General features: G+C 57.6%; 107 protein-coding genes, 1 tRNA gene, 1 other RNA gene and 1 riboswitch (2 of these 110 only partly in view). Of the genes, 52 read left to right on the top strand and 57 right to left on the bottom strand.

The window, feature by feature from the left end:
• Positions 1-621, bottom strand: the 5' portion of a protein-coding gene (locus tag Q0802_RS15485; protein WP_298919876.1) for a TIGR00282 family metallophosphoesterase. Its footprint begins 192 nt before the window's first position; 621 of the gene's 813 nt are visible here — the first part of the coding sequence; the start codon lies at positions 619-621; its stop codon lies beyond the left edge, outside the window.
• 126 nt (positions 622-747) lie between these two features.
• Between Q0802_RS15485 and Q0802_RS15490 the strand changes: the two genes are divergently transcribed.
• Positions 748-1,581, top strand: coding sequence for an SDR family NAD(P)-dependent oxidoreductase (locus Q0802_RS15490; protein WP_298919878.1), 834 nt, complete (start codon positions 748-750; stop codon positions 1,579-1,581).
• On the opposite strand, the gene Q0802_RS15495 is transcribed toward Q0802_RS15490, so the two are convergent.
• Positions 1,578-2,141 (bottom strand): 5-formyltetrahydrofolate cyclo-ligase, encoded by a 564-nt coding sequence (locus Q0802_RS15495; RefSeq protein ID WP_298919880.1) that lies wholly within the window; start codon positions 2,139-2,141, stop codon positions 1,578-1,580. The genes Q0802_RS15490 and Q0802_RS15495 overlap by 4 nt on opposite strands.
• A complete protein-coding gene (gene mgtE / locus Q0802_RS15500) occupies positions 2,138-3,529 on the bottom strand; it encodes a magnesium transporter (protein WP_298919882.1) in 1,392 nt (463 codons plus the stop codon). The genes Q0802_RS15495 and mgtE overlap by 4 nt, the downstream gene beginning before the upstream one ends.
• A 107-nt stretch (positions 3,530-3,636) precedes the next feature.
• Between mgtE and guaD the strand changes: the two genes are divergently transcribed.
• Positions 3,637-4,935 (top strand): guanine deaminase, encoded by a 1,299-nt coding sequence (guaD, locus tag Q0802_RS15505; RefSeq protein ID WP_298919884.1) that lies wholly within the window; start codon positions 3,637-3,639, stop codon positions 4,933-4,935.
• 21 nt (positions 4,936-4,956) lie between these two features.
• Here guaD and Q0802_RS15510 read toward each other — a convergent pair whose 3' ends face one another.
• The 5 genes from Q0802_RS15510 to Q0802_RS15530 form a co-directional block, all read right to left on the bottom strand.
• Positions 4,957-5,379, bottom strand: coding sequence for a CAP domain-containing protein (locus Q0802_RS15510; protein WP_298919886.1), 423 nt, complete (start codon positions 5,377-5,379; stop codon positions 4,957-4,959).
• On the bottom strand, positions 5,379-6,719 hold the full coding sequence (locus Q0802_RS15515) for an 8-oxoguanine deaminase (protein WP_298919888.1): 1,341 nt from the start codon (positions 6,717-6,719) through the stop codon (positions 5,379-5,381). Before Q0802_RS15515 ends, Q0802_RS15510 begins: the two co-directional genes overlap by 1 nt.
• The gene (gene hisN / locus Q0802_RS15520; RefSeq protein ID WP_298919890.1) at positions 6,716-7,534 is read right to left on the bottom strand and encodes a histidinol-phosphatase; all 819 of its coding nucleotides are present in this window, start codon (positions 7,532-7,534) and stop codon (positions 6,716-6,718) included. Before hisN ends, Q0802_RS15515 begins: the two co-directional genes overlap by 4 nt.
• A 97-nt stretch (positions 7,535-7,631) precedes the next feature.
• Positions 7,632-8,003, bottom strand: a complete 372-nt coding sequence (locus Q0802_RS15525; RefSeq protein ID WP_298919892.1) for a helix-turn-helix transcriptional regulator — start codon at positions 8,001-8,003, stop codon at positions 7,632-7,634.
• Positions 8,004-8,525: 522 nt separating this feature from the next.
• The gene (locus Q0802_RS15530) at positions 8,526-9,401 is read right to left on the bottom strand and encodes a LysR family transcriptional regulator (protein ID WP_298919894.1); all 876 of its coding nucleotides are present in this window, start codon (positions 9,399-9,401) and stop codon (positions 8,526-8,528) included.
• Positions 9,402-9,521: 120 nt separating this feature from the next.
• Here Q0802_RS15530 and Q0802_RS15535 point away from each other — a divergent pair, with 120 nt between their 5' ends.
• Both Q0802_RS15535 and Q0802_RS15540 read left to right on the top strand, forming a co-directional pair.
• A complete protein-coding gene (locus Q0802_RS15535; protein ID WP_298919896.1) occupies positions 9,522-9,737 on the top strand; it encodes a hypothetical protein in 216 nt (71 codons plus the stop codon).
• A 176-nt stretch (positions 9,738-9,913) separates the two neighbouring features.
• Positions 9,914-10,651, top strand: a complete 738-nt coding sequence (locus tag Q0802_RS15540; protein WP_298919898.1) for a Bax inhibitor-1/YccA family protein — start codon at positions 9,914-9,916, stop codon at positions 10,649-10,651.
• Between the two features lie 149 nt (positions 10,652-10,800).
• On the opposite strand, the gene Q0802_RS15545 is transcribed toward Q0802_RS15540, so the two are convergent.
• Genes Q0802_RS15545 through Q0802_RS15565 form a run of 5 tightly spaced genes read right to left on the bottom strand, consistent with a single transcriptional unit; the run spans position 10,801 to position 17,233 of the window.
• Positions 10,801-11,382: an amino acid synthesis family protein gene (locus Q0802_RS15545; protein ID WP_298919900.1), complete on the bottom strand. Its 582-nt coding sequence runs from the start codon at positions 11,380-11,382 to the stop codon at positions 10,801-10,803.
• Entirely contained in the window at positions 11,375-12,220 is an 846-nt protein-coding gene (locus Q0802_RS15550) for a UPF0280 family protein (protein WP_298919902.1), read from the bottom strand. Before Q0802_RS15550 ends, Q0802_RS15545 begins: the two co-directional genes overlap by 8 nt.
• Positions 12,217-13,608, bottom strand: a complete 1,392-nt coding sequence (locus Q0802_RS15555; protein ID WP_298920152.1) for a 6-hydroxynicotinate reductase — start codon at positions 13,606-13,608, stop codon at positions 12,217-12,219. Before Q0802_RS15555 ends, Q0802_RS15550 begins: the two co-directional genes overlap by 4 nt.
• A 38-nt stretch (positions 13,609-13,646) precedes the next feature.
• Positions 13,647-16,382, bottom strand: a complete 2,736-nt coding sequence (locus tag Q0802_RS15560) for a molybdopterin cofactor-binding domain-containing protein (protein WP_298919904.1) — start codon at positions 16,380-16,382, stop codon at positions 13,647-13,649.
• Positions 16,379-17,233 carry an FAD binding domain-containing protein gene (locus Q0802_RS15565; protein ID WP_298919906.1) on the bottom strand — a complete coding sequence of 285 codons (855 nt, stop codon included), beginning with the start codon at positions 17,231-17,233 and terminating at the stop codon, positions 16,379-16,381. Before Q0802_RS15565 ends, Q0802_RS15560 begins: the two co-directional genes overlap by 4 nt.
• Before the next feature lie 68 nt (positions 17,234-17,301).
• Here Q0802_RS15565 and Q0802_RS15570 point away from each other — a divergent pair, with 68 nt between their 5' ends.
• Positions 17,302-17,733: a MarR family transcriptional regulator gene (locus Q0802_RS15570; protein WP_298919907.1), complete on the top strand. Its 432-nt coding sequence runs from the start codon at positions 17,302-17,304 to the stop codon at positions 17,731-17,733.
• A gap of 3 nt (positions 17,734-17,736) precedes the next feature.
• On the opposite strand, the gene Q0802_RS15575 is transcribed toward Q0802_RS15570, so the two are convergent.
• The 6 genes from Q0802_RS15575 to Q0802_RS15600 form a co-directional block, all read right to left on the bottom strand.
• Positions 17,737-18,432, bottom strand: a complete 696-nt coding sequence (locus Q0802_RS15575; protein WP_298919909.1) for an ABC transporter ATP-binding protein — start codon at positions 18,430-18,432, stop codon at positions 17,737-17,739.
• Positions 18,426-19,124: an ABC transporter ATP-binding protein gene (locus tag Q0802_RS15580; protein WP_298919911.1), complete on the bottom strand. Its 699-nt coding sequence runs from the start codon at positions 19,122-19,124 to the stop codon at positions 18,426-18,428. The genes Q0802_RS15575 and Q0802_RS15580 overlap by 7 nt, the downstream gene beginning before the upstream one ends.
• Positions 19,121-20,065: a branched-chain amino acid ABC transporter permease gene (locus tag Q0802_RS15585; protein ID WP_298919913.1), complete on the bottom strand. Its 945-nt coding sequence runs from the start codon at positions 20,063-20,065 to the stop codon at positions 19,121-19,123. Before Q0802_RS15585 ends, Q0802_RS15580 begins: the two co-directional genes overlap by 4 nt.
• A complete protein-coding gene (locus tag Q0802_RS15590) occupies positions 20,062-20,988 on the bottom strand; it encodes a branched-chain amino acid ABC transporter permease (RefSeq protein ID WP_298919915.1) in 927 nt (308 codons plus the stop codon). Before Q0802_RS15590 ends, Q0802_RS15585 begins: the two co-directional genes overlap by 4 nt.
• A 49-nt stretch (positions 20,989-21,037) precedes the next feature.
• The gene (locus Q0802_RS15595) at positions 21,038-22,315 is read right to left on the bottom strand and encodes an ABC transporter substrate-binding protein (RefSeq protein WP_298919917.1); all 1,278 of its coding nucleotides are present in this window, start codon (positions 22,313-22,315) and stop codon (positions 21,038-21,040) included.
• A gap of 149 nt (positions 22,316-22,464) precedes the next feature.
• Entirely contained in the window at positions 22,465-23,835 is a 1,371-nt protein-coding gene (locus Q0802_RS15600; protein ID WP_298919919.1) for a hypothetical protein, read from the bottom strand.
• Between the two features lie 35 nt (positions 23,836-23,870).
• On the opposite strand from Q0802_RS15600, the gene Q0802_RS15605 reads away from it, so the two are divergent.
• The 3 genes from Q0802_RS15605 to Q0802_RS15615 are packed head-to-tail and all read left to right on the top strand — an operon-like array spanning position 23,871 to position 28,387.
• Positions 23,871-24,644, top strand: a complete 774-nt coding sequence (locus Q0802_RS15605) for a hypothetical protein (RefSeq protein ID WP_298919921.1) — start codon at positions 23,871-23,873, stop codon at positions 24,642-24,644.
• A 54-nt stretch (positions 24,645-24,698) separates the two neighbouring features.
• A complete protein-coding gene (locus tag Q0802_RS15610; protein WP_298919923.1) occupies positions 24,699-26,744 on the top strand; it encodes a hydantoinase/oxoprolinase family protein in 2,046 nt (681 codons plus the stop codon).
• Positions 26,741-28,387: a hydantoinase B/oxoprolinase family protein gene (locus Q0802_RS15615; RefSeq protein ID WP_298919925.1), complete on the top strand. Its 1,647-nt coding sequence runs from the start codon at positions 26,741-26,743 to the stop codon at positions 28,385-28,387. The genes Q0802_RS15610 and Q0802_RS15615 overlap by 4 nt, the downstream gene beginning before the upstream one ends.
• A gap of 64 nt (positions 28,388-28,451) precedes the next feature.
• On the opposite strand, the gene rpmG is transcribed toward Q0802_RS15615, so the two are convergent.
• The 8 genes from rpmG to Q0802_RS15655 all read right to left on the bottom strand — a co-directional run bounded on the left by rpmG (position 28,452) and on the right by Q0802_RS15655 (position 34,811).
• Complete coding sequence (gene rpmG / locus Q0802_RS15620) at positions 28,452-28,619, bottom strand: 50S ribosomal protein L33 (RefSeq protein ID WP_011454349.1); 168 nt, start codon at positions 28,617-28,619, stop codon at positions 28,452-28,454.
• Between the two features lie 175 nt (positions 28,620-28,794).
• Positions 28,795-29,976: an ammonium transporter gene (locus Q0802_RS15625; protein ID WP_298919927.1), complete on the bottom strand. Its 1,182-nt coding sequence runs from the start codon at positions 29,974-29,976 to the stop codon at positions 28,795-28,797.
• A gap of 382 nt (positions 29,977-30,358) precedes the next feature.
• Positions 30,359-30,762: RNase P RNA component class A (gene rnpB, locus Q0802_RS15630), an RNA gene on the bottom strand.
• Between the two features lie 192 nt (positions 30,763-30,954).
• Positions 30,955-31,590 carry an N-acetylmuramoyl-L-alanine amidase gene (locus Q0802_RS15635; protein ID WP_298919929.1) on the bottom strand — a complete coding sequence of 212 codons (636 nt, stop codon included), beginning with the start codon at positions 31,588-31,590 and terminating at the stop codon, positions 30,955-30,957.
• 5 nt (positions 31,591-31,595) lie between these two features.
• On the bottom strand, positions 31,596-32,312 hold the full coding sequence (locus Q0802_RS15640) for a hypothetical protein (protein ID WP_298919931.1): 717 nt from the start codon (positions 32,310-32,312) through the stop codon (positions 31,596-31,598).
• Positions 32,313-32,349: 37 nt separating this feature from the next.
• Positions 32,350-33,837, bottom strand: a complete 1,488-nt coding sequence (gene gatA / locus Q0802_RS15645) for an Asp-tRNA(Asn)/Glu-tRNA(Gln) amidotransferase subunit GatA (RefSeq protein WP_298919933.1) — start codon at positions 33,835-33,837, stop codon at positions 32,350-32,352.
• The gene (gatC, locus tag Q0802_RS15650) at positions 33,837-34,124 is read right to left on the bottom strand and encodes an Asp-tRNA(Asn)/Glu-tRNA(Gln) amidotransferase subunit GatC (protein ID WP_298919935.1); all 288 of its coding nucleotides are present in this window, start codon (positions 34,122-34,124) and stop codon (positions 33,837-33,839) included. The genes gatA and gatC overlap by 1 nt, the downstream gene beginning before the upstream one ends.
• Positions 34,125-34,160: 36 nt before the next feature.
• Positions 34,161-34,811 carry a ceramidase domain-containing protein gene (locus tag Q0802_RS15655; protein ID WP_298919937.1) on the bottom strand — a complete coding sequence of 217 codons (651 nt, stop codon included), beginning with the start codon at positions 34,809-34,811 and terminating at the stop codon, positions 34,161-34,163.
• A gap of 96 nt (positions 34,812-34,907) precedes the next feature.
• Between Q0802_RS15655 and Q0802_RS15660 the strand changes: the two genes are divergently transcribed.
• A complete protein-coding gene (locus tag Q0802_RS15660; RefSeq protein WP_298919939.1) occupies positions 34,908-35,597 on the top strand; it encodes a metal-dependent hydrolase in 690 nt (229 codons plus the stop codon).
• Between the two features lie 8 nt (positions 35,598-35,605).
• On the opposite strand, the gene Q0802_RS15665 is transcribed toward Q0802_RS15660, so the two are convergent.
• Positions 35,606-36,055: a nucleoside deaminase gene (locus Q0802_RS15665; RefSeq protein WP_298920154.1), complete on the bottom strand. Its 450-nt coding sequence runs from the start codon at positions 36,053-36,055 to the stop codon at positions 35,606-35,608.
• Positions 36,056-36,117: 62 nt separating this feature from the next.
• Here Q0802_RS15665 and Q0802_RS15670 point away from each other — a divergent pair, with 62 nt between their 5' ends.
• From Q0802_RS15670 to Q0802_RS15740, 15 genes are all read left to right on the top strand, one after another.
• A complete protein-coding gene (locus tag Q0802_RS15670) occupies positions 36,118-36,978 on the top strand; it encodes a pseudouridine synthase (RefSeq protein ID WP_298919941.1) in 861 nt (286 codons plus the stop codon).
• A 284-nt stretch (positions 36,979-37,262) separates the two neighbouring features.
• Complete coding sequence (locus tag Q0802_RS15675; RefSeq protein WP_298919942.1) at positions 37,263-38,150, top strand: 5-bromo-4-chloroindolyl phosphate hydrolysis family protein; 888 nt, start codon at positions 37,263-37,265, stop codon at positions 38,148-38,150.
• 28 nt (positions 38,151-38,178) lie between these two features.
• Positions 38,179-39,375, top strand: a complete 1,197-nt coding sequence (locus Q0802_RS15680; RefSeq protein WP_298919944.1) for a toxic anion resistance protein — start codon at positions 38,179-38,181, stop codon at positions 39,373-39,375.
• 43 nt (positions 39,376-39,418) lie between these two features.
• Positions 39,419-40,330: a DUF2927 domain-containing protein gene (locus tag Q0802_RS15685; RefSeq protein WP_298919947.1), complete on the top strand. Its 912-nt coding sequence runs from the start codon at positions 39,419-39,421 to the stop codon at positions 40,328-40,330.
• 26 nt (positions 40,331-40,356) lie between these two features.
• The gene (locus tag Q0802_RS15690) at positions 40,357-41,469 is read left to right on the top strand and encodes an SPFH domain-containing protein (RefSeq protein WP_298919948.1); all 1,113 of its coding nucleotides are present in this window, start codon (positions 40,357-40,359) and stop codon (positions 41,467-41,469) included.
• 69 nt (positions 41,470-41,538) lie between these two features.
• A complete protein-coding gene (locus Q0802_RS15695) occupies positions 41,539-42,072 on the top strand; it encodes a cytochrome b/b6 domain-containing protein (RefSeq protein WP_298919950.1) in 534 nt (177 codons plus the stop codon).
• A gap of 17 nt (positions 42,073-42,089) precedes the next feature.
• On the top strand, positions 42,090-43,196 hold the full coding sequence (locus tag Q0802_RS15700) for a primosomal protein N' (replication factor Y) - superfamily II helicase (RefSeq protein WP_298919952.1): 1,107 nt from the start codon (positions 42,090-42,092) through the stop codon (positions 43,194-43,196).
• Positions 43,193-43,864 carry a nitroreductase gene (locus Q0802_RS15705; RefSeq protein ID WP_298919954.1) on the top strand — a complete coding sequence of 224 codons (672 nt, stop codon included), beginning with the start codon at positions 43,193-43,195 and terminating at the stop codon, positions 43,862-43,864. Before Q0802_RS15700 ends, Q0802_RS15705 begins: the two co-directional genes overlap by 4 nt.
• Complete coding sequence (gene dtd, locus Q0802_RS15710) at positions 43,861-44,307, top strand: D-aminoacyl-tRNA deacylase (RefSeq protein ID WP_298919956.1); 447 nt, start codon at positions 43,861-43,863, stop codon at positions 44,305-44,307. The genes Q0802_RS15705 and dtd overlap by 4 nt, the downstream gene beginning before the upstream one ends.
• A gap of 16 nt (positions 44,308-44,323) precedes the next feature.
• Positions 44,324-45,433, top strand: a complete 1,110-nt coding sequence (locus tag Q0802_RS15715) for a DUF4147 domain-containing protein (RefSeq protein ID WP_298919958.1) — start codon at positions 44,324-44,326, stop codon at positions 45,431-45,433.
• Positions 45,434-45,476: 43 nt separating this feature from the next.
• Entirely contained in the window at positions 45,477-47,468 is a 1,992-nt protein-coding gene (locus Q0802_RS15720) for a CocE/NonD family hydrolase (protein WP_298919960.1), read from the top strand.
• A 114-nt stretch (positions 47,469-47,582) separates the two neighbouring features.
• A complete protein-coding gene (locus Q0802_RS15725) occupies positions 47,583-49,175 on the top strand; it encodes an ABC transporter substrate-binding protein (RefSeq protein WP_298919963.1) in 1,593 nt (530 codons plus the stop codon).
• 15 nt (positions 49,176-49,190) lie between these two features.
• On the top strand, positions 49,191-50,210 hold the full coding sequence (locus Q0802_RS15730; RefSeq protein ID WP_298919964.1) for an ABC transporter permease: 1,020 nt from the start codon (positions 49,191-49,193) through the stop codon (positions 50,208-50,210).
• Positions 50,207-51,019: an ABC transporter permease gene (locus tag Q0802_RS15735; RefSeq protein ID WP_298919966.1), complete on the top strand. Its 813-nt coding sequence runs from the start codon at positions 50,207-50,209 to the stop codon at positions 51,017-51,019. The genes Q0802_RS15730 and Q0802_RS15735 overlap by 4 nt, the downstream gene beginning before the upstream one ends.
• Entirely contained in the window at positions 51,016-52,653 is a 1,638-nt protein-coding gene (locus Q0802_RS15740; RefSeq protein ID WP_298919968.1) for an ABC transporter ATP-binding protein, read from the top strand. The genes Q0802_RS15735 and Q0802_RS15740 overlap by 4 nt, the downstream gene beginning before the upstream one ends.
• Positions 52,654-52,667: 14 nt before the next feature.
• Here the strand turns inward: Q0802_RS15740 and Q0802_RS15745 are convergent, their stop codons facing one another.
• Positions 52,668-53,159 (bottom strand): hypothetical protein, encoded by a 492-nt coding sequence (locus Q0802_RS15745; protein ID WP_298919970.1) that lies wholly within the window; start codon positions 53,157-53,159, stop codon positions 52,668-52,670.
• Between the two features lie 233 nt (positions 53,160-53,392).
• On the opposite strand from Q0802_RS15745, the gene Q0802_RS15750 reads away from it, so the two are divergent.
• Both Q0802_RS15750 and Q0802_RS15755 read left to right on the top strand, forming a co-directional pair.
• Complete coding sequence (locus Q0802_RS15750; protein ID WP_298919972.1) at positions 53,393-53,998, top strand: PAS domain-containing protein; 606 nt, start codon at positions 53,393-53,395, stop codon at positions 53,996-53,998.
• Between the two features lie 200 nt (positions 53,999-54,198).
• Positions 54,199-55,035 (top strand): alkaline phosphatase family protein, encoded by an 837-nt coding sequence (locus tag Q0802_RS15755; RefSeq protein WP_298919974.1) that lies wholly within the window; start codon positions 54,199-54,201, stop codon positions 55,033-55,035.
• On the opposite strand, the gene Q0802_RS15760 is transcribed toward Q0802_RS15755, so the two are convergent.
• The 4 genes from Q0802_RS15760 to Q0802_RS15775 form a co-directional block, all read right to left on the bottom strand.
• Complete coding sequence (locus tag Q0802_RS15760) at positions 55,036-56,931, bottom strand: acyl-CoA synthetase (RefSeq protein ID WP_298919977.1); 1,896 nt, start codon at positions 56,929-56,931, stop codon at positions 55,036-55,038.
• A gap of 198 nt (positions 56,932-57,129) precedes the next feature.
• On the bottom strand, positions 57,130-58,941 hold the full coding sequence (locus tag Q0802_RS15765; RefSeq protein WP_298919979.1) for an ABC transporter transmembrane domain-containing protein: 1,812 nt from the start codon (positions 58,939-58,941) through the stop codon (positions 57,130-57,132).
• A gap of 396 nt (positions 58,942-59,337) precedes the next feature.
• Positions 59,338-59,411 (bottom strand) — tRNA-Gly (locus Q0802_RS15770).
• Positions 59,412-59,607: 196 nt separating this feature from the next.
• Positions 59,608-60,513, bottom strand: a complete 906-nt coding sequence (locus tag Q0802_RS15775; protein WP_298919981.1) for a LysR family transcriptional regulator — start codon at positions 60,511-60,513, stop codon at positions 59,608-59,610.
• Between the two features lie 113 nt (positions 60,514-60,626).
• On the opposite strand from Q0802_RS15775, the gene Q0802_RS15780 reads away from it, so the two are divergent.
• The 5 genes from Q0802_RS15780 (at position 60,627) to Q0802_RS15800 (ending at position 65,590) form a co-directional block, all read left to right on the top strand.
• On the top strand, positions 60,627-61,403 hold the full coding sequence (locus Q0802_RS15780) for a CmcJ/NvfI family oxidoreductase (protein ID WP_298919983.1): 777 nt from the start codon (positions 60,627-60,629) through the stop codon (positions 61,401-61,403).
• A 10-nt stretch (positions 61,404-61,413) separates the two neighbouring features.
• A complete protein-coding gene (locus Q0802_RS15785) occupies positions 61,414-62,391 on the top strand; it encodes an LLM class oxidoreductase (RefSeq protein WP_298919986.1) in 978 nt (325 codons plus the stop codon).
• A 1-nt stretch (position 62,392) separates the two neighbouring features.
• Complete coding sequence (locus Q0802_RS15790) at positions 62,393-63,181, top strand: SDR family NAD(P)-dependent oxidoreductase (protein WP_298919988.1); 789 nt, start codon at positions 62,393-62,395, stop codon at positions 63,179-63,181.
• A 70-nt stretch (positions 63,182-63,251) separates the two neighbouring features.
• Complete coding sequence (locus tag Q0802_RS15795; protein ID WP_298919990.1) at positions 63,252-64,097, top strand: enoyl-CoA hydratase/isomerase family protein; 846 nt, start codon at positions 63,252-63,254, stop codon at positions 64,095-64,097.
• A gap of 1,142 nt (positions 64,098-65,239) precedes the next feature.
• Positions 65,240-65,590, top strand: a complete 351-nt coding sequence (locus Q0802_RS15800) for a hypothetical protein (protein WP_298919992.1) — start codon at positions 65,240-65,242, stop codon at positions 65,588-65,590.
• 276 nt (positions 65,591-65,866) lie between these two features.
• Here the strand turns inward: Q0802_RS15800 and Q0802_RS15805 are convergent, their stop codons facing one another.
• Positions 65,867-66,607, bottom strand: coding sequence for an IS1595 family transposase (locus Q0802_RS15805; RefSeq protein ID WP_298919993.1), 741 nt, complete (start codon positions 66,605-66,607; stop codon positions 65,867-65,869).
• Between the two features lie 115 nt (positions 66,608-66,722).
• Positions 66,723-68,651 carry a PhoX family phosphatase gene (locus Q0802_RS15810; RefSeq protein ID WP_298919995.1) on the bottom strand — a complete coding sequence of 643 codons (1,929 nt, stop codon included), beginning with the start codon at positions 68,649-68,651 and terminating at the stop codon, positions 66,723-66,725.
• 468 nt (positions 68,652-69,119) lie between these two features.
• Between Q0802_RS15810 and Q0802_RS15815 the strand changes: the two genes are divergently transcribed.
• From Q0802_RS15815 to Q0802_RS15825, 3 genes are all read left to right on the top strand, one after another.
• Positions 69,120-70,979, top strand: a complete 1,860-nt coding sequence (locus tag Q0802_RS15815; protein WP_298919996.1) for an EAL domain-containing protein — start codon at positions 69,120-69,122, stop codon at positions 70,977-70,979.
• 1,123 nt (positions 70,980-72,102) lie between these two features.
• Positions 72,103-72,891 carry a hypothetical protein gene (locus Q0802_RS15820; RefSeq protein WP_298919998.1) on the top strand — a complete coding sequence of 263 codons (789 nt, stop codon included), beginning with the start codon at positions 72,103-72,105 and terminating at the stop codon, positions 72,889-72,891.
• Positions 72,892-73,005: 114 nt separating this feature from the next.
• Positions 73,006-74,091 (top strand): MFS transporter, encoded by a 1,086-nt coding sequence (locus tag Q0802_RS15825; protein WP_298920000.1) that lies wholly within the window; start codon positions 73,006-73,008, stop codon positions 74,089-74,091.
• A 429-nt stretch (positions 74,092-74,520) separates the two neighbouring features.
• Here Q0802_RS15825 and ugpC (Q0802_RS15830) read toward each other — a convergent pair whose 3' ends face one another.
• The 11 genes from ugpC (Q0802_RS15830) to ugpC (Q0802_RS15880) form a co-directional block, all read right to left on the bottom strand.
• A complete protein-coding gene (gene ugpC, locus Q0802_RS15830; RefSeq protein ID WP_298920002.1) occupies positions 74,521-75,675 on the bottom strand; it encodes a sn-glycerol-3-phosphate ABC transporter ATP-binding protein UgpC in 1,155 nt (384 codons plus the stop codon).
• Positions 75,676-75,687: 12 nt separating this feature from the next.
• A complete protein-coding gene (locus tag Q0802_RS15835; protein WP_298920004.1) occupies positions 75,688-76,527 on the bottom strand; it encodes a carbohydrate ABC transporter permease in 840 nt (279 codons plus the stop codon).
• 9 nt (positions 76,528-76,536) lie between these two features.
• On the bottom strand, positions 76,537-77,445 hold the full coding sequence (locus Q0802_RS15840) for a sugar ABC transporter permease (RefSeq protein WP_298920006.1): 909 nt from the start codon (positions 77,443-77,445) through the stop codon (positions 76,537-76,539).
• Between the two features lie 23 nt (positions 77,446-77,468).
• Complete coding sequence (locus Q0802_RS15845; protein ID WP_298920009.1) at positions 77,469-78,728, bottom strand: sugar ABC transporter substrate-binding protein; 1,260 nt, start codon at positions 78,726-78,728, stop codon at positions 77,469-77,471.
• A 45-nt stretch (positions 78,729-78,773) separates the two neighbouring features.
• Positions 78,774-79,925 carry a PLP-dependent transferase gene (locus tag Q0802_RS15850; protein ID WP_298920012.1) on the bottom strand — a complete coding sequence of 384 codons (1,152 nt, stop codon included), beginning with the start codon at positions 79,923-79,925 and terminating at the stop codon, positions 78,774-78,776.
• Positions 79,918-80,673, bottom strand: coding sequence for an FCD domain-containing protein (locus Q0802_RS15855; RefSeq protein WP_298920014.1), 756 nt, complete (start codon positions 80,671-80,673; stop codon positions 79,918-79,920). The genes Q0802_RS15850 and Q0802_RS15855 overlap by 8 nt, the downstream gene beginning before the upstream one ends.
• A 213-nt stretch (positions 80,674-80,886) precedes the next feature.
• Entirely contained in the window at positions 80,887-82,371 is a 1,485-nt protein-coding gene (locus Q0802_RS15860) for an inorganic phosphate transporter (RefSeq protein ID WP_298920016.1), read from the bottom strand.
• Between the two features lie 86 nt (positions 82,372-82,457).
• Positions 82,458-82,904 (bottom strand): NUDIX hydrolase, encoded by a 447-nt coding sequence (locus tag Q0802_RS15865; RefSeq protein ID WP_298920017.1) that lies wholly within the window; start codon positions 82,902-82,904, stop codon positions 82,458-82,460.
• Positions 82,905-83,041: 137 nt separating this feature from the next.
• Positions 83,042-83,944 (bottom strand): ribokinase, encoded by a 903-nt coding sequence (locus tag Q0802_RS15870; protein WP_298920019.1) that lies wholly within the window; start codon positions 83,942-83,944, stop codon positions 83,042-83,044.
• A gap of 2 nt (positions 83,945-83,946) precedes the next feature.
• Positions 83,947-84,393, bottom strand: coding sequence for an RbsD/FucU domain-containing protein (locus Q0802_RS15875; RefSeq protein ID WP_298920021.1), 447 nt, complete (start codon positions 84,391-84,393; stop codon positions 83,947-83,949).
• Between the two features lie 25 nt (positions 84,394-84,418).
• The gene (ugpC, locus tag Q0802_RS15880; protein ID WP_298920022.1) at positions 84,419-85,453 is read right to left on the bottom strand and encodes a sn-glycerol-3-phosphate ABC transporter ATP-binding protein UgpC; all 1,035 of its coding nucleotides are present in this window, start codon (positions 85,451-85,453) and stop codon (positions 84,419-84,421) included.
• A 215-nt stretch (positions 85,454-85,668) separates the two neighbouring features.
• On the opposite strand from ugpC (Q0802_RS15880), the gene Q0802_RS15885 reads away from it, so the two are divergent.
• From Q0802_RS15885 to Q0802_RS15900, 4 genes are all read left to right on the top strand, one after another.
• Complete coding sequence (locus tag Q0802_RS15885; RefSeq protein WP_298920026.1) at positions 85,669-87,297, top strand: substrate-binding domain-containing protein; 1,629 nt, start codon at positions 85,669-85,671, stop codon at positions 87,295-87,297.
• Positions 87,298-87,421: 124 nt separating this feature from the next.
• Positions 87,422-88,525 carry a sugar ABC transporter permease gene (locus Q0802_RS15890; RefSeq protein ID WP_298920029.1) on the top strand — a complete coding sequence of 368 codons (1,104 nt, stop codon included), beginning with the start codon at positions 87,422-87,424 and terminating at the stop codon, positions 88,523-88,525.
• Positions 88,522-89,436 carry a carbohydrate ABC transporter permease gene (locus tag Q0802_RS15895; RefSeq protein ID WP_298920031.1) on the top strand — a complete coding sequence of 305 codons (915 nt, stop codon included), beginning with the start codon at positions 88,522-88,524 and terminating at the stop codon, positions 89,434-89,436. The genes Q0802_RS15890 and Q0802_RS15895 overlap by 4 nt, the downstream gene beginning before the upstream one ends.
• Positions 89,437-89,446: 10 nt before the next feature.
• On the top strand, positions 89,447-89,845 hold the full coding sequence (locus Q0802_RS15900; RefSeq protein WP_298920033.1) for a hypothetical protein: 399 nt from the start codon (positions 89,447-89,449) through the stop codon (positions 89,843-89,845).
• On the opposite strand, the gene Q0802_RS15905 is transcribed toward Q0802_RS15900, so the two are convergent.
• Genes Q0802_RS15905 through Q0802_RS15915 form a run of 3 tightly spaced genes read right to left on the bottom strand, consistent with a single transcriptional unit; the run spans position 89,835 to position 93,216 of the window.
• Positions 89,835-91,325 carry an FGGY-family carbohydrate kinase gene (locus tag Q0802_RS15905; RefSeq protein WP_298920036.1) on the bottom strand — a complete coding sequence of 497 codons (1,491 nt, stop codon included), beginning with the start codon at positions 91,323-91,325 and terminating at the stop codon, positions 89,835-89,837. The two genes, Q0802_RS15900 and Q0802_RS15905, sit on opposite strands and share 11 nt — an antisense overlap.
• Complete coding sequence (locus tag Q0802_RS15910) at positions 91,325-92,419, bottom strand: M42 family metallopeptidase (protein ID WP_298920038.1); 1,095 nt, start codon at positions 92,417-92,419, stop codon at positions 91,325-91,327. The genes Q0802_RS15905 and Q0802_RS15910 overlap by 1 nt, the downstream gene beginning before the upstream one ends.
• Positions 92,416-93,216 (bottom strand): BtpA/SgcQ family protein, encoded by an 801-nt coding sequence (locus tag Q0802_RS15915; protein WP_298920040.1) that lies wholly within the window; start codon positions 93,214-93,216, stop codon positions 92,416-92,418. The genes Q0802_RS15910 and Q0802_RS15915 overlap by 4 nt, the downstream gene beginning before the upstream one ends.
• Before the next feature lie 123 nt (positions 93,217-93,339).
• Here Q0802_RS15915 and Q0802_RS15920 point away from each other — a divergent pair, with 123 nt between their 5' ends.
• Positions 93,340-94,182: an amidohydrolase family protein gene (locus tag Q0802_RS15920; RefSeq protein ID WP_298920042.1), complete on the top strand. Its 843-nt coding sequence runs from the start codon at positions 93,340-93,342 to the stop codon at positions 94,180-94,182.
• Here the strand turns inward: Q0802_RS15920 and Q0802_RS15925 are convergent.
• The gene (locus tag Q0802_RS15925; protein ID WP_298920044.1) at positions 94,167-95,012 is read right to left on the bottom strand and encodes a PfkB family carbohydrate kinase; all 846 of its coding nucleotides are present in this window, start codon (positions 95,010-95,012) and stop codon (positions 94,167-94,169) included. The genes Q0802_RS15920 and Q0802_RS15925 overlap by 16 nt on opposite strands.
• Positions 95,009-95,995, bottom strand: coding sequence for a TIM barrel protein (locus Q0802_RS15930; RefSeq protein ID WP_298920046.1), 987 nt, complete (start codon positions 95,993-95,995; stop codon positions 95,009-95,011). Before Q0802_RS15930 ends, Q0802_RS15925 begins: the two co-directional genes overlap by 4 nt.
• 162 nt (positions 95,996-96,157) lie before the next feature.
• Between Q0802_RS15930 and Q0802_RS15935 the strand changes: the two genes are divergently transcribed.
• Positions 96,158-96,535, top strand: coding sequence for a YbaN family protein (locus Q0802_RS15935; RefSeq protein WP_298920048.1), 378 nt, complete (start codon positions 96,158-96,160; stop codon positions 96,533-96,535).
• Positions 96,536-96,554: 19 nt separating this feature from the next.
• Here the strand turns inward: Q0802_RS15935 and Q0802_RS15940 are convergent, their stop codons facing one another.
• On the bottom strand, positions 96,555-97,466 hold the full coding sequence (locus tag Q0802_RS15940) for an AraC family transcriptional regulator (protein WP_298920050.1): 912 nt from the start codon (positions 97,464-97,466) through the stop codon (positions 96,555-96,557).
• A gap of 169 nt (positions 97,467-97,635) precedes the next feature.
• On the opposite strand from Q0802_RS15940, the gene Q0802_RS15945 reads away from it, so the two are divergent.
• The 7 genes from Q0802_RS15945 to Q0802_RS15975 all read left to right on the top strand — a co-directional run bounded on the left by Q0802_RS15945 (position 97,636) and on the right by Q0802_RS15975 (position 104,300).
• Entirely contained in the window at positions 97,636-98,421 is a 786-nt protein-coding gene (locus Q0802_RS15945; RefSeq protein WP_298920051.1) for a cysteine hydrolase, read from the top strand.
• A 209-nt stretch (positions 98,422-98,630) separates the two neighbouring features.
• Positions 98,631-99,251: a glutathione S-transferase gene (locus Q0802_RS15950; RefSeq protein WP_298920053.1), complete on the top strand. Its 621-nt coding sequence runs from the start codon at positions 98,631-98,633 to the stop codon at positions 99,249-99,251.
• Positions 99,252-99,284: 33 nt separating this feature from the next.
• Entirely contained in the window at positions 99,285-99,953 is a 669-nt protein-coding gene (locus tag Q0802_RS15955) for a cupin domain-containing protein (protein WP_298920055.1), read from the top strand.
• On the top strand, positions 99,931-101,049 hold the full coding sequence (locus Q0802_RS15960) for an FAD-dependent oxidoreductase (RefSeq protein ID WP_298920057.1): 1,119 nt from the start codon (positions 99,931-99,933) through the stop codon (positions 101,047-101,049). Before Q0802_RS15955 ends, Q0802_RS15960 begins: the two co-directional genes overlap by 23 nt.
• A gap of 18 nt (positions 101,050-101,067) precedes the next feature.
• Entirely contained in the window at positions 101,068-101,634 is a 567-nt protein-coding gene (locus Q0802_RS15965) for a TetR/AcrR family transcriptional regulator (protein ID WP_298920059.1), read from the top strand.
• Between the two features lie 262 nt (positions 101,635-101,896).
• Entirely contained in the window at positions 101,897-102,517 is a 621-nt protein-coding gene (locus Q0802_RS15970) for a GNAT family protein (protein ID WP_298920061.1), read from the top strand.
• Between the two features lie 46 nt (positions 102,518-102,563).
• A complete protein-coding gene (locus Q0802_RS15975; RefSeq protein ID WP_298920063.1) occupies positions 102,564-104,300 on the top strand; it encodes a tetratricopeptide repeat protein in 1,737 nt (578 codons plus the stop codon).
• A 15-nt stretch (positions 104,301-104,315) separates the two neighbouring features.
• Here Q0802_RS15975 and Q0802_RS15980 read toward each other — a convergent pair whose 3' ends face one another.
• From Q0802_RS15980 to Q0802_RS15995, 4 genes are all read right to left on the bottom strand, one after another.
• Positions 104,316-104,795 (bottom strand): hypothetical protein, encoded by a 480-nt coding sequence (locus Q0802_RS15980; protein WP_298920065.1) that lies wholly within the window; start codon positions 104,793-104,795, stop codon positions 104,316-104,318.
• A 75-nt stretch (positions 104,796-104,870) separates the two neighbouring features.
• Positions 104,871-106,127, bottom strand: coding sequence for a hypothetical protein (locus Q0802_RS15985; protein WP_298920068.1), 1,257 nt, complete (start codon positions 106,125-106,127; stop codon positions 104,871-104,873).
• Positions 106,128-106,206: 79 nt separating this feature from the next.
• The gene (locus Q0802_RS15990; RefSeq protein ID WP_298920092.1) at positions 106,207-106,977 is read right to left on the bottom strand and encodes a TfuA-like protein; all 771 of its coding nucleotides are present in this window, start codon (positions 106,975-106,977) and stop codon (positions 106,207-106,209) included.
• On the bottom strand, positions 106,974-108,200 hold the full coding sequence (locus Q0802_RS15995; RefSeq protein ID WP_298920094.1) for a YcaO-like family protein: 1,227 nt from the start codon (positions 108,198-108,200) through the stop codon (positions 106,974-106,976). Before Q0802_RS15995 ends, Q0802_RS15990 begins: the two co-directional genes overlap by 4 nt.
• A gap of 176 nt (positions 108,201-108,376) precedes the next feature.
• Positions 108,377-108,464: riboswitch (glycine riboswitch) on the top strand.
• A gap of 123 nt (positions 108,465-108,587) precedes the next feature.
• Between Q0802_RS15995 and Q0802_RS16000 the strand changes: the two genes are divergently transcribed.
• Positions 108,588-109,841 (top strand): D-amino acid dehydrogenase, encoded by a 1,254-nt coding sequence (locus Q0802_RS16000; protein ID WP_298920096.1) that lies wholly within the window; start codon positions 108,588-108,590, stop codon positions 109,839-109,841.
• A gap of 52 nt (positions 109,842-109,893) precedes the next feature.
• Here the strand turns inward: Q0802_RS16000 and Q0802_RS16005 are convergent, their stop codons facing one another.
• Positions 109,894-111,432 carry an ankyrin repeat domain-containing protein gene (locus Q0802_RS16005; RefSeq protein WP_298920097.1) on the bottom strand — a complete coding sequence of 513 codons (1,539 nt, stop codon included), beginning with the start codon at positions 111,430-111,432 and terminating at the stop codon, positions 109,894-109,896.
• 332 nt (positions 111,433-111,764) lie between these two features.
• Here Q0802_RS16005 and Q0802_RS16010 point away from each other — a divergent pair, with 332 nt between their 5' ends.
• The 4 genes from Q0802_RS16010 to phnC all read left to right on the top strand — a co-directional run.
• Positions 111,765-112,604 carry an isocitrate lyase/phosphoenolpyruvate mutase family protein gene (locus Q0802_RS16010; protein ID WP_298920099.1) on the top strand — a complete coding sequence of 280 codons (840 nt, stop codon included), beginning with the start codon at positions 111,765-111,767 and terminating at the stop codon, positions 112,602-112,604.
• A gap of 147 nt (positions 112,605-112,751) precedes the next feature.
• A complete protein-coding gene (gene gph / locus Q0802_RS16015; RefSeq protein WP_298920101.1) occupies positions 112,752-113,408 on the top strand; it encodes a phosphoglycolate phosphatase in 657 nt (218 codons plus the stop codon).
• 93 nt (positions 113,409-113,501) lie between these two features.
• On the top strand, positions 113,502-114,476 hold the full coding sequence (gene phnD, locus Q0802_RS16020; RefSeq protein ID WP_298920103.1) for a phosphate/phosphite/phosphonate ABC transporter substrate-binding protein: 975 nt from the start codon (positions 113,502-113,504) through the stop codon (positions 114,474-114,476).
• A 73-nt stretch (positions 114,477-114,549) separates the two neighbouring features.
• Positions 114,550-114,806: the 5' portion of a phosphonate ABC transporter ATP-binding protein gene (gene phnC / locus Q0802_RS16025; protein ID WP_298920105.1), read on the top strand. It continues 535 nt past the right edge of the window; only the first 257 of its 792 coding nucleotides appear in the window; it begins with the start codon at positions 114,550-114,552; its stop codon lies beyond the right edge, outside the window.

Below are 114,806 nucleotides of genomic sequence, written 5' to 3' on the forward strand. Positions count from 1 at the left end.
GTGATAATCCCCACACATGCCCGCATCCGTCAGATACCCGGTACCGCGCGGCAGGATCATCGCATCGGCTGTCGGCACGTGCGTGTGAGTGCCTACCACAAGACTGGCACGGCCATCGCAGAAATGCCCCATCGCCATTTTCTCGGATGTAGCTTCACAGTGAACATCGACAATCACCGCTTGTGCCATGCCGCCCAGCGGATGGGATTTCAGGACCGGCTCAAGCGCTGAAAACGGATCATCAAACGGCCGTTTCATAAAGACCTGCCCCAGCACTTGCGTGACCAGCACCTTACGTCCGTTCTTGGAAGTGAAAAGCCGCGCGCCTTTTCCGGGCGCCGCCTTCGAGAAGTTCAGGGGGCGGATCACGCGCGGTTCCTGTTCGACAAACCGCAGCATATCCTTTTGATCGAACGCATGATCACCAAGCGTCAGACAATCTATGCCCGCCTCCAGCAGGGTTTTGGCATGCGCGCCACTCAACCCGATGCCCGAGGTCGCGTTCTCCCCATTGACCACGACGAAATCAAGCTTCCATTCCTCCCGCAGACGGGGGAGGTTTTCGGTGATCGCCCGCCGTCCGGCGCGACCCATGACATCGCCAAGGAACAAGAGTTTCATATGCGATGCCTATGGCGCGCAAGGCTTCAGGGCAAGGGGATCACCCAAAATTCTGGCGCGTTTCGCGATAGGCGCACGTGCGTGTAACGCCTAGAGTGATCTTGAAACGATGAACGGAGGTGGATCATGGCGTGGCAGGAAATCAAAAAAGCGGGCGGGTTGGCAGTCATCACGGGCGGGGCCAGTGGTGTCGGTTTCGCTGCTGCGGAGTTTCTGGCTGCATCGGGGTTTGACCTGCTGCTGGCCGATATCAGCGAGGAGGCCTTGGGTCACGCGGCAGAGGCTTTGGCATCTTCGGGGGTCGTCGTTCAAACACAGGTCACAGATGTTTCGAATGCAGAAGCCGTCTCGGATCTTGCGGACAAGGCCTTTGGGCTGGGCGACGTGGCGCTTGTCATGAACAACGCAGGTATCGGGATCGGCTCGTCCACATGGGAAGACCCCGCTGCATGGCGCAAGACATTCGATGTGAATTTCTTTGGCGTGCTCAACGGTGTCCAGGCCTTTGTGCCGCGCATGATTGCTGCGGGAAGACCTGCCGCCGTTATCAATACCGGCTCAAAACAGGGCATCACCACACCGCCCGGCAACCCGGCCTATAATGCCGCCAAGGCCGCGGTGAAAGTGCTGACCGAACAATTGGCACACGAGTTGCGCGAAGCCGGTGCGCCAATTGATGCGCATCTGTTTGTCCCCGGGTTCACCTACACCGGGATGATCGCGGCCTTCATGCCGGAAAAACCCCCCGGTGCCTGGACGAGCGAGGAGTGTGTCACCTATCTCTTCCAGCGGGTCAGTCAGGGAGATTTCTACATTCTGTGCCCCGACAACATGGTCGATGAGGCCACGGATGCACGGCGCGTCCTCTGGGGCGCGGGCGATATTGCGGAAAACCGCCCGCCACTGTCGCGTTGGCATCCCGACTGGCAAGAAGCCTTTGCCGCTTTCGAAAAAGGCTAGGCGCGCAGGTCGATCACCTCGACCTCTGTCACGATCATATCGAGCGTCTGATCGGTGGGTTCCAGCGGCAGAGTTTCAGCCTCCTGGGCCGCGTAGGCAAACCCCACGGCCAGCGTTGGGCGTTTGGCGCGCAAAAGCTCAAGCGTGCGGTCATAAAACCCGCCGCCATATCCAAGCCTGCCACCCGCGGCGTCAAAGGCCACCAGCGGCACGATCACGATTTCCGGCTCAAAAAATTCTGGATTCTCTGGGATACGCGCGCCGAAAGGACCCGCGACCAAGGGCATATCCGGCTCCCAAAGGGCAAATTTCAACGGTTGTCCCGCCGCCATGATCACAGGGATGCCGACAGGCCCATGGGCTGCGGCTTCGGCCATGGCCGGGGTCGGGTCAATCTCCGTCCGGATCGGCATATATCCCGATAGCGGCACGCCGCGAAAGCCTGCCAGCAGCCCCGAGAGGACGCCAGCTCCGGTGCCGATGTCGTTGGCATGTGCCGTTTTGCGGCGCGCAAAACCGGCTTTGCGGGCCGCATCCTTGATCTCGGCCAGCGCGCTCACAAAAGCACCATGGCGGCAAGCCCCAGAAACGCGAAGAAGCCCACAACATCCGTTACGGTCGTCACGAAAGCCCCCGATGCCAGTGCGGGATCAACCCCGACCCGTTCCAGCACCACCGGTATCACCGTTCCCGCCAGTCCCGCTACGACCAGATTGATCACCATGGCCGTGGCAATCACGTACCCCAGAACCGGTGAACCGAACCAGATGACCCCGACGATTCCCATGACGATCGCAAAGATAATCCCGTTCACCAGCCCGACCAGCACTTCGCGCCGGATCACCCTCCAGACGTTGGCACCGGTGAGGTCCTTGGTGGCGATGGCCCGCACCGCCACGGTCAGCGACTGCGTTCCGGCATTGCCCCCCATCGACGCCACAATCGGCATCAGCACCGCCAACGCCACGATTTGCGCGAGGGCCGCCTCAAACTGAGCAATGACCATGCTGGCAGCAATGGCGGTGACAAGGTTCACCGCCAGCCACGGCAGGCGCTGTTTCGTCGTTTCGATCACCCGATCAGAGAGCGATCCCTCGCCCACACCGGCGAGGCGCAGAATGTCCTCTTCGTGTTCCTCGTCCAGCACCGCCATGGCATCATCAATGGTAATGATCCCGATCAGACGTCCCTCATCATCAACCACCGGCGCGGAAATCAGGTGATACTGGTTGAACGCATAGGCCACGTCGGATTCGTCCTGCATGACCGGGATGATCTGGAAGGTTTCCTCCAACAAATCCATCAGTCTGGTGGCCCGCTTCGACCGCATCAGCTTGCCCAAAGTGACATTGCCGATGGGATGCAGGCGCGGGTCGACGATCACGATATGGTAGAATTGGTCTGGCAATTCCTCTTCCGGCGTGTTGCGCAGATGGTCGATCGCCTGCCCAACGGTCCAGTGCTCGGGCGCCATGACAATCTCGCGCTGCATCAAACGACCAGCGGAATACTCCGGATATCCAAGCGCCTGCTCAACCGCCGCGCGGTCAACATCTTCCAGCGCGTCGAGAATGGCCTCCTGCTGATCGTCTTCGAGATCTTCGACCAGATCGACCACGTCGTCGCTGTCCATGTCCCGCACAGCTTGCGTGAGCACCTGCGGCGTCAGGATTGCGATCACTTCCTCGCGGATCGCCTCATCCAGCTCCGAAAGGATTTCGCCATCGAACTCGCGATCATAAAGACGCACCAGCCGCGCACGGTCAAAGGCGTTGATCTGCTCCAGAAGGTCCGCAATATCCGCCGCGTGCAGCGGCTCCATCAACTCCGTCAGTTTGGCCTGATCGTCAATCTCAACCGCATAGAGGATCGCGGCAATCGCCTTGGGGTCCAGCACGTAGGCGTCGTCGTCGGTCTCTGTCTCCAGCTCTGCGGTCTGATCTGACATCGGCGCCTCCCTTTGGTCTTGGCCGGACCATAAGTGCCCGCTTGCAAGGTTACAATGCCGCGACGCCCGACATTGTCCTTGGCAACCGCAGCGCCTAGAGAGAGAGCATGACGCAGCAAAATCTTCTTCTCGGCCAGATGTTCGAAACGCGCGGCAATCCGTTTGAAACGCCATGGCAAGACGCGATTTCCATCAATAGCGCAGGCGCGGTCCTGATCGAAAACGGCCATATCCGCGCCGTCGGAGATGCCGAAACCCTTCGAAAAAATCACCCGCTGGCGCAGATGCATGACTATGGGCCGCACCTGATTTGCCCGGGGTTCGTGGACGCGCATGTGCATTATCCGCAGACCGCCATCATCGCCAGTTGGGGCAAACAACTCATCGACTGGTTGAACACATATACCTTCCCCGAAGAGACGCGGTTTTCCGATCCGGAGTATGCCCGTGAAATTGCCGCAAGATATCTGGATCTGGCTCTTGCGCATGGCACAACCACCATGTGCTCCTATGCCACGATCCATCCAGAAAGCGTCGATACGTTCTTTCACGCCGCACAGGATCGCAAGCTGCGCACGGTCGCGGGCAAGACCTGCATGGACCGCAACGCGCCCGGGGGCCTGCGCGATACGGCACAATCCGCTTATGACGACAGCAAACGCCTGTTGAACCGATGGCATGGAAAGGCCCGTGCACAATACGCGATCACGCCACGGTTTTCACCGACATCCACGCCGGATCAGCTGGCGGCCCTTGGCGCGCTCTGGTCCGAACACCCCGACTGCTTGATGCAGACCCATCTGTCCGAGCAACTGCCCGAAATCGAATGGGTGCGCAGTCTTTTCCCTCAGGCGCGCGACTATCTGGACACCTATGAACAGCATGGCCTGCTGGGGTCCAAGGGGGTTTACGGTCACGCCATTCATCTGACGCAACGGGAAATTGACCGCCTTGCTGAAACCGGGGCAGCGCTTGTGCATTGCCCGACGTCCAACAGCTTTATCGGGTCCGGCCTGATGGATGTGGTGGGTCTGGCGAAACGCGGCATCCCGCTCGGCCTTGCCACCGACACCGGGGGCGGATCATCCTTTTCCATGCTGCGCACAATGGCCGCCGCCTATGAAATCGCGCAATTGCGCGGCGTGGCGCTGCATCCGGCGCAACTGATGTGGCTCGCCACAGCCGGATCAGCGCGCAGCCTGCACTTGCAGGACAACATCGGAACCTTGGCACCGGGATTTGAGGCGGATTTGACCATCCTTGACCTCGCCTCAACCCCCGCGATTGCGCAGCGCAACCAGCGCGCTACGGACATTTGGGAAGCCTTGTTTCCAACCATTATGATGGGCGATGACCGGGCCATTGCCGATGTCTGGATTGCGGGACGAAAGCACATGCCAAAGTGACCGGAAACCAACCATTAGCCCTCAACAGTTGCGCGCGGCCAACACCATCACCCAGATATGTCCGGGGGCCTGAACAAGAGCGAATTCTTCGACCTCCCGCGACAGCATGTTGCGCCTGTGTCCACGCGAATTGGCCCAGCTTTGCAGGACTTCCTGCAAGGAGCGCTGCCCTTTGGCGATGTTTTCAGCCACGATGCACCATGTGTACCCGGCGCGCGTCACCCGTGCGGCCACATCCGAGCCATCGCTGCCACGATGATCAAAGAAATCCCGTGCCGCCATATCCTGCGCATGACGCGACGCTGCCACCTCAAGTAGCTCCGAATACCGCAACGCAGAGCGCCCATTGTCGGCACGATAGCTGTTCAGCGTTTGTGTGGCGACGGCATCGGCCAGGGCACTACCAGCCCAAATCCACATCAATGCAGCGATGAAAAGCCGCATCACAGGGCGTCACGCAGGTCGCGCGCCAGATTGTTCTGTCGCCCAATCACAGCAGGTAAATCCAGCGTCGTGACCTGCCCGTCGCGAACGATCTGACGGCCCTCAACAATCAGATCACGTACCGTGGTTGGACCGGCCAGTAGCAGGGCCGCTGAATCCCAACTGCCCGCCGCCTCGATACCGGAAACATCCCAAACGGCAATATCCGCACGGCACCCCACAGCAATACGCCCACATTCCGGGCGACCCAGAACATCCGCGCCGCCTCGTGTGGCGATTTCCAGCGCGTCGCGCGCGCTCATGGCATCGGCCCCTTTTGCCACACGTTGCAGCAACATGGCCTGCCGCGCTTCCAGAACCAGATTGCCCGCATCGTTACTGGCGGACCCATCAACTCCAAGGCCAACCGGAACACCCACCGCGCGCATCGCCTTGACAGGTGCTATGCCACTGCCAAGGCGGCAATTGGAGCATGGACAATGGGCGACACCGGTGCCTGTCCGGGCAAAAAGTGCGATTTCGGACGCATCCAGTTTCACGCAATGCGCATGCCAGACGTCTGAGCCGACCCAACCCAGATCCTGAGCATATTGGCCGGGGCGGCAGCCGAATTGTTCCAGAGAATAGGCAATATCCTCTTCGTTTTCGGCCAGATGCGTGTGCATCATGACGCCTTTGTCGCGCGCCAGAAGCGCTGCATCCCGCATCAGCTCGCGACTGACAGAGAAAGGTGAACAGGGGGCCACCCCAACGCGACACATGGACGAGTGGGACGCATCATGAAAGCCATCAATGACCCGAATGCAATCCTCCAGAATTGCAGCTTCGCTTTCGACCAAATTGTCAGGGGGCAGGCCACCCGCCGACTGACCAATGCTCATCGCGCCGCGCGTGGGCTGAAAGCGAAGCCCCAGCTCAGCGGCCGCGTGAACCGTATCCTCTAGCCGCGACCCATTCGGATAGAGGTAAAGGTGATCGCTGCTAAGCGTACAGCCCGAAAGCGCCAGTTCCGCCAGACCGACCTGCGCCGAGACAAACATATGCTCAGGCGTGAATTTTGCCCAAATCGGATAGAGCGTCTGCAACCAGCCAAATAGCAAAGCATCCTGCCCGCCCGGCACCGCGCGCGTCAGAGACTGGTAGAGATGATGATGCGTATTCACCAGGCCAGGTGTGACAACACAACCGCTGGCATCAATCACCTCGCCGGAGGTTTCGAGCCCGATGCCGATGTCGGCGATCGCTCCATCGGTGATCAATATGTCCACCTGCGCCAGTTCGCGGCGATCATCATCCATCGTCAAAAGATGATCCACGTTGCGCAGCAACAAATCAGTCATTTGAACTGTGCCTGTATCACGTTCAGCGCTTTTTGGTGGATCGTCTCATTGGCAGCCGCAATCGCACGCCCGCCTTCATGGGCCGGACCACCTTGCCAATCTGTCACGATGCCACCGGCAGCTTCAACCAGTGCGATCGGTGCCTGAATGTCATAGGCTTGCAACCCGGCCTCAATCACCAGATCAATCTGACCAGCGGCAAGCAAAGCATAGGCGTAGCAATCCATTCCATAACGTGTCAGCAGCGCTTTCTCTGCCACTGCATGGAAGGCGGCGCCCTCTTCGGCGCTACCGACTTCGGGAAAGGTTGTGAAGACAATTGCCTCGGACAGGTCACGCGTTGCCCGCGTCCGCAGCACTGCATCCCCCTGTGGCCCCGTCATCGTGGCTTTGCCATTTGTGCCAACGAAGCGCTCACCAATATAGGGTTGATCAATGAGCCCGTAGAATGGCCCCTTCGCATCAGCCACGGCGATCAGCACACCCCAGGTCGGCGTCCCGCTGACAAACCCGCGCGTGCCGTCAATTGGATCAAGCACCCAGGTCAACCCGCTGGTGCCGGCCGTCGTTCCAAATTCTTCTCCGAGGACGGCGTCATCGGGCCGCATTTCAGAAAGGATATCACGCATCGCACGTTCGGCAGCTTTGTCAGCCTGCGTAACCGGATCAAACCCGTCTTCCAGCTTGTTTTCCGACGCGAGGTCCATCCGCCGGAAGTATGGCAAAATCGCATCACCCGCCGCATCGGCTAAAAGCCGTGCCGTCTTGTCAATGGAACGGTCATCGGGTTCGGCATGATCGGTCAGCTTTGTCATATTCATGACCTGCCAGCATGAGCGGCCCGTGGCAAGCTTTGCGCGCAGCAAAAACTACCGCGCGCCTGCGTTTTTCCAGTCTGCGTCAGAAGGCTGATCAGGCGACGTCGCTCAGAACTCTTGCAAGCTCGAACAAACGGCGCCTCTGGTTCTCAGGGATCGCATAATATGAGCGCACCAAGTCCATGGCTTCTTTGTCGCCCATCATATCCGCCGGCACCGCATCATGCGAGGTTGCTTCGCTCTCTTCAGCCTTGAGCCCCTCGAAGAAAAAGGCGACATCGACCTCCAACGCATCGGCAATATCCCAGAGACGGGATGCGCTTACGCGGTTCGCACCAGTTTCATATTTCTGTATCTGCTGGAATTTGATACCAACGCATTCTGCGAGTTTCTGCTGGGTCATCCCGACAAGCCAACGGCGTTGGCGAATTCGCTTTCCAACATGAACATCTACGACATGTACCATCTGAGCATTCCTTGCATTTACCTTGTCAAAATAGGTGATCTTTCGATCTTTCGGTCTTCAGCACAACCTAGCCGCGATCACCACAGAACTGTTACGTACACAAACAATAGTGAAAATCGGGTTTCGATCAATAACAATCCCATCCCATTCCCGTGAAGCGATGACTGTGCCTGTTAAATTGAAGTCTTCTTATCCAGTCTTTTCAGTGTTTTTGCTGTTTCATGAAATGGTAAAGTATTTCGTCTAAAATTTTTCTTAAGTCCTACAATAAGGGCACTTAAGCACACTCGATAGTTGTATGCCAGTCTTATCTTGTGACGATTTTGCCCAGTTTTCTCGCGCCAAGACGCATGATAATGCATGAATTCTACGCAAGAATATCGGCGAAAACCGTCCAACAGATTGGAATTTTGGCAAAATATCGCCGACTTCAAAAGTTAATTTTCAACATTATTGAGACAATCAAGCCCTGAAATTGCGAATCTGGTCGGGAAAATATTCGCCAAAAACACGAAATTTTGACTAAACTGCCTTGAGCTTCACCGGCTCGGGACTGCAAAATGCCCGTCTCAGGAAATCAGCCAATGTATCATGAACGAGGTCTTTCTGGACCTGTGCTCCGTACAGATTGATCAACTGCATAGGCAATTCAGGCAACGCACCGCCATGTTCGATACGCTCAAGATGCGGGGGCTCAGTTCCTTCGATCATGGTATGGATCGCCAAATCCGCACTTACAGTCGCTTCGATGGTGCGATCACTCTCGGTTTCGACAATCACGTCCCAGGCGATATCCGCGCTGTCGAGCGCTTCCACCACACGGGGTCGAAAGGTGCAAAGCCTGCCGAAGGCTAATTTCAACGGAGATTGACGCCATGCCGCCCCTCCTGGCGCGCCGATCCATCGCAAGGGCTTATGGCAAAGGGTGTCAGCACCCGGCTCCGCCCCTGCCTCGGTTGTCAGAATGAGATCGCATTCTCCCCTGCCGAACTGTTCTTTCAATGCCCTGGTATAGGAGGAGACGAGATGCACCTTCACCCGTGGAAAGGCGGCATGGAACTGCTTGAGAACCTGCGGAATGGCCGGATAGACAATATCATGCGGGACGCCCAGCACGATCTCGCCCTCGTAGGCCTGATCTGTCAATCGTCCGATAACTTCATCATTCAAGGCGACCATGCGGCGTGCGTAAACCAGTAATTGCTCCCCCGACGCCGTCAAGGCAATGGTACGACCCGATCGATCCAGTAACTCCAACCCCAGAAGCTCTTCCAGCCGCTTGAGCTGCATAGACACAGCCGATTGTGTCAGATGCAGAAAACCGGCGGCACGGGTGACCCCCCCTGCATCTGCGACCGCCACAAAGGACCGCAAAGTCGTGATGTCTAAGTTTCTCATATCAACGCCCTTGATGGAGGAAGTCACAAACATTCGTTTTTAAAATGATACATGATCCCCCATATACATCAAGTACTTTGATGAAACACGGACCAATCATCACGAAGAAGGAGATATGCCATGGCGATGATCGATCATTTTTCTTTACCGCGTCCCCGAGAAATCCGGGCTCTTGGCAACAGCTTTTCCACTCTGCGAAAGCTCCTAAAATCGCGCCGTGATCTGGCGAATCTAGACGTGCGGCAATTGAAAGACGTGGGCATCACGCCCGAAGCCGCCGAAGACGAGGCGCGCAGGCCGGTCTGGGATGTCCCACATGGCTGGAAAAACCTTTGATTTTGACCCCCCATGTGGCCCGAGAGGCGAATTGCTAACCCCACGTTAAGCAATTCGCCTCATTTGGGCACATTCCTGACCGAAAAACCTTGAAAAGCCGGCCCCCGCCCCCGATATTTAGCCCAGAGCGCGCAGAGGGTCTGACGCGCATAAAAAAGTTGCTATTGGAGGTCTTAATGGCTGACGTGAACACAATCCGGTCGACGGCCGGATCCCGCGCCGCCCAAATCGATGAGGGTCTGCGCGCCCATATGAACAAAGTCTACGGGACGATGTCGGTAGGCATGCTGATCACCTTTGCGGTCGCATGGGCTGTTGGCACGGCTCCCGGGTTGCTTGGTATCTTCCGCGATCCGATCACTCTGCAACCCAACATACTGGGCTGGATCATCATGTTTGCGCCCCTGGGTATGGTTTTTGCCTTTGGAGCAGCAATCAATCGGTTGTCGGCCGCAGGGGCACAGTTGTTCTTCTATGCCTTTGCAGGGGTGATGGGCCTGTCACTTGCGTGGATTTTCGTTGCCTTCACAGGCTTTTCGATCGCGCAGATATTTCTGATCACATCGATTGCCTTTGCCGGTCTTTCACTCTGGGGCTACACCACCAAGAAAGACATCTCCGGCTGGGGCAGTTTCCTGATCATGGGCGTTATCGGTTTGGTCGTGGCATCCATCGTCAACATTTTCCTCGGCTCACCGGCGATCATGTTTGCGATTTCGGCCATTGGCGTGCTGATTTTCGCAGGTCTGACCGCCTATGACACTCAGAACATCAAGAACACTTATCTGGCACACGCTCACCACGGTGATCAGGAATGGTTGCAAAAGTCGGGGATCATGGGCGCACTGAGCCTGTATCTGAACTTCATCAATATGTTCATGATGCTCTTGTCTCTCTTCGGAAATCGGGAATAACCTCCCCCGAATCCTCGTACCAGGAACCCGCTCAAACTCCGATTTGAGCGGGTTTTTTCTTGCTGCGTTCCTTGGAGTTCGTTCGGTCGCTTGTCAATCGCGCCGGATCGGATGAGATGTCCACCCGTCGCACACCGCATGAACGCTCGTTACCGCAACCCGTCCTCGCCAGTCACCTGCCAGCTTTCCAACCCACCCATGCGACTATGGACACGGCCGCCGCATGACATCGCCAATGCGAATACGATTTCGTCAGCTTTCGGGCCATCAGGCAAGCCGACTTCGATTCCGTCGAAATGGCTCCGCACGTAAGCGGCATTGATATGCCCCAGCGGGACATCCAACCGCGAACCGATACCACCGCGTTTCATACAGGATGGAACAATCGCATTCGACTGTCCCAACAGGCCGCGCATCGCGTAGCCGCCAGGCACATGCCAAAGTGCTGCATGCTCAAGCTCCCCAGCTTCCCCGACAATCGCGCCTTTTCCATAGCCATCAATCGCCTCCCTGCCTCCCAAGGCGGCGATCAAGCGTTCACTCATTTCTGATCCAAGCGGTTTCAGATCCTCCATGGCAGGTTGTAAGTCGGGCACAAAATGACCTGCGAACGGGTTGTGCACGCAAGCGATCATCGCGCCCAGACGCCGCTTGGATTCAGGCGCGGGCCCACCATCATGGTGCACCTCTTCCACGATCAGCTGCATTTTTCGGATTCGGAATTCAGGCATCGTTCAATATCTCCTGCGCATGGGTTTTAACCCCAGATTGGACGTTTCGCATCTGCCCCTGAAACAGCAAGGTCGCACCGTCGATCAGACCACGATCGCACAGCGCGCGCGCAATCTTCTGGCCACGATCCAGCGCCGTTTTCTTGTCTTCTTCAGGCTGAGGGGGCACATCCACGGTCACCAGACGATCCCCCAGATCGCTATCTGGTGACAATTCGCAGGCGCGCTGCCGTATGATCGTCCTGTTACCTGGCAGATCAACCGCGTTTGCGATCAACGTCGCCGCAACATCTGCCTGGGCTGCAGAGCTGGCAACGACTGTCACCGCGTCCGCAATGCCAAGGGAATGGCTCCGACCTCGCCAACCGGATGTTGCAATTCCCCGGGCATCGTCCTGAGACCCCAGGCGAATTTTTCCAGCAGGCCCCATCAACGAGAATTCCTGCCCTTCGGAAAGATGGAACGCAATGTCACCGCCATTGTTGACATAGGCTTTGGTCAAACTTCGATCTTCTACCATGGCTTTGAGCATCTCATCTGCAACAGCACCGGCAACCGCCGCCATAGGCGTCACGTAAACCGCCCCAAACGGGGCCACCGCCCTCGCCATGCGCCAGGCAATCGGGTCGGCAAAACGCGTATGTCCGGTCAAGGGGCGTCGCAGATTTGGCAATTCCGAGACAAGACCCGACAGGACCACTTCAAAGCGATGCGCAGCAGCCTCATAGGCAGCGCGCCAGTCCTTGCCCCAGGCTTCGATGATAAGATCAATGGGGCCGTGGTGCAAATGCAGGCGCCTGTCATCCGGCAACATGTGAACCTGGGGGCGGGCCGTCATTCCGCACCCCCCAAAATCCGGCTATCCGCGCCGTATTCGCCACCCGCTTCGAGAACATCATCCAACGCGCGGATCACTGTCTCATGCCCGCCCAAGGCCACATATTCCGCGCGCGATGTTGTGAATTCCAAGGGCGCGACCAGCGCCGGGGTCGGCACATAGCCAAATGCACCATCCGGCAGTTGAGCGACATCAACCATCAGGGTGATGCCACCACCCGGCCAGACATAGGCCGGCACACCACCCACGGTCACGCGGGTTTGTTCCCGTTGGACAGATTGGGTGAGATGAATGGGATTGCGCGTCACACCTGATCTGAGCGATCCCCCCGCGCCCCCCATGAACAGTACGGTACATGACGCGGGCTCACAGTTCTGCGCGATCAGATCGACCGATTGCTGCAACTCGGTTGGCATCGGCTGGGCTTTGGGTTCCAGATCGTCATCGAGGACAAAATAGGCGGAATGTTCGCCCGTGGTGGAGACCATCAACAGGCTCAGCCCGGGCCGAGCGCCTTTGGCTTCCCGCCACGAGCCAAGAATGCTCAGGGGATCATCAATGTCGGTGCCTCCCCATCCCATCCCTGGTGCGGCCACACGGAAATACCGCCCCGGGGTTGATCGATGCCCAAGGATGCGAATACCGGTATCGGCCCAGTCGATCACCTTGCCCGCCTGATGTTCGGACACAACCCCGGTGATGTGATCATCCACAACGACAACCTCGTCGACGAGCCCCTTCCATTGCGAGGCAAACATGCCGATTGTTGCGGAACCGCAGCCCACACGCATGCGATCCTCTGGCGTGCCATCCACGATGGGAGGTGCCCCGGCCTGAACGATCACTGTTGAGCCCCCGTCAATGGCCAGCTCCACCGCTTCCTTGTTGCAAAGTCGCAAAAGGGCATCACAGGTTTTGCGCCCTTCTGATTTCGACCCGCCGGTCAGATGATCCACACCCCCCAATGACAGCATTTGCGAACCGTACTCGGAGGTCATGACATGACCGATGATCTCGCCATCACTGCGCACCTGGGCGGTTTCGCGCCCCAAATGCCTGTCTGTGTCGATTTTCACTTTGACACCGCAGTAGGAAAAGATCGCCTCGGTCACGACCGTGACGCAATCAATACCTTCGATCTCGCGACTGACGATAAACGGGGCCGGTTTGTAGTCGGGGTAGGTCGTACCGGCCCCAATTGCCGATACCACGACATCCGCGCCAGAGGCTGTGCGACCGTCCCAATCCGCCGCCAGAAAGGGTTTGATCTCGTCCCCCTTCGCTACGCGCCGATCCAGAATAGTCAGCGGATCACACCGAATGATCTTGCCACCCTCATTGGCGTAGCGGTCGCAGGCACCGGCCCGACCGTCGGCGATGTAACACATCACCGGGCAGGCATCGCAACGGATCTTTTCAGGGCGCGTCACGTGTTTTGCCCCAGGGCGGCCAAAACCCGATGCGGCAAGGCGGGAACCTTGGTTATTCTGGCCCCGGATGCATGGCGAATGGCGTTCAGAATTGCCGGTGCCGTCGGGATCAGCACATGCTCGCCCAACCCCTTTGCCCCCATGGGCCCCTCAGGGTCCGGTTTCTCAACCAGTATCGACACCACCTCAGGCATATCCCCAATGGTCGGGATCAGATAGTCATGCAGGTTGTCGGTATGTCCCGGTATGAACTCCTCCATCAACGCGAGGCCCAGCCCCTGCGCAATGCCCCCTTCGATTTGACCTTCGGCCAGAAGAGGATTGATCGCCCGCCCCAAATCATGCGCAGCCGTTACGCGGAGGACCCGGGTGGTGCCCAATTGGATATCGACCTCCACCTCGGCGATCTGGGCACCATAACCATAGACGGCATAGGGCGTTCCCTGGCCATCTTCATCCAGCGGCGTTGTTGGAGGGTCATAGGTCTCTTCAGCCTTCAACACATATCCGAAGGCATCGACCTGCATCGTCGAGAGATCAATCGCCTGGGTCGACGCCCCTTCGTGGACGATGATCACACCCTCTGATCGGGTGATTTCGGAGGCATCTGAAAAATTTGTCTGACGCAGGATGCGGGACCGCAACGCCCTGCCCGCGGCCTCAGCGGCCTTACCCGTGATATAGGTTTGGCGCGAGGCCGAGGTCTTGCCACAATCGGGGGTCAGGGCTGTGTCGGGCCCGAGGAGTTCAATATCCGCCAGAGGCACTCCCAGAGCGTCGGCCGCAATCTGCGCGATAACCGTGTTGGCGCCCTGGCCGACATCTGTTGCTCCCTGATGCAATCGAATACGCCCTTGCGGCGTGATGCCGATGCGGATCGTCGAGGGGTTTGGCAACGCGGTGTTGCCACAGCCATACCAGCACGAGGCGATCCCGACACCGCGGCGTTTCTCCTTCGCCGTTTTGTTGAATCTCTGGGCGGAAGCCAACGCCCGATCCCAGTGTGGTTGGAGTTGGTGCAGGCAATCAGCGATCCCAACCGCAGAAAGCACCTGTCCGCAGGGGGTCTGGTCCCCGTCCGTGAATGCGTTCAATTGACGAAACGCGAGGCGATCCATACCGCATTTCTCTGCCAGCTCATCATAGAGCATTTCCTGACAGATTGCCGCCTGTGGGACACCGAAGCCTCTGAAAGCCCCTGCTGTCGGGCCGTGGGTATGAATTGCCCGGCTGGTCGCCCGATAGTTTGGCGTTTTGTAGGGCCCGCAGGCATGCACCGGGACCCGTGTCGCCACGGTCGGGCCCCAACTGGCGTAAGCCCCGGTGTTGAAATCGCCGTGGAAAGTCATCCCAGTGATCCGGCCTTGCCCGTCAGCGCCGATCGTCGCTGTCATGGTGCCCGGGTGGCGTTTGGTCGTCGCCTGCATGGATTCGTTGCGGGTAAAAACCATGCGGCACGGCTTCCCGGTCTTGAGCACCGCCAAACCGATAAGAGGTTGCACCGAGAGATCAAGCTTGGCACCAAATCCCCCGCCCGCGGCAGCGGGAATGATCCGCAACTTCTCTGGCGGCAGCCCCAGTACTTTGGCAGTGTCATTGCGGTCCATGAAGGGTGCCTGTGTGCAGGCCTGAACCACAAGTGTGTCCTCCTCCAGCCAACCGACGCCAGCCTCCGTTTCGATATAGGCGTGTTCGACATAGGAGGTCCTGAAAGTGCCGGATACGGCATGGGCTGCATGCTCAAGCGCGCTCTCTGGTTGGCCCGACACGACATTCCCGCGGATGAGCGTATTGCCCGGCCGCTTTGCATGCACCTGCGGCGCGCTGGCCGCAGCGCCATCGCGCTCGGTCAGCACGTGGGGTTGCGGTGTCCAGCTGACAGGAAAACCCGTCAAATCGAGCGCTTCGACGATGCTGGCTTCACCCACGACGAGAGCAACCGGTTCACCGAGAAAACGCGCTTCATGTTCCGCCAGAGCGGGTTGATCCGCCAGCGGTGGAATAACCCCGAAGGCGTTTTCACCTTCAATATCCCGCGCTGTCAGCACAGCCTCCACGCCGGGCCGGGTCGCCTGCCAACTTTCAATGTCGCCAAAACTGAATCCCGCACGAAAATGCGGCGACCGTATCGCCCTGACAAGCAACGCGCCTTCCGGCACATAGTCAGCACCAAAAACCTCTGATCCATCCACTTTTGCCCGGCCGTCAAGCCGGGTTACGCGTGCCCCAACTGCCTGCCCAATGCCCGGCATTGTCCCGGGCGGACTCTCCAGATTGACCGCCATCACGGCAGAGACGATTTTGCGGTATCCGGTGCAGCGGCACAAAACACCGCCCAGCGCCGTTTCGACTTCCGCTTCGGTGGGCCGGGGCACGTTTCTTAGCAGATCCATTGCGGCCATCATGATCCCGGGTGTGCAAATACCGCATTGTGCAGCTCCGTGCGCCAGAAACGCGTCTTGCAATCGCCCACGCAACCCTGGCTCGGACCTTTCCAGCGTCTCTATGTCCTTGCCGCCAGCCTGAATGGCCGGGATCAGGCAGGCGCAGTTTTGGGCACCATCGATCAACACCGTGCAAGCACCGCAATCACCAGCATCACAACCGGATTTGACACTTTTCAAACCTGCATGATCTCGCAATGCATCGGACAGTCGCATGCCCGGTGCCACAAATATCGCCTGGGGTTCACCGTTGATCGTCAGCTCAATGTGTTGTTCATGCGCGGTCATGCGACCAATCCCGATGATGCCCTCAGGCCGCCGACCATGCGCTGCAACAATACCGTCGCGGCATCGATCCGGTACGCGGCGGTGGCGCGGATGTCGTCAATGGGATGCAATGTCTCTGCAACCAACGCAGGGGGGATAGATGCGTCCGAAACTCTGCGTCCTGTCAGATGCGCTTCCAAGGCAGGCAGTCGGGTCGCGACCGGTCCGCAAGACCCGACCGAGATCGCGGCACTCAAGATCAGACCATCCGCCACCTGAATACGTGTCGCGGCCATCACGATGGAGATCACAAGATATTTCCGTGCCCCGAGCTTCACAAAGCTGCCGGCACCCTGAAGCGCCGATTTCGGGATGAAGATATGTGTTACCAGCTCGTCATGGTGGCGCTCAGTCTGGCGCGGGCCGGTGATGAACTGCGCCAAAGGTATCTGGCGCCTGCCTCTGATCGAGCAAAGCCCGACCTCTGCATCGAGAGTCAGGAGCGGTGGCACGCCGTCTGCCGCCGGAGAGGCGTTACACAGATTGCCCGCAATCGTGCCCCGGTTCTGAATTTGCAGCGCCCCGACTTCGCGTGCGGCCAGTTGCAGCCCAAAGAGCGACGGAGGAAGATCGGCCGTGGCAATATCGCGCCATGTCGTCGTCGCGCCTATCTGAGTGCCTTCGTCATCCTGGCGAATTCCGCGCAACGCCGGAATAGCGGTAATATCCAGCACCGGGCCCTGCAGGGATTTCCGGTCAGTCGCCGGGAAAAGGTCCGTGCATCCGGCGGCGATCGTCAAATCTTCATCAGCCAGCGCCTGAATTGCCTGCTGCAAATCAGGCGGTCTTAGGTATTTCGCCGGGTGCGACATGATTCACCGAGATTGCTCGTATACAAACAGATGTTGCGGCAGGGCGCGCAAGCTGTCAATAAAATCACATGAGTTCAAAACGATCAGACGTAGATGCGTACCAGTTATCCGAGCAAGCCGGGTTCAACCTCAGGCGCGCGAACCAGAGACATGTGGCTATTTTCTCGAAATTGGTGAAGGGCCTGACGCCCACTCAGTTTGCGGCCCTGGCGCGGTTGAACGAACATGGTGCCATTTCGCAGAACAGGCTGGGACGGTTGACCGCAATGGACAGCGCCACCATCAAAGGTGTGGTCGAGCGGCTTAAGGCCAAGGGTCTGGTTCTATCTCGTTCGGACTTGAAAGATCGCCGTATGCGGCTCGTCGAGCTCTCGGATAAAGGTCGGTCTGTTTTTGAAACGGAACTGGTGGCGGCCCTTCATGCCCGTACCGAAACCCTCGCACCACTGACCGAAGAAGAGGCGAAAACCTTCGAGGCCTTGCTGAGCAAGCTGGTTTAGTTTTCAGACACCCACGTATTTCTTCAAAAGCGGTGAGGCGGCGGTCAGGTCACTTGTATCAACCACCTCCCTGCTATGGCCATTTTCGATGAAGGCTACCCGGTCCGACAGCGTCAGGACCGCCTCAATACGCTGCTCCACAAGGACAATCGCGACACCTTGTGCGCGCATGGCCTCGACCGTTTCGCGGATGAGCTGGATCATGGACGGTTGCAACCCTTCGGTAGGTTCATCCAACAGCAGCACCGAAGGCTCAAGACAAAGAGCACGGGCGGTGGCCAGCATCTGCTGTTCGCCACCCGACAGGGTTTCCGCGCGCTGGTCGAGACGCTCGCTTAAACGAGGAAACATCTCCAGCACGCGCGCCCTAGTGGCCCTTCCGTTGCCGCGTGCCATCAATCCGATTTCGATGTTTTCCGAAACGGTCAGTTCCGAAAAGAGCCGCCGCCCCTGCGGCACATAGCCAATGCCGCGCTTTGGCACCTCATGGGCGGGCAGCGCAGTGATGTCGGCCCCGTTCAGGGTGACCGTGCCGCCAGACAGCGGCAACAACCCCATGATCGCCTTCAGCGTTGTGGTTTTTCCGGCACCGTTACGGCCCAACAGACATAAAACCTCTCCCGCACGGGCTTCCAGATCGAAATCGTAGAGCACCTGAACCGGTCCGTATCCCGCGCCGACGCCCGCCAGTTTCAACATGTCTCCCGCCCTAGATAAGCGTCCTGCACATGCCGGTTGGCGCTGATCTCATCCGGGGTGCCCGTGGCCAGAACCGCGCCGCGCTGCAAAACCGTAATCTCATCGGCCAGAGACATCACCACATCCATGTTGTGCTCGATCAGCAGGATTGTGGTGTCGCCTGCAAGACTGCGGATAAGCGTGTTGAAACCGGCAATCTCGCTTTCCGAGAGCCCCTGTGTCGGCTCATCAAGGATCAGCAATCGCGGGGCCTGCGCGACACCCATGGCAATTTCCAGCAACCGCTGATGCCCGTAGGACAGATCGCCCGCGACCTGGTCAATGCGGTCAGCCAGAGCCACCCGGGCGAGGGCTTTTGTTGCGGCGGCACGGTCCCGTGTGCCTTGTGCCAGAGCAATGTTTTCAAAAAGGCTGAGGCGTGCATAGATCGCGGTGATCTGGAACGTATAAGCCATTCCGAGCCGCATGCGTTTATGCGCAGGCCAGCCGCTGATATCGCGCCCGTTGAACCAGACTTCGCCAGCGCTGGCGGGAATGCGGCCCGAGACCATGCCGACAAAAGTGCTTTTACCCGCACCATTGGGGCCAATCAGCGCGTGAATGCCGCCCTTTTGTAATGTGAAATCCACCGCATCCACCGCCGTCAGACCGCCGAAATGGCGTGTCAGGTTTTTGGTTTCCAGCACAGTCATGGCAACCACGGCACCCAGCGTTTGCGTATTTCGCCCATGATGCCCGAGCGGGCGAAAAGCACCAGCAGCACCAGTGCGACGCCCGCGATCAGCATATAGGCATTGGTAAACCCGCTTGAATAGTCAATCAGATAGAACATGAAGACCGCCCCCACCAACGGGCCAATCGTTGTCCCGGCTCCGCCAAGGAGCACCCAAAGCAAAGGAAAAATCGAATATTGTACGGACGCGAAAGTGGCCCCCACATAGCCAAAGAGCAGACCATAGGCGGCCCCCGCAGCACCAGAGATACTGCCGGAGATCACGACCGCCAGAAACTTGTGCCGGAAGACATCATAGCCCAGCATCTGCGTGCGCTCTTCGTTTTCGCGCACGGCAATCAGCACATGGCCAAAGCGCTGCTGCATGATCCGTGCAGTGATCAGCAGAGCCGTCGAAAACAGCAGCAGCGCCGCCAGATAGCGGGTGGTCGGGTCCGTCAGGTCGAGCCCCATGATCTGGCGCGCGGCTTGCGGAATGACAAACCCCTCATCGCCGCGTGTCCATGTGCCGAAATAGAGGATGCTCAGGAAAACGCATTGCGCAAACATCAGCGTGACGATCATGAAGGCCACTCCAATGGTCCGGAGTGCCAGCAGCGCCACCAGTGCCGACAGCAGGGCCGCGCAGAGAACCCCGATTACAAAAGCCGGAAGCGGTGCAAGGCCTGCCAGATGCATCGGCAACCCCAACCCGTAAAGACCGGCGGCGAAAAACATCGCGTGGCCTAGACTGAGCAGACCCGTGTAACCGAACAGGACGTTGTAACCGATGGCGTAGGTTGCCAGCACCAGAATGCGCGCCAGATTGCCCTGATGATAATCCGACAGCGTGAAACACAAGATAAACAGGATCGCAATCAGGCTCATGTGCAGCGCGATGGACCGGGCAGACAGGCTCATGCGCGTTTCTTTCCGTATAACCCCTGCGGCCGAAAAACGAGCACAAGGGCGACCAGCAATGTGGCGAGGATTTTGGCAAGCGTCGGGCTGAAGAAAACCGAGATGATGCCGTCCGACATGCCGATCAGCAGGGCCGCAACCACCGTGCCGCGCAACGAGCCCAATCCGCCAATGATCACAACGATGAAGCTGAGCAGCAACGGGTCCGCGCCCATCAGGTAATGCGCCTGCTGTATCGGCACGATCAGAACGGCAGCAAAGGCGGCCAGTGCCGCGCCCAGCCCGAAGACCAGTGAATAGACCCGTTCCACAGGAATGCCAAAAGCCAGAGCCGTTTCCCGATCAAGTTGCGTGGCCCGCATGATCAACCCGAACCGCGAGCGTGACAGAAACAGGGCAAAACCGATCAGGATGGCGGCAGCGGCTGCAATGACGAAAAGTTTGTAGGACGTGGTGCTCAGCCCCCAGGGGTAGAAAAGCGCCAGACCGTTTTCCCCCCATTCCACCCACGGCAGGGCGATCCTTGTGTTGAAGGGCGGTGCTACGGGGCGCGCTTCGGGGCCAAAACCCATCAGCGCTGTCTGTTGCATGATGTAGAGAATGCCAATGGTCGCAACAATTGTCGCTTCGGGGTCATAGTGTAGCCGTTTGAGCACCAGCCTGTCTGCTGCCATAGCAACAACCGCCGCGCATACCGGCGCGATCAGTAGTGCGGCGACAAACCCGGTGGCGGGCGCGCTGCCCAGAGTGCTGGCCACAAACCAGGCGACAACGGCCCCCAGCATGTAGAATTCGCCATGGGCGACATTGACCACGCGCATGACCCCAAAGACCAGAGACAGCCCCAGAGCGGTCAATGCCAGCACCGCCGCACCGACAGCGCCCTCCAGCGTGGCAAGTAGGAGATGGGGACCAAATTCCATGCGCGCGACGCGGCAGCGAAGGCACAGCCCGCCCTGCCGCGATTTTCCTTCAGAACGTCATTGTGGTGTAGTCGACCTCGTCAGGGTACAGCGTGTCTTCGATGGAGGTTGCATGCACGCGCAGCAGTTTTCCACCTTCCACACGGCTGATGTATTGCTTGCCAAAGACCTGATGGGTCTTGCCGTTGAAGACCTTCGGGCCTTGCGGATGCGCGTCGCTTTCGGCCATGTCGGACATGGCTTCGACCGCCTCAATCAGTTTCTGGCGGTCCTGCGGGCCCTGATAATCGGCGGCTTCCATACCAGCCTTGATCACATGCAGGGTCTCCCAACAGCCAAACATATGGGCATAGGTGGAGACATCGGCAGGGTCTGAAACGGATGCCCCGTTCTCGTCAACACCTACAGCGGCGCGGAAATTCTTGTCAAAGCTGGTCTGATCCGCTTGCGCATACCGCGGGTTGCCCTCCCAGAAATAGGTGCCTTCCAGAAACTCGAGACCGGGCGAGCTGAGATCAACCGCTTCCAGCGAGTCGATGAAGCCAAAGATTTCAGGGCTGGAGGGGCCGAAAAACTCGCCCAGTTCCTTCACAAAGGTCAGGACCGCCGGGCCCACCATCACATGATAGAGCACTTCCGTGTCGCGCGGGATTTTGGGGAAGTATTTCGTGAAGGATGTCTCGGTTGGCGGGATCGCGATATGCTCAAGCACTTCACCTCCCTGTGCTTCAATCGCGGCGGTAAAGAAATCGCGGTGATCATGGCCAAAGGCAAAATCGGGAAAGATCATCGTGACCTTCTTGCCAAGGTTCTCGCTGACGTAGGGTGCCATGGCCTGAACCTGACTTTTCACATCCGTAATGCCGGGTTGCAGCGTATAACGGTTGAGCTTGCCCGAGGCCACGTGATGCCCTTCGGACACCACGAAATAGGGCATCTTCTGCTCGCCCGCAGCCGGCGCGGAGCCGTAGACCACATGGCTGAAAAGCGTGCCAAAAGCCACGTCCGTACCATGCTGATTGGCAAATTTCTCAACCACTTCGGCACCGCGCTTGGGGTCGGTGCCATCGTCTTCGGCGATAATTTCCACCGGGCGTCCGTTGATGCCGCCGGCCTCATTGATGGCTTTGACCGCCGCATCCGTCGTGCGCCCGTACCAACGCCCGTAGGCGGCACCAATGCCGGTCGCGTGCTGTTGGAAGCCGATCTTGATGGGTGCAGATGATTGCGCGCTGGCAAATCGCGCTACCAGCGGGGAGGCTGTCAGCAAACCGCCCGCGGCGGCACCCTTGAGTAAACTACGTCGGCTTGTCATCAGTTTTGGCATTGTCTCAACTCTCCCGGTTGGCGGCATTTGTGTCGGACCACATTCATCTCAGGGCCTCGTATTTCCTGCGCCCAATGATTGTTTGCATACATGCAACTTGTCCAGAAATTTATTTCATACACGGCTTGGACGCGGTTTCGTCGACCGGTTCAAGCCCCTTTTGGCGCGGCCAGCAACCAGAGGCCCAGAAACGTGTAGGCGATCATGAAAAGCGACAATGGCAGCGTGGCAAGGACCGCGCGGCGGTGAGAGTTGAATAGCGTCAGCGCAATGTGGTGCGACAGCAGAACGGACCAAACGTGACCCAGCACAACCAGCCCGGCCTGCGTAAGCCAGATCATGCGGACACTGTCTATCTGATTGAAAAACCCGGTGGTCACCCGAAAAGGCTGAATACCCAGCCAATCTGCACCGGTCGCAAAGGGATCGCTGAGCGCCGCGACGGTATACTGGATGTTGACCAGAAACGCCGTGAGGTAATGTGCAATGTGATAGACCAGTGCAATCGGCAGGACACTGAGGGCAAGGCAGGAAAAGGCAGTAGTGAATTTGACGCCGCAACCACCCATTTTCATGCCCAACCAGACGGTGCCTGCGAAAACGGCAACAAGCGCAGTGATGGCGGCAATCAGCCCGGTCAGTGTGGGCCAGACCACCGCTGATCTGCCCGGAAACTCCAACGGGTTGACGCCAATCTTGCCGAGCCACCAGAAGGTTTCGTTGATGCCGTCAAAACTGCCGACGCCCAGCAGTAAAAGCGCAAACAGGCCCGCAAGCCGGTAATCACCCGCCTGATGGACCTGCCATCCCGGCCCGCCAACCCCCGCCGGGGCCTGCACCCTGACGAGGGCCAGACGCGCATAGGCATGGAAAATCGCGTGACCCACTTCGCATTGCATCAGCCAATTTGGGCCAAAGACCAGCACGCCCAGCATCGTCACAGCCCAATAAGCGGCTGCAAAACGTGCCAGCCGCGTCGGGTCATCCGGTGCAATATCTGCAAGCAGAAAGGCGGCAAACCCCACCAGAAGGGCCAGACATGGCCACAGGTCCAGATGTTGTGGCAGGGTCATCAGCGGACGCTGAGGGCCGATCAGGCGGTAGATGCCGCTCCATGGATTAAGCCACAACCAGATATTGCCGAAAACGCCGGACAGGCTGACCAGCGCAACCCAACCGACCGTCCAGAACGTCAGCGGCATCAGATTGGAGAGGGGATTTCGCGAGCCAAAAAGGCCCAGGTAAATCAGGAAGGCAAAGAAACAAAAGGACAGCAGACTGGTCACATGTCTGCATGCCGGACACTTCCATGCGTGGACGGAGCGATAGGTGAATAACCATCTGACGGCACCCGGTGGCAGGGCAAAAAGCGCCAGCACGGTCAGCGCGACAACCGAAACCCCGGCGAAGGTATAGATGCCCGTCGGCAGCAGCAGAACGAAGCCCTGCTCGGACACATGTGCATTAGCGATCCCGGGCGCGCAGACCATCAACTTGACGCAAAACAGAAATATCCGCACTCTCATAGGCGCATTAATAAACGGGATCCGCCCTAATGAAAGGCCTGCGCATAATTGTCTTTGTCGCGCTTATCTGTGCCGCTCTCTGGGCGGTGTTCGCGCAGCAAGATCCCGCGGCGGATATGCGGATCACGCAAACGGTGGTGCGGCCATTGACCGCCGATACAGCCGCCGTGGTGCTGAGCATCGACAACGGCGGCGGCCCCGACCGGCTGATGGGTGTTGCAAGCCCAACGGGTAGCGCCACGCTTTATAGCCCTGTCGACGCCGCAGGCTTGCCGGTCCCGTCGGGCCTGTCGTCTCTGGCGCTGGACGGCGCGCATATTCAGCTCGCCATGCCTTCGGGCAGCGTTGTCGACGGCGCACTCATCCCGCTGGAACTGACATTCCAAAACGCCGGAACGATCAGCCTGAAGGCCCGCATGTCCGACCCCGCCAAAACCGGAGCGGCCACCGAAGTCGGTTTGTTCGGGGCAGGTGACATCTGCGTTGTGGGGGACGGCGAGCCCGCGCCTGAAATCACGGTGTCCGTCTTACCAGACGGTGACGGCTGGACCGTGCGGATCAACGCAGTTGATTTTACCTTCTCCGAGGACCTCGTGGGTCTTTACCATGTCCCCGGCGTGGGGCACGGGCATCTCTATGTCGGCGGGATGAAACTTGGGCGGTTATATGCGCCCCAAGCCCACATTGGCGCCTTGCCAAAGGGATCACATGAAATCCGCGTCACGCTGAACACCAATGATCACCGCGCCTATGTGGTCGATGACGTGCCGGTCACGGCCACCGCCACGATTGTTGTTGACTAGGTCAAGAGGCCAGCGCTTTACTTGCATACAAGCAATCTCTCATGAGGGTTCAATTTGACACGCGGCGGAATAATCGGGATCGATGTCGGAGGGACTTTTACCGATCTGGTGATGCTCGATGACACGACAGGTAGCCTGCGCATCGCCAAAACGCCCACCACGCTGGACAATCAGGCCTATGGCGTCCTAAAGGCCCTTGCCGAGGCTCAGGCAGATCTGACACAGGTCGATCTGATCGTGCATGGCACAACGACCACAACCAACGCTGTGCTTGAACGCAAGCTGTCCAAAACCGGGCTGATCACCACAGCGGGATTTCGGGATGTGCTGGAACTGGGGCGCAGGACACGTCCGCAACCCTATGGCATGAAAGGGCAATTCACGCCGATCATCCCGCGCGATCTGCGCCTGGAAGTACCCGAACGCATGGACGCGCAAGGCAACGTGCTGACGCCCCTTGATGAGCCTGCCTTGCGCACCGCCATCGCCAACCTGCTGGACGCAGGGTGCGAAGCTCTGGTGATCCATTTCCTGCACGCCTATGCGAACCCCGCGCATGAACTGCGCGCCGCCCAGATTGCCGCAGAACTTTGGCCCAATACCTATATCACGACCGGGCACAGCTTGCTGTCGGAAACGCGCGAATACGAACGCGGTGTCACCGCTGCGGTCAATGCCTCCGTTCAGCCTTTGCTGGAGCGCTATCTGACCCGTTTGCGCGACGAATTGGGCCGTCAGGGATATGACGGTGATGTGCTGGTGATGAACGGCAACGGCGGCATGGTCTCGTCCCGTCTGGTCGCGCGCGAAGCTGCAAAAACGGTCATGTCAGGCCCCGCATCCGGCGTGATGGCCGCCGCCTACACCGGCAGGCGGGCGGGCGAATTGAACCTGCTGACCTATGACATGGGGGGCACATCGACGGATGTGGCCCTGATCCGCGACGGTCACCCGCCTGTCTCAAACGAGATCGAAGTTGAATACGCCATGCCGATCCATGTGCCCATGGTTGACGTGCGCACGGTTGGCGCCGGGGGCGGGTCCATTGCAAGGGTCAACGCCGCCGGGCTGCTGGAGGTTGGGCCCGAAAGTGCCGGTGCGACCCCCGGCCCCATGTGTTACGGAAAAGGCGGCATGCGACCGACGATTTCGGATGCCAACCTGCTGCTGGGACGGCTCAACCCGGAGAAACTGAACGCGATTGACGGCGGCGTTGATCAGAAGGCAATCGCGCGGGTTTTCGCAACGGAACTAGGGGCACCCTTGGGTGTCGATGCCCTCACCGCAGCTGAAGCCGTCATTCAGGTTGCAAACGCCAAGATGTCCGGAGCCATACGCATGGTCTCGCTGTCGCTGGGGGCCGATCCGCGGGATTTCGCGCTCTTTGCCTTTGGCGGCGCGGGGCCACTGCATGCCGCAGCACTGGCGCGCGAACTGGGCGTGCCGCGCGTGATCATCCCCGCGCGTCCGGGTCTGACCAATGCGCTGGGGTGCGTCGTGGCCGATCTGCGGCACGACTACGTTCAGACGGTCAACCAGCCGTTGGACACGGCGGATATGGACAAAGTGCACGAGATTTTCGCGCAACAGGTGGCATTGGGCAACGCGGCCCTTGCACAGGAAAAAATCGCGATCCTTGAGACCCGATGTGATTTCAGTGTCGATATGCAGTTCGTCGGGCAAAGCCATGTGGTGCGCGTCCCGCTTGACGCTGCCACCCCGAGCCGTCCGGAGCTACGTGCCCGGTTCGAGAAGGTCTATTGGGATCGGTTCAAGGTCGAACTGACCGAAATCAATGCTCGTATCGTGTCATTGAATTGCTCGGTGATTGGTCATTGCGAACCGCTTGATCTGGAAAAACTGATCGCGCCGGAAGGCCGGAAGCCCATCGCCCAACCCACCACGACGCGAGCGGTGATTTTTGACGGCGCGCCCCACGACACCCCGGTTTACTGGCGCGATCACTTGCCCGAAGATGTCTCGCTTGAAGGGCCTGCGCTGATCGAGCAGTCCGATTGCACCATTCTGATCCCGCCCGGAGACAGGGCAGACGGTGGTGCGGATGGCAACCTCGTGATCCATATCGGAGGGGCGGCATGAGCATTGATCCCATTACCCTGTCGGTCATTCAGGCCGGGTTGCAGCAGGTTTGCGATGAAATGGACCTCAGCTTTTCGCGCGCGGCCTTCTCACCGGTGATTGCCGAGGCCAATGACCGGTCCGACGGAATATATGCCGCCGAAGATGGCGCGCTGATCGCCCAAGGTGCCGGCGGGCTGCCGGTCTTTGTCGGCACAATGCAATATTCGACCCGCACTCTGATCGAGATGATCAATTCCGGCGCTGTCGCCGCGCCAAAACCCGATGATGTCTATATCGTGAACGATCCCTACCTCGGCGGCACCCACCTTATGGATGTGCGGTTTGCCCGGCCCTTTTACCGGCATGGCGAGATTTTTTGCTGGCTGTCCAATACAGGTCACTGGCCCGACACCGGCGGTTCCGTGCCGGGCGGATTTTCCGCCTCCGCCACGGCGGTCGAACAGGAAGGGTTGCGCCTGCCGCCCGTGCGGCTTTTCAAACAGGGCGTCATGGACCGGGAGATCTACAGCATCATCTACTCCAACATCCGGGTGGCCGATCAGAGGATCGGGGACGTCAAGGCTCAGGCCGCCGCCTTGAAAGTGGGCGAGGACCGCCTGAACGCGCTGCTGGATCGCTATGGTGATACCGTCGTGCGCGCGGCGATTGCCGAGTTGCGGGAACGGGCCGCGCGCCAGATGCGCCGGTTGATCGACGAAATCCCCGATGGCCTGTACAGTTCCGTGGCCTGGATCGACAGCGACGGTGTGGTCAACGAGCCGCTGGCCATCAGGCTGCGAATCACGAAAACGCCCGGCCACCTGCAATTCGATTTCTCACAAAGCAGCCCGCCCTGTCTGGGTCCGATGAATTCGGTGCTGGCGACCACCCTGTCTTCGGTCTATCTCGCCATGCGCCACATCTTCCCCGAAGTGCCGATGAGTGCAGGCGCGTTCGAGCCGCTGGAGGTGATCCGGCCCGTCGGCACTTTCCTTGATGCGCGGTATCCGCGACCGGTCTCCGGCTGTGCCGCCGAGGTCAGCCAACGCATCGCGGAGGCGGTGTTTGCGGCACTGGTCGAAGCCCTGCCCGCCCGCGTCACCGCCGCCCCCGCTGGCACCAGCGGGAATTTCGCCCTTGGCGGGCACGACCCGGTCAGCGCGCGCGACTATGTGATGTATCAACTGTCAGGGGGCGGCTACGGCGGGAATGCCGATCACGACGGGCTGGCCAATGGATGCTCCACCATCGGGATTTCCAAGGCACCACCTGTGGAGATCATGGAACAGAACTTTCCCGTGCTCTACCGTCGCTATGCGCTGCGCGAAGGATCAGGTGGCGCGGGCCAGCATCGCGGCGGGCTTGGTCTGGATTACGAGATCGAACTGCGCCGTGGCGAGGCGCGCGCCAGTTTCGTGATGGATCACGGGCGCTTTGGGCCGCAAGGCGCGCTGGGGGGTGCGGATGGTGCGCCCAATGAAGTAGAGGTCTGGCGTGGCGGCGAGAAATATATTCCCGAACATCTCTCCAAAGAGCAGGACATCCCCTTGCAGGCCGGGGACCGCGTGAGGGTCCGAACCCCGGGAGGCGGCGGGTATGGGCGCGCCGAAGACCGCGACCCTGCGTTGATCGCAGAGGACAAGCGTCTGGGGCGCACGTGAGCCGGTAAAATGCAAAAAGCCGCGCAGCATGCACGGCTTTCCAATCAGCAAAGTCGGGACGATCTTACTTGATCTTGCCTTCTTTGTACTCCACGTGCTTGCGCGCAACGGGGTCGTATTTCCGCACAACCATTTTTTCGGTCATGGTGCGGGCGTTTTTCTTTGTGACGTAGAAATGGCCTGTCCCCGCCGAGGAGTTCAGACGAATCTTGATCGTGGTTGGCTTGGCCATGTTTAGTCTCCTGATGCTGCCCGGCTCCGGTGAGGGGCTGCTTGAAATCCTGAAATCCGGCTTTTACCCGGATGTGATCTTGAGTCAACTGCAAAAGGCGCAATTTCCGCCTCAGAACCCGCAAGGCGCAAAAAAGGCCGGAGCGCATCTGCCTCCGGCCCCTGATTGCGGCTTGCTACGACGTCATGTCGTAGGCGCGCTCCCCATGGGCGCTGAGATCCAGACCGTTGGTCTCGTCCTCCTCATCAACCCGCAGCGGGACGATCATTTTGACCACAAGAATGATGATTGCGGTCGTGAGCAGCGTCCAGAAACCGACCACGGCCAGCCCACCCAATTGCGCCACCCAGCTTGCATGTCCAAAGACCGCCAGCATGATGATGCCGAACATGCCGCCAACGCCGTGTACGGCAAAAACATCGAGCGTGTCGTCGATCTTGAACACGTTTTTCACAATGCCGCACAACTCCTGGCACATGATCCCGGCGACGGAGCCGATAAAGAGCGCTTCTACCGGGCCCACCGATCCGGACGCTGGCGTGATCGAGGCCAACCCGGCGATGGTGCCAGTGACCATGCCCACCAGTGAAGCCTTGCCATAGCGGAACTTCTCCCACCCCGCCCACGTCAGCGAGGCAGCCGCTGCGGAAATATGGGTGACCGTCAGGGCCATCGCTGCCCCGCCATCCGCGGCCAGTTGCGACCCGCCATTGAACCCGAACCAGCCGACCCAAAGCATCGCGGCCCCGATCATCACCATGCCGGGGTTGTGGGGCGGCACGGTTTTACGTTTGCGCGGCCCCAACATGGCGGCCAGAACGAGTGCCGCAATCCCGGCGGTCTGGTGCACGACGATGCCACCGGCAAAATCGTTCACACCGTCGGAAAAGAGCGACCATTCCGCACCGGCCAGCAACCCGCCGCCCCAGATCCAATGCGCAACCGGCGCGTAGCAGATCAACATCCAGAGGCTGGAGAACAGCAGGACAAAGGCGTAACCGATGCGCTCGACATAGGCGCCTACGATCAGAGCGGGCGTGATTATCGCGAAGGTCATCTGGAAGGCAAAGAATAGAACTTCAGGAATGGTTCCGGATAGCGTTTGCGCGTCCACACCCGACAGGAACATTTTGCCCAAGCCGCCCCAATAGGCATTTCCATCGCCAAATGCGATCGAATAGCCCGCGACAAGCCACAGGATGCTCATCAAACAGGCAATCGAAAAACACTGCATGAACACGCTGAGCACGTTGCGCGCGCGCACCAGCCCGCCATAAAACAGGGCAAGCCCCGGTAATGTCATGAATAGGACCAATGCTGTCGCAACAATAATCCACGCGGTATCTGCTCCGTTCATGGCTCTGAAGCCTCCCCTTTTGTGCAGTTTTCAGCGGGGTGGCCGAAAGGAGTGCCAAAAGAAAGGGCACGCGCCTGAAATTATGCTCAAAATACGGGCGATCCTTCTATCGCCTCGAATTTAGGCGGCGATCCGGCGGCATTGTCCAAAAATTAGGCAGAATGCGTTACCGCCAAGAAAACGGTAAGTGGCCGGTGATTTCGGCGGCAAGGCCCTGAAAGGCGCCTGGGCCTGGCGCGGCGGACCTTTCTGCCGGACGCTGATAACGACAGCAAGAATACCGATTTCCAACTCTGGGAAGTGAGCGGCAACCAGCACAAAGTCACCAAAGAGCGCGGCAAAGGCGTCACCTATACCGCCAAATAGGATCGCGAACAGGCAGGTGCGCGGAAGGCCTGTAAGCCGGATTCTGTTCCCCGGAGTCGCCCCCGGTTCGATGACCATTCATCTCGCCACCCGGTTGCCCGGTAGGCTCTAGCTGCCAACCCGGATCTGCTGGGGCAAAAGCGGCCCTGTCTTGCGACACGCGATCCCTATTTGGCATTGCTCCCGGTGGGGCTTGCCTTGCCGGGACTGTTGCCAGCCCCGCGGTGGGCTCTTACTCCACCGTTTCACCCTTTCCCGTCATCGGTTTCGGTTGCCCGACCTGATGGCAGGTGGTTTCATTTCTGTGGCGCTTTCCGTCGGGTTGCCCCGCCCGGGCGTTACCCGGCACCGTTGCTTTTTGGAGTCCGGACTTTCCTCCCCATCGGGTTGCCCCGACAAAGCGGCCATCCGGCCTTCCGCGCGCGCAACGTCATGCGCGCAATTGCGGCGCGCGTCAATGCGGCTGTGCCATTGATTTTCGGTGGTGCTATAGCGTTTCGACTTAAGTTTGGATCGCTTGTTCGCTGCCTCTTCCTTCGGTCGAACGCGAAAAGCGATCTTCGATATCTCAAGGTAAAGTCGAAAACGCTTTATTGTTTTGCTGGTGCACGTTCAGACACGGTGGCACAAGGCGCAGTCCTCTTCGGTCAGCGGGCCACTGCGCCACGGGGCAAAACGCAATCGGGTGGCTTGCAGCAGGGTCGCCGCTGGCACATCGGCCGAAAAACCTGCATCGCTGGCGGCCGCTAGAAAATCACCATTCCCGGCAGCCTCAACAGGTCCCGCCAACCCCTGACGCGCCAGACGCGCCCAGTCAAACCTTGATCCGGGGTCGATTTTTCGGCCCGGTGCCATATCCGAATGGCCGATAACGTCGTCTGGGTGAATGGGCCAACGCCGCATGATGCCCTTGAGCAGAAATTCAAGCGCCGCCATCTGCGGCTCAGAGAAGGGATGCGTGCCCGCGTTATCAAGCTCGATTCCGATGGACCGCGAATTCACATCCGCCTGCCCGCGCCATTGCCCCGCGCCCGCGTGCCAGGCGCGCTGATCTTCTTGCACGAGTTGGGTGATCTCTCCGCTCATGGCGATCAGGTAATGGGCAGAGACCTCCGCATCCGGATCACAAAGCCGCGTGATCGCCGCCCCCGCACTTTGCATGGCAGTATAGTGGATCACAACAACGCAAGGCGTTTGACCGTTGCGCCGCGGCCCGAAGTTCGGTGAGGGATGTTGCAGGACGCGCATGGGCGTCAGCCTTGGGTGGCCTTGCGAAAGGGTGCCGGATCCCAGCCACAGGCGTAGCCATCACCATCGGGATCAATGCCCTTGCGGTCACGCGCAGGCCCGCCCCGTGCCAGAAAGTCGATCTGAGCCTGATCCGGCGAGGCATAGGCCGCACAATTGCGCCGCGCGCGGTCTTCGCCGCCAAATCCCGCGCGCGCATAGACGCTTTGGCCCTTGGGATGTTTGGTCGAGAGCGCGAATGCCACGATATTGGGTTGGTCATCCCCGGTCCGCTCCGGCAGGGCCTCGGGCTGGACCACTTCGTATTGTGCGGCGTTATTTGCGATGCGTTCGGCATCGCTTTCAATGGTCTGTCGCTCGGCCACGGCATCAAAGTTATTCTCGTCCGAAATGCCGGCGTTTCCAACGGTTGCCGGGGTCGGATTGGCGGGGCTGGCCTGAACCGGAGCGACGCCCGAATTCAACGCCGCACTATCTGCGGCACCTGGGCGGGTGGCTTCAAGGATACGCGTGGTTTCGGCAGCCGTCGCCTCGGCGGACCCTTCTGGCGGCAAAACCGTATCCGGCACGCGGTAACCACCCTGCGCCAAGGCAGCCTCGCGCTGGCGTTGTGCCTCCAGCGAATTGTCGAACCCGACGCCCTGTCCGCTGTCAGGCACCTGCGGCGCACAGGCGGAAAGGGTTGCAAGGAAAAGACCTGCAAAGAAGGCACGCTGTATCATCGAGAAATTTGCCTGCTGTTGATTGTTGCGCGCCAGATTACCACCATTTCACCGGCTTGGCCACAAAGCCCGCCGCCGTTTCCAGCACATGCGCGGTGTTCAGCAAATCGCCTTCCTGCCAGGGGCGGCCAATCAATTGCAGACCCAGGGGCAGACCTTGTTTGTCTAGCCCAGTCGGGACCGCAATGCCCGGCAAACCGGCCAGGTTCACCGTGACCGTAAAGACATCGTTGAGATACATCGCAACGGGGTCCGCATCGGTCATCTCACCCAGACCGAAGGCCGCAGAGGGCGTGGCAGGTGTCAGGATCGCTTCGATACCTTCCGCAAAGACCTGCTCAAAATCGCGCTTGATCAACGTCCGAACCCGGCGCGCGCGATTGTAGTAGGCGTCATAAAAACCAGCGGACAACACATAGGTGCCGATCATCACGCGCCGCTGCACTTCCGGCCCGAACCCTTCGGCCCGCGTCTTTTCGTACATCTCGGTGATGCCATCGCCCTGGTCCAGCTTGGCGCGGTGGCCGTAGCGCACCCCGTCATAGCGCGCGAGGTTCGAGGAGGCTTCGGCAGGTGCGATCACATAGTAGGCAGGCAAAGCGTATTTCGTGTGCGGCAGCGAGATATCGACAATCTCCGCGCCTGCATCCTTTATCATGGCGATGCCTTCGGACCAGAGGGTTTCGATCTCACCCGGCATGCCGTCCATACGGTATTCCTTGGGGATACCGATTTTCTTGCCACGGATATCACCCGTCAGCGCCGCCTCGAAATCGGGCACGGGGATATCGGCGGAGGTGCTGTCCTTAGGGTCATGACTGCACATGGCTTCCAGCATGATGGCGGCGTCGCGAACGGATTTGGTCATCGGACCGGCCTGATCGAGCGAGGAGGCAAAGGCAACGATGCCCCAGCGCGAACAGCGCCCGTAGGTCGGCTTGATCCCCACCGTCCCGGTGAAGGCCGCCGGTTGCCGGATCGACCCGCCGGTATCCGTGCCGGTTGCCGCCAGACAAAGATCCGCCGCAACCGCAGCGGCAGAACCACCAGACGACCCGCCCGGGGTCAATGGCGCGTCATCGTTGCCGCGCCGCCAGGGGTTGACCGCATTGCCATAAACGGAGGTTTCATTACTGCTGCCCATGGCGAATTCGTCCATGTTAAGCTTGCCCAGCATTACGGCCCCGGCATCGGCGAGGTTCTGGCTCACCGTGGATTCGTACTCTGGCAGAAACCCTTGCAGAATGCGCGATCCGGCCTGCGATGGCACACCCTTGGTGCAAAAGAGGTCTTTTATGCCAACGGGCAATCCGCACATGGCTGGGGCATCGCCTGACGCAATCCGCGCATCGGCAGCGGCGGCGCGCTCCATCGCCAGTTCCGGCGTGTGATGCACAAAGGCGTTGAGCACATCGGCACCATCAATGGCTGTCAGACAGGCTTCGGTGATATCTTTGGAAGTGGTCTCGCCCGCGCGCAACGCATCGCGTGCCGCACTTAAGGAAAGTTCGTTCAGCTTGGTCATTATTCAACCACCTTCGGCACGGCAAAAAACCCTTCACGCGCGTCCGGCGCATTCGACAGAACCTTTGCCTGCTGGTCACCGTCACGCACCTGATCAACGCGGCGTTTCAACATCTGCGGGGTCACCGAGGTCATCGGCTCCACCCCGTCGATATCCACTTCGTTCAACTGTTCGATGAAGCCCAGAATGGTGTTGAATTCACCCGCCAGCGCGGGCAGCGCATCGGGTTCAACCTTGATCCGGGCCAGCTTGGCCACACGGGCCGCTGTTGTCTCGTCAATTGACATGGGCTTTTCCTCATCTGCTTGCCGCGCCGTTTATCCTTATGACGGGGTCTTGCCAAGCCTTGCGCGCAGGTAAACCGCGATCATCCACCCCAGCATCAGCGCATTGAGGATGTGCCAGGCAAAATGCGTGCCACGCGGCAGGGCATCACAGAGCGGCGCATCCAGCGTCCTGAACATCAGCGACACGATGAGAATGCCCGCCCCGATGAAAAATCCGCGCGCGACTTCCGGCGCATGTCTGCGCAAAAAGAGCCCGTAGATCAGGATCAGCAGCGGCACCGGCGCATAGCCTGCCGAACCGCCAAGATGCGGTAGGCGCTGAAAGAGCGGCACCATGATTGCGGCATAGGGGAAAAACAGGGCTGTCGCCGCTGCGGCACGCCAGCCGGACAGGCCCACCACATCTTTGTTAATCACAAAGATATAAAGCAGGATGAACAACAGGATCGGCACCGTATCGGCCATGGCCGCCCAGACCTGCGCATGGGTATGAAACAGAAAACTGCCCAGCCCGATGATGAAAAGCAAAGCGCAGAGCAGCCGGGCGGGTGCGACGCCGCGGCTGCGCCGCCACATCCAGAGCGCCGAGACGATAAAGGCCAGATTGGTGAGCGCGTTTACCGGCTCAGCCCAATATTCCGGCCCCATGCGTTCGCAATAACCGTCAATGTAACGCATCCAGTCCAATGCAATATCTCTCCGAGATCAGGAAATTCGACGAAGGGCTCCCCGCTTCACAGAAAGCCCGTTAGTGTTCACCTATGACAGATTAGGAGAGGTTCAATGCAGATCACTTGGTTGGGGCATGGTAGTTTTCGGATTGAGATCGCGGATCAGGTATTGCTGATCGACCCCTGGCTGACCGGCAACCCGATGCTCGCGGAGAACCAGCACGCCGCAGCCACAGATGAAGCCACCCATATCCTCATAACGCACGGTCACTTTGACCACACGGCGGATGTTGTAACGCTGTCCAAATCGCTGGCGGCACCGGTTGTCGGCATCTACGATCTGATGAGCTATTTCGAGGAAACGAATGGCCTTAGCGTTATCGGATTCAACATGGGCGGTACTGTGAAATTGGGCGATGTTGCCGTCTCGATGGTGCCTGCGATGCATTCGACGACCTTTTCCAGCGCACCGGCAGCGCCGGTAGGGCGCGAAGCAGGATTCATTCTGCGTGCGGAAGGGCACACGATCTACGTCTCTGGGGACACTGGGATCATGGCCGATATGGAATGGATCGCAGACTATTACAAACCCGATATCGGCATCCTGAGCGCAGGCGGGCATTTCACCATGGATATGGCAGGCGCGGCCTATGCCGCTGAAAAATACTTTGACTTCAAGACGATCATTCCCTGTCACTACCGGACTTTCGAACTTTTGGAACAATCCGCCAAAGAGCTCATCGACGCCCTGCCGTCGGTCAATGTAATCGAACCCGAGGTGATGCAGCCTTTGTCTTTCTGATAGCTCTATCAACGTTTGGCCGAAAAAAACGCCCGCAGATAGGCTTGCGATTCTTCTGCCGCGATTCCATCGAAAATCTCAGGCACGTGATGACATTGGGGATGCGAGAACACCCGCGCTCCCTGTGCGACACCGCCGGATTTCGGATCGCTCGCGCCATAATAAAGTCGCGCGATCCGCGCTGCCGCAATCGCAGCAGCACACATCGCGCAGGGCTCCAGCGTAACGTAGAGCGCACAACCGGTCAGCCGCTCCGATCCCATAGCTGCACCGGCCGCCCTTATCGCCAGGACTTCCGCATGGGCGGTTGGATCATTCAGGGCCCGTGTCCGGTTACCTTCTGCTGCAATGACATGGCCAGATGCATCCACCACAACCGCGCCAACCGGCACCTCGCCCCGCTTGGCCGCCGCACGCGCTTCCGACAGAGCCTGCTGCATATGTGAATTGAATTCCATGCCGCCAATTGCCCGCAAACCGGGCTCTTTCGCAAGCCCCGCAAACAGGTTAAGGCAAGCGCATGTCCAGTCCCACATCAAATGCGCCAGCAGGCGACCGCATTGCCAAGGTCCTCAGCCGCGCCGGCGTCGCCAGCCGCCGCGAAGCCGAACGGATGATCGAAGCCGGGCGTGTTGCGGTCAACGGCAATCAGATCACATCACCGGCGTTGAACGTCACGCAGAAGGATCGCATCACGGTTGACGGTCAGGACATCGCGGCACCCGAGCCGCCGCGCCTGTGGCTATTTCACAAACCAACGGGTCTTGTGAGCACCGATCACGATGAAAAAGGGCGCGACACGATTTATTCGGTGCTGCCCGATGACCTGCCGCGTGTCATGAGCGTCGGGCGGCTTGATCTCAATTCCGAAGGGCTGTTGCTGCTGACAAACGACGGCGGTGTGAAACGCAAGCTGGAACTGCCCTCAACCGGCTGGTTGCGGCGTTACCGCGTGCGCGTCAATGGACGCCCCACTGATGATCAACTGGAACCCCTGCGCAAAGGCATCACCGTTGACGGTGAGAACTTCCAGCCGATGAGCGTGACGCTTGATCGCCAACAGGGCGCAAACGCCTGGCTGACCATCGGGTTGCGCGAAGGCCGTAACCGCGAAATCCGCCGTGCGATGGCAGCTGTTGATCTTTCCGTTAACCGGTTGATTCGCATCAGCTATGGCCCCTTTCAGCTTGGCGATCTCAAATCCGGCGAGGTGGAAGAAGTTCGGCGCAAACTGGTGCGGGACCAACTGGGGCTTGAACTAGAGGACCCCTCGGGAACCGCCCAAAAGAAACCAACGAATGTAGCCCGAAAGCGCAAACCGGGGCCTGGTCATCCACGCCAGAAACCGACCAGCAAGCGCCCATCCCGAAAGCAACGCTGATCCGAATGTGACGTTTTTGCGAATTTTCTCCCCCTCGCATCGGAAACAATGCAGCCTCAGATAATAGTTCAACCGCGAAAAAAACGGAAAAAAGTCGCGCAGAGCGTGCAAGCCTCTGTTTGCGGCGTAGAAAACTAGTAAGCTGCAGCGCATGAGCATATATTCGCTGCAACTCGAACCGGGGGAGACATGACGCCAACGACCTTCCAGAAAATCACCTATCTGGCCTTGATCCTGTTGATGACCGGTGTCGCCGCTGGCGTATTGGGCGGGCTGTAGAACCGATGGCGCAAAGATACGGCGGCAAATACAGCCCCGACGGCAGCTCGAAATCTGAAACCACGGTCCCGCGGGGAACCTACACAGGGGCCTCTGTCGACCCTGTTGGCGCGCGCGCGAACCTGATGTTCCTCCCTGCGGTCATCTTGGTCTTCATGTCGTTGACACAAGACGCACTGGGCCTCGCTGTTGGATTGGTGGGTGCCGGCATTCTGAGCTTGGGCGCGTGGTTGTTACGTGGCGGATTGGTTGCCCAGGCCGCCTATCTGGATCGGAAGGTGGCGCGCCGTCCTGCAATGCCCCGAAAAATTCTGGCAGCCTGCCTTGCTGGTCTGGGCACAGCCCTTGCTGCCCTCAGCCATGACGGCGGTATTGTTGCCGCGGTCGTTTTTGGCGCGGCTGCCTGTGGCTTGCACATCGCCGCCTTTGGCATTGACCCGCTTTCGGACAAGGGCATGGAAGGGATCGACACCTTTCAACAGGACCGTGTGGCACGGGTTGTGGACGAAGCTGAAGCCCATCTGGCAGGTATGGATGACGCCCTCAGGCGCGCCGGTGACCGTAAAGTGTCCTCCAGGATGGAGCAGTTCCAAACGGTCGTGCGCAATATGATCCGCACCGTGGAAGAAGATCCCCGCGATCTCACGGCGGCGCGCAAATACCTGGGCGTCTACCTGCTGGGTGCGCGTGACGCGACGGTGAAATTCTCTGACATCTACGCGCGGACACAAGACAGCAAGGCAAAGGCCGACTTTCTGTCACTGCTGGATGACCTGGAACAAAATTTCTCGAACCGCACCAAAAAATTGCTGCTGGATGACAACAACGATTTGGCCATAGAAATTGAGGTTCTTCGGGACCGACTGCAACGCGAAGGTGTGCGTCTGGAGTGATGCCGCCGATTAGAAAGGACCTGACAACATGACTGAAACGACCCGCGAAAAAGCCGCCGAAAGCCTGAAATTGGTGGAGGAAGTGACCGCCGTGGTGCTGCCGGAGCCTGCCGATGCAAATGCCATCGTCCCCCTGTCGCAGGCAGATGAACCCGTGGGCGCCGAAATCTCCAAAAGGATCGCAGAAATTGATATGGCTGATACGCAGTCAATTGTCTCCTTCGGGTCGCGGGCACAGGTCGAGTTGCAGGAAATCTCGCAGGCCATGTTAGGCGGTGTGCGTAACAAGGATGTCGGACCAGCCGGCGATTCACTGCGCAATATTGTCACCACCATCCGGGGCTTTTCAATCTCGGAACTGGACGTTCGACGGGATCGCAGTTTCTGGGAAAAGCTGATGGGCAAGGCCGCGCCATTTGCAAAGTTCACCGCCAAATTCGAAGAGGTTCAGGGACAGATCGACCGCATCACGGACGAGTTGCTCAAGCACGAACACACGCTGCTCAAAGACATCAAATCGCTCGACATGCTTTATGACAAGACGTTGCAGTTTTATGATGAACTCGCGCTCTATATTTCGGCAGGCGAAGAAAAGCTGCGCCAGCTTGACGAAACAATCATTCCGGCCAAGGCCGCCGAGGTGGATCAGGCAGAGGAAGCTGATCAGGTCATGGTTGCGCAGGAGTTGCGCGATTTGCGTGCGGCAAGAGACGATCTGGAACGCCGGGTGCATGATCTCAAGCTGACCCGTCAAGTGACGATGCAATCCTTGCCCTCGATCCGGCTGGTTCAGGAAAACGACAAATCGTTGGTAACCAAGATCAATTCGACACTGGTGAACACGGTCCCTCTCTGGGAGACGCAACTGGCACAGGCGGTCACCATTCAACGTTCCGCCGAAGCGGCCAAGGCGGTGCGCCAGGCCAATGACCTGACCAACGAGTTGTTGACCGCAAACGCCAAGAACCTGCGCGAAAGCAACAAGATCGTGCGCGAAGAGATGGAACGCGGGGTCTTTGACATCGAAGCGGTCAAACAGGCCAATGCTGATCTGATCGGAACCATCGAGGAATCTCTGCAAATCGCGGATGAAGGCAAAGCCCGGCGCGCGGCGGCGGAAACCGAATTGCAGCAGATGGAAACCAAATTGCGCGACACACTTGCATCGGCAAAGGCCCGGGGCGATGGCGTTGGCGATACCTCTGGCACCGCCGTGCCGGGCTGATCAGCGGATGGTAAGGCAACGGGATTTTCTGCGCTGGGGCGCGATGGCTATTGCAGGAGCAGCTCTTGTTGCTTGCGATCTTGTCCCGCAACCCACCTCCGTTGCCACGCCCCGCGCACGCCCGGTCCGACCGGTTGAGACGCAATTGCGCCCCACCTCCGAAGAAAGTGCTGCCTTACGCAGCTATCTGGTGCAGGTGCAATCGGCGCAACTCAGCCAGGGCTTGCTGCGCGAAGACGCGGGCGGGCCGGATACACCGTTCACCGCCGATATGCTGGCGCGGAACTTTGAGCGCATCGTGTTTTTCAATGAATATGCAAATGCGTTACAGGGCCGCGGCGGCGAAAGCCCATTGCGGAAATGGGCTTCCCCGGTCCGGATGGGCCTGATCTTTGGGCCAAGTGTACCGCCCTCCCAGCGCTCTGATGACATGGCAGCCATTCGCAGCTACGCGCGCAGATTGGGTCAGATCACCGGCCATCCCATCAGCAACTTTGGCAATCCAAACTTCATTGTAATCGTTGCCAGTGAGGATGACCGCGCAGAGGCGCTTGACGCTGCCGCTGACCGCGTGCCCGGCATTTCGCGCGATAGTCTCAACGCCCTGCGCAGCCTGTCGCGTGACACCTATTGCGCTGTCGCCGCCTATGCCGCGGGATCAAAAGACAATACCTACACCGCAGCTGTTGCCGTGATCCGCGCCGAGAACCCCAGCCTGTTGCGTCTCAGCTGTATTCACGAAGAACTGGCACAGGGCCTTGGTCTGGCCAATGATAGCCGGGATGCGCGGCCCTCCATCTTCAACGATGATGACGAATTTGCCCTGCTTACCCGGCACGATGAGCTGCTGCTGAAAATGCTCTATGACCCCCGCCTCAAGGCCGGCATGACGGCGACCGAAGCCGCCCCTATCACACGGATCATCGCGCGCGAACTCAAAAGCGGGCCTCTTTAGGGCCGCGAAGGTAAAGGACTGATATTATGGGTATATTCGACTTTCTCTCTGGTGAATTCATCGACGTCATTCATTGGACGGACAACACCCGCGACACGATGGTATGGCGGTTTGAGCGCGAAGGCCACGAGATCAAATATGGCGCCAAACTGACAGTGCGCGAAGGTCAGGCAGCGGTTTTTGTGCATGAAGGGCAACTGGCGGATGTCTTCACGCCCGGCCTTTACATGCTTGAAACCAACAACATGCCGATCATGACCACGCTGCAGCATTGGGATCACGGTTTCAGAAGCCCGTTCAAATCCGAGATTTATTACGTCAACACGACACGGTTCAACGATCTGAAATGGGGCACGAAAAATCCCATTATCTGCCGGGATCCGGAGTTTGGCCCGGTGCGGCTGCGCGCCTTCGGCACCTATTCCATCAAGGTCAGTGATCCGGCCAAGTTCCTTGTGGAGATCGTCGGAACGGACGGCGAATTCACGATGGATGAGATCAGCTTCCAGATCCGTAACATTCTGGTGCAGGAGTTTTCGCGTACCATTGCCAGAGCGGGCATTCCCGTACTGGATATGGCGGCGAACACGCGCGAGCTGGGTCAGCTTGTGGGCAAGGAGATTGCCGCCCAGCTGGCCGAATACGGGCTGAGCATGCCCGAGCTTTACATAGAGAACATATCGCTGCCGCCCGCGGTCGAGGAGGTCATGGACAAGCGCTCTTCGATGGGTGTGATTGGCAATCTGAATGAATACATGCAGTTTCAGGCAGCCGAAGCGCTTGGCCGTGACGGCGGCGGGGCGGCGGCCATTCAGGCAGGCCTTGGTGCCGGTCTGGGCATGCAGATCGGACATGCGGCAGCTCAGCAGGGACCATGGGGCGCGCGTGCAACAGGCGCTCCCGCAGCAGTGCCCCCGCCACCGCCGCCCGTCGAACACGTCTGGCATATTGCAGAGAATGGCGCGACCAAAGGGCCATATTCGAAAGCTGCGTTGGGCCGGATGACCACCGATGGGGCCGTCACACGCGAAACGCTGGTCTGGACACCGGGTCAGGATGGCTGGATGCGCGCAGAGGATGTGGCCGAACTGGCCCAGCTTTTTACGGTCCTGCCCCCACCCCCGCCACCACCGGCCTGAGACGCATTGAAACTTCCGCGCGACCTGCCCCGTATCTGAAAGGAGCCCTGAGTTTGCAGGAGATGGCCGATGAAAATCCAGCGACGCACCTATCTCAAATGGCTGCACTGGCGCTTGGTTCCGCTGGTGATCTGGTTCACGGTGGTGCAACCCCACGACATTCGCCCCTTTGGCGACGCGGCATTCATGTTTCATTCCGTTCTGGGGCTGATCTTCGTGACACTGGCTTTGCTCTGGACAGCGGATTACCTGCGGCGTGGTCTGGCCAGCCGTCCCGGCCCGAAACTTTCAGGTCCACTTCGAAGATTTCACCGGATCATGCATCTGACCTTGATCTGGGGGCTCTTTGGCGTAGCCATCACCGGCTTTCTGCTGGGGTTGACCTCGACTGTTTTGCTCTGGGCGGGTGGGATCGTGCCCATCGCGCCGCCGCTCGGGTTGCCACGTGCCAACGATCTGGTAGGACAAATTCATTCCGTCGAGTTTTATCTGCTGTCCTTTCTGGTCGGCTGCCACGCGCTTTTTCACATCTGGCGGCATCTGCACCTGCGCGACAACGCCCTGCGGATCATGCTTCCCCGTCTTCTTCACAAATACCTGTGAACCTCCATCTGTAGATCATGACCGAAAACGCCGAAACCACCCAAGCGGATCACCATTTTCCCTGCGATAACTGCGGCGGGGATATGCGGTTTGACCCGGCCGGTCGCCAGTTGACCTGCGATCACTGCGGCAATCTGGAGCCGATGGATGCCGGACCCTGGCGTGCCGCGGCCATCAGGGAAATGTCCTACGATCAGGCCCTGTCCCAGCAGTTGCCCAGCATGGAGATGGAGGAAACGCGCGTTTCCAAATGCCCCAACTGCGCCGCCGAAGTCGCATTTGATCCCGATATTCACGCCACCGAATGCCCGTTCTGCGCCACGCCTGTTGTGACGGACACTGGCAAGCACCGACATATCAAACCGCGTGCGGTTCTGCCCTTTGCGCTGGATGAGGCATCGGCGCGCAACGCCATGACAAACTGGCTGGGCGGGCTGTGGTTCGCGCCCAACGGGCTGAAAGAATACGCCCGCAAGGGGCGGCGCATGCAGGGCATCTACGTGCCCTACTGGACCTTCGATGCAGATACCAAATCCGCCTATTCCGGCGAGCGGGGCACGGTCTATTTCGAAACCCACACAGTGATGCACAATGGCAAGACGCAGCGTGTGCGCGTGCCAAAGGTCCGGTGGCGGTCAAAACGAGGCCGTGTTGCGCGGTTCTTCGATGATGTCGTTGTTCTGGCGTCAACCTCGCTGCCCAAAACCTATACCGATGGGTTGGAGCCCTGGGATTTAAGCGGGCTGGAACCCTACGCGCCGGAATACCTCGCCGGATTTCGCGCAGAAGGCTATGCCGTGCCCCTCAAGGACGGCTTTGTGGAAGCGCGCCAGATCATGGACCGCGTAATTGCGCGCGACATTCGCTTCGACATCGGCGGCGATCGCCAGCGCATCCACCGTGTGGATACTGACGTGCGGGACGTAACGTTCAAGCACATCCTACTGCCGGTCTGGCTTGCCGCCTACAAATATCGCGGCCGGACGTTCCGGTTTGTGGTCAACGGCACGACAGGCAAGGTACAGGGGGAACGGCCCTATTCCACGGTGAAAATAACCGTTGCGGTGATCGTCGGCCTGTTGATCGCGGCTGCTGTGGGCTATGGCATGGCGCTGAACCAATGAGCCGGATTTCCACACTCACCGGTCTCTTGCAGGAGAGATTTTCCTGCCGGGCCTTTCTTCCCGATCCCGTGCCCGATGACACCATCGCGCAAATTGTCGCGACCGCGCGCCATGTGCCATCGTGGTGCAATGCGCAGCCCTGGCAGGTTACCGTCACCAGACCTGACGCCACCGACCGGTTTCGCGTGGCCTTGCAAGAGGCCGTTCAGACAGCCGCGCCGAAACTTGACCTTGCAGGGCCTGACGCATACCCCGGTGTGTATGGTGAAAGACGCAGGACCTGTGGATGGCAACTCTATGATGCCGTGGGCGTGGCCAAAGGCGACCGCGCGGCCTCCGGCGCGCAAATGATGCGGAACTTTTCCCTCTTCGACGCACCGCATGTGGCGATCATTTCCAGTCCACGGGCGCTGGCCGCCTATGGTGCCATGGACACAGGCGGCTTTGTGACGGCCTTCATGCTGGCGGCGAAAGCTCTGAACGTTGACAGCATCGCGCAGGCGGCGGTTGCCTCCTATGCCGATTGCGTGCGAGCGCATTTCGCGATGCCCCAGGATCGCCTGATCCTATGCGCAATCTCCTTCGGCTATGGCGACCACAATCACCCCGCAAACAGTTTCCGCACCGAACGTGCGGACCTGTCGGACATACTGGAGTGGCAAGCATGAGAGCCCTGATCCAACGTGTAGCCCAAGCATCCGTGACCGTTGACAATGCGACCATCGGGCAAATCGGTCCGGGGCTGTTGATCCTTGTCTGCGCGATGCCCGGAGATACTGAAAACACAGCGAAAGCTCTAGCCGCCAAGATCGGCAAACTGCGGCTTTTCAAGGACGATGCGGGCAAGATGAACCTCAGCCTGCTTCAGACCGGTGGCGCCGCACTTGTGGTCAGCCAGTTTACCCTCGCCGCCGATACATCGCGCGGCAACAGGCCGGGGTTTTCCGGTGCGGCCAAACCCGACATCGCCAAAGCGCTTTACCTGCATTTCGCCGATGCGCTGCGCGCTCTGGACCTCCCCATAGAGACCGGACAATTCGGGGCCGATATGTCCGTCTCCCTGACAAACGACGGGCCCGTGACACTCTGGCTCGATACGCAAAACCCCTGATCTGGAAGGCCCGTCAATGCAGACCAAACACTTTCTGAAAGCGCTGTTCCAAACGGGCGTGGCTGCGGTGCGGGGTGATGCAGCCGTTGCCAAAGCGCTTGAACGCACGCCCATCCAGACGCCGCACCAGATCATCGCGGTCGGCAAGGCGGCGACCGCCATGGCCCTAGCCGCCCATGCTCGTTTCCCGGACACCCCGCTTTTGATTGTTACCAAATACGACCATGCCGACGGCGCGCCCGCCAGTGCCGAGGTCATCGAGGCCGCACACCCGGTGCTTGACGACAACAGCCTGCGCGCCGGTGCGCGGATTGGCGAGGTTGTCCGCACCATGGGCAAGGGCAGCCATCTGCTGCTGCTGGTATCGGGCGGGGCCTCTGCCTTGGCGGAAGACCCGAGCGAGGGACTGGACCTTGCCGGGCTGAAAGAGCGTGCAGAGCAATTGCTGGCATCCGGAGCCGACATTCACGCGATGAACAGCGCGCGCAAGCAAATGAGCCGCATCAAGGGGGGTAAACTGCTGGCCGGGTTCAAAGGCGCGCAGGTCACAACCCTGGCGATTTCTGACGTGGAAGGAGACAGCCTTGCCGTGATCGGCTCTGGCATTGGCGATGCGGCAGCGGAGGTGCCTTTCGCCTTCTCCCCGCAGATTGTCGCAAGCAACGCCATCGCCCGCGCCGCTGTGGCCGACGCCAGTAGAACGCAAGGTGTGCCGGTACAGACAAACGATGAGACCCTTTATGACGACATCCATACGCTTGCCCCGCGTCTTGGTGCAATATTGCGCGATGGTGCGCCGGGCGTACATGTATTTGGCGGCGAACCCACTGTGGTGTTGCCCGAAAATCCGGGCCGCGGCGGGCGCAATCAGGCCCTTGCGCTGCTGCTGGCCCGCGAAATCGCAGGGCGAAACGACATACGCATCCTTGTTGCCGGTACCGACGGTACAGATGGACCAACCGATGCGGCGGGAGCCATCGTCGACGGGCAGATTTGGGATGCATCAGGAGAAGAAGCGCTTGCTCGCGCCGACGCAGGCACTTGGCTGGAGGCCCGGGGAGCATTGCTCAAGACCGGTCCCACCGGCACCAATGTAATGGATCTGGTGATTGCCCTGAAATCCTGACGCCCGCTTGACAGAATCTTCGGGCGGCGCAAACGTGCCGTTCATGAGCACAGGCAATACTCTCCGCGACATCGAAGAAGACCCAGATTTCGGGATCACCCTCAGCGACGGGTGCCGCCTGTCGGCGCGCATCTGGCGCCCAAGGGACGCAGAAGCGCACCCGGTTCCCGTCATTCTGGAATACCTGCCCTACCGCAAACGCGATGGGACCACAGCGCGCGATGCACTCACCCTTCCCTGGTTTGCGGAACGCGGGTACGCCTGCGTGCGCGTGGACATGCGCGGCAATGGCGACAGCGAAGGTCTGATGGAAGACGAGTACACGCCGCAGGAATTATCCGACGCGGTGGAGGTGATCACGCAGCTTGCCGCCGCCAAGTGGTGCAACGGCAACGTCGGGATGATGGGCATTAGCTGGGGTGGTTTCAACGGATTGCAGGTCGCAGCATTGGCACCCGAGCCGCTCAAGGCGGTCATCACCCTGTGCTCGACCGTGGACAGATATGCCGATGACATCCATTACAAAGGGGGCTGCCTGCTCAACGAAAACCTTGGGTGGGGGGCGACCATGTGGTCCTATTCCAGCCGCGCGCCCGATCCTGCACTGCGCGACAACTGGCGTGATCTTTGGTTGCAACGTCTGGAAAACGAACCCTTCCTGCCGTCGGTCTGGCTGCGGCACCAGCACCGCGATGCCTATTGGCAGCACGGGTCTGTCTGCGAAGATTATAGCGCGATCAAGGCCAAGGTGCTGGCCATCGGTGGCTGGGGCGACGCCTACAAGAACGCGGTGCCGAAGCTGGTCGAGGCGCTGCCCGGCGCCAAAGGGATCGTTGGCCCCTGGGTGCATAAATACCCACATTTTGCCGTGCCTGAACCGCGCATCGGGTTCCTGCAGGAAGCGCTGCGCTGGTGGGATCACTGGTTGAAGGGGGAAAACTCAGGTGTAGAGGATGACCCCGACTACCGCGCCTATTTGATGGATGGTGCACGCCCGGCGCGCTGGTACACTGAACGCCCCGGGCGCTGGATCGTCGAGGCGGATGGCGCGACCTCTCACATCCCGCACCGGACATTGCATCTGACGGATCAGGGGCTGTCCGATACGCCGGGAAAACTGGACGCCAAGGTTGCCTCACCGCAAGACTGCGGCGCAGAAAGTGGTGAATACTGCGCCATTTGGCTAGGCCCGGAAATGCCCGGAGATCAACGTGGCGATGATGCAATGTCTGCCTGCTTCGATACTGGCCCCCTGGATCACGACACGGATATTCTCGGTGCCGCAAGAGTGGTGCTGCGTCTGGCCTCTGATCAGCCGCAGGCACAAATCGCCGTGCGTCTTAGTCATGTGCATCCCGATGGGGCGACGACACGGATCACCTATGGTGTCTTGAATCTGTCGCACCGCGATGGCCCGGCGCAGCCGTCGCCGCTTGAGCCCGGCGCGCCTTACGAGGTCGAGGTGATGCTCGATCAGATCGCCTATCGTGTGCCCCAGGGGCATCGCCTGCGGGTTTCAATCTCCAACAGTTACTGGCCCTTGATCTGGCCGGCACCCGTCGCCGGAACCCTCACCCTGGATCGCGGCGAATTGCAGTTACCGGTGCGGCGCACAACGCGCCAGGACGAATATCGCTTTCAGCCCCCCGTTGCTGCGGACCCTTGGGAAGTTGAAACGCTGCGAGAGGCGTCGAATAACCGTTACCGCCATGTAAATATGGTCACAGGGCTGGTCAGCCTGGTCATCGAGGACGATTTCGGAAAGGTGCGCGACGCCGATCACGGGCTGATCTCAGGATCAATTGCACGTGAGCGATGGACAATTCAGCCCGATAACCCGCTCTCTGCCAGGGGTGATTGTCACTGGACGGACGAGTTGGAGCGCGAGGGGATCAAACTGCGCACAGAAACGACCTGCCTGATGTGGTCGGACGCCAGTAACTTCTACCTGAGCGCGCGCCTTGAGGCCTATGAGAACGACACGCTGATCTACGAGCGCGATCATTCAGACCAGATCGCCCGGGATCACGTTTGAAACTGGCCCTATGGAATGTGCTTAAAAAGCCTTGCGGCCTGACCTGAAATGCGCAAGCCTGCGGCATAAACGAAAAAATGCGCATAAGACGCACACTTCAACTGGGAGAAATCAATGAACGATCAACTCAAGCATCTGTCGACCCGTGTGGCGAAAGGCCTGATGACACGCCGTGAATTTGTCGGTCGCGCGGCCGCTTTGGGCGTCACGGCAGCCGTTGCCAATTCCATGCTGGCCACGGCGGCCAAAGCCGAAGGTCCCGTCAAGGGCGGCACCATGAAAATCGGGTGCTCCGGTGGTGAAAGCACGAACACGCAAGACCCCGCGCTGACCGCTTCCGAAGTGCCGCTCTATAATCTGCGTCATTGGGGCGAAACGCTGGTGGATGTGGGTGCTGATGGCAGCATCGAATACCGCATGGCCGAAAGCGTGGAAGGCTCTGCCGACGCGAAAAAGTGGGTCTTCAAAATCCGCAAGGGGATTCCGTTCTCCAACGGCAAGGACATGACGCCGGACGACGTGCTGAAAACCATGCAGCGCCACTCTAACGAGGATAGCCAGTCAGGTGCTCTGGGCATCATGCGCGGCATCGAGAACATGTCCGTGGACGGTGACAACTTCGTGGTCGAACTGGCAGCGGGCAACGCTGACCTGCCTTACCTGATGTCGGATTATCACCTGATGATCCAGCCCGGCGGCGGCATGGATGATCCCGGTGCAGGCATCGGCACAGGCCCCTACACCATCGAATTCGACGAACCCGGTGTGCGCCACGGTTTCAAACGCCGCGACGATTACTGGGATTCCGAGAACCGCGGACACGCTGAATTCTCTGAACAGATCGTTCTAAATGATGCAACGGCGCGCACCGCCGCCCTGCAATCCGGTCAGGTTCACATGATCAACCGCGTTGACCCCAAGGTTGCTGGCCTGCTGGACCGCGCACCGAATCTGGCGGTCAAATCCGTGGCCGGTCGCGGGCACTATGTCTTCATCATGCATGTCGACACCGCACCTTTTGACAACAACGACCTGCGGCTAGCGCTGAAATACGCGATCAACCGCGAGGAGTTGGTCGATAAGATCCTGCGCGGCTACGGTACGGTCGGAAACGACATGCCGATCAATGGCGGCTACCCGCTCTTTGACGACACGATCCCACAGCGGGAATTCTCGCTGGAAAAAGCGGCTGAGCATTACAAGAAGTCCGGTCACGACGGATCGCCCATCATCCTGCGTACTGCGGATGGCGCCTTCCCCGGCGCGGTTGACGCAGCGGCGCTCTTCCAGCAATCGGCGCAAGCCGCTGGTATTCCTCTGGAAATCAAGCGTGAGCCCAACGATGGTTACTGGTCCGAAGTGTGGAACGTCCAGCCGTTCTGTGCGTCTTACTGGGGCGGTCGCCCGGTTCAGGACCAGATGTATTCCACAGCGTATCTGTCAACAGCGGACTGGAACGACACGCGTTTCAAAGTGCCGGAATTTGACGAAATGCTGCTGGCCGCACGTGCAGAGATCGACGAGGCCAAGCGCAAGGAAATCTACTCCAAAATGGGCCGGATGCTGCGCGATGAAGGTGGCCTGATCCTGCCCATGTTCAACGATTTCGTGGGCGCTGTCGCCAACAACGTCGGAGGCTACGAAGACGATCCAAACGGGCCTTTGATGAACAACAAAGCGCCGATCAAATGCTGGATCAACGCGTAAAGAGCGGGTCAGCAGATGCATCCCATCATCAAACTGGTCGCCCAACGCTTAGCGTTGGGCCTCCTGTTGCTCTTCGCCGCCTCAATCCTGATCTTTGCAGGGACGTCGATCCTTCCAGGCGACGTGGCACAACAAATCCTCGGACAATCTGCAACCCCTGAAGCGCTGGAGAACCTGCGCCGGGAGTTGGGCCTGAATGAACCTGCGGTCAGCCGGTATTTCTCCTGGCTGGGCGGTGTGATGCAGGGCGATCTTGGCACGGCGCTGACCAACGGGCGCGATATTGCCGAAAGCCTGGGCACGCGTCTTTCCAACACGCTATTCCTCGCCTTCTGGGCCGCCGTTATCGCGGTGCCATTGGCGATCACGCTGGGCCTTCTGGCCGTCCGCTACAAGGACCGCTGGCCCGACAAGGTGATTTCAGCCGTCACGCTGACCACCATTTCCATTCCGGAATTCATGATCGGCTACGTGCTGATCTTCTTCCTGTCCATCCAACTGCCGCAACTGATCAACGGGATGGAATTCCTGTCTGACGGCGCGCGCAACTGGATGCTGTCGAACCTACGCTTTTCTTCTGTCGCGTTGATGAACGACAGCATGACCCTGATCGAAAAGATCAAATCCATCACCCTGCCCATCATGGTGCTGACGCTTGTGGTGCTGGCTCATATGATGCGCATGACCCGTGCCGCCATCCTGAACGTGATGCAATCGGCCTACATTGAAACGGCGGAACTCAAGGGCCTCGGCATGCTCAAGATCATCCGCAAGCACGCCTTTCCCAATGCCATCGCGCCCATCGTCAATGTGGTGATGATCAACCTCGCCTATCTGGTGGTCGGCGTTGTGGTGGTCGAGGTGGTCTTTGCCTATCCGGGCATGGGGCAATACCTTGTGGATCACGTGGCCAAACGGGACATCCCCGTGGTGCAGGCCTGCGGTCTGATCTTTGCGGCCGTCTACATCGGTCTGAACCTCGTCGCGGACATCGTGTCGATCCTGGCAAATCCAAGATTGAGGCATCCAAAATGAGAATACCTCTCGCAGCCCTCATCGGCCTTTTCTTCACCGGTCTCTTCTTTGCAGTGGCCATATTTGCCCCTTTTATCGCCCCTTACGGCATGGCCGAAGTCGTCGGCGACGTCTGGGAAGCGCCCTCTGATCAGTTCCTGCTGGGCACTGACAGCATCGGACGCGACCTGCTCAGCCGCATGATCTATGGCGGGCAAACAACCATCTTCATCGCCACCGCCGCGACAGCGCTCAGCTTCATCACCGGTTCGGTGCTGGGGTTCTTCGCTGCCGTTTCGGGCGGATGGGTGGATCAGGCCATTTCGCGTTTTGTCGATCTGATCATGTCGATCCCCTCGCTGATCTTTGCGCTGGTGGTTCTGTCGGTCATGCCCACAACCATCACCATCCTGATCGTCTTGATGGGCCTGCTGGATTCCACGCGGGTGTATCGTCTGGCACGTGCTGTGGCCGTGGACATCACCGTCATGGATTACGTTGAAGCTGCGCGCCTGCGGGGTGAAAAAATCGGCTGGATCATTTTCCGCGAAACACTGCCCAACGCCCTGTCACCGTTGGTGGCGGAAATGGGTCTGCGGTTCATCTTTGCGGTTCTCTTTGTCTCCACCCTGTCCTTCCTCGGTCTTGGCGTGCAACCGCCACAAGCGGACTGGGGCGGTATCGTGAAGGAGAACAAGGAAGGCATCAACTACGGTGTCTCCGCAGCGCTCTACCCGGCATATGCCATCGCGGTGCTTTGCATCTCGATCAACCTTGTGGCGGACTGGGTGCTGAACAGGACCACCTCGCTGAAAGGAGGTCGCGGATGACCGACGTTTTGCTCAAAGTCCGCGGGCTCAAGATCGGGGCGACCATCTTTCCCCCCGGCGAAAAATCCCGCGATATTGAGATCGTGCATGGTGTCGATTTCGATCTGGCCCCGGGAAAGGTTCTGGGTCTGATCGGCGAATCCGGTGCGGGTAAGTCCACCATTGGGCTGGCGTCCATGGCCTATGGCCGGGGGGGCGTCGAGATCACCGGCGGCACGGTCGAGGTCAACGGGCGTGACGTTCTGTCTTCCGGCATGCGTGACGTGCGCCGGTTGCGCGGGGCGGAGGTGACCTATGTCTCGCAATCCGCCGCCGCCTCTTTCAACCCGGCCAAACAGATCATGGAGCAGGTGACCGAAGCGGCGATCTTCCAAAACAAATTCTCCAAGAAAGAAGCCGAAGACCGCGCTGTCGAGCTATTCCGCAAGCTGGGCCTGCCTGATCCGGAAAACATCGGCAGCCGCTACCCGCATCAGGTCTCCGGAGGGCAGCTTCAGCGCTGTATGACCGCACTGGCACTTTGCCCGCAACCTGATCTGGTGGTCTTTGATGAGCCCACAACGGCGCTGGATGTGACCACACAGATCGACGTTCTGGCCGCGATCAAGGAGGCCATCCGCGATACCGGTGTTGCCGCCCTCTACATCACCCATGACCTCGCGGTGGTCGCCCAAGTCAGCGATCACATCATGGTCCTGCAACAAGGCGCAACCGTCGAATATGGCACCACTGATCAGATCATCAATGCGCCCAAGGAAGACTATACCAAGGCGCTGGTCTCTGTCCGGTCCATCGATCACGAGGAAAAGCAGCCGACCGACAACCCGGTGCTGCGGGTGGAGAATGTCACGGCGCGCTACAAAGGCACTGATTTCGACGTTCTGAAAAACATCAACGTGGAGCTGCACCCCGGTCAGACATTGGCGGTTGTGGGCGAATCCGGCTCCGGCAAATCGACGCTTGCACGGGTGATAACCGGCCTGCTGCCTCCGTCAAATGGGACGATCACCTTTGACGGCAGAACCCTGACGCCCGACCTGCCCACGCGTCCGCTGGATGACCTGCGCGAATTGCAGATGATCTACCAGATGGCGGATACGGCGATGAACCCGCGTCAAACCGTCGGCACCATCATCGGGCGCCCGCTGGAGTTCTATTTCGGCCTCAAGGGGGCGGAAAAGCAGAAACGCATTCAGGAACTGCTCGACGAGATCGAATTGGGCGAGGGGTTTCAGGATCGCTACCCGGCGGAACTGTCCGGCGGTCAGAAACAACGCGTTTGCATCGCGCGCGCCCTGGCGGCCAAACCCAAGCTGATCATCTGTGATGAGGTCACGTCGGCGCTCGATCCGCTGGTGGCGGATGGCATTCTCAAACTTCTGCTCAATCTGCAAAAGATCGAGGATGTGGCTTATCTCTTCATCACACATGATCTGGCCACGGTGCGCGCCATTGCCGATAGCATCGCGGTGATGTTCCAGGGAGAGGTCGTGCGCTATGGACCGAAATCGCAAGTACTGGCCCCGCCTTTCGACGACTACACAGACCTTCTGCTCAGTTCCGTGCCGGAAATGAAGCTGGGGTGGCTGGAAGATGTGATTGCGAACCGCAAAATGGAAAGCGCAGGGAACTGAACTAAAGGTGCCCGCTAAGACCGCGTCACTGCACCATGGTGTGCTTTGAATATGGCATCCAGTTCGTCGCTATCGTGTAGTCCCTGCACGGTCCGGTGAAGCGCGCCGCCGCCATCGAATAGCAACAAGGTCACGTTGCCGACGCCATGACGTACCGCAAAGGCGCGCCCGTCCGGCGTGGTGATATCGGCGATCAGATAAACAAGATCGCATTCACCGAATTGTTTGAAGGCTTTTCTGGTTTGCTTCTGCAAAGCCGTGCATGTGGGGCACTGCGGGTCGTGAATTTGCACAACGACCGGCTTACCCTGCCCTATCCTCGTCAAATCATGCTCGGCGGCGTAGGCCTGAAAAGACCCGAATGCCAGATAACCTCCTCCGCCGACAAGGGTCGCGCCAATCGCACCATTGCGCACAAGTTTGAACACGTCTCTTCGCGTCGGCGGCGGTGCGGTTTTGGCGGGTTTCTTGGATATTTTGCCACGATTCTTACGGGATTTAGTCATGATGCCTCCGTCGGGTGAGCCCGTTAACTCTGCCCCGTCACACATATATGCTGCAATTTCTTTTGATGATCGGACATCTCACATTCCCGTCAACACGTCGTGATCGCCAAACCTGCACGCATAATCCGAACTGGACATTGATGCACTCTCGCAGTCACACTTGAGTTGATCGCCGGCCCGATAGTTCTATTTCGTTAAAAATCTGCTAACAAACTCAACTGAACTAAACAAATATGCACTACGAATCAATAGCTTCGGAAGTTTTGCCGCGATCCATCGTCGAGGTTTGTAACGCGATTCCCACCCCCATAAGCATCGCTGATCCTGATGAACACGACCTGCCGTTGTTCTATGTGAACGCTGCATTCGAAAAAATGACGAAGTGGGACGCCTTGGAAATCGTTGGCCGGAACGCCCGCTTCCTTCAGGGACCGGAAACCGATGTCACTGTTGCCTCTGACCTTGGGATGTCGCTGAAGGGTCGAGAAGGCGACGTTTGTTGTCTGCTCAATTATCGCCACGACGGATCGCCTTTCTTGAATCTGCTAGCGATACGACCGATCAGAATTCACGGCCAAAGAGAGTTTCTGATGGGCTGCCATTTCGCCTATAGTTCCAGCGAAGGCTGGCGCGCGCGCGCCAACAGCGCAGCCAGCATCGATCACGCTTTCCGGCAGGTTCGTTACGGTGTTGCCCTCGGCCCACGGCAAGTGTCGGAACTGGATATCTTGCGGCTCGACATGATATTGATGAGGTTTGAGGCGGCCTTCACCAAGGTCCAGAACAAGCTGGTCGAGCGGGCCTGCCATCAATTACGCCAAAAGAACACCTCGCTCTGAGTGACCTTTAGCACGGCCCGAAGGAAGCGCTAGCTCCCTGCCGCCCAAAACCCGAAAAGACAAAGCGATCAGGCAGGTAAGTCCAGCACATAGGGTGAAAGTGCCGATGCTGTTTCGCGATTGCACCGCCGCAGGTCGGTTTCGTCGTTGCGCACGAACGTCAGCTACGTTCAGATGCGCAAGACCTCAGGAGGTGGCGCATGGGTAACAAACTTCTTCTCATTATCCTCGACGGCGTGCCCTGGCGCAATTGGCGGCGGCTTTTTGGCAATCTTGAAGGCTGGGTCGACAGTGGTGATGCGCGGGTCTGGAAACTCCGCTCGGTGTTGCCGTCGACATCTGCCAGTTGCTACGCCTCTATTCATACGGGCGTTGCACCTGCGGAGCACGGGTGCACGGGCAACCATGACGTACACCGCCTGAAGCACAAGGATGTGTTCACCCAGGTGCGCGCGGCCGGTGGCGTGACAGGGGCCGTTGCCCATTCCTTCTGGTCGGAGTTTTTCAACCGCGCGCCCTTCGATCTGGTTCGCGATATTGAATATGACGAACCTGCCAGCGACACGATCAATCACGGGCGTTTTCATACGATGACAGGCTACGGGCTGATCAATCAGATGACACCGTCCGATACCGATCTCTTCGCCACATTGACGCGGCTTTGCGAGGTCCATGATCTTACCTATGGCATGCTGCACACCTGCACGCTGGACAGCATGGGGCACCGGTTTTTCCATGACTGTCAGGAAATGGATCATGCCTGTTTCGTGATGGACGAAATGCTGGCCCCTTTCCTCACACGCTGGCGAGAGGCGGGCTACGAAGTGATCGTCACGGCGGATCACGGGCAGGACGCGCGCGGGCATCACGGCGGGCGCGATCCCCTGCAACAGGAGGCAGCCCTTTATTATTTTGGTCCGGCAAAAGGTCCGGGCAAGGACGATGTCATCGACCAGTTGCAGCTTGCGCCCACCATCCTGTCGCGTCTGGGCGCACCGATTGCGGACACGATGAAAGCGCCGATCTTTCTGACCTGATTATTCGGCAGCAACCGCTGAATTGGCCAACTCCCACGGGCGCACGAAAGCACTCAAGGCTCCTGAGATAGCCTCCTCACTCGCCCCATTGGGATCAATCTGCGCCACAAGTCCGCGCTTCTTGTCGTCCACAACGGAGGTAACGCGCGCCGAAACGCCCGCCTTCTCAAGCGCCGCGTTATAAATTCGCGTGATGGCCATTTTGCGCAGATCAGGTTTGAAGATCTTGCCCACAGCCGTCTTGGGCAATTCCGGCATAATGGTCATGTGCTTGGGCTGGGCAGCCCGCTCATGCACATGTTCCTTGCAGAAAGCCAGCAGTTCTTCCTCCGAAACCGTGGCTCCGTCGACCAGTTCGACAAACGCGCAAGGAACTTCGCCGGAATGGGCATCCGGCTGCCCGATGGCACCGGCGAAAGCGACCGCTTCATGGTGCAGCAACGCTTCTTCGATTTCTGCCGGGTCAATGTTATGGCCGCCACGAATGATCAGATCTTTTGCCCGGCCCGTGATCCACAAATACCCGTCGGGATCCACCCGGCCCAGATCACCAGTGCGCAGGTAGTCGCCGAAATAGAGGTCCTTGTTTTTCTCGACCTCGGTATAGGTGTTGTCCACATAGACGCCGGGGTTCGAGACACAAATCTCGCCGATCTCATCGACATCTGCCTCGATTGGACCATCGGGTGTGCCCTTGTAAATCTTGACCGTGCAATAGGGGAACGGCACGCCGATACTGCCGACTTTCTTCTCGCCATCAACCGGGTTGCAGGACACCAGACAGGTGGCTTCTGTCAGCCCGTAACCTTCGACAAGCGTCACGCCTGTGGCCTTTTCAAACCGCCGGAACAGTTCCAGCGGCAAGGGCGCGGAGCCTGAAAAGGCCGTCTTGACCGTGCTCACATCCGCATCAATGGGCCGCTGCATCTTGGCGGATATGGCGGTCGGAACGGTAATGATAAAGGTAATTTTCCACCGTTCCACCAGTTTCCAGAAATTGTCCATCACCCCTTCGCCCCGGTAACCCTGTGGGGTCGGGAAAACCACATGTGCCCCGGATGTGACCGCCGCCATCAGGATCACATGACAGGCAAAAACGTGAAAAAGCGGCAAAGGGCAGATGATGTTGTCTTCTTCGGAAAAGAGCAGCTCCGTCCCGATCCAGCCGTTGTAGATCAACCCGGAATAGCGATGCTGCGCGACCTTGGGCATACCGGTGGTGCCCCCGGTGTGGAAATAGCATGCAACGCGGTCTTCCTGCACGTCTTCAAACGCAAGCGATGTTGGCTGCTTCGCCAATTCTGCGCGCAGGTTCAGATAGGTCGCATGGTTATGTACGGTCCGTTTCGGCCGGATCAACGGCACGATCCAGGATTTCGGCGGGGTCAGATACCGCAGCAAATCCACTTCGAGGACAGTTTTGACGTTCGGCGCAAGGGCCACTGCTTCGGCGGTTTTATCAGCGACATCCGTTTTCGGGAAAGGCCGAAGTGTCACAACCACCTTGGCATTGGTTTCACGCAGGATGGAGCCGATCTGTTCGGCGTCCAGAAGCGGGTTGATCGGATTTACGATTCCCGCAACAGCACCGCCCAGCAACGTCAGCACCGTTTCGTTGGCATTGGGAAGGATATAGGCAACCACGTCGTCCTTGCCGATGCCCAAAGAGCGAAAGAGGTTGGCGGCCTGGGTCACCTGATCTTTGAGTGCCGACCAGGTGAGCGTCTCCGCCTTGTCTGTCGGTCCGGAAAAAATCTGGTAGCTGACGGCGTTATGGTTCGGAAATTTGCCTGCCGTCTCGCTCAGCAAACCGTAGAGCGTTTTGGGTAATGGACGATCCGCCCAAGGCATTTCAGCTTCAATCGCATTACGATCGTCGATACCGGCAAATGTCATTCAATTCCTCCCAGAACCACCCGTCATCGGGCTTGTTATATGTGGCAGAGAGGATGAGGCTAAACCAGATTTTGTGCAAGGTTTCCGACTGGCGTCTGGATTTCCCCGACGCTGCGTAAGATTAAATGACGTGAGGGCACAAACTGTCCGCCCGCGAGCGGGTCACGATACCATCCGTAACACCGGTCCTTTGAAGAGTTACTCAGCCGCAATGCCGTCGGTAAATTGCAACCTGGCCAAACGTGCGTAAAGCCCGTCTTCGGCCACCAGCGTATCATGTCGACCACTGGCGACGATCCGCCCCTGATCCATCACCACGATGCGATCGGCCTTCTTCACCGTGGCAAGGCGATGCGCCACGATCAGCGTTGTGCGCCCTTCGCTGAGCGTGTCCACAGCAGACTGTACTGCGCGTTCGCTTTCAGCATCCAGGGCACTGGTGGCCTCATCTAGCAAAAGGACGGGTGCATCCCGCAAAATGGCCCGAGCAATTGCAATGCGTTGCTTTTGCCCACCAGAAAGCATCACGCCGCGCTCACCCAGATACGCGTCATACCCGTCGGGAAGGGCTGAGATGAAATCATGCGCTGCCGCCGCTTTTGCGGCCGCTTGGGCCTCTTCGTCCGAAGCCTCCGGCCGTCCAAATCGGATATTATCAAGCGCCGAAGCGGCAAAGATCACCGGATCTTGCGGCACCAAGGCGATCGCCTTGCGAAAATCGTCCCGACGCAAATCACTTAAATCCATCCCATCAAGTGTAATCCTGCCGGCGTTCGGATCGTAAAACCTCAGGATCATCTGGATGACCGTTGTTTTACCAGCCCCGGACGGGCCCACAAATGCGACGGTTTCGCCTGGCTCAATGGCGAGGCTGACTCCATCCAACGCTTTGGTTTTGGGGCGCGCCGGATAGGCGAATGTCACGTCTTCAAACGTGATGCGGCCTGTGACGGGCTGGGGAAGCATCTCAGCAGCTTCCGGATCCTGGACACTGTCACTGGTCTGCAAAAGCTCGACCAGACGTTCAGTTGCGCCCGCAGCTCGTTGCAGTTCGCCCCAAATTTCGGATAGCGCCGCCACGCCGCCGGCAACCATGACCGAATAGATAACAAATTGGACCAAAGCCCCCTGGGTCATGTCACCCGCGCGTACATCCCGTGCGCCAATCCACAGCACCCCGACGATACCCGCAAAAACAAGGAAGATCACGATCACCGTCATGATCGCCCGGGTAAAAACACGGCGCCGCGCGGCATCATAGGAAAGCTCTGTGACCTTTGAAAACTGCTCTTTGCTGGAGCTCTCGTGGGTATAGGCCTGCACGGTCTGTACAGCACTCAGGGTCTCGGAGGCATTCCCGGACGAAGCCGCTATCCAGTCCTGATTTTCACGGCTCAGCGCACGCAAACGTCGCCCCAAAACCAGTATCGGCACTATCACGGCAGGCACAATCAATAGCACCAGACCGGTCAGCTTAGCCGACGTCAGCAGCATCAAAATCAAGCCACCGATGAAGATCAGCAAGTTGCGCAAAGCGATGGATATCGACGACCCGATGACCGACAGGATCAGCGTTGTATCGGTGGTGATGCGGCTCAAGACCTCGCCGGTCATCACCTGCTCGAAAAAAGACGGGCTCATGCCGATCACGCGGTCAAATACCGCCTTGCGGATATCCGCGACGACACGCTCACCGAGACGCGTCACCAGCGCATAGCGCAGGCCGGTCCCAATCGCGAGCAGCCCGGCAATCCCGAGCGCTGCGGCAAAGTATTGATCCAGAATATGGGCATTTTCGGTGTCAAAATTATCGACGACCCGGCGTACGGCCAGTGGCAGAGCCAAAGATATCATGGCCGTGGACACAAGTGCGGCGATCGCTGCAAACATCAGGCCACGGTAAGGCATCAGAAAAGGAACCAATGCGCCTAACGCTCCAAGGCGACGTGATTTTGCGCGCTCATCCGATTTACCGGGCGCAACCGGTCCGGGAGGCTTTGAAGCAGCCATGGGTAATCCTTCGTAATCTTGCCCTGTCATGGCGGGCAGAGCGCCTATGGTCAAGGCATCCCGGGTCCGGACGACGTCTGAAGTTGTCAAAAAATTGCGATGTGAGTTCGCGCTGGCCCATCACGCCAATCAGGAAGTTTGCGCCCCACTTACTCTAATGTTCAGATGCCCACGAGCGATATTTTGGGAAAAGCAAAGCTCATTTTTAAAGCACCTAATAATTTCGACGTCATATAGTTTTCTGAGGGGGTATTGGATTTGGAGCGGGCGGCCAGAATCGAACCCGTGTCACTCGCTTGGAAGGCACGAGCGCATAGTCTTAAAAAACTTATATTATCAAAGACATGCCAAAGTTGCATCTTGTTTTTTGCAGGCAATGTGTCGGAAATGATTTTCTGGAGCGGGCGGCGGGAATCGAACCCGCGTCATTAGCTTGGAAGGCTAAGGTCTTACCACTACACAACGCCCGCCCAGTAGAATGAGGTACTATTTCATCGCTAAATGAGCGTCAAGTCTAGTTAGAACAATGTCTCTCGCTCTTTGGACTGAGCTTGGGGCACTTCCGTCACAGTTACCGTCATCAATGGACGATGCCGCAACGGTCAATAATGAACCCACTTCGAACAAGGCTGCGCGGGCCATCAAGTACTCATGTTCATCAATCGCCTAGTGCTTCCAAGGCGGGTTTTTTCCGATCTCGGCGATGAGGAAGTCCATGAACACCCGCACCTTGGGCGACAGCACGTTAGATTTGGGATAGATCAGCCACAACACGTTTTCCTCCGCCGCCTCGTAGCCGGGCAAAACGCGGGTGAGTTGGCCCGAGGTCAGCGCGTCATGGACGCTCCAGAGTCCGTTCAGCGAGATGCCCGCTCCAGCGAGGGTTGCACGCTTCTGGCTTAACCCGTCATCCATGATTAACTGGCTGCGCGCCGCTTCCGGGTCGAACATGGCAACAGTACCCTGACTGTTTTTCATAGCGCGCGGGCGGCGGTCACGGAAGGCGATCAGACTGTGGCGTGTCAGGTCCTCCGGCTCTTCAGGCGTGCCGTGTTCGGCGAGATAATCCGGGCTGGCGCAAAGGATGCGCGTATCATCAGCCAGCTTGCGCCCCTTGAGGCTGGTATCAAGCAGAGGCGCGTTGCGCAGGGCGAGATCATAGCTGCCCTCGATCAGGTCGAACTGCAGGTCCGACAGGCGCAGATCCAGCGTCAGTTCAGGGTGCGCATCCAGAAATTTCGGCAGGATCGGCGCGATGTAAAGCTGGGCAAAGGTGCTGGGTGCCGCAAAGCGCAGCGTACCGCTGACATGCGCCGCGCCCTTGCCCAAAGCGGCCAGCGCTGCATCCTCCTGTGCGATCATCTCACGGGCGAAGGGCAGAAAGTCAGCCCCCTCCACCGACAACGACACCTTGCGCGTTGTACGGTGCAGCAGGTCAGCGCCCACATTGTGTTCAAGCTTGGCCAGTTTCGCGCTCGCCACCGCCGGGGCCATGCCCAGACGTCGCCCCGCCGCGCTGATGTTCAATGCCTCGGCAGCGAGCACAAAGAGGCGTAATCCGTCGGTATCCATGCCAATTATATCCATTTCACGAATTATGAATGCGTAAATACGCCATTTATTCCGCGAAAACTACAAGCCATATCTTCCTCAACAGACGAACAGATCCAGAGGAAGCTGCTGAGATGGCACAGACCGCAACAGTCAATTACCACGTTCACAAGAAGACGCGGCAGGCGTTTGAACTGGATGCAGGCGGCATCGCCGGCAACCTGATCTCGCCCGAGCTTGCCCCGACCGAGGTCCGGCTGAGCGATGTGCGCCGGGCGGCGCGGCCTGTTCGGTTTGCCGAGGATGCGGTGGAGTTTGCGACCCTGCCGAGTGCGGTTGGCACGTTTTCCGGTGACGGCTGGCAAGAGGTATATGACGCCGAATTGTCAGCCTTGCTGACCGAGCGGCTGGGCGCACGCGAAGTCGTGATCTTTGACCACACCGTGCGGGTGGATGATCCGGAGGCCACGCGCAAACCCGCGCGCAATGTACACAGCGATTACAGCGTCGATGGCGCGCACCAACGGCTGATCGATTTGCTGGGGACCGCAAAGGCAGCGGAGTGGAGCGATGGGCATTACGCGTTCGTCAATGTGTGGCGGCCGGTCGAGGCACCGATCAACAGCGCGCCGCTGGGTTTTGTCCGCCCGTCGAGTGTGGATCCGGCGGACTGGATCCTGCTCGACCTGATCTATCCGGACCGCAAAGGGCAGATCATGGGGCTGGCAGGGAACCCCGGGCATGACTGGCTGTATCAGTCAAAGATGACCCCGGATGAGGTTGCCTTCTTCAACATCTACGATAATCGCGGTCTGCCCTCTATCGCACACAGCGCGCTCGATATGGTCGAAGACCCGGGCATCACGACGATCCGGAAAAGCATCGAGAGCCGGACGCTGGTACGGTATTGAGGAGGCCATGATGCTGAATCATTCAGACACCGCTGCATTTGCCAAAATCAATGTGGCCTACAATGCTGTGTTCCGACCCGGGCGGTTGAGTATCGGGCTTGTCCTGCCGCTCGAGGCCTATGCGGTTGGTGCAGAACCCACAATGCGCGATCATATCGCGATGGCGCAACTGGCGGAGAGCCTGGGATTTGCGTCGCTGTGGCTGCGGGATGTGCCCTTCAATGTGCCCAGCTTTGGCGATCCCGGCCAGATGTTCGATCCGTTTGTCTATCTGGGCACCTTGGGCGCTGTGACCGAGCATATCGCTCTTGGCACGTCGAGCATCATCTTGCCGCTGCGCCACCCGGCCCATGTGGCCAAGGCGGCGGCGACAGTGGATGTGTTGTCGGGCGGGCGGCTGTTGATGGGGGTAGCGTCCGGTGACCGGCCAGAGGAGTATCCGGCGATGGCGCGGAGCTATCCGGATCGCGGCGCGCGGTTCCGTGAGAGCGTGGACTATATCCGTGCGGTTGGGTTGGCGTATCCACGCCATGAGGGGACGCAAGGCAGCCTGTCTGGTCAGATCGATATGCTGCCGAAACCGGTGGGCGCGCGCCTGCCGCTGCTGATCACGGGCGGCAGTCAGCAAACGCCGGATTGGGTGGCCGGGAACGGCGATGGTTGGATGACCTATCCGCGGGAGGCCGCATCGCAGGGGCGTGTGATCGCCGAATACCGTGCGCGGCTGGTGGCATCCGGGCAGCCGGACAAGCCGGTGATGCAATCGCTCTATGTCGATCTGCTGGATCAAGCGGATGCGCCCGCACGCCCCATACATCTGGGCTTTCAGTCCGGGACCGACTTTCTGCGACGCTATCTGACCGAGATCGAAACGCTGGGCGTGAACCACGTCGCCCTGAACCTGCGCTTCAACAGCGCGCCTGTGGGCACAACTCTCAAACGGCTGGCCGATGCGCTGCTGACTGACTTTTCCTCAAAGGATCAATGACATGACCAAAACCATTCTCATTACAGGCTCGACTGACGGCATCGGGCTGCTGACAGCCCAGAAACTGGCGGCCGATGGGCATCGCGTTCTGATACACGGGCGCAGTGTGACCAAGCTGGAGACAGCGGCTGTGGAAATCGAAGGTGCGGTAGAGACTTATTGTGCCGACCTGTCTGATATGGCCGCGGTAAAGACCCTGGCAACAGAGTTGCGCGCCAAACACGACAGGCTCGACGTCCTGATCAACAATGCGGGCGTGTTGAAAACACCGCAGCCCGTGCTGGAGAACGGGCAGGACATCCGCTTTGTCGTCAACACCTACGCGCCGTATCTGCTGACAGAGCTGCTGCTGCCAGTTATCCCGCAAGAGGGCCGGGTCGTGAACCTGTCGTCAGCGGCGCAGGCACCGGTGAACGTAGCGGCGATGCAGGGCAATCTGGCGATGACGGACATGGACGCCTATGCGCAAAGCAAGCTGGCCATCACTATCTGGACACGCGAGTGGGCAAAACATCTGCCTGATGGCCCCGTGATGGTGGCGGTAAATCCGGGCTCGCTGCTCGCTTCCAAGATGGTGAAAGAGGGCTTTGGCGTTGCGGGAAATGACCTGAGCGTCGGCGCGGATATCCTGATTGATGCCGCACTGGGTGCGCGGTTTGCTGACAAGTCAGGTGCCTATTTCGACAATGACAGCGGCGCTTTTGCCGACCCTCATTCCGCGGCCCTGAACGCGTCCCATGCAGCCGAGGTGATGGGTACCATCCAAAGCTTCGTGCGCGCCAACAGCTAACTCAAACCAGCCCTGACCAACCCCAACAGCTTCGCATCCCCGATGACGGGGCCCAAGAGAGGACTGCCTAATGAAATATGAGAACTTTCAGACTTTTGACGTGAGTATCGACGGCGCCGTTGCCACGGTGACGTTCGATTTCGGATCCGTGAACGTGCAGGGCCAGGAAATGTTGGCCGATCTCAACAGCCTGGCTATGCGGCTGGAGCGGGATCACGAGACCAAAGTGGTCATTTTTCAATCAGCCAACCCCGAGATATGGGTTTGCCACTACGACACTGAGCTGCTCAAGGACATGTCGACAGAGACGGTGTCGCGCGATGAGGCGCAACTTCTGGACCTGCAAGCGGTGTGCGAGCGGATCAGCAAGGTGCCGCAAGCAACCATCGCCAAGCTCGAGGGGTTTGCGCGTGGGGGCGGCCACGAATTGGCGCTGGCGCTCGACATGCGCTTTGCCGCGCGCGGCAAGTTCAAATTCATGCAGATGGAGGTTGGCATGGGCATCCTACCCTGCGGCGGCGGCGCCTCTCGCATGGCGCGGCAGACAGGTCTGGGCCGTGCGCTTGAGATCATCCTGAGCGCGCAGGATTACGACGCCGATGATGCTGAACGCATGGGCACGATCAATAAGGCACTGGAACCCGATGAGATTGGCCCATATGTGGATGCGCTGGCGAAACGCATCGCCAGATTCCCTGCCGCTTCGATCAATGCGTGCAAGCAGATGGTCTACGAGTCCATCGACCAGCCCATCGCCGACGCGCTGAAGGCCGAAGCCTACTGGCTCTATCAGGCCACCAGCAAAACGCCCGCCGTCAAACGGTTCACCATCGCGGATGAGCAAGGGTTGGAGCATGATATCGAAAACCAGCGCAAATGGGGTGAACTGGTGATGCAGGTGCAGGAAATTACCTGATCGGATTGCGCCAAAAAAGAGCTGGCCGCCCTTCACCTCGGGGCGGCCAATCATTGGCTCCATGACTGTGATCGGGCGGTCGGCTTGAAACTGCACGAAAGTGCTTAGCCGCGTTGTCCTGTGTCAACCGCGTCACGCGATACCTCACACTGGTGCTTGAGCAGCGTAATGACGTTTTGTCCGCGTTGCAGGCCTTGACCGCTGAAAGTTGTGGCAGATGTTTGCTGCACTGGCGCTAAACTTTTGAGCGAGCTCGAAAATTGAGCCGTCAACGACCGTTTGTAGCCAGTCGATTAAACAAGCAAATGAAACGAAATCTGGCAAATGGGAACGGCGACCACCCCTGTTATCTTTTCGCAGACAAGAAAATAGCAACCACAACCCAATCCGGAAGTGCTGCTGAGCGCCAAGTTTTCTCTGCAACGCGGGGCGAATTACCGGCGTGCAGTCGCGGCATGGGAAGGACCCAAATCATCGCAGGGCTGCACCATCATCATCTGTCGACCCGAGCTTTGCTTGCCTTCAGGAGTAGGCTCACTGTCTGGGAGAACGACAAATCATCCGCCGCCACATGCTTGTAGGCGTCCTCCACTTCTCCGACCTGCAGCGTAGTCGGCCCTTCATATCCAAGACCTTCGCGTTAAAAGACCTCGACGATCCGCCGTTCAAATTCCCCTATGCCCATCTGCGTACCCGATTTTTGCGATTGTTTTGCATGCCCGACCAAGCCGTATTCATCACATTTCCCAGTTTCATCATTTTTCCTTATGTTATCCTTTCTGGGGTGTATCCCCTCAGCATACTTTTCAGTTGTGGAACCATGAGATGGTGAGTTAGCGTTCGGCATTTGATGGAGATACATATGCCCGAACAGAAAAACGAAAAATTTTTCAAATAAACTTCAGCGAAAGAATTGAAGCTAATGCGGGAACAAGCGGCGGTTTTTGCAAATAAATTCTATCTGACCATGACACCAGGAGGCGCGAAGATTACCGTTGCCGAGGTCACCAGTGATGCTGAAGAGCCATCCATGAGGACGGCGGTCTTCATGCAACTTGCGGACATTGTCCAGTAGCAACGCGTTCTTACAAAAATTGTGGAGGAAAAGGTCGCCGAACTCCCGGTTACCGGGGGTTAACCTTTTGGCAGATACTGATGGAAAATCTACAAAAAGCTCTTTGGCCTCACACCCCGTTAACGCTACCGGTGAGGCAAATAAGAATACGCTCCTCACGAGACATCAGGAACTAATCGGCGTGAACCGACATGACTTGGAAGACTTGCTCAAATTTGACACTTTGGCCGTGGGGCTTGGAGCATTTGGTATGTTCTTGCTTTCGGGGGCTGTCTGGCTGGGTGTTGAAAAATTTCTCGAAGCAAAAAACCTTCCAAATGACCCCTCTCCTTTGGCTATGTGGAATTTGCGTTATATTTGGTGGCGTGTTCCTATATTTTGGTCGGCGTATGCATGCGAAGAAAAGGTCAAGAATTGAGCGGATATTCGATGAAACAACACCAAAATGGCAAAACAAAAGCTACACTGCGGAAAGCTCGGGAGCGGGGTAGCCTTGAGGACTTTATGAAGAGCACGAATCTGTTTCAGACGGCGACCTCGACAAGCTGGACGCATTGATTAGGCGTTCAATTCGGGAAAACGAGAAAGCAACTCGTCCAGCATCACCTCAGGAGTCGTCCGACGATTGAAGCGGTACCCAACTCTTTGACGTAAGCTTCAAGGTACTTTAGCGACACGTTGTTGTGTGTGCCTTTCAGAGAGCGCTTGAGGTGCCCAAAAAGTTCTCAATTGAGTTTGTTGTTTCGCCGTTCGGGCCGACATATTCGTCCTGCGAGTGGTTCACCGTAAGGTGTGTGTAACGCTCAACAGAGATCGCTTTGTTGTAGGTGCGCAGTTCATCGGTGTGGATTTCAGTACCAGTGGCAATGTTGTCGTCAATCTGGGGCATCAGAGAACTGCGTGTCTGGTCAGGAACTACTTTCAGCATCACATTACCGCCGCGCTCCATCATGCCCATGACAACGCTCTTGCGCTTGCGCCAGTCGATACCAGTAGTCTTGCCGCCCACAAAGGTCTCATCGACCTCTACAACCTTGCCAGCGCCGCCAAGAGGGGCTTCACTGTCCAGATCGGCCATGTGTTCCCGGATCAGTTTCGCCATGCGCCACGCGGTCTTGTAAGTCACACCAAGCTGGCGCTCCAATTCCTTGCCGCTCACGCCATGCTTTGACGTGGTGAATAGGAAGATCGCATAGAACCAAAGCTGCAAAGGTGTTCGGCTCTTTTCGAAGATACTGCCAACCATTGGGTGAATGTGGTGACCGCACCACTGACAAGAATAGGCTAGCTCAGACTGCAAACGATACCACTTGGCCTCGCGCTCACACTTGGGGCATTCGTGGCCTTGACCGAAACGCACGTTGCACAGGTGTTCAAGGCACGCTTCGTCTGTGGGGAACTGCAGGAAGAACTGGCGGACATTTGTTTGTTTCATGCACTATAGGTAGGTTTTGGCTTACCGTACACCAAGGGGATACACCCCTAATTATGTCATGTCCGCCACACAGGCGCGGTGCTTCAGAGTGCCCGCGCTTATGCTGTGTCACCAATCAACCGATAGCTGCGCCATCGTCTCGGCGCACGGCCACGATAGATGATCGCGGTGTCTTGTCGCCCCCATCCGGCCAATGCGAGTCGCCGCGCTCGCCGGGATGTTGGACGCCCACGAAGACCGTCCTGCGATCAGCAGACCATGCGACGCCGGTGATCTCGGCTTCTCTCGGTCCAACAAGGAAGCGGCGGATTTCACCAGTTGCCGGATCGCCGATCAGCATCTGGTTGTTCCCCTGTCCGGCAAAATCCTCCTCGTTGGAGTAATTCCCGTCGGTCTGGATCCAAAGCAGCCCCTTGTTGTCAAAGGCCAAGCCGTCCGGTGAGTTGAACATGTTGCCTTCGTTCACGTTTCTAGAGCCTCCATACGCGTCTGTATGGACAGTTGGGTTGCCCGCCATAACAAAGAGATCCCAGCGGAAGGTATCTGCTGTATGATCCCCGTTGCTGGGCCACCAGCGCACGATCTGACCGTAGTTATTGGCCTCCCGCGGATTGGGGCCGCCAACAGGGGTTTCATCGCCACCGGCATTGGTCTTGATGCCGCGATTCTTGTTGTTGGTCAGGGCACAATAGACCTCTGCCTTCAACGGATTGGCCGTGACCCATTCGGGGCGATCCATAGTCGTTGCACCCACCGCAGAGGCGGCCATGCGGGTGTGGATACAGATCATGGCCTTGTCCATGCCAGTGCTGTCAGGGGTCAAGGCCAACCACTCGCCGGTGCCATCTGCATGGAATTTGGCCGCGTAGATCGTGCCATTTTCCATGAGATCGTCGGTGTCGCCACCCTCGGCATAAAAGCCATCCGAGACGTAGCGATAGAGGAACTCTCCGCGTTCATCATCCCCCATATAGATCGCGATCCGACCATCCGCGTTGACCACAACTTCGGCGTTTTCGTGTTTGAAGCGTCCGAGTGCTGTGCGTTTTTTCGGTTTGGAGGTTGGGTCATACGGATCGACTTCGGTGATGTACCCATGACGGTTGGATTCATTGGGGTCCTTGGCCACATCAAAGCGGTCATCGACTTTCCACCAGCCATAGCCACGGTCGTTTCCGCTGACCCCGTAACGCTTCTTGGCGTCATCCTGAACATATCCGTCTGCATCCGCCGTGCCAAAATACCCGTTGAAGTTTTCCTCACAGGCCAGATAGGTGCCCCATGGCGTGCGCCCGTTCCCACAATTGTTGAACGTCCCGAGCGCGGTCACGCCATCCGGATCAGCATTGGTTTTCATCAAATCATGGCCACGCGCAGGACCGGTAATGTCCATCGGTTCGTCAGGTGTGAAACGACGGTTGTAAGGAGAATCCTTGACGATCTGCCACTTGCCATCAACCTCTTTCAGTTCTGCAGCGGTCAGGCCGTGGGCGTTCTTGCCCTTGTTGATGTCATCGTCGCTGACAAATTTCCCGTCAGGGTTATTGCCCCACATCACGGATCTGTTGGTGTATTCATTGTTTGCGACAAGGATTTGATGGCCGTCTTTGTCGGTGAAGATCGCCATGCCATCGTTGTTGTCCCCGAACGCGCGCGCCTGGCTTGCCGCCGTCCCGCGGGTTGCGTGATCAAATTCCGGGACATCCGAGAATAGCGGATCGCCCCAGCTGGTTGCCACATGCCAGTTATAACCTTCGGGTACGATAATGGTGTCCTCGACACTCGCGGCAACCGCCTTGAACCCAAAGCGACTATCAGCCGCCTGCGCTGCAATTGGTGTGAGAGATGTGCTGGCAACGCCAAGCGTCGCGACCCCACCCATGGCAAGAACGCCTCCCAGAAAACCGCGCCGCGATATGGCTTCTTCTACAATCGCGTCGAAGTCGCTGTCCTCTGGTTTTGGGTTAATAACTTCGTCAAACTCGTCAAAAGATAGATCATTAAGCGCGTCAGCTGATAGTTTGGTTTTGGTCTCAAAGTTCATGACAAATCTCCTGAAAAAGCCGCGCCAACATAGATGGCAGCCAAGACTAGAGCTTGGTCCTGATCGGATGATTCCGTCAAGTCACCTAACCCGCAGGCGAGACACGCCCATCAGGTGGTCTGCGACGAAAACCGGGCGTCCGAGACCACAAGCAATCGGCATCCAAACGCCAGGCGCGATGAGATCGTTCGAGCCAGGTTTAAAAATCAAACCGGAACCGTCTATCGCGGATAGTCGCCGCACGCGCCGGCGCAGTAATGCGGCCCTCATGAAGCCGTCGTTCGCAGCGCGACGCAAGATAATCGCGGCCCGATGGTCAGCAAAGCCCTCGTTTGTCGAGAGCAAAGAGAGGGTTTGTTGCGCTTCAATCGTTCCAGTTTTCCCTAAAAAAATATTTCACATTGGCGTGGCTTAAGCGTTCCTAATCGTTTGGGTGGCATAGCAGGGCGGAACTATGAGAACCTGCACGTGATACCTGCTCAGATATTCAATCAAATCAATGACAAGTGCACCGAAGGGCTTGCGCTTGCTTTGGCGTCGAATGATGACGGGGCGGTCATGGAACTTCAGTGGTGTAATAAAGCTTTCACCAAGATTACCGGCTATGAGGCATCCGAGGCTGTGGGTCAGCGCGGAACGATTCTGATCGGTCAGGATCTGGAGCAGGGCGTTCACCTCTATATCATCGAGAAATTGATGAATTGGGAGAACTTTTCGACCAAGGCTCTCAACAATCGCAAGAACGGCGAAGTCTATTGGCAGCGCATGAGCTGGGCGCATCTGTCAGATCCCGAGACCGGAAATCGCTGGTGGCTCTGCTCTATCATTGAGCTGGAGGATGAGCGCGCTGAACCTGCCAAGGACGCGATGAAAGAGGCAGCAATATCAGATCAGGAGAGCTTTGAGAGGGTTTTCAAAAAAGTTCACCGCCTGGAGAAAGAGAACGCGCGCCTGCACAAACTTGCAAAGTCGGTGGCCAAGGATGCGAACGAAGATGCGCTGACCGGCCTGTCAAACCGACGTCACTTTGAGGTCGAATTAAAGACCTGGATTGAGAATCTAAAGAAGCACCAAACAGAGTTTGCCGTGCTTTACATCGACCTGGATCGCTTCAAATTCGTGAACGACACACTTGGCCATGATGCGGGAGATCGGTTGTTGGTTTCCGTCGCCGATATGTTGCGGGAACTGACCAGTAAATCTGATCTGGTCGCCCGCCTTGGCGGCGATGAATTCGTCATTTTGAAGCCACTGGCGAAGAGCGCTCTTAACATCAGCAGTCTGGCGGATGAAATTGTTCAGCGGATGCAGGCACCATTCACATGTGAAGGGAAGTCGACGGCGTGCAGCGCGAGTGTCGGCGTGGCAATTGCCAAAACGAATATGGAAGATCCCGACCAGATTGTCGCGGACGCCGATGCCGCGCTTTATCACGCCAAATCGCAGGGAAAAGGACGGTGGTCATTCTTTACCGAAGAGATGCACGCGAACGCCATTGCAACCAAAAAGCTGGCGTCGGACCTGCTGCTTGCATGCGAAAGACGTGAGTTTGTCCCTTATTTTCAGCCTCTGATCGATGCGCAGACCGGTAGAATTGCTTGCGCCGAGATGCTGGTACGGTGGGCGCATCCAACCAAAGGCATTCTCGCGCCAGCGGCGTTTCTCGACACCGCCGCAAACATGGGGATTCTCAAGAGGGTCGATGAAATCATTTTTGACAGCCTCAATGGCGCTCTGTTCCATTTGGACGAGTCGGGTGTCGATCTTCCTCGCGTTGCGGTGAACGTCTCGGCAGCTCGGCTGGCTGATCCAACCTTTATCCATGACATCAAGAGCTCAGGTATCGACCCTCAAAGGTTGACGGTCGAAATTCTCGAGTCGGTCTATCTGGACCGAATGGGTGATGTGGTTCGGTGGACCATCGACGAACTTGACGAATTGGGGGTTACAATCGCGCTTGACGACTTCGGAACAGGGCACGCCTCGGTGCGCGGACTGCTGGAAATCAGGCCCTCAATCCTAAAGATTGATAGACACTTCATCCAACCCATTGTCGCGGATGCGGCTGCGAGGCCGCTGGTCGCGTCCATCGTCGGCATCGGCAAGAGCCTCGGTATGCGCGTGGTCGCAGAAGGAGTCGAATCCGAAGAGCACGCGCGGCTCGTCAGCGAGATGGGTTGTGACTATCTGCAGGGTTTCTATTTCGGTAAGCCGATGAGTGAGGACGATCTTCGTGACAGGCTCATTGAAACTGGGGGTAAGTTCTGGACCCGCAGGCCGTTGGAACTTGACGACGACTTGAAGCGCGGGATGGGTCGAGCGGTTTGATTTTCAGCCGACATGAGACACATCGTGACCCGAGCCTCTTCGCTTCCAGTTTGGCGGGCGTTGCTTCGACGCGACGTGTCCGATCACATAGCATTATTTCGCCATAGGCAGATGCAAAGGGTCACAATCAGGTTACCTGATGTCCTAGGCGGCCGCTGTGGCAGCGAGTTCGATTGCCCGAGAAAGCGCCTCGTCAGCGCAATATATGGGATGGCTGGCAGCGCAAACCTGCCTCCGACCGGGGCCAACTTCATAAACACAGGAAACGTATGCACCATCCGCGATTGAGGACGCACATGGAATCCATCTCCCTCCAGGGCCTTCGACGGCATTTCCGACGCGCACGTTCACGGAACCCGCCGGGGGGCAGGACACCTGAACAGATTTTTCAAACAACTTGTCGAGACTCATCGCGACCCCTTTCGATACCCGATAATTCAGGTCGGAGTTGGCCAAAGTATGGCTGCACTTGCGATTCTGCCCTCAGTATGCCGTGTTTTCGTGGATCAAGGAGACCGGCTCAGTCCAGAAGCTCAGATCCGCACCCCGGTCGGTTTCAGAGAGCCCAGATATACTTATGGAAACAAAGGATTAGAAGAACGTGAGGCGGTAGGCGAGCTTCTTTCAATTCTATGTATTTTCCTTCTTTTGGTCACTTTCGTCCACTGCCGGACTGCGACGGGGACGCAATCATTTATATCGGCGGATGCAGCGATGCCCTCCTATCACGCCAAGACAAAGTAGAGCTTGGCAAAGGCCCCAAAGAGAGCTTTGGTCACCGTCGGCCATCATCTCGGGCGGATTCGGTCAGACAAGGAATTCGACTGGGTTCGCTGCACCAACTACCGCCAAGTCGGCGACCGCTGCCTGAAAAATCAAACCGGAGCCTGCCTGCAATAAGGCAAGATAGCGCGCGCGTCTTTGGACCAGCTGCGAAGGCATTCTGAGCTCTCAAAGAAAACCGGCAGATCGAAGCGAAATCTTGCAAACGGTGAAAGCTGGCTAACCCATCATTAACCACTTGATGGGTAAGTCCATGCCTAACTAGGGAAAATTAGCTAACACTTTGTTAGGAATTTGATGGGGATTTGCATGATTAATCAGAAAACGAGAGCCGTATAGAATGGGGATGTCACCTAGCAGATTGTTTGAATTGACAACGCAACTGTCCGGCATCCTCCGCGATCTTGAGGAGACGGGCATTCACATCGAGATTGGTGACGATTTCGCCAAGTATCGCGCGTACAGAAGTCAGCAGCCCGATCGCGGACCGATCTATCCGATGTTCGATGTGGCGAGCTCGTTTGTTGATCGAGCCAACGGTTTTTGGGTTTGCGGCTTCAACTCGAACCGTGAGGTGATCCACACGCAAGCAGTGCGTCTTCTCGACCTGTCGGGCATTTCGCTCGCAGCACATCTGAACGACCACCGCCATAAGTATATCACACCCGATACGACCCCAGACCCAGATCTTACCTTTTATTCAGGCCCGGAAGCGCTCCACACGATCACGGGTAAAGTATGCTATCAAGGCGATTTCTGGCTACGCGCGCGCGGCCTTGGCGGCCCGCGCAGCCAAGGCGCAACTTCACTTTTGTCACGTGTACTGCTCCAGATAATGGTCGAAGCTTGGAACCCTTCTTTCGTTTTTGCGCTGGTACCCAAACAATTGGCCGCAAAGGGTGCCCATCTTCGGTACGGTTATTGTCATTGTGAACCCGGTCAATGGCTGGGCCCGGACAAACAGATAACTGAGGAAGACTACCTGATCTGGATGGGCGCCAACGATATGGCCAATCTGCTTGCACGAGCACCACAAAATCTTCAACGCGCGGGCAGCGTTTCCGTGGTCCAACCCTCCACGACCTCTGTCGATACGGAGAGCTATTCGGAGACAAGAGTGAATGGCTGACCGGCGGCTTTACGCATGAGATCGCACACGCCCGAAATCGACAAGCCTAGTCTTGTCTCCGTCTCACCGCGTACAGCGGTTATCGGGCCGGTCGCGGCAAATATTGCCTTCGTGATGGAAATCACGCTGGTCCCGTTGCTATTGCCAGAGATTCAACGGCAATTTGACCTGTCCGTCGGCAATCTGGCCTGGGTCTTCAACGCTTACGGCCTCGCTGTTGCCGTCGGTGTTCTGCTGGGCGGCTTGTGCGGCGACCTCTTCAATACCCGGAAAATCTTCGGCTATGGGGTGGTCTTCTTCGCAGCAGGATCACTCGTGGTTGCCGCGGCAGAGAGCTTTGAAGTCCTCATCATCGGGCGGGCGTTGCAGGGGTTTGGCGGCGGCATCTTTTCGCCACTTGTGCCCCTCCTGTTGACGCGCGCTTCGCCAGAGAAACCGGGAAGAATGCTTATCGTCTGGGGCAGCATCGCGGGCTACGTCGCCGCCTTCGCGCCACTTTTCTATGGCGGCTTCCTCGGCGAGCACGGTTGGAACCTCGCGTTTGTTTTGACCGCAATCATCGCATTTTTCGCATTCGTGATCCTCAACAGAACGCAGACGGCTGATGAGCTTGCGCCCGACTCCAACCCAAAGGCAGATTATTTGGCGCTGTTTCAAGCCCGCGATCTCTGGGTGACATTTGTCTATGTCTTCTGCACCTACGGATCCATTACCTACTACCTGTTCCGGCTCCCGGTCTGGCTGTCGAGCAACGAGGTTACTGCGGCGAGTGTCGGCCTTGTTCTGTCGATCGTCTGGCTGACTTTTTCCGGCTTCAGTACACTTTTGCGAAACATGGTCGATAAACCCCACGTGCGGATGATCATGCTTGCCGCGCCCTTCCTCATCGCGGCCGGATTTCCGCTTTCATATTTTAACGAGAATCTCTTTCTGCTGGTCTTATCATCGTTTTTGGTCGGTTCGGGGCTGGCGTGCAGCAACGCGCCGTCAACACAATTGATCCTGAGATTCGCGCCAAAGGGGATGAGCGCCATCTCGACAAGCCTGGACATCACCTTCGCGCGTCTCGGCGGCATTGCGACGGTTGCCATCCTCGCAGAGACGGAGTTCGCATATGCTACCCCCGCAATATTCCTTGCGTGCATGATCGCAGCCTGCTGCGCGCTGGTGGCGTGTAGAGGGCTTGCTAATGGCCCATGAGCGTCGCGCGAAATTAAGGGGAATGTGGCCAGCATCCAACTATGAACAATCATCGCATAGGCATTCAACGGCGATATCTCTTCGCTGTGCCGAGGAGAAGCCCCGATGCACAATATTTCTATGCGGCTTTGATAACGTCTTCGCCGCAAGGGTTGGTGAGAAGGTTCTTGCATCCGCTCCAAGCCAGGCCAATTCGTAAGTTTTCTGATTTCAAGAAGATTGCATCTGCCAATGTTTGATGACCCGGACTGGTTGACGGAATTTGGGGGGGTGTGCGGCACATTTCGCTCATGGTGACTGAAGCGCCATCGGCAAATGTTTGCGCCTTTTGAACATCAAAATCAGCATTTCACGTGGCCTCTCCCGATGGCCAGCACGCATTCCTCGGCCAGCAACCGGATATTCTTCGTCTTGATGTAAGACCTGATGTCATTGGGGATCTTCTAGCAAGACCGCCAAAGGATCGCTATCAAGAGAACGCGTGGGCGCGTGTCCGCTCTCAGCCTTGTCGGCAGACCCGGTGGCGCGACGTAGCGCTGTACCGTCCGCCGCGAATATATGGGCGTTTTCCGTTTGAAATCGCAGCCCCAGGCGATCGCCGGATCTGATCGGGATGTTCCCATGTTTGCGGATCATCAACGAGCCAAGCCCCTCGATATTGGCATAGATGTTTGTGTCCGAGCCCAGATGCTCGACCACATCGGCCACACCGGCGATCTCTCCGGCACCGGCTGGAACGACATCAAGGTGTTCCGGTCGAATACCCAGTTCCGTAGCCTGTAGCGTATCTGGCAAATGCGGCAAGGCAAGTGTCACCCCGTTCGCGACAGTGACCCCGTGATCGCCGCCCGTGACCGGAAGCACATTCATCGTAGGCGACCCGATAAACTGTGCCACGAATTTATTCGCGGGCCGCTCATATAGCTCAAGCGGACTGCCCACTTGCTGAATGTCGCCTCCGTTCAGCACCACGATACGGTCTGCGAGGGTCAATGCCTCAACCTGATCGTGGGTCACATACACCATTGTCGCGCCCAATTTCTGATGCAAGCGGGCGATTTCCAACCTCATTTCCACCCGCAGTGCTGCATCCAGATTAGACAGGGGCTCGTCAAAAAGAAAGGCGCGCGGGTCGCGAATGATTGCGCGGCCCATCGCCACCCTTTGTCGTTGACCGCCCGACAAGGCTTTCGGCAAACGTTTGGTAAGGGCGGACAGGCCCAACGTGTCAGCCGCTCCCCTGACGCGGTCGATACGGTCCTGCACAGGATCTTTGCGTATCTCCATGGAAAAACCCATGTTCCGCGCCACGTCCATATGCGGGTAAAGCGCGTAGGATTGGAACACCATGGCGATATCACGGTCGCGCGGCCGCACATCATTCATGCGTACGCCATCAATGGTAAAATCGCCTTCAGTGATCGGCTCCAGACCGGCAATCATGCGCAAAAGAGTGGACTTGCCGCACCCCGAAGGACCAACAAGAACGATGAATTCTCCATCCTGAATATCAAGGTTGATGTCGCGCAGCACCTCCACCGCGCCGTAACGTTTCACGACATCTCTGAGTTCGATCCGTGCCATGAATGTGACCCCCTATCCTTTGACCGCGCCGGACGTGAGCCCTTGCACGAGGTAGCGTTGAATGAAGATGAAGAAGAGACAGCTTGGGATGAGCGCCAGAACGCCGGCCGCCATCATCTGTCCCCAATCGACCGAAAATTTGGATACAAAGGTCAGCAAACCCACGGGAAAGGTCATGGCCTCGTTCTTGGAAATCAGCATCAGCGCGAAGAGCAGCTCTGACCAGGCCGCGGTGAAAACGAACCCAAGCGTCGCACCCAGACCCGGTAGCGTGAGCGGAAAGATCACCTTGCGCAGCGCCTGAAAACGCGAGCATCCATCCATCATCGCGGCCTCTTCAAGGTCTTTCGGGATACCGTCGAAAAACGACTGCATCAGGAAAGTGGCAAAGGGAATGTTGAAGGCGGTGTAGACTACGATCAGCGATGTCAGCGAATTGAGCATGCCGAGTGATGCGACGATCTTGTAAATCGGCGCGATGATCATCAGCAAGGGAAACATCTGGGTGACTAGCATCACAGCGATGATCAGTCTCTTTCCGCCGAAATCAAAACGCGAAAACGCGTATCCTGCACCTGCGGCAATGACCGTTGTCACCGCAGCCGTGCCCAGTGAAACAAAGAGCGAATTTCCGAAATAGGCGAGAAAATCGGTCTGGAAAAGAACCGTGCGAAAGTTGTCGATGGTCAGGGCCGACGGCCATAGATTGGTGCCTTCCGTAAAGATCAACTGATCCGGCGTGATCGCGATCTTGAAAAGCCAGTAGAGGGGAAAGAGCGCAAAGGTCAGGTAACCCAGCAGTGCTGCATATTTTCCGACCGTCAGAGCGGGATGTGACCGGGCAACCGCCATCTCGGACCCCTAGATCTTGACCAGCTTCTTGCGAAGCCAGAGCAGGATGATGGCATAGATCAGCAAGAGGCCCAGCAAAGCCACGGCGATGGCCGAAGCATAGCCAAAGTCGAGCTTGCGGAACGCCGTTGTGAAAATATAGGAGCTGACAATCTGAGTGGAGTTGGCCGGACCGCCACCTGTCATCACGTAGATGAGGTCTGCAAAATTGGCGATCCATATGGTGCGCAGCATGACTGTGATCGCAATCATCGGAGCCAGAAAGGGGAGTGTGATTTTGGTGAAACACTGCCAGGGGGTCGCTCCGTCAATCTCGGCGGCCTCGTATAACTCGCCCGGAATGGATTGCAGCGCGGCCAGAAGCGTGATCGCAAAAAACGGAACCCCGAACCAGATATTGGCAACGATCGGCCCCCACATGGCAAGGCTCGGATCCCCCATGATGTTATAGGGTTCGGAGAGCAGGCCCAGCGATGCCATCCAGTGCGGCAAGGGACCGATGACCGGGTTAAAGAGCCACGCCCATGTCAGCGCAGACAGAAACGTCGGCACAGCCCAGGGCAGAAAGACCAGCGCCTGAAAAAGCCTTTTGCCAAAGAATTGCGTGTTGAGCAGAAGGGCCAGTCCGAGGCCCAGAAAAAACTGGAAACTGATCGACCAGAATGTCCACCAGAAGGTGTTTTCCAGAGCGATCCAGAATTTGCGGTCAGACCAGAGCTTAAGATAGTTCTCGAAACCCACCCAACCGGTGTCAAAGGGGTTGAGCAGCTCGATAGCCTGAAAGGAATAAGAGATGCCGATAATGAGCGGGATCAACATCACAGTGCCGATCAGAAAGATCGCGGGCGACAAGTACAGGAATGGCTCGATCATGTACTGCCAATAGAGCGAGCGCCGTGCCCGGGGTTCCCCGGGCATGACAGTATTTTGGACGCGGGTTGTCACTGTTTGGCCTGCCACTTTTCGTATTCAGCTGTCAGCAATTCCGCCCATTCATCCGCGACCTCTTGGGCAGTCCGTTGCCCGAGCAATGCTTCCTGGCTTGTCTCCAGCAAGACCGTGCTGCCGAAATATCCCCATTTCTCCAGGTAGGTGGGCATCGTCGTTGGCACGTATTGTTCCCCGTTCAGTTCTTCAAACCATCCGGCAAATTGCTCGGACTGGAAGTAGGGGTCCTGATCCGCGCCTTTGTGAATCGGGATCACGCCCACACGTTTTGCCCAGGCCGCATTGGCCTCAGGCGTCGACAGGGCGGCCACCAGATCAAAGGACTCCTCCTCATGTTCGGTTGAGCTGAAGATCGACCAGCCCGCGAAACCAATTGTCGGGAAAGCCTTGCCCGAGGGACCAACCGGCATTGGCATCACGGCAAAATCTTCAGCCGGCATCCGTTCGGCAATTGCAATCAGCGCATCTGGGTCCTGATCCAGGAAAGCACAGGTCCCGGAGTAAAAGCCTGCCACGATTTCATTGAAACCCCAGTTGACGCTGTCACGCGGGGCATGACCGTCTTTGTACATGTCGATCATGAACTGGATGCCTTCAACCGAACCCGGCTCGTTGATCCGGCTCTTCCCGTCCTCGGTGAAAAACTCGTTAGTGCCGTTCATCGTCGCTGCAAACATGATCCAGCCGTTGGTCCCACCGGGCCCGCCGCGCAGACAATAGCCCGATTTGCCCTCCAGTTCTGAAACCGCCGCGGACGCGGCTTTAAATTCCTCCATCGTGGACGGAGGCGTCTCGACACCGGCTTCGGCAAGCAGTTTCTTGTTGTAGAACATCGCGCGCAAATAAAACCCGTAAGGGATCATGTAGAAGTCACCAGCCTGACTGCCCATGGCCACCGCCTTGTCGGTCAGCGTGCTGCCGTGCTCCCATTCCGCCACGTGATCGGCGAGGCTGACCAATTGACCGGAACCTGCATAGAGCGCCTGCCATGTATCGGGCATCTCCACGACATCGGGGATGTCACCACCGGCAACCATCGTTGCGAGCTTTTCGAAAGCCTGTCCCCAGGGGAGGCTGACGATCTCGACCGTGACCCCGGGGTTGTCAGCTTCAAATCCATCCACGAGGCCTTGCAGAACTTCGGTCCGCTCCGGGCTCGTAATGACTTCGACAAGCTTGAGTGTGGTATCGGCCCAGGCAGCACTCGCCATCAGCGCGGCGGCGGTGCTTAGGCCGGCAAACATACGTTTCATATCAGTTTTCCTTCCTTGTTGAGGGGGTCAGCGTCTTTCTTGCCATCAGGCTGCGCTTTGGCTCAGGGCAGTCGAAAAATCCGCCCAAAGATCTTCTGCGTCTTCCAATCCAAGGCTCAGTCGCACCAGGTTCGGAGAAACGCCAAACTTCTGCATGGAGTTCTGCTCACCAGCCTGCGCAAGTCCCACGCTTGCCGGCAGAAGCAGGCTTTCAAAACCACCCCAACTGACGCCAAGGCGGAAGTGCTGCAAGGCATCGGCGAATTTCGGAATGTCCACGTTGTCATCGAATTCAACGGACATGAGGCCGCTACGCCCCTTGAGCCCCGGCACGATATTAGCACCGGGACTGTTGACCCGGCGCACCTGCGGCAGAGCAGCCAGGCGGTCCACGAAGAGGTTTGCTGTTTCCTGATGCTGCCGCATCCTAAGGCTCAGGGTCCGCAATCCACGGGTCAGCAAGAATGCTTCGAACGGCGCAAGTTTTGCACCCAGCAGGGACAAAGTCAGATCACGGATGCGAGCGATATGGTCGTGGGAGGAAACCACCACGCCTGCAACCGTGTCCGAATGCCCCGAGATGTATTTCGAGGCGGAATGAATGACGATATCGATCCCAAGCGTGAGCGGTTGCTGGAAAACCGGACTAGCCCAGGAGTTATCAATCATGGTGATTGTGCCGTGCCGTTGCGCATGCTCTGCGACCAGCGGGAGGTTCATTGGGGCAAAAACCACCGAGCTGGGGCTTTCTAGGAATGCGAGTTTCACGCCCTTCAGCAAGTCTGCATCCTCTTCGAATGCGCTGACGGAATGATAGGTGATCTGCACGCCGAAGGGCCGCAGCATACGCTCGAAAAAGCGAAATGTGTCAGGATATACATGTTCGATGCAGGCGACCTGATCGCCCGGTTGAACGTGGGCAAGCAGAGTTGACGAAATAGCCGCAATTCCCGAGGCAAAAGCAACGGCGGCATCGCCCCGCTCGGCTTTTGCCATGAGCCCTTCAAAGGCGGCAACGGTTGGATTTTGGATACGCGTATAGATGGGCTGCGTCGTCCGACCGGCCATGCGATCTTCGAAAGCTTGATAGTTTTCAAAGGAAAACAAAGACGATTGTACGATGGGTGGCGTCACCGCGCCATCAGCATCATCCAGCACCGACGCCAGCAAAGTTGCGAGCTGTGGTCCGTCAGACATCGTATGTCTCCATGACCTGACGCACTTCATGCTCCACCATATCCATGATCCGCGCCATGACCTTGCTGGCCCGCGCCTCATCCCTCGCAGCAATTGCCCGCGCGAGCTCGGGATGGAGTGGGATTGTCACCTGGCCAAGATGGGGCTGCCCAAATGGTGCTTCGTAAATTTCGTTGAACGCGCGCTGAATCTGCTGAATGATCTGCTCAAAGAGCGGGTTCCCGGATGCCGCCTGAATGGCGCGGTGAAACCGATTGTCCGCCTCACGCCAATCCTCACCGGCTTCAAAGATGCTCATCAACTCCGCCACGCGCGCAAGGATGACCCGCGCCTGTTGGTCGGTCACATTCCGCGCGGCCATACGCGCACTTTCGATCTCCAGCGGCCGCCGGACCGAGTGGGTTCTCAACAAGCTTTCAGCTTCGAGCTTGAGGGTTACAGGTACATGGATCGCGTTCGATGACACTTCCGCTGCCAATCGTGTGCCCGCCTTCTTGTTACGCGTGACGATGCCCATGTTTTGCCAGGCGGTCAGCGCCTCCCGGACCTTGGCACGACCAACGCCCAGCTTCTTGGCAATCTCAACTTCCGGCGGCAGACGGTCCCCAACCTTCATTTCAGCCCGGTCAATCATTTCCGACAATGCATCCAGGACGTCCCGACTGCTGTTGCCTGCTTCAAGCAGCTCCAGCGCCGCAGATATCTTTGCAACATTGGTCTTCTCAGCTTGGGGGGGCGGCGCAGTCAAATTTAGAAACTCCAGCAGGGGTTTCTCAAACGTTAGTTTTATTGTCCGACAAAATCAACAATATTGTAGGACAATAAATAGAAGTTACATAACAGCACCTTACCGGCAAACGCCAACGTAATCCCAGGCCAGGTTCATCGTTGAAAGAGTCGATTCGAAAACATGGCTCGACCACGCCGTCATCGCATAATTGCGGTTCTTACTGGGGTCCGCTCAGGACAAAAACGCCCGTAGGCCGAAAAATATCAAGCCCGATATAATCGCCGCTGCCGGCACTGTAATAACCCAGGCCGCGATGATCGTCATGAAATGGGACCGGCGCACCAGTTTACGTCGCCGCCGTTCCTCGGGCCCATAGACCGTACGGTTGGGCACTTCGAGGCGCGCTTTGCGCAAACGTCTTTCTGCATCCCACTCGCGGAAAAACCCGACTCCAAAAACGCCACCGACGGCGATGTGGGTCGAACTTACCGGCAGGCCAAGCCAACTGGCGACAATCACCGTAATCGCCGCTGAGAGTGCCACACAATAGGCCCGCATCGGATTGAGCTTGGTAATCTGACTACCCACCATTCGAATGAGTTTCGGCCCGAACAAAAACAATCCAAAGGAGATTCCGAATGCCCCGATAATCATCACCCAGAACGGGATGCTGATGGCATCGGCAAAATTTCCCGATTGCGCTGCCTGCACAATTGCCGCCAGCGGGCCCACCGCATTGGCAACATCGTTAGCCCCATGTGCAAAACTCAACAAAGCGGCCGAAACCACGAGTGGAATGCCGAAAAGAATCTTGAGCGATTTGTTCCGGTTTTCCAAACCCTGCGACTGTTTCCTGATGGCCGGGATCATCACCAACCAGACCGCGCCACCGATGAGCAAACCGATCATCAGGGCCGCGCCGAGATCAATCTTGATGATGCGTTTGAGCCCCTTGAGGGCCAGATACGTCGCGAATGCGCCCGCCATAATACCCACGAGCAAGGGCACCCATTTGCGTGCCGCAGCAATCTTGTCATCCTGATAGATTATCCGCGACTTGATAAGCCACAGAAAACCGGCAGCAATCACGCCCCCCAGCACCGGGGAAATCACCCAACTTGCCGCGATTTTTGACATGGTTGACCAACTGACTGCGGCCAGACCAGCGGAGGCGATGCCCGCCCCCATGACGCCACCGACCACAGAGTGCGTGGTGGAAACCGGCGCGCCAACCCATGTTGCGAGGTTCACCCACAAAGCCGCCGACAGCAGTGCCGCCATCATCGCCCAGATAAAGGTCTGGGCCGTTTCCATGCTCTCAGGCGCAATGATCCCCTTGGCGATTGTGGAGACAACATCGCCCCCGGCGATCAAAGCCCCCGCGCTCTCAAAAACCACGGCAATGGCAATCGCGCCCCCCATGGACAGCGCATTTGCGCCCACGGCAGGACCCATATTATTGGCGACGTCATTGGCGCCGATATTCAGCGCCATATAGGCGCCAAGACAAGCGGCCGCGACAACGATCAGCGTATTGTTCGCCTGACCAAAGAAAATCGCCGCGGCGAGCCCCGCGAGAATGACGAAGATCAGCGAAACACCGGGGCCCACCATCGGCCGCGACACATAAGCCGTGGCCATCTCAAGATTTGAGAAGCGCGCAAGATCACGATCAAGCGTTTCAAGATGGCGCGCATCATCACGGCTGTCTGCCATAGCTCTCCCCCGGGTTTTTGATCGTCAACCAATTAACCAAAGGGGATCAGAACGCAACCTTGCAGATCAGCCAACAAGCGCCAAAATCAAAGGTGTTGCAGAATTTGCTTTAGCTCGGGCTCTTGCACCAGATTGGCGGCATCTGCCGCTGACGTCCATTTGCGCTTGCGTTGGTGCGCTTCGGGAAACTGCTCCGAGAGGTCCTCGACATTCAACGGATAGACCATGGTTTCAACCGGAATAGACCAACCGGTCGACAGCTCCTTGTTGTAGGTGTACCGGCCAATGGCCTTGGCGCCCACCTTGCCATTGGAAACTCCAGCCTCTTCCCAGGCCTCCTGACGTGCTGCATCCGCCGAGTTCTTGCCCGGAATGGGCCATCCCTTTGGAATGATCCAACGTCCACTGCCCCGACTGGTCACCAGCAAGACTTCCTTGTCAGGACCCTTGCCGCGGTAACACAGTGCAGCGACTTGCACACGTTTTGGTCGTCGTAGCATCGGAAGGAGGAATTCCCCCCAAGCCACGCTCATGAATTTCATCATTTCGAAACCGCTCAAGATTTTTTTATTGGAATTACTTGTACTTGTTTCTTGGCGAAGATGCAATTCACGTCCGCTTTACACGGAAATTCGACCAGGTTTTCCCTGTGGATAAGGTGAAAACCCTCCTAGAGAAGGGCTTCGACTTCGGCGCGAGACGGCATCGCAGGGGCGGTTCCGGCGCGCGTGACTGAAATACCTGCGGTGGCGCATCCGTATCTGACAGCTTCCAAAGGAGGCTTGCCTTCCGCCAATGCCGCCGCGAACGCACCGTTGAAGGCATCGCCTGCCCCGGTGGTTTCCACGACGTCACCTGCTTTCACGGATGGCACGAGACCATGGCCAAACAGATAGGCCCCCTGCTCGCCCATGGTGATGATCGGCGTTTTCACCCCCAGGTCTCGCAGCGCCACGCATGCTTTCTGCGCCTCTGTTTCATTTGTCACTGCAATGCCCGTCAGGGCTTCGCACTCAGTCTCGTTTGGCGTCACGTAATCACAAAGCGCCAGCATCCCGTCCGGCAATTCGGCTGCGGGTGCGGGGTTCAGGATCGTTGTCACCCCGGCTTTCCTGGCGATTTCGAGCCCGCGAACCGCCGCATCAATGGATTGCTCCAATTGGGTTACAAACACATCCGCGCTCGCTATCAATTCTGTCTGCGCATCAATGTCTGCCGTGCTGATCAGAGCCGCCGCACCGGGTGCGATGATGATTGCATTGTCGCCACTCGCTTCTTCAATGAAGATATAGGCGGCCCCGGTGTAGCTATCAGTCAATTGCCGCACATGGGGGATCACGCCCGCATCCGCCCAGGTATCGAGCGCAAGTTTGGCAAAATCATCCTGTCCCAACAGAGAGATCATATGGGTCTCGGCACCGATGCGGGCGCAGGCCACCGCCTGATTGGACCCTTTGCCCCCCGGACCGAGAGAAAAGGCATTCCCTAGGATGGTTTCGCCCATAACCGGCATGCGCGTCGCCCTATAGGCGGTATCGGCGACAAAAACACCCAATATGACAACTGTTCCCATTTCTACGCTCCATCGGGGGGAACGACCCCCTTGCGCAGGGCAAAGCAGCCATAAAAGCGCCGTTCCCCTGTTTGGATCACGGCATAGGCCTGTTTGGCCCGGTCATAAAAAGCATAGCGTTCAATGCCGAGCATTTTTGGCCCATCAACGGCGCTGACCTCGGCCTGCACCTCTTCCATGACGGGTAGAATGCTATCGGGCTCCCCGACCACCTCCATGCGCGCGGCGGCATCTTCCACAAATGTGTCGATGGGGTAGACTGACAGCACCGCCCGGACCACTTCCGCCGCCGACCGGTCGATCCGCAGGACCTCTCCCAAAACGGTTTCTCGTGCGACGCTGTCCGAGGGAAAATTTGTATCCGCGATGATCAGATCATCTCCATGCCCCATGGCCCGCAATGCATAAAGCACGTCCGCGTTCAGGATCGCGTCAATTCCTTTGAGCATGTCAGCTCTCCTTCTCGTGTCATTGTCAAATTCGGGCACCCGTCTGTGCATCAAAGATATGCAGATGTTCTGCATCCGGCTTCAACCGAATGGTCGTGCCGCTCTCAAAGGCATGGCGCTCCCGGAACACAGCCGTTACGTCCTGCCCCCCGAAACGCAGGAAAACCATCGTCTCCGAGCCCGTAGGCTCGACTACCTTGACCTCCATCGGCAAACCATCTTCGGCAAGGATCAGATGTTCGGGCCTGACCCCCAGCCAAACTTTGCCGCTGCCACTCGGTCCGGCAAACAGCTGATCACCGACCCTAACCCCTTCATCGGTTAATGTGCCCTCCAGAAGGTTCATGGAAGGTGCACCGATGAACGTCGCGACAAAGGCATTTTCCGGTTTGTCGTAGAGTTCCAGAGGCGTGCCGATCTGTTCAATCCGCCCTCCCTGCATGACGACAATCCGGTCAGCCAAAGTCATCGCTTCGATCTGATCATGCGTAACAAAAACAGTTGTGGTCTTCAGTCGCTGATGCAGTTCCTTGATTTCCGTACGCATCTGTATGCGTAGCTTCGCATCAAGGTTCGACAACGGCTCGTCAAACAGGAACACCTGGGGGTCGCGGACGATGGCCCGGCCCATCGCGACCCGTTGGCGCTGCCCGCCTGAAAGGTGTCGCGGCTTGCGATCCAGATATTCGGTGAGGCTCAGAATTTCGGCGGCTTCCCTGACGCGCCGATCAATTTCCGAACGGTCGGCCTTGGCCACCTTGAGCGCAAAACCCATGTTTTCGGCAACGGATTTGTGCGGATACAGAGCGTAGGTCTGAAACACCATGGCGATGTCACGCTCAGCAGGCGGCAGGTTATTTACGACGCGCTCGCCAATGGCAATGGTACCATTGTTGATCGGCTCCAACCCGGCGATCATGCGTAGCAGGGTCGACTTGCCACAACCCGAGGGACCCACCAAAGCGACAAATTCGCCATCCTCGATATCAACGTTCACACCATGGATGACTTCCGTGGATCCGTAGGATTTCCGGATGTCCTGAATTTTGACGCCTGCCATTCGCAGCATTCCCCCGACTTCGAATTTCGATGCTAGAGAAAGGTATTTACGTTGTCCACGCCCGGCTTACAGCTTTTATTGACTTAACGTAAATCTCGACCATAGTGAGGTTTCGTGGGGGATCGCGCGGCGCCAATGTCAAAAAATAGATAAAAAACACGCGCCTTTTTTCATCCCATCGACAAAATGTATCACCGTGTCCCGGGAGGATAAAAATGAAAGTAGACCTGTATAATTATATAAGAGCGGCGCAGAAAATGAACCGCCGTCAAATGCTCAAAGGCACGGCCGCAATGGGTGCCGTTGCGATGATGCCCAAGGGCGCGGCGCACGCAGATGGCCATGCCAGTGTGCGCGCCGAAATTCTCAAGATACCCGGTGTGGGTGCAGGCTCGCCAACAGACAGCGACTGGCAAAAAGTGGGTGAGATGTGCCTTGGTGCGACCAAGGAAAACGTCACCGAGGGAGAGTTTGCCGGGGTTGAACTGACCTTCATGGGCTTGAACAACCAGAACCTGCACAACTTCCTGTTCCGTGGGTTCCTGAAACCCTGGGAAGCCTACACAGGTGCCAAGATCAACTGGATTGACCTCGCGCAGGCCGACTATAACGCACGCCTGCAGCAGTCGATTGCGACCGGCACCGTGGATTTTGACATCGTGGAGATGGGCGCACCGTTTGAGGGCGATGTTCTGGGCCGCGGCATGGCCTCCGAGATGCCCGACTGGGTCAAAGAGCAGATCGACATGGACGACTATGTGGATTACCTCAAAGCGCCCGTAGGCACATGGGATGGCAAGACCTACCGTGTGTCCATTGATGGTGATTGCCATACGTTTGCGTATCGTAAGGACTACTTTGGCGAAGGGTCCCTGACCGGGCGCGACGTGCCGACAACCTGGCAGGAGATCAACGAGGTCAGCAAGGAATTGGTGGGCAAGGAAGACCCGCTGACCGGTCTGCCCGCCCATGGCTATCTCGATCCGCTGAAAGGCTGGGGAGGTTTCGGGTTTTACTTCCTGGAAAACCGCGCGTCAGCCTATGCCAAACATCCCAACAGCCCAGCATGGCTCTTTGATCCTGAAACCATGAAACCAATGGTCAACAATCCGGCCTGGGTTCAGGCCATTCAGGACGTCATGGACCTGATCGAAGCAGGCGCTTACCCAGCTGACCAGATCAATGCGGACCCTGGCACAACCGCGTTCCAGCAGTTCCTTGCCGGAACCGGTTCGATGCTGATGTGGTGGGGTGATGTGGGGTCCAGCGCGCGCACCTCCGATACATCCGTGGTGGGTGATGTTGTGGGCTTTGGCATCAACCCGGCATCCGACCGTGTCTACAACGCAAAAGACGGCGTTTGGGAAGAAACCCTGAACGAAGCGCCCAACATGGCCTACATCGGCTGGGGTGTGTACGTCATGGCCACCGTGGAAGGCGACGAGAAGAAGAAGAAAGCCGCGTGGTCAGCAGCCGCACATCTGGGCGGCAAGGATCTGTCGCTTTGGGCCTCTGCCTATCCGTCGGGTTTCCAGCCCTACCGTCAATCGCACTTCCAGTTCGAGGAATGGGAAGAAGCCGGTTACGACCGGGCCTTCGTCGAGGATTATCTCGGCTCAAACGCGGACAGCTACAACCATCCGAACGCAGCGATTGAGCCCCGTATTCCGGGCATCTTCCAATATTATTCCGTTGCCGAAGATGAGTTGGCCAAGGGCTATGCGGGCCAATACGGCTCCGCTCAGGAGACCGCGGATGCCATTGCGGCGGCCTGGGAAAAGATCACCGATCAGATCGGTCGTGACAGCCAGATCGCGCTCTACAAGGCCTCACTTGGTCTCTAGACCGAGCACGTCTTACGAACAGTGCCGAGGGCGCGACACCAACATGTCGCGCCCTTAACGCACCACCGATTTGCATTGAAAATTAAGGGTTAACACCCATGACAGCCCTCGCTAAAGTCAACAGATGAGCACCGAAGGCGACCTTCTGCACACTGTCACTGCTGACGATATTTCCGACAGGCGCCGGGCAACCGGTCGCGCGTTGGTCTGGGGTTCAGCGGCCCTGTTTTTCGGCCTGGCCCTTATGCAATTTGCGCATGACACCGACAGGACAACGCTTGGGTTCGACACCTGGCGCCCTGTCCTTTTTGCCTATCTGCTCTGGGCCACAGCATTATGTGCCGCACAAGTGATCGTGAACGGTGAAAAAGGCAAACGCACGCTCTTTGTCCTGCCCGCCGCGCTCTTCGTGATCAGCTTGGTCGTCTTCCCGCTGCTCTTTGCGCTCTATATTTCTTTCACTGACTGGAATCTGGCTTCCTTGAATGGCCCGCAGCCCAACGGTTGGGACAACATGCGCCAGATGTGGAGCGATGCCTTCTACTGGAACGCCCTGAAAAACATGGTTTACTACGTGCTCGCCGTCACCGTGGAATATGTGATTGCCTTTGGCCTGGCACTGCTGCTCAACGCCCAGATACGGGCGCGCAAATTCTTTCGGGTGGTTTTTTTGCTACCCCTGATGCTGAGCCCGGTGGCGGTCAGCTGGATGGTTGGCAAATCCATGCTGGAGGTCCGTTTTGGACCAGTCAGCCGAATTGTCCGAGAGATGGGTTTCGAGCCAAGCTTTTTTGGCACGCCCGAAATTGCACGCTTCATGATCATGGCGATGGACGCCTGGACCTTTATCCCCTTCATGATGATCATGCTGCTGGCGGGTTTGCAGGCCCTGCCCCGCGAAGTGATCGAGGCCAGCAAAGTCGACGGTGCCACCGGCTGGCAAAGCTTCAAGGAAGTCATTTTCCCACTGATGCTGCCGGTATCCGTAACAGCCATCGTGATCCGGATCATCTTCAAGCTGAAACTCGCCGACATCATCATCAATGTCACCTCCGGCGGCCCCGGCGGCGCCACGGATTCCGTGACAAGTTTCATTTTTCGTGAGTACCGAGACCGATCCAACGTAGGTTACGGCACCCTGCTGGCGATGGTCTATCTGGTGCTGATCGTGATATTCATTACCCTGCTGCTCAAATTAGTCAGCCGCTTCATGGAGCGCCCGGCATGAGCGCGGTTTTCAAGGATCACGAAGCCGACCGGAAAGTGCGGGTCAAATGGTGGACCAGCCGTATCGCGATCTATACCGCGTTGATCACCTGGGCCATCATCTGCTTCTTTCCGATTTTCTGGACGCTGACCACATCCTTCAAACTTGCGCCCGACGTGATGAAAGGCAACATGATCCCCTGGTGGGACTTCACGCCGAAATGGAAAGGCTGGGAAAGCCTCGGGCTTTCGCCGCGCCTGATCGGAGAGGTTTCCACCGTGCGCGAAGAATTCCTGAAACGCTTCTGGAATTCCGCGATCGTTGCTGTTTCCGCCTCCACGCTGGCGGTCATTCTGGGCTCATTAGCGGCCTACGGGCTGTCGCGGTTTAATTATCGCTTCGGGTTCATGCGCAACTCGGACATCTCGTTTTTCTTCCTCAGCCAGATGATCCTGCCGCCCGTCGTGCTGGCGCTGCCCTTTCTGGTGCTCTACAAATCTCTGGATCTGCTCGACAGCCGCATCGGTCTGATCCTGCTTTACACCCTTATGGTACTGCCCATCGTCATTTGGATCATGCGCGACCAGTTTCAGGGCATTCCGGTCGAACTGGAGGAAGCCGCCCTTGTCGATGGCCTCGGCATCTGGGGCGCATTTATCCAGATCGTTCTGCCCATTGCCCTGCCGGGCATGGTTGCCGCTTTCATTCTTAGCCTCGTGCTTTGCTGGAATGAGTACTTCTTTGCCGCTCTTCTGACCGCAACGGACGCAAAAACGCTGCCCGTAATGGTGGCGTCTCAAACCGGATCGCAGGGGATCAACTGGTGGTCGATGGCGGCGTTATCGTCAGCGGCCATTATGCCCCTCGTGATCGTCGCCGTTTTCCTGGAAAAATACATCATCAAGGGCATGGCAGCAGGCGCAGTCAAGTAGGGAGGAAAAGATGGCCTCGACATCACTGGCCGATTATCAGGTTCTGATGGACGGGTCCAAAACCGTCGAATACGATCTGACCAATCCAACCTACCCACGCGCAATTGACGATACATTCATTTGGCCGTCGGACCTGCATATCTCTTCAGGTGCGCGCAGACCTATCCTCATGTTCAACATCCGCCCCTACACGGATGTTGAATTCGATGTTTTTCTCAACACGCGGTTCATCGCCGTCGATATGGATTTCAATGCGAGCCACACCCGAAGTCATTCAGAAGTGTTCAGCTTCAGCTCTCCCCTTGCGGCGGGAATTCCGAACAACAATCGCGTGGCCTTCCGCATTAACATGAAAAAGGGGCGTGCACGATTTTCCGATATCGTGATCTGGTATCAGATCAACCGCTAAGCTCAGCGGCTAAGTCCTTGGTTTGTTCATAGAGCCTGCGGAACAACGCGTAGTGTTTTTCGTAGATCGGATCACCTGCCGCCTCTATGGTCTCCGACACCGGGTTCCACGCGGAAATATCTGCGCGTTTCACCACGCCAATTGCCAATGCAGCGAGAAAGGCATCACCGTAACTCGCGCCGGTCGTTTTCTCGCAAACCACCTGATCAAGTCCACAGATGTCCGACGTCGCCTGTAACCAGAGACGGTTTTGCGTCCCCCCGCCGACAGCCAGTAATCGTTTAGGTCGCTGCCCCAGATCTGCAAAGGTATCCGTTACATGGCGCGTGCCATAGGCAATACCTTCGATGAGCGCGCGGTACATGTCTCCACGCGTGTGTGTCAGGTTCAGACCAAAGAAAGCACCTTTTGCATTAATGTCATGGATCGGCGTGCGTTCTCCCGAGAAATAGGGCAAAAGCAGGAGCCCATTGGCCCCCGGCGGGGAGGCCATCGCTTCTTGTGCGAGAGTGGAAAAGGCGTCCTCCATCTCCAGATCACGTGCGATATGGTCGCGAAACCAATGGGTCAGCGTGCCGGAGGTCGCCAGCCCGGCCATGGAGGCATGCTCTCCTTCAAAAAGCCAGGGGGCATACCAGATTGCCGGATCGCTGACCGGCGACGCAGCTCGCAGAATGATAAAGATGGTGGAGCCATACATCATCATCATGTCGCCTGGGCCGTCGACACCGACCGAGAAAGCCTCCGCCGCCGCGTCGATTGTACCGGCAGTGACCGGTGTTCCCGCGGCCAGCCCCGTTGCTTCGGCGGCTTCGGCCGTAATTTCGCCGGCGATCTCGCCCGACCAGAGCAACCGTGGCAGCTTTTCGAGAGGGACAATATCATCTGCCATATCACTGACCCAGGATTGCGTGGTGACGTCATATAGCGGAGAGAAATTCGCGGCGGTGTAGTGATCAATCACGATCTCGCCGGTCAGACGCTGCACCAGAAAACTGGTGGACGTCAGGATATGGGCCGTTTTTGCATAAATTTCCGGGCACTCCTGTTTCAGCCACAGGATTTTGGGTCCGACGGACTGCGAGGTCAGCGCGTTGCCACAGCGCGCGATGATCGTCTCCTCTCCGATACGATCCGTCAGCGCCTGCACCTGCTTTTCGGCACGCCCATCCACGCCATAAAGAACCCCGTTCATCAACGGGTTCCCCTCTGTGTCAACCGGCAGCATGCAGGGTCCAATGGCACTGCATGCGACAGCTTTTATGTCGCGCGGGTCAATATCGCTTTGCGCCAACAATCGCTGAGAGACAAAAACAAAATCTCCCCACCAATCCTCCTCCGGTCGGTGCTCTGCCCAGCCGGGTTGTGGCACCAACATCTGGTGGCCGCGCGCAGCCTGCGCGATAACAGTCCCCGCGTGATCGACAAGAACTCCCTTGGTTTCAAAGGTGCCGACATCAATGCCGATCGTGTAGGCCATCAGGTGTAATCATCCCTGTTCAGTGAGAAATCCGGGGCGATGCGGCTCAGTGCCGCCTCCAGAAGCTGCGTCAGCGCAACAAGGTCATTCACATCACAAACCTCACGGGCCGAATGGGAATAGCGCATTGGAAACCCGACATCTATCGACGCAACGCCTTCACCCACAAGCTGCACATAGGACAGATCAGTCAAAACACCCGTTTGCGCAGAGCGTTGCAACGCGATCCCTTCTGCCTCAGCGGTGGTTTCAAAAAGACGCACCATGGCAGGGTGCGGGATCACGCCGTTAAGTGTCCCGCGTCCGTGAAACGAATAGAGACTGATCCCGGGGCCACCACCCAATACAACATCCCCCCGCTCCGCCATATCGGGCGTGTCCGTTGCCAGCATCAGGTCAAGCTGGATCGCGATATCGGGCCGAAGCTGTTGCGCCAGCGGCTGCGCGCCACGCAAGTTGAATTCCTCAAGCACGGTAAATGCCAGATCAACTGGAGGGCCATCCGCGCGGTCTTTGAGGCGACGCGCCACTTCCAGCAGCACGGCACAGCCGGCCCGGTCATCCACACTTGTCCCGGCAAGGCGTTCGCCCTGCAATTCGGTCACGTGCGGCGCATAAACGACCGGCGTACCGATCCGAATACCCGCTGCGTCGACCTCTGCCGCCGAGGACATCCCGGTGTCGACGAAAAGCTCCGCGTAGGGCGCAACTGTGTATTTCTCGTCCGGGCGGGTCGCGTGATGGCTCTTGTTCGCGATGACACCTGGCACATCGCGCCCTTCCCCGACACATACGAGCACCTCCTGCGCGGCCAAGGCCCGCTCGGGCACACCCCCCAACCGCTCCAACCTGATCAACCCGTCCGGTTCGATCCGTCTGACGATGAAGCCAAGCTGGTCCATATGGGTGAACAGCATCACGCGCGGCCCTGTGCCAGGGAAATGAGCCGTCAGATTTCCCAGTCTGTCGGTATGGCTCTCGACGCCGATCTCCGTCAGCCGGTCACGCAGATGGCGGCGCACGCGATCCTCGTGGCCTGAAAGGCCGGGAACACGCATGAGCGCTGCGAGATCATCCTTGATCCTCTGCTTCATGCGCGCGCCCGGCGTACGATATCCATGAATTCCTGGGCGCGGTCCGGGTCGATGGCGTTCCAAGTATCGCCATCGACCTTCAATGAGGATCCAACGATACAGCCATCAGCGATTGCCAATACATCGGCAACCGTCGCATGTTTGACCCCGGTATTGGCCATCACGGGCGTCTGGGGCAGCACTTTTTTCACGGCTTCCAGATCCGACAAGGCCGCCGCCTCTCCGGTAATCTGACCCGAGACGAGAATGGCGTCGGGGATGGAAGAAAATACGGCACTCCGCGCGCGGTCCGCGAGGCTACGTTGATCAAGCGAATGGGCGAATTCGGCCGAGACATTGTAGAGCATCGCCATGTCCGGGCGCCCCAACCGATCACGGTAGCGCATCGCCTTGCCTGCATCAGGTGTCCAGAGGCCCATATCAGAAGCATATGTGCCCGTGAAAATCTCCCGTACAAAGGCGGCTCCGGTTGCGACCCCCAATGCGATGCTCGACATGGGATCCCACAGCACGTTCACGCCGAATGGCACGGTGATCTCGGATTTCAAGGCACCAATGAGCGCGGCCATGGTGGCCGTCGATACAGTATCAACTTCGAATTCGTAGGGTCGGTCATTTTCATTACCGAACATGACCGCATCAAAACCCGCGTCCTGAAGCGCATGCAAATCAGCCCGGGCCAGCGCCAATAAGTCAACAGAGGGATCAAATAGCGGCGATCCGGGCAAGGCACCAATATGGACCATCCCAATGACCGGCTTTGCCTGCCCAAAAGCTTCTTTGAATTTTTTCGTCATCAAATATCCTCCGCACCCGACAGTAAGAGGGGCAAAGGGTTCACGCAAAGAGAAACTGGAGTAAGCTGCGTACTAGCCAGTCAAGCCCCCTCACTTGGCAGCAAAGAATAGGAAAGCACCTTCATGAAAATCGACGCGCATCAACATTTCTGGAACCCCGCGCGCGGCGACTACGATTGGATGCCCAAGGACAACGCCATTTTGAACAGACCCTATGCCCCCGATGACCTCGCTCCAAAACTCGCGAAACACGGATTTGAGGGCACCGTGCTCGTTCAGGCGGCTGCAACCATTGAAGAAACCGAATACATGCTGGGCATGGCGGATGCGACACCCTCCATCAAAGGCGTTGTCGGATGGATCAATTTTGAGGATGACCGTCAGATTTCGCATCTTCGGCGGCTGGCAGCCCACCCGAAATTCCTGGGCGTCAGGCCAATGATCCAAGACATTGCCGATGTTAACTGGATGCTGCGAGAGGACGTTCAATGGGCCTACCGGGCTCTCATTGATCTTGATCTCACCTTCGATGCGCTGGGGTTCCCCAAACATCTGCCAAATTTCCTGCAGCTGGTGAAATCCTATCCGAGCATGAGGGTGGTTCTTGATCATTGCATGAAGCCACAAATCCGAGATCAGCAAGCCGGTGATGATGCGTATTCGGACTGGGCGGAAGGGATATCGCGTCTGGCGGATCAAACCGAAGCGTATTGCAAACTTTCGGGCCTCGTCACGGAAACCCGCGACGGTTGGTCCGTGGAAGATTTGCGCCCCTTTGCCCGGCACATCCTGAACGCGTTTGGACCCAAACGGGTTATGTGGGGATCCGACTGGCCGGTATGTCGGCTACAGGCGAGCTATGATGACTGGTATGACCTTGCGATGGGGCTCACGTCGCACCTGACCTCCGACGAACAGGCTGCGATCTTCGGTGATAACGCCGCACGGTTCTATGGTCTTCCCTGATCCAGCAGGAAATCACTGACGACATCCCTCGACAGGGCGGCACGCTGCTCCAAACGGCTGGCAACGTGGCAAGCTGCCGCCGCCTGAGCAAAGTCGATGGCCCCTTCGATGGTTTTGCCGCCGTCGACCGCCGCAGCCAAAGCACCCATAAACATATCCCCCGCACCGTGAGAGGACGTCACCTCAACGCTGAAGCCTGGGTAGGTATTCCCTGCGTAGCACACCCCTTCCGGGCCAAGGGTTGTGAGAATTTTTGGACCGTCTTGTAAATGCCGGTAGAACGCGGCTTCCACCCGATTGACGACCAGCAGATCAGTTAACTGAAGCAGCTCAATCGGCAGCGGCCTTGCTGGCGCAGCATTCAACCAGACCCGGGCTCCGGCAGCGCGCGCTTTGTGCGCCACACGAATATTGACATCCTCAGGTACTTCGTTTTGCAATAAAACAAGGGATGTCTGCGTCGGGATTTCAATCTTGTCCGCATCAATCAAGAGGTTAGCTGCCGACACAATAACTGCGCCATAATCACCCTTTGCATCCAGAATGGCCACGCTCATGCCACTTGGGCCGCTATCTCGCTGAAGCTGGGATGTATCGACACCGCCGCTGAGCAATGAAGCCCGGAGCTTATCCCCAAGGGTGTCGCCTCCGGCACGCCCGGCAAAGACGACCGAAGCCCCCATGCGCGCCGCCGAAACCGCCTGATTGCCTCCTTTGCCGCCAAAGACGTAGTCTACGGCTGAGCCCGCTACGGTCTCATCCAGCGATGGCAAATGCGGTGCCCGCACCACCACATCCCAATGCAATGATCCGACGACCAGAAGCGTCACGCCAACATCACCGCCTGCACCAAGCGCATGGCCGCTGGCGCATCCTGACGCGCGATTGCTTTTTCAAGCTGGGCATCCACCATAAGCCGGCTTGCGATGCGCCGCAGTCGTTCCACCACCTCGATATTGGTACGTGCCTCCTCAACCGGATCTAGACCTGAATGGTCCGGGAAAGTGTCAAAATAGAGCGCCCCATCATAGCCTGCACGCTCAAGTTCAACCAGTAATTCAACGGTTTGTACCGGATGAACCGCACCGACCATCAGGCCGTTATCCCATTTTCCGTACCCGTCATTCAGGTGCACGCCGAGAATGCGCGAGTGGCGCGCAACAAGTGCAGCCGCAAAAGCGGGCATCTCATCAGCGTAAAGTACGTGTGCAAAATCAAGCGTCACACCCGTGTTGGAGCGGCCAATTTCCTTGATCGCCAAAAGAGTGGTTGCCACATCCGGCATCAACGCGAAAGCGCGCGGCTCGTTGGGTTTGTATTCAAGTGAAATGTCGATCGCTGGATTGTGGTCACACACCTCGATAATCGCCTCAATGGTGCGCGCCCAGGCCTGCGCATAATCCATCTGAAAGGAGTAATCGAAACCATCCTGGCCCATCCAGAGTGTCATCAACCGGCCGCCCATGTCTGCCAGCACATCAAGCCCCCGCTTCGTTTCGTCAATGGCGGCACGGCGCACGGCCGCATCGGGGTGTGTGAACGCGCCCAGCTTGTAGCCCGGATCAGTATAATAACGCATGGCCATACCATTCAGCACCATGCCGTTTTCCATCATGACACGGCCAAGATCATTCGGACGGTCGTCAACAAAATGATCGGGGTAGTTCAGATCCGCTGCCGTGAGGCCCGCTATTGCAGCGCGTTCCAGCAGGTCAGCGGTGGTTATTTTGTTCTTGCCGGGCCAGTAGTCAGCCGCCCCGATCTTGAAGGCATTCAGGCGGGCGGCAAAGCGGGGAGAATTATTATTGTTCATATGAAAGACCCTAGCCCGCCGACAGCTCAAAACGCAATTTTGATGTGGCGGGCACCGCAACCAACAAAAGTCGCAACCAACAAAAATTTTGCAAAAGCTCGAATTCCCGACGCCCAGCAGCTAACGACGAGGAAGGCACGCGTCACGGAGACCTCAAAATTCATGCACTCAGGTAGGTTTTTTCGCACGTTTTGGTTTTGCGTCGGTGTATTGGCCCTGCTTTTTGGTGGAATCGGGGTCGTGCTGCCCGTCTTGCCAACCACTCCGTTCGTGATTCTGGCGGCCTTTGCCTTTGGCAGGAGTTCTCCTCGCCTCGAGGCGTGGCTGAAGCAAAGCCAGACATTTGGCCCGCTCATAGCGCAATGGCGCGAACACGGCGCGATCGCGCCTCGTCACAAACTCATGGCTGTGGCCATGATGGGCGCTGCACTTGCCCTCAGCTTTGCCCTTGACGTCAAACCGGCTGTGTTGCTTGTCCAGACCGCTTGCTTGGGGTTGGCGGGGGCTTTCGTTCTGACCCGACCCAGCGGCCCGAGATAAAACGTTTTTCTTAGAGGTCTCAATTGTTTCGTAACGCGGCTCGATAAGCTCTTGGCGACTGACCAGTTTTGGCCTCGAACGTGCGTGTGAAAGCGCTTCGAGATGAAAACCCAACCAGTTCTGCGATGCGCTTCACAGGCAAATCGGATTTACTCAACAACATGGCTGCCCGCCGCATGCGCAAATCCCGCAACAGCTCCATCGGCCCCGACCCATAGGCTGCCGAGAACCGCTGGGCAAAAGCAGAGCGGCTCATCCTGACGCTTGTTGCAAGGCTTTCGACCGTGTGTGGCTCCCCCGGAGCGTCCAGCATCTGACGCAGTGCATTCCAGACCGACGGGTCCGCAAGAGCCGCCATCCAGTAAAGAGCCGTATCATTGGCTGCCAGACGCTTACGCAACATCTCGATCATGCATTGCATCAAAATCACCCGGATCATTGCACGGCTGCCAAGCCCCGGGCTTGATATCTCGTGCAGAAGTGCTTGCATTGCAGGGTGCATCCTGTTTGACGCCGTCACGGTCTCGACCAGGGGCGCGCGCACCAGATCAATGACGTCGCTGATCCCCCGCAGTCCGACGCTGATATGCGCACAAAGGGCGATCAGCTGCCCGTCCTGCGGTGTCGCAGATGTCGCCATCAAGCGGGCCAGGTTCAGCGCCGCTGGCTTGCAATCCGGAATAGGCTCATTGACCGTGCCATAGCTATGCAAGGCGTGGCTCTGCAGTGCCGGAATCAAAACGAGAGATCCGGTCGATACGCGAAGGGATGCCTGACCGTTCAGGGTGATCTCGCCCTCACCCGACAGAATATAGTGCAACGTAGGCGCGGCATCTCGACCAAGTCCAAGATCGCAGCTGCCTCGCAGCTCGCACAGGGCGAACGGGTTGGACGCAATTTCAAGCTCATCGAAAATATGTTCATAGCGCATAGCCTGACAATGCGGCGCGATGGACGAAAAGGCACGAGAATTTTCCCAAGGGGTCAAAAATTGGACAAAAAGAGACATCTCTATGGCTAAATTCTCGAGGTGACCCAAACCTCAGGAGAATAAAATGTGCAATTGCGATGATCACAACCCCAGCCGCAAGGATGCTGCAATGTCAAGACGCGCCGCCCTGAAGGGCGGCATCGTCGCCGCAGCAGCAACTGCCGCTGGCGCGCAAACTGCCTCCGCACAGGCTGCCAGTCCTTATGCCCCGCCGTCAGAACCGGCGCTGCCGCCGTCCGACATGAAGCTCGACCTCAGCCGTGCGGCATTGGTCGTGACAGATCCTCAGATCGACTTTCTGCACCCCGAGGGCGTAACCTGGGGGGTGATTGGTGCCAGTGTGACCGAGCACAATACCGTTGAGAACATCGAGACACTTTTCAAAGCAGCAAAAGCAGCAAACATCACGGTGGCAGTGTCGCCCCACTATTACTATCCGACCGACCATGGGTGGAAATTTGAAGGTGCACTGGAGAAGTTGATGCACAAGATTGGCATGTTCGACAGAAAAGGACCTACCAATCTGGATGGTTTTGAGGGGTCTGGCGCGGATTTCATGCCGCAATACAAACCCTATATTGAAGACGGAAAAACCATCGTAACCTCCCCTCACAAGGTCTACGGAAACGACACCAACGATCTGTCTCTGCAATTGCGCAAACAAGGCGTTGATCAAGTAATCCTGGCGGGTATGTCAGCAAACCTATGCACCGAAAGCCACATGCGTGAATTACTCGAAGATGGTTTTGAGGTTGCCGTCGTGCGCGATGCGACCGCAGCAGCAATGTTACCCGAAGGCGATGGTTATCTCGCGGCGTTGATCAATTTTCGCTATATGGCCAACGCGGTCTGGAGCACGGAAGAAGCAGTGCAAATGATCAGTGCCGCCGGATAATCGACGCTGCGACAGACCGCCCCGAACGGAACCCGGGGCGGTCGACCGTTAGTGTCAAAACCAGCCGCAGATGATGGCGGCGAACAGACCCGGTTTACCTTCACAATTCATATCCGACCCAGCCCGAGAAAAATCTCGATTCACATATTGTAAACTTAGCTACCTACTAGTAGGTTTCTCACATCAAAAGATTCGAACGAGGTTCTCAAATGAAAGTTTACGATATCGAAGGTTTCCCAAACCCAGCGCGGGTTCGCATTGCGTTGGCGGAAAAAAACGCATCCCAGCATGTCGAATTCGTTGCCGTTGATGTGATGGCTGGCGAGCATCGGTCCGACGCTTTCAAAGCAAAGAACCCCGATGCAGCAGTGCCCTGCCTAGAATTGGATGACGGGTTCTGCATCTCGCAATGTACAGCCATCACCGAATACATCGATGGCACTTTCGAAGGGCCTTCCCTGACCGGTGAAACTGCGCGGGAACGTGCGCAAATCTCGATGATGAACCGACGCGCGGAATCCGGCCTGCTTGATGCAGTGGGTGCCTACTTCCACCATGCAACGCCCGGTCTTGGCCCGGATCTTGAGACCTATCAAAACGCGGAGTGGGGTCAGAGACAAAAGGGTAAGGCACTGGAGACCATGGCTTACCTCGACGGTGTTTTGACGAGAAGTGGCTACTTGGCTGGTGAGACGTTCTCGATGGCCGATATCACCGCATTTGCTGGCCTCATCTTTGCCGACTTCGCCAAGATCGAGGTCCCCTCAGACTTGATTCATCTCTCAGCTTGGCGCACCAAAGTTGCAGCCCGCCCCAGCATTGCCGGCTAAGCCGCGCGGCACCCGATCAAAGGAAAACCAAATATGGAACTGAACGCAGATTTCACCCAGCGGGTTGTCGTGCACTCGGATAAAATACCGTGGCAAGCCTCCCCGATGCCAGGCGTTGACCGACGTATGCTTGATCGCATCGGTGGCGAGGTGGCCCGCGCCACTACGATTGTGCGCTATGCGCCGGAGAGCCGGTTTTCTGCGCATACACACACAGGTGGTGAGGAATTCATCGTGCTGGATGGCGTCTTTCAGGACGAGCATGGGGACTATCCCGCCGGCACATATGTACGCAATCCACCAACCACCAGCCACACGCCCGGTTCCGTGTCGGGATGCACAATCTTTGTCAAACTATGGCAGTTCGACATGGCTGACCGCAATCAATTCCGCAAGGATATGGCAGGGGAATTGACCACCCCAACGAACGGCGTCGCGCAGGCGATACTGCATCAGGACGAAAGAGAGACCGTAAGCTACATTGTCCTGGATGCCGGAGCGGATCTTGCTCTTGAAGCAGAAGGTGGAATCGAAGTGCTGATGATCGACGGCACGATGTCAGAGAGTGGTGAGGAGCTTGAGAAAGGATCCTGGCTAAGGCTCCCCGAAGGGGCTGCGCTGTCTGCAACCGCCGGAAGTCAAGGCGCAAAAGTCTGGATCAAATCAGGCCATTTACCACATGCCAAGGCCCCAAAACTCTGACGGTATCTCCGGTGCATCGAACGACGTGGGCGGCAAGCGTGTGAAGACCGATGTCCTGATCATCGGAGGTGGTTTGGCGGGGTTGAGCCTGGCAGACCGCCTGGGGGCCGCAGGCCGAGATTTCCAGATCGTCGAGGCCCGCAATCGATTTGGCGGACGGATCAAGACGGAAAGCTTCGGCGGCGCCAGATATGACATGGGCCCTGCATGGTATTGGCCCGGTCAACCGCGCATGGCGGCGCTTGTTAAACGCCTGCGGTTGACCCCGTTCGATCAGTTTTGCACGGGCCTGCTAATTGCCGAGGATGAAGCCGGACGTATTCAGCGAGCCCGGGGGCACGCCCCTATGCAAGGCTCGATCAGAGTGCAGGGAGGCATGCGGGCTTTGACCGATGCGCTTGCTGACGCCATCCCGGAGCAACGAAAAACTCTCGGCGTATCTGTAACCGGCCTTTCAAAAAAAATGGATGGCGCGACAGCTGATCTGTCGAACGGATTTACGATCACGGCGCGTCAGGTGGTACTGGCGCTTCCCCCGCGCCTCGCAGCAAACACCATCCGCTTTTCCCCTGCGCTCGACCCGACCGTGGCCCGAGCGATGCAGGCCATTCCCACCTGGATGGCCGGGCAAGCAAAGGCCCTTGTGATCTACGATTCCGCATTTTGGCGCGACGCGGGCTTCTCTGTCGATGCCATGAGCCGTCGTGGACCAATGGTTGAGATACATGATGCATCCCCCGCAGAGGACGGCCCCTTTGCGTTGTTCGGGTTCATCGGGTTACCCGTTGACGCGCGTCACGACGAGGCCAAGCTCCGTGAAGGAGTGGTGTCGCAGTTGGAACGGTTGTTTGGTTCCGAGGCGCGCAAACCGCGCGTCGTTTACATCAAGGATTGGGCGCAAGATCATCGGACGGCAACGCAACAGGATCACGCACCGCTTTTTGCCCATCCCGCCTACGGTCTTCCTGACGCGATGAAGCATTTGTGGGCCAACACGCTCGTCCTCGGCGGGACCGAAGTAGCACCCTATTTCGGAGGCTTTCTCGAAGGAGCATTGGAAGCCGCTGAAAATGCGTTTAATGACCTGAATACCTAACAGATGGGTGCTCTCGCCATGCCAACCGACACGAAAACGGCTCTACTCGATTCAGCAGAACGCGCAGCGCGCAGCCAGGGTTTTGATGGTTTCAGCTATGCCGATCTGGCTGAGGATGTCGGCATTCGCAAGGCCAGTATCCACCATCATTTTGCCACCAAGGCCGCTCTTTCAGTGGCCATGATGCAGCGATATCGCCTGGGATTAGAGAGCGCTTGTCAACAAATCGACGACACCTATACATCCGGGCGGGATCGGCTGCTGGCGCTTGTTGGCGTCTATCGTGACGCGCTGAGAGGTGGAAAAAGTCTTTGCCTATGCGTCTCCTTCTCTGCCAGCAGGGCAAGTCTTCATCGCGACGTCATCGCGGAGATTAAACTTTTCCGCCTGATGATGCTGAAGTGGATCGCTACCGTATTCGAGCTTGGGAAAAGCGATGGCACAATTCGCGCGGTCTCTGACCCGGAGCGCGAAGCCGCCGCGACCCTGTCCTTGCTGGAAGGCGCGCAACTTGCCGCTCGCGCAGAGGAAGACATGGCCCTTTACGAAAAGGCGCTGAGCCTGCTTTTGGATCGAACGCATTGATCATTGACGGCAGTTCGTCGCCTCACCGATCGGCGAAGAACGCGCCTGTCCGCATCTGACCACGGCGGCAGGATGGATCTCTGCCCGCAGCGCATAGGATCAGATTCTCGTTTGCGTTGAGTAATTTCATTGCTTTTCAGACGTGTACGGTAGTAATAATTCCCATTAACCAGTTAGTTGTACTTTTTCGACCACCCCCCATCCCCAGTGAATGCGCATTGGACGATGAGATTTTCAGGGCTTGGTTGTTAGGATATTGGACATGGAAAATGGCACTTCAGGCGCGATTACGTGGCGCCCTCTCGGGCTCGACGATATTTCACGTATCAGCGATTGGTTCTGGAATTTTGCGGACGCTGCCCTTTTCGACAGATCCCTCCCCATGCCAATCAGCGAAGATGCATTGCAGCAAAACTGGCGGAAATCCATGCTTTGCGAGGGCATTCCCTGCGCCTATTGGTTTATCGCCGAAGACGAAAATCAGGAGCCGCTTGGAATTGCCGGCCTGGAATCGGTGAATTACATCCAAGGCGACGCCGTGTTGCCGTTTTTCGTCGCGCGCGATTTCCGACAAAAAGGGCTGGCCACCGCGATGACCATCTCAATCCTGGATCTGGCGTTCAGACAACTGCGGTTGCACCGGGTGACAACCTTTTTTCGGGATGACAACGCGGCGACCCAACGCGCGCTCCAAAAGGTAGGGTTTTCCGAAGAAGGCCGTTTCCGCGAGGGCTGGTTTTCGAGTGGCGTCAGAAAAGATATCGTTATCGCTGGTATTCTGGGCTCAGAATGGATAGCGAACCGACATCAGGTGGTTGAGAATGTGACCGAATCCTGCAAGCTATCGTTTGTACCGACCTGTTGGAAAGAGGAACGTGAATAACACCGCTCAAAATGCTGGGTCTGAAAAGAATCTAAGGCGGCGCCTTGTGGCGGTCGTCTTTGCCGACGTCGCGAATTTCAGCAGTATGATGAGTGTCGACGAGGTCGGAACAACGATCTCGGTAGCAAGCAGGCTTGAAAAGTTCCGCGATGCGATCCGATCCTATTCCGGCGAATTCAAGGGGTCGGCAGGTGACAACGCCTTCATGGTCTTTGAAAGCGCTGTAGATGCCGTCACCTTTGCAATCGAAATGCAGAAAACCCTTGCCGGTGAAAACGACGGCCTGCCCGAAGAGGAGCAGGTCTGGTTCCGATTTGGCATAAACCTTGGTGAAATTCTCATCAGCGGTGACGAGATCACTGGCGAAAGCATCAATATCGCCGCCCGGATCGAAGCCTTTGCCGCGCCCGGTCAGGTTTGCATTTCCGGTGCAGCCTACGACCATGTCTGCAACAAGCTGAAATACGGCTATGAGTATCTTGGCGGTCAGGATTTCAAGAACATCGGCCGGACCATTGACGTTTTTCAAGTTCATGAAAACCCGACGACGGCGGCAATGACACCGGGGCTAAGGCGCAATCTGGAAAATTCAGCGGAGTTCAAAGAACGCCCCGTTGCCAACCAGTCCATCGTCGTTTTGCCTTTTGGCTTTCAGGGCAGCAATCAGGACGACCAGTGGTTTGCAGAGGGCTTGACTGAAGATGTGACGACCAATCTGTCGCGGTTTCAGGAGTTTTTCGTGATTGCCCGCGGATCAGCGAACATGTTTGCCGACCGCTCAAAATCACCCGCGCAGGCGGCGCGCGAATTGGGCGTTCGCTACGCTGTCGATGGCACCGTGCGCAAAGCCGGTTCAAGGATACGCATTACGCTGCAATTGCTGGATGCCCTTCAGGACAGGACGATCTGGGGTGAGCACTACAATCGAGACGTCGAAGATATCTTTGATTTGCAGGACGAGATCACGCAGATCATCGTATCGGCCACCGCTGCCAGAATTGAGGCGACGGAACGCGAGAGGATGCGCCTGCTGCCACCTGCAAATCTCATGGCTTACGGATTTGTGCTCAAGGGGCACCGGCATGTTCTGAAATACACGCAGCCGGAAGTGCGTCATGCGCGCGATCTCTACGAGAACGCAATTGGAAGTGATGCGCGCTACGCCCGTGCGTATGCCGCAAAATCCAGAACCTACAATCTGGATTGGCGCTATGACTGGGCCGAAAAACCCGACATTGCTTTGGATGATGCGCTGAGTTTCGCCCGTGAAGCGATTGATCTCGACGAATCCGATGCGCGCGGATTTGGAGAGCTGGGCTTTGCACATCTGTACCGCAAAGAGCACGACGCGGCGATCAACGCCTACGACCGCGCTCTGAAACTCAATCCCAATGATGCCGACTTGATGTCAGACATGGCTGACGCGCTTGCACATACGGGACGCTCGGAAGAAGCCATTGAATTGCTGCACAAGGCGATGCGTCTCAACCCGTTTTACCCTGACCAATACATCTGGCATCTGGGCGGGGCCTATTTCAACCTGAAGCGCTATGAAGACGCGATCAGCACGATCAAGAAGATGCAGAACCCTACCGAAGGCCGGCGCATCCTTGCTGCAAGCTACGGCCATCTTGGCATGACGAAAGAGGCGAACGCCCAAGCAGAGCTTGTACGTCAGGCGCACCCCAACTTCTCCGTTGATCGCTGGGCCGACGTCCAACCTGACAAGTTCGAGGAAGATGTGCACCACTTCCTCGATGGGTTAAAACGCGCGGGCCTTTAGAAGCGGAATGCCAGCTTAGTCGCTGGCATCTCCACGCGCTCCGCTGATACGTGCGCCCGAGACACGGGCTCCGGAGACACGGGCACCTGAGACACGCGCGCCGGACACACGGGCACCAGAGACGCCACTTGCACCCTCGGACATCATTTCGAGTAAAAGCGTTTCGAACTTGCCTTGGTCGAGGGCAAGACGCACGGTTTCATCCGTCCGCTTCACAGTCCACGCACGCAGTTCCTTGAAGAATTTGACATTCTTCTCGTTCGGTCCGGGAACGGCCACGTCGGCTGCTTTTTCACTATCCCCTTTGACCAAGTAAAGGACGGGGGTCGGAATTTCGTAATAAACCCCGTCGTAGGTGAACCCGTAAATACGGGCAAATTGCTCTTCTTTTTTGCTTAAAACATTGTCGCCGCTTGTAACGGATACGACGGCAAGGTCTTCGACTTCGCGTCCGAACAAGACCACCGCCTCGGATGTATAAAGTGTTTCTGACATAGTGTTTTTCCCTTTGGGAGCAAAAACCGCCCCCATTCATTCGCGTGTATACAAGTATTAACCTATTCTTTGTTTTCAGTCCATTGGAACCATCGTGCGCACTGAATTCGCGTGACTGTCTTTACCCAGCGGTTTGAGTTGCGGACCCACATCTACATATCCGATGTCCCGAAGCTTGAAGTTGCCGCGGATCAGACGTTCAAAACGCCCGCCGGTGTGTTCCTGATCCACCTCCAGAAAAATCTCGGCAATGTCGACAAAGTTCAGGTCGCGCCTGTTAATTCTCTGCCAGGTGTCGGCAAGATAGGTTCCCAAAATGTCACGCGCATCCAGCAAGGCCAGCTTGAATTTATCCGGCTGGGCCGCGTAGGCCTCGTCAAAAAGCTCCTGCATGACCGGTGCGTAATCAGCCGTAGCAAGCAACTGATCCGACAGATCCTCCATTTCTGCCGAAATCGCGCCGTAATCGAGCAGCATTTCGTGAAAAAGGTCTACCAGAATGTCAAAGAAGGCACCCGTGAGAGGCTGTGACAGATGGTGTTCCTTGACCCATCCTTTGGCAAACTCACCAAGACGTTTGTCATTGGCCGCAATCCTGATTTGCTTGTTATCTGAAAGCTCCGCGATCCGGTTCACGGCGTTCAACATGTAAAGATTGCCGTGGGTATTTTCCAACAGCAGATCAACAAGTGAATTGAAGTGAAGCGATGAAATCAGCGCCACAAGATCGGCAGCACTTTCATGAAAACCGAAATACTCACCGGTGACATTTTCCGGGTCCGGGACGCCGACTTCGGAGTAGATGATCGCATGCCCAAGTTCATGGGCGATGACATCAAAATTCAGACTGAAGGGTTTGTACCCACCGTTCTTCCGATCTCCGCCCATCTCTATGAAGCCATAGCCGGAATAGGCATTTTCAAGTGATGGCAAAATTGTCAGTTCAACACGGTCGTGGGTCTTGTCACTTTGCCACGGGATGATGCGACCGAAGTATTCCTCCCAAATATCCATCACGAAACGAACAGTGCCGAAGAGATGCGCTGTTTCAAACTGCGGCGTCCCCGGCTCAAGGTAATCGAAATGGCCATCAGCGTCCGGCATCGCGGGCGCTTCGATATCCCCCATCCATGGTGGGGCCAGAACATCAGAACCATCGGGCGAAATCCCATAGGGCTGCTTTTTGCCAATCGGAAAAATCGTGTACATGCGATCATCCGATGGACCCGGAGCCAAAGTCCCCGCAATCGAAGAAACAACGACCGTTTCCGGTTCGGAAAAACTGTCCAGAAAATGTGGCTGAGGAAACAGCCGGAAACGTGTTCCTTCCATGACGCAGGCTCCGCAATCCGCTCAGTAACAGCTTAGGGCTACAGCAAAATCTCCCATCCGTCTATTCGCCCCCACATACTCAATCACCAAAAAGGCGGTATCCCCCTCCTTTCGGTATTGGCGTATTTGCCGCGCGCCTTCGCCAGTTCTTGATGGCGTTGAGCCATAGATCCGTTTCTTCAAAGTGAAAATCGGCGGTCGGCGCGTCAAATCTCATCTCAGACAGTCGCGCCAATAGTTCAGCCGCATCCTGTTGCTTTTGATCGACTTCATGATGGCGAACCCAATCGCGCAGTTCCCGGCACTTGTCAGGTGGGAGATTTGCCGAGCCTACAGCCTCAAAAACGCTTTCCCACGTCCGCACCTTGTAGAACTGCGATTTTGCCAGATCAGTTGCATACTGCGCTTGGGTCATCGTGATGACCCCCGCTGTCGCTGCGGCCTCCAGTGTCGCGCGGGCATTGACCATGGCGAGGCTTAGCGCCGGATACCCGACCTCTGCCGGTCCATGCAGCAGGGCGACTTCATCGTCGTCTTCCAACACACCGTCGCGAAACGCCTGGTAGATATTTCCGACGCCCTGCATCCCGAAAACATCCAGTTCCGCTGCGCGTAAAGCCCCCATGCTCGCAGCCCCCAAAACCGCGACACCTTGCGACAAGGCCCACAGGATTTCCTTGTGCCAGACCGAAGGAACACCTTCAAAGAAACCGTCTATAATGCCAATGGCTGCGGGGTTTTCCAGACAAGCCAGAAACACATCCCCCTGTTGCACGGGGGGACGCAGATCAATTTCAGTGTCGATTTGGTCTGCTACGCCCACCATCGATGGTCCGGCAAACACAATCATTCTGCCGGACCTCTGTTTGAAAGAGCCTGTACCCGCGGACCCGGAACATAGGCGGAATCGTCATGTGGGGCTTCGAGACCGGGTATGATGATCCGCACGACCGGTATCTGAAACTCGTCACGGGTCAGATCAACCATGCCGATTTCTTCGATACCGACCAACGCCAACCGGTCCTTCAGCCAATCCAAATCCGCTTGCAGGTCAGAATTGGCTGGCCCTGCTGAAGCGTCGAAAGCTCTCATATTGCCCAAAACACCTCTCAGGTGAGAAAACGCCTCTGCTTTCTGTTCGCGCCCGACATCGCTGTATTCATCATGGAAAAGGTCTTCGCGCGCGCCCGTGATATAATTCAACCGCGTCTGGGCAGCCTCATTGATCGCTCTGTGCAAGGCGATCTTTGGGTTGGGATGGGTTCCTGAACCCACCCCGAGGTGACCGCCCTGTTTTTCGACGTCGTTTATCACGCACAAATAGCTGGGCACTCCGATATCGGAGGTCACGTCCCAAACAGCGCACTCCACGCCGGCACCTTCGATTTTCGCCAATGTGTCCAGGAGAGCGCCGTCCGTAATTGTTGTTAAATCAAGCCGCGTTGCCTGTTGTTTATCAGTGGTTTGATGGTGCCAGATCGCCAGCGCATCCCGTTCGATAACCTCGCAAATGCCATGACAGATCGCTTCGAGAAGGTGATTGCCCGAGGCCAACCCATTGGTGCTCGCCGGGAAAATGCCCGCATCCGCGGACACCGGATGGGTGTAGTCGGCATGGACCATCTCTAGCGGCACCAGTTTTTTCTGCCCACTCACCAGATCCTGCGCCGTGATCCAATGCAAACGCATTGTGCGCTTCACGGGGCCCTCAGGCGTTCGCGGTAATCGGTCGAGGTCAATGAATTTATGGCGCGCCGCCAGATCATCCACGCTTGCAAAATAGACCACGTCGCTGATGTGTTCCGCATGCCAGATCTCAATGGCTTCCATCACGGCAGAGGCTTTCGCATGCGCCAGCGTTCTACCCTTACCTTGTGAAATCGCGATAGATCGGGCGTTTGGGCGCACGGCAATGACTACAGGCAAGGAAAGACTGTCCAATCCAGTCACATTGGCAACGCGGGTAATACCAAACTTGTGCTTCAGAGGCAGAATTCGCGCCAGTGTTTCTTCGGCGGAACAAACGCGTTGCAGCTCCTGTCCCGGGTATTTCGTGCTGTTACCGAAATCCATCTGTCATCCGTTGCTGCCGGCCCTGCATCCTTCAAAGCACAATTCGGAACGGACGGGAACGATGTTCTGGTGAGGAGTATCCGCCAACCGTTCAGCTCTGCGGTCGGCTGCGAAAATACGCGCTAATAAATCTGTTGTACGAATCACCGTTCTGCCCTAACTGGCGCAATATAGTGAAGGCTATGCCGGGAGAAGGCGGGCACCCCCGCCGCCGAAGGAGCAACCGCCCCGGAAACTCTCAGGTCCAAGGACCGGTATGGCCTAAACACTCCGGAAAGCGGCCCCAAAAGGCCCACCGTAGGAGAAAGCCCGCTTTTGGGTGAAACTCTCAGGTTCCATGCACGGAGGGGGCAAGCGGCGCAAGCCGCACGTGCAAGGAGCATTGCCATGTCCAAAGTTGCTGTCATCGGGGCCGGTGTCACCGGGCTGACCACCGCCTATGAACTGCTGGATCGCGGTTTCGACGTCACCGTGTTTGACCGCCATCGCTATGCCGCGATGGAAACCAGTTTCGCCAATGGTGGGCAGCTTTCGGCGTCCAATGCCGAAGTCTGGACGCAATGGGGCACCATCCTCAAAGGGCTCAAGTGGATGTTGCATGCCGACGCTCCCCTGCTGGTCAATCCAGCCCCGACCTTGCACAAAATGCGCTGGATGGCCGAGTTCCTGTCCAACATCCCCAACTACAAACGCAACACGGTTGAAACCGTCCGTCTGGCCATCGCAGCCCGCGCGGTCCTTTTTGAGATGGCTGACCGTGAAGGTATCGATTTCGACCTGGAGCGGCGTGGGATCCTGCATTTTTATGACCACGCCAAAGATCTTGCCCATGCCCGCAAAGTCAATTTGCTGTTGGCTGAAGGCGGATTGAGCCGTCGCGAATTATCGCCTGACGAAATCCGCGAAGTTGAACCCGCGCTTCACGGTGACTTCGTTGGCGGTTTCCTGACAGAATCTGACAGCTCCGGCGATATCCATAAATTCACCATGGGTCTGGCGCGCGCCTGCGCCCGACGGGGCGCTATCCTGCGTTTTGGAGCGAAAGTCGAAGACCTGTCAGCCGAAAATGGCACTGTCCGCGTGACCGGAGGGGGGCATGAGGAAGTTTTTGACGCTGTCATAGTCAGCGCGGGCGTCCAGAGCCGCGATTTTGCCCAGCAACTGGGAGACCGGGTCAACATCTACCCTGTCAAAGGGTATTCGGTCACGGTGTCCCTGGATGATCCTGAAAGCCAGGCGGCAGCACCATGGGTCAGCCTGCTGGATGATCGTGCCAAGATCGTCGCCAGCCGCTTTGGGGCCAATCGGTTCCGCATCGCCGGAACCGCCGAGTTCAACGGTGCAAACCGCGACATCCGCGCAGACCGCATTAAACCCCTGACGGATTGGTGCGAGCGCTACTTCCCTGGGATCTCAACGGAAAACGTTACTCCCTGGGCTGGCTTGCGCCCGATGATGCCATCAATGTTGCCCCGGGTTGGCCGCGGCAAGGCACAGGGCGTATTCTACAACACCGGACACGGGCACCTGGGCTGGACGCTCTCCGCTGCAACCGCGCGTATCGTGGCGGCATCAGTGGCCGAAAGCCTCGACGCACCGGCTAAATTGGCCTCGGGAAAACCCTTCGTCGCAGCAGCTTAAGGCGCTGCCGGCAAAACATATACGGCAGCCCGTCTCCGGGCTGCCGGTACTGCTAAACCGCACCTCCCTCAACCACCTGTTCGGGGTGTGTTTCGCACCACCCCGCAAGGCATTCGGCCAATTCCTCAACCCCGGCCAACTCCGCCGCGCGGCGTGGGATCGGCACACCCGCCTCGAGGGCAAGCCGCAAACACTTCAAATGATTGCGCCCCTTTCGCGGCGGCGCATTTTCCGAACCATGCAGAATAGTCGACAGCAACCCACCACCATACCCATTCTGATGCATCAAATTGGGCCCCAGCGTCAGAAGATATGCCATGACATCCGGCGCACCTTCCCAACCTGCCACCTGCACGGGCGTCAGGCCCTCGCTGTCGGGAACGTCAAACTCAACGCCCAGCGCGACAAGTCGCCTGATGTGGTCAAGCTTGCCTGGCAAATGCAGGATCGAGCGAATGATCGTTCTGTAGGCCTGCGGCAGATCTTCGGGCACAATCCGCGCTTGGCCGACGTCAAGATCATCAGCGGCTTTGGCCAGCAGACGCTCATCTGCTGTCAGTTCGGGGAGGTCACCGCGCGCCTCCAACGCAGTTGCCAACGCCGGATTGCCAAACACGCGCGCATAACCATAGGCCGTGCAGCCCCGAAACCGAACAGAGGGGTCTGCACCCGCCGACAGCAAAAGCGCGATCATCTTTCGATCTGACATGCGCCGCGCCGCCTGATGCAGCGCCGGAACCACCCATGGGGTCTCCCCACCAACGTGATCCCCGATGAATTCGTCCGCCTTCGCACCGGCCTCAATCAGCAGCGCAACCGCGTCATGGTCATGAAAGTCCATTGCTCTGAGCAGCGCATTGGTTCCCAAAGGATCGGCCCCATGATCCAGCAACAGTTTCAGGGCCGTGCGATGCCCAAGTTCCGTTGAATGATAGAGAGACTCACCGTCATTTGGATTGGCCCCGTTTTCCAGCAGCCACCGCGCCAAGGGCATGTTGTCGGCATGACCAATAGCACCATAAAGACATGAAAGCTGGTGGTCGTTGTCCGGTGCCACAGGAATCGACGCGTTGATATCCGCCCCCAAAGCCAACAGACGATCTGCAATGGCAAGCATATCCGCCTCGAGATCGGGGCGATGGCGGATAAACCTTGAAAATGCCAAGTGGCAGATCGGAAGACGCCCTGCAGTCATACGTGTTGCGGCGGCCGGGTCTTGGCGCAACGCCTCAAAAACCGCCTCGCGCCGGTAAAGCGCTATCTCCAAACCCAAATGCCCGCTCGCAAGATCGGGCGAAACTGCCAACAGCCTGTCCAACACGTGTCTTTGCCCGTTGTAGATCGCTATTTTCAATCGTTGCCGTTTCCCAGCGATATCCAGCCCGTCCAGCTCAACCGCGGTCTTCAGCGCTGGCCAGCTGACAAATGAGTTCTCGCGCGCGATTACATGAAGATAGTCGGCGTGTTTCAAGGCGACGCCATCGGCGCGTGGTCGGTGATTGACAATTCGCTGACCCGCGTAAATGTCGCCCGCTTCATGCGCCCTTTTGAGCAGCTTTGCATCACGACGCAGTTGATCTAGAGATTTCATGTTTGGTTTCCTCATTCTGGCGCCCATCGGTTCGCTTGTCCGGGCATGAGAAACACCAAAAGATGTCTTCATTCTGAGCTGAGGGGTGCCGCCAACGGCTATCCGCGAACCTGGGTGCCGCCCCTGACGGCAGGTTCATAATATCGACCACCAACACAGGTCGCAACGATTTCCGATGTATATCAATTGCCGATCACTGGGGTGTTGGGAAGAAGCCTACATTGCCGCAATATCCAGATCACAGTGTTTGGAGAGCAAGGCGTAACCTACCCGCATTTGACAGTCGATGTTATCGGTTTCAGAATTTCAAAGCCCAAACGCCAGAGGACACCATGTCTAATAATGACCGCCACGATGCCAAACTGGCAGAGTTCAAGCGCCTTCATACCACCAGCGAGATATTCATTGCGCCCAACGCTTGGGATGCCGGTACGGCGCGTATCCTCGAAAGCATCGGGTTCCCCGCGCTTGCCACGACAAGCGCGGGCCTGGCGTTTTCTATGGGCGTGACGGATTCCAGCGGCAGTCTGACCCGCGCGCAAGTGCTGGAGAATGCAAAATCAATTGTCGAGGCAACCTCCGTGCCCGTCTCCGCAGATCTGGAAAATGGCTTTGGTGTACAGCCAGATGATTGCGCGCTGACCATTCGGCAGGCTGAAGCCATCGGGCTTTGCGGCGGCGCTCTGGAGGACGCATCAGGCGATCCAGAAAACCCGATTTACGATTTCGAACTCGCTGTGGAACGCATTCGTGTCGCCTGCGCCGCAAAGACAAAGCAGAATTTCCATATCACCGCACGTGCGGAAAATTTCCTTTACGGTCGACCGGACCTTGAGGACACAATCCGCAGACTGAGGGCATTTGAGCAAGCCGGCGCAGATGTCGTATACGCACCCGGGCTACCCGACATAGACGCGGTAAAAGCGGTATGCCAATCCGTCAACATCCCTGTGAATGTCGTCGTCGGCCTTACAGACACGACCTATGATAAGGCGGATCTTGCCGCTGTCGGCGTCAGACGCATATCTACAGGCGGGTCATTGGCGCGAGCCGCACTGGGAGAGATGATCCGAGGTGCTAGCGAATTGAAAACACAAGGCACCTATCGCTATGCCGCAAACGCGATCCCCGATGCCGAGGCTGCTGCCTACATGAAAACGGTGCCAGACTAGCCTCCAAACTCGGAGCGGATGGTCCGCTTTCGCACCAATGCGCGAGGGGTAAGGCAAAATACCACGCCAGGATGAATGCTGCGCGCTTCACATTCTCGCACGCGCTGATTATGTCGAAGATCACCGCAGCAGGAACAAATTCCCCAAATGTCTCAAACAGCGATTGTATTCGATCTGGATGGCACACTTATCCATAGCGCACCGGACATGCACGTCGCGATCAATCACGCTCTTGAAAGAGTCGGTCGCCCGGCGCTCGAGCTTTCTCAGGTTATCTCGTTCATTGGTAACGGCGTCGAGAAACTTGTCGAGCGCAGCCTTGATGCAATAGGGGGCTGTTCATCTGATGTGACCACGCGGACATTGCGCCACTTCATGACCTATTACAGCCAGAACACCACCACGCTCACGAAACCATATGACGGCGTGATAAGTTGTCTGGACCGTCTGAAAGCAGCGGGCATCCCTATGGCTATATGCACCAACAAGCCCACCGCGCCCGCACGACAGATTTGCGACGCTTTGGGGATTGGTGGGTATTTTGACATCATTTCCGGGGCCGAAGATGGCCAGCCCAAAAAACCCGACGCCGCGCCGCTGCTGCGCTGCATCACAGCATTGGGCTTCACTGCGAAAGAAGTGATCTATGTGGGCGACAGTGCGGTCGACTACCAAACGGCTATGAATGCCGGGGTGGCGTTCAAACTGTTTTCCGGTGGATATCTCAACGCCCCGATACCCGAATTGCCCGTTACAGATCGGTTTGACGACTGGTCACGATATGAGCTGAATACCTCTCGTTAAAATTGAACTGATACTTCAGGTTAAGAGAACTGCGACTTTCTCTTTGTGTATTTCAATTTTCAAGCTAGCCTCCCGCTATTGGGAGGAAATCAAATGAAAATATTGACGAAATTGCTGTCTGGCGCAGCGCTTACCCTCAGCATGACACTGGCAGCTCCACTGGCTGCTGAGGACTGCCCCAGGGGTGATCTGGATAAGAGATTTTGCGATGTGGACGGTGATCTTGTGGCGGATACGCCAACGGATCCTGCGGATCAGCTTGATCCCGACACATTGATCTTTGCCTACACACCGGTCGAAGACCCGGCGGTTTACAAAGCGGCCTGGTCCGACTTCCTGACCCACCTGGAAGCGGAAACGGGCAAGAAGGTTGTCTTTTTCCCGGTACAGAACAACGCGGCGCAAATCGAAGCGATGCGGTCAGGGCGACTGCACATTGCGGGGTTTAACACCGGGTCGAATCCTTTGGCGGTGAACTGTGCAGGTTTCAATCCTTTCACGATCATGGCGTCAAAAGATGGCAATTTCGGCTATGAGATGGAAATCATCACCTATCCCGGTTCTGGGATCGAAAAAGTCGAAGACATCAAAGGCAAGCAGCTGGCCTTTACGTCACCAACGTCAAATTCCGGGTTCAAGGCACCCTCGGCAATCCTGAAGGGTGACTTTGATCTGCTGCCAGAACGTGATTTCGAGCCGGTTTATTCCGGCAAGCATGACAACTCCATTCTGGGCGTTGCGAACAAGGACTATCTTGCCGCCTCGATTGCAAATTCGGTCAAATCCCGGATGATCAGCCGCGATGTGATCAAAGAAGACGATGTTGTAACGATCTACAAGTCTCAGACCTTCCCGACGACTGGCTTTGGCACGGTCTACAATCTCAAGCCTGAACTGAAGGAAAAAATTCGCAATGCTTTCTTCAACTTCGAATGGGAAGGCACGACATTGCAAGCCGAATTCGAGAAATCGAATGAAGGCCAATTCCTTGAAATGACCTATCAGGAATTCTGGGACGTCATCCGCAAGATCGATGCAGCCAACGGCGTCAGCTACGCCTGCGAATGATGTAAAATCTGGTGTCCCCGACGGGGGCACCATTGCCAAAAAACAATTATAAAAACGGGGTGGGGAGGCTTTCATGCTGCGGCTTGAGAAGCTCGTGAAAACGTATAAGACCGGGGATCAGGCGCTTAAGGCGGTGGATTTGGACATCCCGGAAGGTCAGGTGCTTGCCCTGATCGGCCCTTCGGGTGCAGGGAAATCCACGCTGATCCGCTGTATCAACCGGCTCGTGGAGCCAACGTCGGGGAAGGTCTATCTTGCCGGCAACGAATTGACCGAACTCTCCGCCGGAGCGCTGCGAAAGGAGAGACGGCGGATGGGGATGATTTTCCA

The sequence above is a fragment of the uncultured Roseobacter sp. genome, assembly GCF_947495275.1.
GTDB lineage: Bacteria > Pseudomonadota > Alphaproteobacteria > Rhodobacterales > Rhodobacteraceae > Roseobacter.

What these genes read in the sequence shown, in the direction of transcription:
- Q0802_RS15575 (WP_298919909.1), bottom strand. Translation starts at nt 18,432, where the DNA reads ATGTTGAAACTGGCGGGCGTCGGCGCGGGATACGGACCGGTTCAGGTG.
- Q0802_RS15580 (WP_298919911.1), bottom strand. Translation starts at nt 19,124, where the DNA reads ATGACTGTGCTGGAAACCAAAAACCTGACACGCCATTTCGGCGGTCTG.
- rpmG (WP_011454349.1), bottom strand. Translation starts at nt 28,619, where the DNA reads ATGGCCAAGCCAACCACGATCAAGATTCGTCTGAACTCCTCGGCGGGG.
- Q0802_RS15740 (WP_298919968.1), top strand. Translation starts at nt 51,016, where the DNA reads ATGACCGACGTTTTGCTCAAAGTCCGCGGGCTCAAGATCGGGGCGACC.
- Q0802_RS15805 (WP_298919993.1), bottom strand. Translation starts at nt 66,607, where the DNA reads ATGAAACAAACAAATGTCCGCCAGTTCTTCCTGCAGTTCCCCACAGAC.
- Q0802_RS15565 (WP_298919906.1), bottom strand. Translation starts at nt 17,233, where the DNA reads ATGTCGCACCCGGCGAAATACCTAAGACCGCCTGATTTGCAGCAGGCA.
- Q0802_RS15905 (WP_298920036.1), bottom strand. Translation starts at nt 91,325, where the DNA reads ATGGCCTACACGATCGGCATTGATGTCGGCACCTTTGAAACCAAGGGA.
- Q0802_RS15995 (WP_298920094.1), bottom strand. Translation starts at nt 108,200, where the DNA reads ATGGATTTCGGTAACAGCACGAAATACCCGGGACAGGAGCTGCAACGC.
- Q0802_RS15680 (WP_298919944.1), top strand. Translation starts at nt 38,179, where the DNA reads ATGACTGAAACGACCCGCGAAAAAGCCGCCGAAAGCCTGAAATTGGTG.
- Q0802_RS15615 (WP_298919925.1), top strand. Translation starts at nt 26,741, where the DNA reads ATGAGCATTGATCCCATTACCCTGTCGGTCATTCAGGCCGGGTTGCAG.
- Q0802_RS15545 (WP_298919900.1), bottom strand. Translation starts at nt 11,382, where the DNA reads ATGCCTGAATTCCGAATCCGAAAAATGCAGCTGATCGTGGAAGAGGTG.
- Q0802_RS15515 (WP_298919888.1), bottom strand. Translation starts at nt 6,719, where the DNA reads ATGACTGATTTGTTGCTGCGCAACGTGGATCATCTTTTGACGATGGAT.
- Q0802_RS15595 (WP_298919917.1), bottom strand. Translation starts at nt 22,315, where the DNA reads ATGCCAAAACTGATGACAAGCCGACGTAGTTTACTCAAGGGTGCCGCC.
- Q0802_RS15810 (WP_298919995.1), bottom strand. Translation starts at nt 68,651, where the DNA reads ATGAACTTTGAGACCAAAACCAAACTATCAGCTGACGCGCTTAATGAT.
- Q0802_RS15780 (WP_298919983.1), top strand. Translation starts at nt 60,627, where the DNA reads ATGGCACAGACCGCAACAGTCAATTACCACGTTCACAAGAAGACGCGG.
- gatA (WP_298919933.1), bottom strand. Translation starts at nt 33,837, where the DNA reads ATGACCAAGCTGAACGAACTTTCCTTAAGTGCGGCACGCGATGCGTTG.
- gatC (WP_298919935.1), bottom strand. Translation starts at nt 34,124, where the DNA reads ATGTCAATTGACGAGACAACAGCGGCCCGTGTGGCCAAGCTGGCCCGG.
- Q0802_RS15945 (WP_298920051.1), top strand. Translation starts at nt 97,636, where the DNA reads ATGTCAAGACGCGCCGCCCTGAAGGGCGGCATCGTCGCCGCAGCAGCA.
- Q0802_RS15560 (WP_298919904.1), bottom strand. Translation starts at nt 16,382, where the DNA reads ATGACCGCGCATGAACAACACATTGAGCTGACGATCAACGGTGAACCC.
- Q0802_RS15835 (WP_298920004.1), bottom strand. Translation starts at nt 76,527, where the DNA reads ATGGCGGTTGCCCGGTCACATCCCGCTCTGACGGTCGGAAAATATGCA.
- Q0802_RS15820 (WP_298919998.1), top strand. Translation starts at nt 72,103, where the DNA reads ATGGGGATGTCACCTAGCAGATTGTTTGAATTGACAACGCAACTGTCC.
- Q0802_RS15535 (WP_298919896.1), top strand. Translation starts at nt 9,522, where the DNA reads ATGGCGATGATCGATCATTTTTCTTTACCGCGTCCCCGAGAAATCCGG.
- Q0802_RS15755 (WP_298919974.1), top strand. Translation starts at nt 54,199, where the DNA reads ATGGGTAACAAACTTCTTCTCATTATCCTCGACGGCGTGCCCTGGCGC.
- Q0802_RS15750 (WP_298919972.1), top strand. Translation starts at nt 53,393, where the DNA reads ATGCACTACGAATCAATAGCTTCGGAAGTTTTGCCGCGATCCATCGTC.
- Q0802_RS15660 (WP_298919939.1), top strand. Translation starts at nt 34,908, where the DNA reads ATGCAGATCACTTGGTTGGGGCATGGTAGTTTTCGGATTGAGATCGCG.
- Q0802_RS15860 (WP_298920016.1), bottom strand. Translation starts at nt 82,371, where the DNA reads ATGGCAGACAGCCGTGATGATGCGCGCCATCTTGAAACGCTTGATCGT.
- Q0802_RS15730 (WP_298919964.1), top strand. Translation starts at nt 49,191, where the DNA reads ATGCATCCCATCATCAAACTGGTCGCCCAACGCTTAGCGTTGGGCCTC.
- Q0802_RS15510 (WP_298919886.1), bottom strand. Translation starts at nt 5,379, where the DNA reads ATGCGGCTTTTCATCGCTGCATTGATGTGGATTTGGGCTGGTAGTGCC.
- Q0802_RS15530 (WP_298919894.1), bottom strand. Translation starts at nt 9,401, where the DNA reads ATGAGAAACTTAGACATCACGACTTTGCGGTCCTTTGTGGCGGTCGCA.
- Q0802_RS15795 (WP_298919990.1), top strand. Translation starts at nt 63,252, where the DNA reads ATGAAATATGAGAACTTTCAGACTTTTGACGTGAGTATCGACGGCGCC.
- Q0802_RS15965 (WP_298920059.1), top strand. Translation starts at nt 101,068, where the DNA reads ATGCCAACCGACACGAAAACGGCTCTACTCGATTCAGCAGAACGCGCA.
- Q0802_RS15590 (WP_298919915.1), bottom strand. Translation starts at nt 20,988, where the DNA reads ATGGAATTTGGTCCCCATCTCCTACTTGCCACGCTGGAGGGCGCTGTC.
- Q0802_RS15910 (WP_298920038.1), bottom strand. Translation starts at nt 92,419, where the DNA reads ATGAAGCAGAGGATCAAGGATGATCTCGCAGCGCTCATGCGTGTTCCC.
- Q0802_RS15670 (WP_298919941.1), top strand. Translation starts at nt 36,118, where the DNA reads ATGTCCAGTCCCACATCAAATGCGCCAGCAGGCGACCGCATTGCCAAG.
- dtd (WP_298919956.1), top strand. Translation starts at nt 43,861, where the DNA reads ATGAGAGCCCTGATCCAACGTGTAGCCCAAGCATCCGTGACCGTTGAC.
- Q0802_RS15885 (WP_298920026.1), top strand. Translation starts at nt 85,669, where the DNA reads ATGAAAGTAGACCTGTATAATTATATAAGAGCGGCGCAGAAAATGAAC.
- Q0802_RS15725 (WP_298919963.1), top strand. Translation starts at nt 47,583, where the DNA reads ATGAACGATCAACTCAAGCATCTGTCGACCCGTGTGGCGAAAGGCCTG.
- Q0802_RS15960 (WP_298920057.1), top strand. Translation starts at nt 99,931, where the DNA reads ATGCCAAGGCCCCAAAACTCTGACGGTATCTCCGGTGCATCGAACGAC.
- Q0802_RS15900 (WP_298920033.1), top strand. Translation starts at nt 89,447, where the DNA reads ATGGCCTCGACATCACTGGCCGATTATCAGGTTCTGATGGACGGGTCC.
- Q0802_RS15685 (WP_298919947.1), top strand. Translation starts at nt 39,419, where the DNA reads ATGGCTATTGCAGGAGCAGCTCTTGTTGCTTGCGATCTTGTCCCGCAA.
- Q0802_RS15895 (WP_298920031.1), top strand. Translation starts at nt 88,522, where the DNA reads ATGAGCGCGGTTTTCAAGGATCACGAAGCCGACCGGAAAGTGCGGGTC.
- Q0802_RS15850 (WP_298920012.1), bottom strand. Translation starts at nt 79,925, where the DNA reads ATGTCTGACGGACCACAGCTCGCAACTTTGCTGGCGTCGGTGCTGGAT.
- Q0802_RS15605 (WP_298919921.1), top strand. Translation starts at nt 23,871, where the DNA reads ATGAAAGGCCTGCGCATAATTGTCTTTGTCGCGCTTATCTGTGCCGCT.
- Q0802_RS15665 (WP_298920154.1), bottom strand. Translation starts at nt 36,055, where the DNA reads ATGGAATTCAATTCACATATGCAGCAGGCTCTGTCGGAAGCGCGTGCG.
- Q0802_RS15985 (WP_298920068.1), bottom strand. Translation starts at nt 106,127, where the DNA reads ATGGAAGGAACACGTTTCCGGCTGTTTCCTCAGCCACATTTTCTGGAC.
- Q0802_RS15920 (WP_298920042.1), top strand. Translation starts at nt 93,340, where the DNA reads ATGAAAATCGACGCGCATCAACATTTCTGGAACCCCGCGCGCGGCGAC.
- Q0802_RS15690 (WP_298919948.1), top strand. Translation starts at nt 40,357, where the DNA reads ATGGGTATATTCGACTTTCTCTCTGGTGAATTCATCGACGTCATTCAT.
- Q0802_RS15825 (WP_298920000.1), top strand. Translation starts at nt 73,006, where the DNA reads ATGGAAATCACGCTGGTCCCGTTGCTATTGCCAGAGATTCAACGGCAA.
- Q0802_RS15930 (WP_298920046.1), bottom strand. Translation starts at nt 95,995, where the DNA reads ATGAACAATAATAATTCTCCCCGCTTTGCCGCCCGCCTGAATGCCTTC.
- Q0802_RS15870 (WP_298920019.1), bottom strand. Translation starts at nt 83,944, where the DNA reads ATGGGAACAGTTGTCATATTGGGTGTTTTTGTCGCCGATACCGCCTAT.
- ugpC (WP_298920002.1), bottom strand. Translation starts at nt 75,675, where the DNA reads ATGGCACGGATCGAACTCAGAGATGTCGTGAAACGTTACGGCGCGGTG.
- Q0802_RS15720 (WP_298919960.1), top strand. Translation starts at nt 45,477, where the DNA reads ATGAGCACAGGCAATACTCTCCGCGACATCGAAGAAGACCCAGATTTC.
- Q0802_RS15675 (WP_298919942.1), top strand. Translation starts at nt 37,263, where the DNA reads ATGGCGCAAAGATACGGCGGCAAATACAGCCCCGACGGCAGCTCGAAA.
- Q0802_RS15640 (WP_298919931.1), bottom strand. Translation starts at nt 32,312, where the DNA reads ATGATACAGCGTGCCTTCTTTGCAGGTCTTTTCCTTGCAACCCTTTCC.
- Q0802_RS15525 (WP_298919892.1), bottom strand. Translation starts at nt 8,003, where the DNA reads ATGGTACATGTCGTAGATGTTCATGTTGGAAAGCGAATTCGCCAACGC.
- Q0802_RS15840 (WP_298920006.1), bottom strand. Translation starts at nt 77,445, where the DNA reads ATGCCCGGGGAACCCCGGGCACGGCGCTCGCTCTATTGGCAGTACATG.
- Q0802_RS15695 (WP_298919950.1), top strand. Translation starts at nt 41,539, where the DNA reads ATGAAAATCCAGCGACGCACCTATCTCAAATGGCTGCACTGGCGCTTG.
- Q0802_RS15625 (WP_298919927.1), bottom strand. Translation starts at nt 29,976, where the DNA reads ATGAACGGAGCAGATACCGCGTGGATTATTGTTGCGACAGCATTGGTC.
- Q0802_RS15540 (WP_298919898.1), top strand. Translation starts at nt 9,914, where the DNA reads ATGGCTGACGTGAACACAATCCGGTCGACGGCCGGATCCCGCGCCGCC.
- Q0802_RS16010 (WP_298920099.1), top strand. Translation starts at nt 111,765, where the DNA reads ATGTCTAATAATGACCGCCACGATGCCAAACTGGCAGAGTTCAAGCGC.
- guaD (WP_298919884.1), top strand. Translation starts at nt 3,637, where the DNA reads ATGACGCAGCAAAATCTTCTTCTCGGCCAGATGTTCGAAACGCGCGGC.
- Q0802_RS15915 (WP_298920040.1), bottom strand. Translation starts at nt 93,216, where the DNA reads ATGACGAAAAAATTCAAAGAAGCTTTTGGGCAGGCAAAGCCGGTCATT.
- gph (WP_298920101.1), top strand. Translation starts at nt 112,752, where the DNA reads ATGTCTCAAACAGCGATTGTATTCGATCTGGATGGCACACTTATCCAT.
- Q0802_RS15570 (WP_298919907.1), top strand. Translation starts at nt 17,302, where the DNA reads ATGAGTTCAAAACGATCAGACGTAGATGCGTACCAGTTATCCGAGCAA.
- Q0802_RS15585 (WP_298919913.1), bottom strand. Translation starts at nt 20,065, where the DNA reads ATGAGCCTGTCTGCCCGGTCCATCGCGCTGCACATGAGCCTGATTGCG.
- Q0802_RS15790 (WP_298919988.1), top strand. Translation starts at nt 62,393, where the DNA reads ATGACCAAAACCATTCTCATTACAGGCTCGACTGACGGCATCGGGCTG.
- Q0802_RS15775 (WP_298919981.1), bottom strand. Translation starts at nt 60,513, where the DNA reads ATGGATACCGACGGATTACGCCTCTTTGTGCTCGCTGCCGAGGCATTG.
- phnD (WP_298920103.1), top strand. Translation starts at nt 113,502, where the DNA reads ATGAAAATATTGACGAAATTGCTGTCTGGCGCAGCGCTTACCCTCAGC.
- Q0802_RS15845 (WP_298920009.1), bottom strand. Translation starts at nt 78,728, where the DNA reads ATGAAACGTATGTTTGCCGGCCTAAGCACCGCCGCCGCGCTGATGGCG.
- mgtE (WP_298919882.1), bottom strand. Translation starts at nt 3,529, where the DNA reads ATGTCAGATCAGACCGCAGAGCTGGAGACAGAGACCGACGACGACGCC.
- Q0802_RS15875 (WP_298920021.1), bottom strand. Translation starts at nt 84,393, where the DNA reads ATGCTCAAAGGAATTGACGCGATCCTGAACGCGGACGTGCTTTATGCA.
- Q0802_RS15980 (WP_298920065.1), bottom strand. Translation starts at nt 104,795, where the DNA reads ATGTCAGAAACACTTTATACATCCGAGGCGGTGGTCTTGTTCGGACGC.
- Q0802_RS15785 (WP_298919986.1), top strand. Translation starts at nt 61,414, where the DNA reads ATGCTGAATCATTCAGACACCGCTGCATTTGCCAAAATCAATGTGGCC.
- Q0802_RS15765 (WP_298919979.1), bottom strand. Translation starts at nt 58,941, where the DNA reads ATGGCTGCTTCAAAGCCTCCCGGACCGGTTGCGCCCGGTAAATCGGAT.
- Q0802_RS15550 (WP_298919902.1), bottom strand. Translation starts at nt 12,220, where the DNA reads ATGACGGCCCGCCCCCAGGTTCACATGTTGCCGGATGACAGGCGCCTG.
- Q0802_RS16005 (WP_298920097.1), bottom strand. Translation starts at nt 111,432, where the DNA reads ATGAAATCTCTAGATCAACTGCGTCGTGATGCAAAGCTGCTCAAAAGG.
- Q0802_RS15700 (WP_298919952.1), top strand. Translation starts at nt 42,090, where the DNA reads ATGACCGAAAACGCCGAAACCACCCAAGCGGATCACCATTTTCCCTGC.
- Q0802_RS16000 (WP_298920096.1), top strand. Translation starts at nt 108,588, where the DNA reads ATGTCCAAAGTTGCTGTCATCGGGGCCGGTGTCACCGGGCTGACCACC.
- Q0802_RS15760 (WP_298919977.1), bottom strand. Translation starts at nt 56,931, where the DNA reads ATGACATTTGCCGGTATCGACGATCGTAATGCGATTGAAGCTGAAATG.
- Q0802_RS15935 (WP_298920048.1), top strand. Translation starts at nt 96,158, where the DNA reads ATGCACTCAGGTAGGTTTTTTCGCACGTTTTGGTTTTGCGTCGGTGTA.
- Q0802_RS15735 (WP_298919966.1), top strand. Translation starts at nt 50,207, where the DNA reads ATGAGAATACCTCTCGCAGCCCTCATCGGCCTTTTCTTCACCGGTCTC.
- Q0802_RS15970 (WP_298920061.1), top strand. Translation starts at nt 101,897, where the DNA reads ATGGAAAATGGCACTTCAGGCGCGATTACGTGGCGCCCTCTCGGGCTC.
- Q0802_RS15635 (WP_298919929.1), bottom strand. Translation starts at nt 31,590, where the DNA reads ATGCGCGTCCTGCAACATCCCTCACCGAACTTCGGGCCGCGGCGCAAC.
- Q0802_RS15950 (WP_298920053.1), top strand. Translation starts at nt 98,631, where the DNA reads ATGAAAGTTTACGATATCGAAGGTTTCCCAAACCCAGCGCGGGTTCGC.
- Q0802_RS15490 (WP_298919878.1), top strand. Translation starts at nt 748, where the DNA reads ATGGCGTGGCAGGAAATCAAAAAAGCGGGCGGGTTGGCAGTCATCACG.
- Q0802_RS15715 (WP_298919958.1), top strand. Translation starts at nt 44,324, where the DNA reads ATGCAGACCAAACACTTTCTGAAAGCGCTGTTCCAAACGGGCGTGGCT.
- Q0802_RS15865 (WP_298920017.1), bottom strand. Translation starts at nt 82,904, where the DNA reads ATGAGCGTGGCTTGGGGGGAATTCCTCCTTCCGATGCTACGACGACCA.
- Q0802_RS15955 (WP_298920055.1), top strand. Translation starts at nt 99,285, where the DNA reads ATGGAACTGAACGCAGATTTCACCCAGCGGGTTGTCGTGCACTCGGAT.
- hisN (WP_298919890.1), bottom strand. Translation starts at nt 7,534, where the DNA reads ATGACAAAGCTGACCGATCATGCCGAACCCGATGACCGTTCCATTGAC.
- Q0802_RS15555 (WP_298920152.1), bottom strand. Translation starts at nt 13,608, where the DNA reads ATGTGTTACATCGCCGACGGTCGGGCCGGTGCCTGCGACCGCTACGCC.
- Q0802_RS15705 (WP_298919954.1), top strand. Translation starts at nt 43,193, where the DNA reads ATGAGCCGGATTTCCACACTCACCGGTCTCTTGCAGGAGAGATTTTCC.
- ugpC (WP_298920022.1), bottom strand. Translation starts at nt 85,453, where the DNA reads ATGGCAGGCGTCAAAATTCAGGACATCCGGAAATCCTACGGATCCACG.
- Q0802_RS15990 (WP_298920092.1), bottom strand. Translation starts at nt 106,977, where the DNA reads ATGATTGTGTTTGCCGGACCATCGATGGTGGGCGTAGCAGACCAAATC.
- Q0802_RS15745 (WP_298919970.1), bottom strand. Translation starts at nt 53,159, where the DNA reads ATGACTAAATCCCGTAAGAATCGTGGCAAAATATCCAAGAAACCCGCC.
- Q0802_RS15940 (WP_298920050.1), bottom strand. Translation starts at nt 97,466, where the DNA reads ATGCGCTATGAACATATTTTCGATGAGCTTGAAATTGCGTCCAACCCG.
- Q0802_RS15890 (WP_298920029.1), top strand. Translation starts at nt 87,422, where the DNA reads ATGAGCACCGAAGGCGACCTTCTGCACACTGTCACTGCTGACGATATT.